At 46.8% G+C, this 115,343-nt stretch carries 98 protein-coding genes and 2 pseudogenes (2 of these 100 cut by a window edge); 43 read left to right on the plus strand and 57 right to left on the minus strand.

From position 1 onward, the window contains the following. Positions 1 to 1,822 carry the 5' portion of a glycogen/starch/alpha-glucan phosphorylase gene (locus H6F52_RS03900; RefSeq protein ID WP_242033094.1) on the minus strand. The gene continues 674 nt to the left of window position 1, outside the view, so only the first 1,822 of its 2,496 coding nucleotides appear in the window; the start codon lies at positions 1,820 to 1,822; its stop codon lies off the left edge, out of view. Positions 1,823 to 2,626: 804 nt separating this feature from the next. On the opposite strand from H6F52_RS03900, the gene H6F52_RS03905 reads away from it, so the two are divergent. The 4 genes from H6F52_RS03905 (at position 2,627) to H6F52_RS03920 (ending at position 7,999) form a co-directional block, all read left to right on the plus strand. Then, complete coding sequence (locus H6F52_RS03905; protein WP_190441366.1) at positions 2,627 to 3,166, plus strand: pentapeptide repeat-containing protein; 540 nt, start codon at positions 2,627 to 2,629, stop codon at positions 3,164 to 3,166. 384 nt (positions 3,167 to 3,550) lie between these two features. Continuing rightward, the gene (locus H6F52_RS03910; protein ID WP_190532044.1) at positions 3,551 to 5,146 is read left to right on the plus strand and encodes a DUF4419 domain-containing protein; all 1,596 of its coding nucleotides are present in this window, start codon (positions 3,551 to 3,553) and stop codon (positions 5,144 to 5,146) included. A 139-nt stretch (positions 5,147 to 5,285) separates the two neighbouring features. Further along, positions 5,286 to 5,906, plus strand: coding sequence for a Uma2 family endonuclease (locus H6F52_RS03915; protein ID WP_339380597.1), 621 nt, complete (start codon positions 5,286 to 5,288; stop codon positions 5,904 to 5,906). A gap of 758 nt (positions 5,907 to 6,664) precedes the next feature. Beyond that, complete coding sequence (locus H6F52_RS03920) at positions 6,665 to 7,999, plus strand: cytochrome P450 (RefSeq protein ID WP_190532046.1); 1,335 nt, start codon at positions 6,665 to 6,667, stop codon at positions 7,997 to 7,999. 218 nt (positions 8,000 to 8,217) lie between these two features. Here the strand turns inward: H6F52_RS03920 and H6F52_RS03925 are convergent, their stop codons facing one another. From H6F52_RS03925 to H6F52_RS03940, 4 genes and pseudogenes are all read right to left on the minus strand, one after another. Continuing rightward, complete coding sequence (locus H6F52_RS03925; protein WP_190532048.1) at positions 8,218 to 8,388, minus strand: hypothetical protein; 171 nt, start codon at positions 8,386 to 8,388, stop codon at positions 8,218 to 8,220. Positions 8,389 to 8,433: 45 nt separating this feature from the next. Further along, positions 8,434 to 8,631 (minus strand): chlorophyll a/b-binding protein, encoded by a 198-nt coding sequence (locus H6F52_RS03930; RefSeq protein ID WP_190532050.1) that lies wholly within the window; start codon positions 8,629 to 8,631, stop codon positions 8,434 to 8,436. Positions 8,632 to 8,722: 91 nt separating this feature from the next. After that, positions 8,723 to 8,905: pseudogene (locus H6F52_RS25145) on the minus strand (chlorophyll a/b-binding protein). Between the two features lie 656 nt (positions 8,906 to 9,561). Further along, the gene (locus H6F52_RS03940; RefSeq protein WP_190532052.1) at positions 9,562 to 10,245 is read right to left on the minus strand and encodes a Uma2 family endonuclease; all 684 of its coding nucleotides are present in this window, start codon (positions 10,243 to 10,245) and stop codon (positions 9,562 to 9,564) included. A 179-nt stretch (positions 10,246 to 10,424) separates the two neighbouring features. Between H6F52_RS03940 and H6F52_RS03945 the strand changes: the two genes are divergently transcribed. Beyond that, positions 10,425 to 10,811 carry a hypothetical protein gene (locus tag H6F52_RS03945; protein ID WP_190532054.1) on the plus strand — a complete coding sequence of 129 codons (387 nt, stop codon included), beginning with the start codon at positions 10,425 to 10,427 and terminating at the stop codon, positions 10,809 to 10,811. A gap of 111 nt (positions 10,812 to 10,922) precedes the next feature. Then, the gene (locus H6F52_RS03950; protein ID WP_190532056.1) at positions 10,923 to 13,109 is read left to right on the plus strand and encodes an NACHT domain-containing protein; all 2,187 of its coding nucleotides are present in this window, start codon (positions 10,923 to 10,925) and stop codon (positions 13,107 to 13,109) included. A 114-nt stretch (positions 13,110 to 13,223) separates the two neighbouring features. On the opposite strand, the pseudogene H6F52_RS25975 reads toward H6F52_RS03950, so the two are convergent. From H6F52_RS25975 to H6F52_RS03970, 5 genes and pseudogenes are all read right to left on the minus strand, one after another. Next, a pseudogene (locus tag H6F52_RS25975) lies at positions 13,224 to 13,325 on the minus strand (archease); the annotation flags it as partial. A 15-nt stretch (positions 13,326 to 13,340) separates the two neighbouring features. Then, on the minus strand, positions 13,341 to 13,565 hold the full coding sequence (locus tag H6F52_RS25150; RefSeq protein ID WP_199300367.1) for a hypothetical protein: 225 nt from the start codon (positions 13,563 to 13,565) through the stop codon (positions 13,341 to 13,343). A gap of 30 nt (positions 13,566 to 13,595) precedes the next feature. Further along, complete coding sequence (locus tag H6F52_RS03960; RefSeq protein WP_199300369.1) at positions 13,596 to 15,059, minus strand: ABC transporter permease; 1,464 nt, start codon at positions 15,057 to 15,059, stop codon at positions 13,596 to 13,598. A 389-nt stretch (positions 15,060 to 15,448) separates the two neighbouring features. Continuing rightward, on the minus strand, positions 15,449 to 15,880 hold the full coding sequence (locus tag H6F52_RS03965) for an archease (RefSeq protein WP_190532058.1): 432 nt from the start codon (positions 15,878 to 15,880) through the stop codon (positions 15,449 to 15,451). Between the two features lie 4 nt (positions 15,881 to 15,884). After that, on the minus strand, positions 15,885 to 16,769 hold the full coding sequence (locus H6F52_RS03970; RefSeq protein ID WP_190532059.1) for a GTP-binding protein: 885 nt from the start codon (positions 16,767 to 16,769) through the stop codon (positions 15,885 to 15,887). 30 nt (positions 16,770 to 16,799) lie between these two features. Between H6F52_RS03970 and H6F52_RS03975 the strand changes: the two genes are divergently transcribed. Then, a complete protein-coding gene (locus H6F52_RS03975) occupies positions 16,800 to 17,612 on the plus strand; it encodes a hypothetical protein (protein WP_190432582.1) in 813 nt (270 codons plus the stop codon). A gap of 35 nt (positions 17,613 to 17,647) precedes the next feature. Here the strand turns inward: H6F52_RS03975 and H6F52_RS03980 are convergent, their stop codons facing one another. From H6F52_RS03980 to H6F52_RS03990, 3 genes are read right to left on the minus strand one after another with little or no spacing between them, the layout of a single operon-like run. Further along, on the minus strand, positions 17,648 to 19,108 hold the full coding sequence (locus tag H6F52_RS03980) for an RtcB family protein (RefSeq protein WP_190532062.1): 1,461 nt from the start codon (positions 19,106 to 19,108) through the stop codon (positions 17,648 to 17,650). A gap of 47 nt (positions 19,109 to 19,155) precedes the next feature. Beyond that, entirely contained in the window at positions 19,156 to 19,968 is an 813-nt protein-coding gene (locus H6F52_RS03985; protein ID WP_190432578.1) for a lycopene cyclase domain-containing protein, read from the minus strand. A gap of 15 nt (positions 19,969 to 19,983) precedes the next feature. Then, on the minus strand, positions 19,984 to 20,178 hold the full coding sequence (locus tag H6F52_RS03990; protein WP_190532064.1) for a hypothetical protein: 195 nt from the start codon (positions 20,176 to 20,178) through the stop codon (positions 19,984 to 19,986). A gap of 391 nt (positions 20,179 to 20,569) precedes the next feature. On the opposite strand from H6F52_RS03990, the gene H6F52_RS03995 reads away from it, so the two are divergent. From H6F52_RS03995 to H6F52_RS26335, 3 genes are read left to right on the plus strand one after another with little or no spacing between them, the layout of a single operon-like run. Further along, positions 20,570 to 21,532, plus strand: a complete 963-nt coding sequence (locus tag H6F52_RS03995; RefSeq protein WP_190532067.1) for a trypsin-like peptidase domain-containing protein — start codon at positions 20,570 to 20,572, stop codon at positions 21,530 to 21,532. A 1-nt stretch (position 21,533) separates the two neighbouring features. Beyond that, on the plus strand, positions 21,534 to 22,463 hold the full coding sequence (locus H6F52_RS04000) for a trypsin-like peptidase domain-containing protein (protein ID WP_190532070.1): 930 nt from the start codon (positions 21,534 to 21,536) through the stop codon (positions 22,461 to 22,463). Beyond that, complete coding sequence (locus H6F52_RS26335) at positions 22,460 to 23,101, plus strand: response regulator transcription factor (protein WP_190411570.1); 642 nt, start codon at positions 22,460 to 22,462, stop codon at positions 23,099 to 23,101. Before H6F52_RS04000 ends, H6F52_RS26335 begins: the two co-directional genes overlap by 4 nt. A 785-nt stretch (positions 23,102 to 23,886) precedes the next feature. Here the strand turns inward: H6F52_RS26335 and H6F52_RS04010 are convergent. The 3 genes from H6F52_RS04010 to H6F52_RS04020 all read right to left on the minus strand — a co-directional run bounded on the left by H6F52_RS04010 (position 23,887) and on the right by H6F52_RS04020 (position 26,689). Next, the gene (locus tag H6F52_RS04010) at positions 23,887 to 24,282 is read right to left on the minus strand and encodes a VOC family protein (RefSeq protein WP_190532073.1); all 396 of its coding nucleotides are present in this window, start codon (positions 24,280 to 24,282) and stop codon (positions 23,887 to 23,889) included. Between the two features lie 217 nt (positions 24,283 to 24,499). Next, positions 24,500 to 25,564, minus strand: a complete 1,065-nt coding sequence (locus tag H6F52_RS04015; RefSeq protein WP_190532076.1) for an aldo/keto reductase — start codon at positions 25,562 to 25,564, stop codon at positions 24,500 to 24,502. A gap of 138 nt (positions 25,565 to 25,702) precedes the next feature. Then, positions 25,703 to 26,689, minus strand: a complete 987-nt coding sequence (locus tag H6F52_RS04020) for an aldo/keto reductase (protein ID WP_190532079.1) — start codon at positions 26,687 to 26,689, stop codon at positions 25,703 to 25,705. A 227-nt stretch (positions 26,690 to 26,916) separates the two neighbouring features. Here H6F52_RS04020 and H6F52_RS04025 point away from each other — a divergent pair, with 227 nt between their 5' ends. Further along, positions 26,917 to 27,390, plus strand: a complete 474-nt coding sequence (locus H6F52_RS04025) for a GNAT family N-acetyltransferase (protein WP_190532081.1) — start codon at positions 26,917 to 26,919, stop codon at positions 27,388 to 27,390. Between the two features lie 37 nt (positions 27,391 to 27,427). Here the strand turns inward: H6F52_RS04025 and H6F52_RS04030 are convergent, their stop codons facing one another. The 5 genes from H6F52_RS04030 to H6F52_RS04050 form a co-directional block, all read right to left on the minus strand. Beyond that, the gene (locus tag H6F52_RS04030; protein ID WP_190532085.1) at positions 27,428 to 28,057 is read right to left on the minus strand and encodes a nucleotidyltransferase family protein; all 630 of its coding nucleotides are present in this window, start codon (positions 28,055 to 28,057) and stop codon (positions 27,428 to 27,430) included. After that, the gene (locus tag H6F52_RS04035) at positions 28,054 to 29,187 is read right to left on the minus strand and encodes an XdhC/CoxI family protein (protein ID WP_190532088.1); all 1,134 of its coding nucleotides are present in this window, start codon (positions 29,185 to 29,187) and stop codon (positions 28,054 to 28,056) included. Before H6F52_RS04035 ends, H6F52_RS04030 begins: the two co-directional genes overlap by 4 nt. 131 nt (positions 29,188 to 29,318) lie before the next feature. Continuing rightward, entirely contained in the window at positions 29,319 to 31,544 is a 2,226-nt protein-coding gene (locus H6F52_RS04040) for a xanthine dehydrogenase family protein molybdopterin-binding subunit (RefSeq protein ID WP_190532091.1), read from the minus strand. After that, positions 31,541 to 32,527, minus strand: coding sequence for a xanthine dehydrogenase family protein subunit M (locus H6F52_RS04045; protein ID WP_190532093.1), 987 nt, complete (start codon positions 32,525 to 32,527; stop codon positions 31,541 to 31,543). Before H6F52_RS04045 ends, H6F52_RS04040 begins: the two co-directional genes overlap by 4 nt. Before the next feature lie 208 nt (positions 32,528 to 32,735). Next, on the minus strand, positions 32,736 to 33,263 hold the full coding sequence (locus H6F52_RS04050; RefSeq protein WP_199300371.1) for a 2Fe-2S iron-sulfur cluster-binding protein: 528 nt from the start codon (positions 33,261 to 33,263) through the stop codon (positions 32,736 to 32,738). Positions 33,264 to 33,676: 413 nt separating this feature from the next. On the opposite strand from H6F52_RS04050, the gene H6F52_RS04055 reads away from it, so the two are divergent. Further along, positions 33,677 to 34,186 carry a GNAT family N-acetyltransferase gene (locus H6F52_RS04055; protein WP_190532106.1) on the plus strand — a complete coding sequence of 170 codons (510 nt, stop codon included), beginning with the start codon at positions 33,677 to 33,679 and terminating at the stop codon, positions 34,184 to 34,186. A gap of 60 nt (positions 34,187 to 34,246) precedes the next feature. Beyond that, positions 34,247 to 34,693 (plus strand): low molecular weight protein arginine phosphatase, encoded by a 447-nt coding sequence (locus H6F52_RS04060; RefSeq protein ID WP_190532108.1) that lies wholly within the window; start codon positions 34,247 to 34,249, stop codon positions 34,691 to 34,693. 173 nt (positions 34,694 to 34,866) lie between these two features. Here the strand turns inward: H6F52_RS04060 and H6F52_RS04065 are convergent, their stop codons facing one another. From H6F52_RS04065 to murF, 9 genes are all read right to left on the minus strand, one after another. Next, entirely contained in the window at positions 34,867 to 36,078 is a 1,212-nt protein-coding gene (locus tag H6F52_RS04065) for a DUF3747 domain-containing protein (protein WP_190532110.1), read from the minus strand. A gap of 108 nt (positions 36,079 to 36,186) precedes the next feature. Next, on the minus strand, positions 36,187 to 37,785 hold the full coding sequence (locus H6F52_RS04070; RefSeq protein WP_190532112.1) for a mucoidy inhibitor MuiA family protein: 1,599 nt from the start codon (positions 37,783 to 37,785) through the stop codon (positions 36,187 to 36,189). A gap of 364 nt (positions 37,786 to 38,149) precedes the next feature. Further along, positions 38,150 to 38,719, minus strand: a complete 570-nt coding sequence (locus H6F52_RS25640; protein ID WP_190430044.1) for a DUF6193 family natural product biosynthesis protein — start codon at positions 38,717 to 38,719, stop codon at positions 38,150 to 38,152. 57 nt (positions 38,720 to 38,776) lie between these two features. Beyond that, on the minus strand, positions 38,777 to 40,996 hold the full coding sequence (locus tag H6F52_RS04080) for a DUF4139 domain-containing protein (protein WP_190532114.1): 2,220 nt from the start codon (positions 40,994 to 40,996) through the stop codon (positions 38,777 to 38,779). 122 nt (positions 40,997 to 41,118) lie between these two features. Beyond that, positions 41,119 to 43,377, minus strand: coding sequence for a PAS domain S-box protein (locus H6F52_RS04085; RefSeq protein WP_190532116.1), 2,259 nt, complete (start codon positions 43,375 to 43,377; stop codon positions 41,119 to 41,121). A gap of 237 nt (positions 43,378 to 43,614) precedes the next feature. Next, positions 43,615 to 47,202 carry a PAS domain S-box protein gene (locus tag H6F52_RS04090; RefSeq protein ID WP_190532119.1) on the minus strand — a complete coding sequence of 1,196 codons (3,588 nt, stop codon included), beginning with the start codon at positions 47,200 to 47,202 and terminating at the stop codon, positions 43,615 to 43,617. A gap of 78 nt (positions 47,203 to 47,280) precedes the next feature. Next, positions 47,281 to 48,285: a BMP family protein gene (locus H6F52_RS04095; protein WP_190532120.1), complete on the minus strand. Its 1,005-nt coding sequence runs from the start codon at positions 48,283 to 48,285 to the stop codon at positions 47,281 to 47,283. Positions 48,286 to 48,766: 481 nt separating this feature from the next. Continuing rightward, complete coding sequence (locus tag H6F52_RS04100) at positions 48,767 to 49,342, minus strand: 3'-5' exonuclease (RefSeq protein ID WP_190532122.1); 576 nt, start codon at positions 49,340 to 49,342, stop codon at positions 48,767 to 48,769. A gap of 73 nt (positions 49,343 to 49,415) precedes the next feature. Continuing rightward, complete coding sequence (gene murF, locus H6F52_RS04105; RefSeq protein ID WP_190532245.1) at positions 49,416 to 50,768, minus strand: UDP-N-acetylmuramoyl-tripeptide--D-alanyl-D-alanine ligase; 1,353 nt, start codon at positions 50,766 to 50,768, stop codon at positions 49,416 to 49,418. Between the two features lie 420 nt (positions 50,769 to 51,188). Between murF and H6F52_RS04110 the strand changes: the two genes are divergently transcribed. From H6F52_RS04110 to rpsU, 3 genes are all read left to right on the plus strand, one after another. Beyond that, complete coding sequence (locus H6F52_RS04110; protein WP_190524064.1) at positions 51,189 to 52,469, plus strand: hypothetical protein; 1,281 nt, start codon at positions 51,189 to 51,191, stop codon at positions 52,467 to 52,469. A 499-nt stretch (positions 52,470 to 52,968) separates the two neighbouring features. After that, positions 52,969 to 53,289, plus strand: coding sequence for an RNA-binding protein (locus H6F52_RS04115; protein WP_190411592.1), 321 nt, complete (start codon positions 52,969 to 52,971; stop codon positions 53,287 to 53,289). Between the two features lie 613 nt (positions 53,290 to 53,902). Then, the gene (rpsU, locus tag H6F52_RS04120; RefSeq protein ID WP_190411722.1) at positions 53,903 to 54,085 is read left to right on the plus strand and encodes a 30S ribosomal protein S21; all 183 of its coding nucleotides are present in this window, start codon (positions 53,903 to 53,905) and stop codon (positions 54,083 to 54,085) included. Between the two features lie 41 nt (positions 54,086 to 54,126). Here rpsU and pth read toward each other — a convergent pair whose 3' ends face one another. The 7 genes from pth to rsmA form a co-directional block, all read right to left on the minus strand. Further along, entirely contained in the window at positions 54,127 to 54,774 is a 648-nt protein-coding gene (pth, locus tag H6F52_RS04125) for an aminoacyl-tRNA hydrolase (RefSeq protein WP_190411593.1), read from the minus strand. Between the two features lie 83 nt (positions 54,775 to 54,857). Further along, complete coding sequence (hemJ, locus tag H6F52_RS04130) at positions 54,858 to 55,445, minus strand: protoporphyrinogen oxidase HemJ (RefSeq protein WP_190524058.1); 588 nt, start codon at positions 55,443 to 55,445, stop codon at positions 54,858 to 54,860. A 68-nt stretch (positions 55,446 to 55,513) separates the two neighbouring features. Next, positions 55,514 to 55,738 (minus strand): DUF2811 domain-containing protein, encoded by a 225-nt coding sequence (locus H6F52_RS04135; RefSeq protein WP_190411595.1) that lies wholly within the window; start codon positions 55,736 to 55,738, stop codon positions 55,514 to 55,516. Between the two features lie 529 nt (positions 55,739 to 56,267). Then, positions 56,268 to 57,935: an HD family phosphohydrolase gene (locus tag H6F52_RS04140; RefSeq protein WP_190411596.1), complete on the minus strand. Its 1,668-nt coding sequence runs from the start codon at positions 57,933 to 57,935 to the stop codon at positions 56,268 to 56,270. A gap of 903 nt (positions 57,936 to 58,838) precedes the next feature. Then, a complete protein-coding gene (locus H6F52_RS04145) occupies positions 58,839 to 59,174 on the minus strand; it encodes a DUF3082 domain-containing protein (protein ID WP_190411597.1) in 336 nt (111 codons plus the stop codon). A 52-nt stretch (positions 59,175 to 59,226) separates the two neighbouring features. Further along, positions 59,227 to 60,174 (minus strand): 4-(cytidine 5'-diphospho)-2-C-methyl-D-erythritol kinase, encoded by a 948-nt coding sequence (gene ispE / locus H6F52_RS04150; protein WP_190411598.1) that lies wholly within the window; start codon positions 60,172 to 60,174, stop codon positions 59,227 to 59,229. Between the two features lie 137 nt (positions 60,175 to 60,311). Continuing rightward, a complete protein-coding gene (gene rsmA / locus H6F52_RS04155; RefSeq protein WP_190532248.1) occupies positions 60,312 to 61,163 on the minus strand; it encodes a 16S rRNA (adenine(1518)-N(6)/adenine(1519)-N(6))-dimethyltransferase RsmA in 852 nt (283 codons plus the stop codon). Positions 61,164 to 61,375: 212 nt separating this feature from the next. On the opposite strand from rsmA, the gene H6F52_RS04160 reads away from it, so the two are divergent. From H6F52_RS04160 to H6F52_RS04175, 4 genes are all read left to right on the plus strand, one after another. Then, a complete protein-coding gene (locus tag H6F52_RS04160) occupies positions 61,376 to 62,041 on the plus strand; it encodes a TIGR00266 family protein (RefSeq protein WP_190429149.1) in 666 nt (221 codons plus the stop codon). A 67-nt stretch (positions 62,042 to 62,108) separates the two neighbouring features. Next, on the plus strand, positions 62,109 to 62,786 hold the full coding sequence (locus tag H6F52_RS04165) for a TIGR00266 family protein (protein ID WP_190532124.1): 678 nt from the start codon (positions 62,109 to 62,111) through the stop codon (positions 62,784 to 62,786). 74 nt (positions 62,787 to 62,860) lie between these two features. Next, the gene (locus H6F52_RS04170) at positions 62,861 to 63,559 is read left to right on the plus strand and encodes a TIGR00266 family protein (protein WP_347276185.1); all 699 of its coding nucleotides are present in this window, start codon (positions 62,861 to 62,863) and stop codon (positions 63,557 to 63,559) included. Between the two features lie 295 nt (positions 63,560 to 63,854). Further along, on the plus strand, positions 63,855 to 64,676 hold the full coding sequence (locus tag H6F52_RS04175) for a M48 family metalloprotease (RefSeq protein ID WP_190411602.1): 822 nt from the start codon (positions 63,855 to 63,857) through the stop codon (positions 64,674 to 64,676). Positions 64,677 to 64,788: 112 nt separating this feature from the next. On the opposite strand, the gene H6F52_RS04180 is transcribed toward H6F52_RS04175, so the two are convergent. Beyond that, positions 64,789 to 65,304, minus strand: coding sequence for a hypothetical protein (locus H6F52_RS04180; RefSeq protein ID WP_190429154.1), 516 nt, complete (start codon positions 65,302 to 65,304; stop codon positions 64,789 to 64,791). A gap of 112 nt (positions 65,305 to 65,416) precedes the next feature. Here H6F52_RS04180 and H6F52_RS04185 point away from each other — a divergent pair, with 112 nt between their 5' ends. After that, positions 65,417 to 65,842: a hypothetical protein gene (locus H6F52_RS04185; protein WP_190429155.1), complete on the plus strand. Its 426-nt coding sequence runs from the start codon at positions 65,417 to 65,419 to the stop codon at positions 65,840 to 65,842. Here the strand turns inward: H6F52_RS04185 and thrB are convergent. From thrB to H6F52_RS04200, 3 genes are read right to left on the minus strand one after another with little or no spacing between them, the layout of a single operon-like run. Then, positions 65,829 to 66,794, minus strand: a complete 966-nt coding sequence (gene thrB / locus H6F52_RS04190) for a homoserine kinase (protein ID WP_190524047.1) — start codon at positions 66,792 to 66,794, stop codon at positions 65,829 to 65,831. The genes H6F52_RS04185 and thrB overlap by 14 nt on opposite strands. A 55-nt stretch (positions 66,795 to 66,849) precedes the next feature. Then, a complete protein-coding gene (locus H6F52_RS04195) occupies positions 66,850 to 67,977 on the minus strand; it encodes an ATP-binding protein (protein WP_190411606.1) in 1,128 nt (375 codons plus the stop codon). A gap of 9 nt (positions 67,978 to 67,986) precedes the next feature. Beyond that, positions 67,987 to 70,296, minus strand: coding sequence for a CBS domain-containing protein (locus tag H6F52_RS04200; RefSeq protein WP_190532144.1), 2,310 nt, complete (start codon positions 70,294 to 70,296; stop codon positions 67,987 to 67,989). Positions 70,297 to 70,958: 662 nt separating this feature from the next. On the opposite strand from H6F52_RS04200, the gene H6F52_RS04205 reads away from it, so the two are divergent. After that, positions 70,959 to 71,546, plus strand: coding sequence for a Yip1 family protein (locus H6F52_RS04205; RefSeq protein WP_190411608.1), 588 nt, complete (start codon positions 70,959 to 70,961; stop codon positions 71,544 to 71,546). Positions 71,547 to 71,798: 252 nt separating this feature from the next. On the opposite strand, the gene thrS is transcribed toward H6F52_RS04205, so the two are convergent. After that, on the minus strand, positions 71,799 to 73,625 hold the full coding sequence (gene thrS, locus H6F52_RS04210; protein ID WP_190411609.1) for a threonine--tRNA ligase: 1,827 nt from the start codon (positions 73,623 to 73,625) through the stop codon (positions 71,799 to 71,801). Positions 73,626 to 73,798: 173 nt separating this feature from the next. Here thrS and H6F52_RS04215 point away from each other — a divergent pair, with 173 nt between their 5' ends. Further along, positions 73,799 to 74,128, plus strand: a complete 330-nt coding sequence (locus H6F52_RS04215) for a DUF2605 domain-containing protein (RefSeq protein WP_190411610.1) — start codon at positions 73,799 to 73,801, stop codon at positions 74,126 to 74,128. Between the two features lie 119 nt (positions 74,129 to 74,247). After that, positions 74,248 to 74,562: a DUF2973 domain-containing protein gene (locus H6F52_RS04220; protein WP_190411611.1), complete on the plus strand. Its 315-nt coding sequence runs from the start codon at positions 74,248 to 74,250 to the stop codon at positions 74,560 to 74,562. Positions 74,563 to 74,679: 117 nt separating this feature from the next. On the opposite strand, the gene H6F52_RS04225 is transcribed toward H6F52_RS04220, so the two are convergent. Then, positions 74,680 to 76,977, minus strand: a complete 2,298-nt coding sequence (locus H6F52_RS04225) for an amylo-alpha-1,6-glucosidase (RefSeq protein ID WP_190532147.1) — start codon at positions 76,975 to 76,977, stop codon at positions 74,680 to 74,682. Positions 76,978 to 77,405: 428 nt separating this feature from the next. On the opposite strand from H6F52_RS04225, the gene H6F52_RS04230 reads away from it, so the two are divergent. Continuing rightward, a complete protein-coding gene (locus H6F52_RS04230; RefSeq protein ID WP_190432495.1) occupies positions 77,406 to 78,905 on the plus strand; it encodes a glycoside hydrolase 100 family protein in 1,500 nt (499 codons plus the stop codon). A 7-nt stretch (positions 78,906 to 78,912) separates the two neighbouring features. Here the strand turns inward: H6F52_RS04230 and H6F52_RS04235 are convergent, their stop codons facing one another. The 4 genes from H6F52_RS04235 to H6F52_RS04250 all read right to left on the minus strand — a co-directional run bounded on the left by H6F52_RS04235 (position 78,913) and on the right by H6F52_RS04250 (position 82,325). Continuing rightward, entirely contained in the window at positions 78,913 to 79,962 is a 1,050-nt protein-coding gene (locus H6F52_RS04235) for a glycosyltransferase family 4 protein (RefSeq protein WP_190532150.1), read from the minus strand. A 75-nt stretch (positions 79,963 to 80,037) separates the two neighbouring features. Then, positions 80,038 to 80,400 carry a hypothetical protein gene (locus tag H6F52_RS04240; protein ID WP_190411615.1) on the minus strand — a complete coding sequence of 121 codons (363 nt, stop codon included), beginning with the start codon at positions 80,398 to 80,400 and terminating at the stop codon, positions 80,038 to 80,040. A 138-nt stretch (positions 80,401 to 80,538) separates the two neighbouring features. Then, a complete protein-coding gene (locus tag H6F52_RS04245; RefSeq protein WP_190532153.1) occupies positions 80,539 to 80,715 on the minus strand; it encodes a hypothetical protein in 177 nt (58 codons plus the stop codon). A gap of 227 nt (positions 80,716 to 80,942) precedes the next feature. Continuing rightward, entirely contained in the window at positions 80,943 to 82,325 is a 1,383-nt protein-coding gene (locus H6F52_RS04250) for a cytochrome P450 (RefSeq protein WP_190532156.1), read from the minus strand. Positions 82,326 to 82,615: 290 nt separating this feature from the next. Here H6F52_RS04250 and H6F52_RS04255 point away from each other — a divergent pair, with 290 nt between their 5' ends. Further along, positions 82,616 to 83,896: a sodium:proton antiporter gene (locus H6F52_RS04255; protein WP_190427775.1), complete on the plus strand. Its 1,281-nt coding sequence runs from the start codon at positions 82,616 to 82,618 to the stop codon at positions 83,894 to 83,896. A gap of 46 nt (positions 83,897 to 83,942) precedes the next feature. Here the strand turns inward: H6F52_RS04255 and mutL are convergent, their stop codons facing one another. Next, a complete protein-coding gene (mutL, locus tag H6F52_RS04260; RefSeq protein WP_190532159.1) occupies positions 83,943 to 85,682 on the minus strand; it encodes a DNA mismatch repair endonuclease MutL in 1,740 nt (579 codons plus the stop codon). Positions 85,683 to 85,883: 201 nt separating this feature from the next. On the opposite strand from mutL, the gene H6F52_RS04265 reads away from it, so the two are divergent. After that, on the plus strand, positions 85,884 to 86,417 hold the full coding sequence (locus tag H6F52_RS04265; RefSeq protein WP_190411620.1) for a rhodanese-like domain-containing protein: 534 nt from the start codon (positions 85,884 to 85,886) through the stop codon (positions 86,415 to 86,417). Between the two features lie 44 nt (positions 86,418 to 86,461). Here the strand turns inward: H6F52_RS04265 and H6F52_RS04270 are convergent, their stop codons facing one another. Beyond that, positions 86,462 to 87,895: a DNA cytosine methyltransferase gene (locus H6F52_RS04270; protein ID WP_199300381.1), complete on the minus strand. Its 1,434-nt coding sequence runs from the start codon at positions 87,893 to 87,895 to the stop codon at positions 86,462 to 86,464. Between the two features lie 484 nt (positions 87,896 to 88,379). On the opposite strand from H6F52_RS04270, the gene H6F52_RS04275 reads away from it, so the two are divergent. From H6F52_RS04275 to H6F52_RS04285, 3 genes are all read left to right on the plus strand, one after another. Continuing rightward, positions 88,380 to 89,813 carry a hypothetical protein gene (locus H6F52_RS04275; protein ID WP_190532165.1) on the plus strand — a complete coding sequence of 478 codons (1,434 nt, stop codon included), beginning with the start codon at positions 88,380 to 88,382 and terminating at the stop codon, positions 89,811 to 89,813. 86 nt (positions 89,814 to 89,899) lie between these two features. Next, positions 89,900 to 90,130 carry a hypothetical protein gene (locus tag H6F52_RS04280; protein ID WP_190429772.1) on the plus strand — a complete coding sequence of 77 codons (231 nt, stop codon included), beginning with the start codon at positions 89,900 to 89,902 and terminating at the stop codon, positions 90,128 to 90,130. A 10-nt stretch (positions 90,131 to 90,140) separates the two neighbouring features. Continuing rightward, on the plus strand, positions 90,141 to 90,410 hold the full coding sequence (locus H6F52_RS04285) for a hypothetical protein (RefSeq protein WP_199300373.1): 270 nt from the start codon (positions 90,141 to 90,143) through the stop codon (positions 90,408 to 90,410). Here H6F52_RS04285 and H6F52_RS04290 read toward each other — a convergent pair. Next, positions 90,402 to 91,043 (minus strand): DUF4262 domain-containing protein, encoded by a 642-nt coding sequence (locus H6F52_RS04290; protein WP_190532168.1) that lies wholly within the window; start codon positions 91,041 to 91,043, stop codon positions 90,402 to 90,404. The genes H6F52_RS04285 and H6F52_RS04290 overlap by 9 nt on opposite strands. 348 nt (positions 91,044 to 91,391) lie before the next feature. Here H6F52_RS04290 and H6F52_RS04295 point away from each other — a divergent pair, with 348 nt between their 5' ends. Then, the gene (locus H6F52_RS04295) at positions 91,392 to 91,586 is read left to right on the plus strand and encodes a hypothetical protein (protein ID WP_190429779.1); all 195 of its coding nucleotides are present in this window, start codon (positions 91,392 to 91,394) and stop codon (positions 91,584 to 91,586) included. A gap of 130 nt (positions 91,587 to 91,716) precedes the next feature. Here H6F52_RS04295 and H6F52_RS04300 read toward each other — a convergent pair whose 3' ends face one another. Beyond that, a complete protein-coding gene (locus tag H6F52_RS04300) occupies positions 91,717 to 92,142 on the minus strand; it encodes a late competence development ComFB family protein (protein ID WP_190532171.1) in 426 nt (141 codons plus the stop codon). Between the two features lie 732 nt (positions 92,143 to 92,874). Between H6F52_RS04300 and H6F52_RS04305 the strand changes: the two genes are divergently transcribed. The 5 genes from H6F52_RS04305 (at position 92,875) to H6F52_RS04325 (ending at position 97,212) form a co-directional block, all read left to right on the plus strand. Then, positions 92,875 to 93,426 carry a hypothetical protein gene (locus H6F52_RS04305; RefSeq protein ID WP_190411623.1) on the plus strand — a complete coding sequence of 184 codons (552 nt, stop codon included), beginning with the start codon at positions 92,875 to 92,877 and terminating at the stop codon, positions 93,424 to 93,426. Between the two features lie 18 nt (positions 93,427 to 93,444). After that, positions 93,445 to 93,990, plus strand: coding sequence for an RNA 2'-phosphotransferase (locus H6F52_RS04310; protein ID WP_190532174.1), 546 nt, complete (start codon positions 93,445 to 93,447; stop codon positions 93,988 to 93,990). Positions 93,991 to 94,061: 71 nt separating this feature from the next. Beyond that, positions 94,062 to 95,270 carry an AAA family ATPase gene (locus tag H6F52_RS04315; RefSeq protein ID WP_190532177.1) on the plus strand — a complete coding sequence of 403 codons (1,209 nt, stop codon included), beginning with the start codon at positions 94,062 to 94,064 and terminating at the stop codon, positions 95,268 to 95,270. A 307-nt stretch (positions 95,271 to 95,577) separates the two neighbouring features. Further along, positions 95,578 to 96,546, plus strand: coding sequence for a hypothetical protein (locus H6F52_RS04320; protein WP_190532181.1), 969 nt, complete (start codon positions 95,578 to 95,580; stop codon positions 96,544 to 96,546). Positions 96,547 to 96,570: 24 nt separating this feature from the next. After that, positions 96,571 to 97,212, plus strand: a complete 642-nt coding sequence (locus H6F52_RS04325; RefSeq protein WP_190532184.1) for a ThiF family adenylyltransferase — start codon at positions 96,571 to 96,573, stop codon at positions 97,210 to 97,212. Positions 97,213 to 97,614: 402 nt separating this feature from the next. On the opposite strand, the gene H6F52_RS04330 is transcribed toward H6F52_RS04325, so the two are convergent. Beyond that, complete coding sequence (locus H6F52_RS04330) at positions 97,615 to 98,445, minus strand: DUF1206 domain-containing protein (RefSeq protein WP_242033846.1); 831 nt, start codon at positions 98,443 to 98,445, stop codon at positions 97,615 to 97,617. 174 nt (positions 98,446 to 98,619) lie between these two features. Here H6F52_RS04330 and rppA point away from each other — a divergent pair, with 174 nt between their 5' ends. The 4 genes from rppA (at position 98,620) to H6F52_RS04350 (ending at position 103,829) form a co-directional block, all read left to right on the plus strand. Then, positions 98,620 to 99,312 (plus strand): two-component system response regulator RppA, encoded by a 693-nt coding sequence (gene rppA, locus H6F52_RS04335; RefSeq protein ID WP_190532187.1) that lies wholly within the window; start codon positions 98,620 to 98,622, stop codon positions 99,310 to 99,312. A gap of 128 nt (positions 99,313 to 99,440) precedes the next feature. After that, positions 99,441 to 100,796: a two-component system sensor histidine kinase RppB gene (rppB, locus tag H6F52_RS04340; protein WP_190532190.1), complete on the plus strand. Its 1,356-nt coding sequence runs from the start codon at positions 99,441 to 99,443 to the stop codon at positions 100,794 to 100,796. Positions 100,797 to 101,058: 262 nt separating this feature from the next. Next, positions 101,059 to 101,763, plus strand: coding sequence for a DUF305 domain-containing protein (locus tag H6F52_RS04345; RefSeq protein WP_190532193.1), 705 nt, complete (start codon positions 101,059 to 101,061; stop codon positions 101,761 to 101,763). 443 nt (positions 101,764 to 102,206) lie between these two features. Then, positions 102,207 to 103,829, plus strand: coding sequence for an efflux RND transporter periplasmic adaptor subunit (locus tag H6F52_RS04350; protein WP_190532196.1), 1,623 nt, complete (start codon positions 102,207 to 102,209; stop codon positions 103,827 to 103,829). A gap of 222 nt (positions 103,830 to 104,051) precedes the next feature. Here H6F52_RS04350 and H6F52_RS04355 read toward each other — a convergent pair whose 3' ends face one another. Both H6F52_RS04355 and H6F52_RS04360 read right to left on the minus strand, forming a co-directional pair. Then, positions 104,052 to 104,666 (minus strand): DUF4276 family protein, encoded by a 615-nt coding sequence (locus H6F52_RS04355; protein ID WP_190532199.1) that lies wholly within the window; start codon positions 104,664 to 104,666, stop codon positions 104,052 to 104,054. Further along, entirely contained in the window at positions 104,663 to 105,817 is a 1,155-nt protein-coding gene (locus tag H6F52_RS04360; protein WP_190532202.1) for an AAA family ATPase, read from the minus strand. The genes H6F52_RS04355 and H6F52_RS04360 overlap by 4 nt, the downstream gene beginning before the upstream one ends. Positions 105,818 to 106,006: 189 nt before the next feature. On the opposite strand from H6F52_RS04360, the gene H6F52_RS04365 reads away from it, so the two are divergent. Together H6F52_RS04365 and H6F52_RS04370 are read left to right on the plus strand one after the other, a co-directional pair. Continuing rightward, positions 106,007 to 109,132: an efflux RND transporter permease subunit gene (locus H6F52_RS04365; protein WP_190532205.1), complete on the plus strand. Its 3,126-nt coding sequence runs from the start codon at positions 106,007 to 106,009 to the stop codon at positions 109,130 to 109,132. A gap of 52 nt (positions 109,133 to 109,184) precedes the next feature. Beyond that, positions 109,185 to 109,673, plus strand: a complete 489-nt coding sequence (locus H6F52_RS04370) for a hypothetical protein (RefSeq protein WP_190532208.1) — start codon at positions 109,185 to 109,187, stop codon at positions 109,671 to 109,673. Positions 109,674 to 109,871: 198 nt separating this feature from the next. Here H6F52_RS04370 and H6F52_RS04375 read toward each other — a convergent pair whose 3' ends face one another. Continuing rightward, entirely contained in the window at positions 109,872 to 110,231 is a 360-nt protein-coding gene (locus tag H6F52_RS04375; RefSeq protein WP_190430095.1) for a hypothetical protein, read from the minus strand. Positions 110,232 to 110,368: 137 nt separating this feature from the next. Beyond that, positions 110,369 to 111,496, minus strand: a complete 1,128-nt coding sequence (locus tag H6F52_RS04380) for a saccharopine dehydrogenase NADP-binding domain-containing protein (protein ID WP_190532211.1) — start codon at positions 111,494 to 111,496, stop codon at positions 110,369 to 110,371. 441 nt (positions 111,497 to 111,937) lie between these two features. Here H6F52_RS04380 and H6F52_RS04385 point away from each other — a divergent pair, with 441 nt between their 5' ends. After that, the gene (locus tag H6F52_RS04385) at positions 111,938 to 114,457 is read left to right on the plus strand and encodes a GAF domain-containing protein (RefSeq protein ID WP_190532214.1); all 2,520 of its coding nucleotides are present in this window, start codon (positions 111,938 to 111,940) and stop codon (positions 114,455 to 114,457) included. 47 nt (positions 114,458 to 114,504) lie between these two features. Here H6F52_RS04385 and crtO read toward each other — a convergent pair whose 3' ends face one another. Further along, on the minus strand, positions 114,505 to 115,343 hold the end of the coding sequence (gene crtO / locus H6F52_RS04390) for a beta-carotene ketolase CrtO (protein ID WP_190430098.1). It continues 856 nt past the right edge of the window; 839 of the gene's 1,695 nt are visible here — the last part of the coding sequence; the start codon falls outside the window, past its right edge; its stop codon occupies positions 114,505 to 114,507.

A 115,343-nucleotide genomic window follows, 5' to 3' on the forward strand; every position in this document is an offset into this window, starting at 1 on the left:
TATTGACGACTTTCGCCACCGAATTAATCAACTGAATGACCAGTTTGGCAATGTAGTAGCCAGGAGCGGACTTGCCTGCAAAAATAAAAGTCCGGGGCAAGATATCAACATTGGGATCTTTTTTGATCCGGTTGTACAGCGTAATAATGTACAGCACATTCAACAGCTGACGCTTGTACTCGTGAATCCGCTTCACCTGAATATCAAACAGAGAATCTGGATTTACTTCAATGTCGTTGTAGAGCAGAATGTACTCTGCCAAGGATTGCTTATTTTTGCGCTTAATCGACGAGAAGCGAGAACAAAACTCAGCATCATCAACAAACGCTTCTAGCTGCTTGAATTGATCGAGTTGTGTTACCCAATCATTGCCAATTTTCTCGGTAATCAGCTCAGACAGATGGGGATTGCTCAGCAACAACCACCGGCGCGGTGTCACCCCGTTCGTTTTGTTATTAAACTTTTCGGGCCACAATTCGTAGAAATCTCGCAAGACATCCGCTTTGAGCAAATCTGTATGCAGTGCTGCTACCCCATTGATGGAATGGCTGCCCACGCAAGCTAAATGCGCCATGCGGACGTACTTCTGGGCACCTTCCTCAATAATTGACAATCTCCCCACCCGCGCCTCATCTCCCGGATACTTGGCACGTACCTCATCGAGAAAGTGACGGTTAATTTCATAGATAATCTCTAAGTGCCGAGGCAACAGATGCTCAAACAAGCTCACAGGCCAGCGTTCTAGAGCCTCAGAGAGCAGTGTATGGTTCGTGTAGGCGAAGACGCGCCGGGTGATGTACCAAGCTCGGTTCCAGCCTAATTCGTACTCATCCACCAGCAACCGCATCAGTTCGGCAACCCCAATCGATGGGTGCGTGTCGTTGAGCTGGATAGCGACCTTGTCGTAGAACCGATCGAAAGTCCGGTGAATGCGCTGATGCGAATTGATAATGTCTCGGAGAGAACAACTGACGAAGAAATACTGCTGTTCTAGGCGCAGTTGCCGACCCTGAGAGGTGTTGTCGTTGGGATAGAGAACTTTTGAGATATTTTCTGAAAATATCTTGTTGGTAACGGCACCGGCATAGTCACCGCTGTCGAAAACTTGGAAGTCGAACTCTTCAGAAGCCCCCGCCCGCCAAAGACGAAGCGTATTCACCGTATTGTTGTTGTACCCAGATACGGGTGTATCGTAGGGCGTCCCTAAGATTTTCCGATCGGGAATCCAACGCACTCGATAACGACCTTGTCCATCGCTGTAAGCTTCTGTATAGCCGCCGAACTTCACTTCAACGGTTAATTCTGAGCGGCGAACTTCCCAAGGGTTGCCAAACCGGAGCCATTTGTCGGGGTGTTCGACTTGAGCGCCATCCTGAATCCATTGATCAAAGATCCCGAATTCGTAGCGAATGCCGTAGCCAACTGCCGGAATTTCTAAGGTGGCGAGGGAGTCGAGAAAACAAGCCGCCAGACGTCCTAAACCCCCATTGCCGAGTCCGGGTTCTGATTCTAATACTTTGAGGTCGTTGATGTCGAGTCCGGACTCGTGGAGAGCTTGGCGTGCCCGTTCGTACAAACCTAAATTGAGTAGGTTATTGTCCAACTGACGACCCATCAAGAACTCTGCCGATAGGTAGTATACGGTTTTGACATCTTTGTCAATGTAGGTTCTGCTGGTGTTAATCCATCGGTGCAGCAAGCGATCGCGCACAGTATAAGCGAGAGCCATGTAGTAATCATGGGGCGTCGCCCAATACTCATCTTTTGCCAGCAGGTAATACAGGTTATCTGCAAACGCCCGTTTCAGGGTCACGACCGTCATCCCAGTGCGATCGTCTTCCACCTGAACTTCAACGGGTTCAATGGGTTCAATGGGTGTCTCCAAGTGGTCGGCGTGCCCGTCATACGGCGGCTCAAAACGCCCCCCCTGCGAGGGCTGATGACTACTTTCTGTCATGTATCAATCTCCGTTTAACAGCAGTCTGTTGCTAGTCCCAATCCTGTCATAACCGGCTTTAGGCTGGCACGGCGGGAAGTATTGGCGGGAAGTATTGGCGATATGCCTCCGGCACGCTGCACGAACGCATCTTCACAAAACCCGTGCCTAAGCGAATTGTGTAAATCTTTAATTTAAACCCAAAATTATTATATTTTGGCTAATGATTTTTATAGTTTTTTATTAAGCAAACTTAGAGAAATAAACATAACTCTTTATAGCGGCTAATGGTGAATTTTCTCAGGGTTCCAGCAGTACCGTGCCCTTAAAAAAAACAGATACAATAACTTTTGTTACAATTAATCTGTAAATAAATGCAGACTAAGCCGTTTTTTTATTAAAAAGTAACAACTTTTTAAGGTTTAATGTCCGATTTAAAAATTTTTGGTTCAGCATCAACACAGAATCTTCACGATTTATTCCCTAAATTAGATGTAAAAGTAAAATGAAAGATTTACTAAATACTACAGGGAGAGAAAATAGCATGAGCTTGCTGTCTTGCTTTGCGTGGTTGAAAAACGGCTTTCTGGGAGTCCCGCAAAAAACAACTAGGGAACTTATTGCACGACATTAACATTCGATAGGGAAAGAACAAGATTGTTAAGTGTTACCTAGGAAGAAGTAGTGAATATGAATGGTGAGACACTCAAAAGCAAGTATGCAGCAGGACAAAGAGACTTTCGGCAAGCGAATCTATACCGAGAAAAACTCACCTTTGCTTGTCTAGATGGAGCGAAGTTCAGTCAAGCTAATCTAGGCATGATCAACCTCAGGGGTGCAAATCTGCGTGGAGTAGACCTCCAACAAGCACACTTGATGAGGGCGAACTTGAAGGATGCAGATTTAACGGGAGCCAACCTGGAGGGAGCGAATTTAGCGGGAGCAAATCTCAGCGGAGCCAATCTTACGGGAGCCAATTTGAAAAAGGTAAATCTAAACCGAGCCGTATTAGGTGGAGCGAACCTGAGTCAAACTAATTTAAGGTACGCAAATCTCTGTGAAACCATTCTGTTTGGCGCAATTTTAACAGGAGCGATTCTGCTCAAAGCAAATGTAGCTGGGGCAGTTTTGCTGAAGACAAATTTGACCAATGCGGCTGTAATTGAAACCGATTTGAGCGAAGCACGCTTAGAAGAGGTCACGATGCCTGATGGTACAATCCATCAGTAATCGGTACGATACTGCTCAGTGCAAAACATTTTTTACATTCTGAAAAACCGTTTGTGAGCAGCCCTAATTAAATAACCGATATACTTTCACCTTGTCAGTTGGATTTAGCCAAAGCAAAATCTAACGCTAAATCCGGCAGTCTTGGTGGGTGCTGTGACCTCAAACGCCACTTGTTGGCATTACCGTTAGGGCATCAATCGGATTAGGCTGAGTTTCGTGCTTTCACCTAACCGATAGGCGATCGCATCTGACCTTGACACCATCTTGACACCATAGAGAAAGACACGATTAGTTCCTTGATTCGTAAGATATATTCTTGAAGGATGCCACTCCCTTGTAAGTAGGCTTAGCCTCCATCCTATTTACTCACCACCAGAAATTTTTATGGAAACCGTAGCGTCGATTTTGCATCAATCGGACGGAGAAATTAGTTTTCTTGTTGATGATGTCCAGGTATGTCGAGATATCATTCCTGTTAGCGAGGCTTGGAGTAAATTTGAGGAGCGATTAGGTTCTCCATTATTGGCATTCAGCCACAGTAACTCATTTGAAGTCATTCAGGAATCAGGGAATCATCCTCTAGTCACTGCTGTTCATATTGCCCACAGCGAACATCGACCGCTGTTGCTGACTCCAGATGTAATTTGGCTGACAATTGCCCAAGGGTTTGCACAACATATCAACAATCATGCCGAAGAGTTGCGATCGCGTTTTGTGGGTTATTCAGGCAAGCTGGAGTTAAAGGTTGAGACTCAAAAACTCGATCAACCGAATGACTGGGCTGAAGTGATTGAACAATGGTCAGAACGCATTCGTCACAATGTTAAGCCCGATATTCACTCACTCATGGTGTGCAACTTCAGCACCACTACATCCATCATCCAAACTGCAAGTCAGGTGGTGATGATGGATGCGTTGCAGCAGTATTTTGATTATATGCTCTATGCCATTTGCGGCATTCCTGGGATTACAGTGCGCGGAACAGAAGCCGACTGGCGCAGTATCCGACACCGGGTTGAAGCGATCGCTGCTTACGATCTGGATTGGTGGACAGAACGGCTGTTGCCAATTTGTGATGCGTTGATTGACACCGTTGCTGGTAGACCTCCACTGAAATTTTGGCAGCACATATACAAACCAAAGGAGATATACAGTGGAAAGGTGATTACAGGATGGTTAGCCGAGCTATTTCCTTACATTAATCACTCCGTCACCCACGCTCCTACATACAAGAATCCGATTCTAGATATCCCTCGTGCAGAACTCACGGTCGAGGACGGAATCTCACCAACAGTATTACCCACGGGACTCTCTAAAGCACCGATCGTACTCATTACCTCTCAAGGAGAAGGTTATTTAGAAGTGGTTGCAGGCTTTATTGGAGTTCGGCAACAAGATGGCTATCTCCAACCGGAAATCGGCTGGGCAGTACGGGAGCAAAATCGATTTCTCAGGTTCCTAAACACGCTAAAGCAAAAACCCGGTGTGCGATTGCCGATTGATTGGTCAGAGTGTCAACCCCCACTTGCAATGCCAAAGGAACTGACTCAACTCCACAGCCATTTCGACGGTGGCACAATTGTTGGTCAAAGCGAATATCCTTGGCACATTCGGGCATTACAGGACTATACTCATCACGAGTTGAAAGGTATTAACAAACCGTTCACTGGTTTCATCGATATTCAGGGCGATCGGTTCACTGGTTTCATGGATATTGAGGGCGATCGCTGCATTGCCTACGGTTATGTACGCCGCCTCAACAGTAGAAATCGCCTTTGGGAATGGTGGGTGATTGTAGGCAAACCCGTTTGGGAAGGAACCATTTTTGGGGAAGAAGTTTGGGCATTCACAACCGAAGACGTAAAGGTAATTGCCAAAGGAATTCCGCAACTGTTTGAACGTATCGCGAAAGCTAAGGGACAATACTACTTTGACGATCCTGACTTCCAACCAGATGATTCATTGTCGGCATCCAGATAGTTTTGGCATCCGATTCAATGGCATCACTTACTCTGATAGGTGCGATCGCGCATTCGCCTAAGCAGCCCCATTCTCCGCATACAAAGGCAATTTCACAAGTGCTACGATTGCCAGTAAATGCGCTCAACTCACATACCCAGTGTCCACATCCATACCATCTGATACACTAAATACCCAAACCATTGCGGCAGTACCAACAGAACCCGTGTGGCGTTTGAGTGTTGAGCAGTATCACCAGATGATTCGTCTTGGCATCCTGAGCGACGACGATCCGGTAGAGCTGCTGGATGGATGGTTGGTCTACAAAATGCCGAAAAATCCGCCCCATCGTGCGACCACAAAACTTACTCTAAATGCCTTAGAAGCGGTCATTCCAGAAGGCTGGTACGTCGATACTCAAGAACCTATCACCCTAGCCGATAGTGAGCCAGAACCGGATGTGGTGGTCGTTCGGGGAAGTACCCGCGATTATCTTGATCGTCATCCCGGTGCCTCTGACATCGCTCTGATTATTGAAGTTGCCGATTCTACCCTAGAGCGCGACCGTACCTCAAAACAGCGTCTCTACGCTCGTGCTGGGATTCCGATTTACTGGATTATCAACCTCCCAGAAAAGCAGATTGAGGTCTACACCGAGCCGGTTGTGGCTGAGGAATCCATCTATCAGCGTCGTCAAGATTATCAACTGTCTGATGAAGTACCTGTTGCGATCGCAGGGCAAATAGTCAGCCCTTTATCTGTGTTGGACTTGCTTCCTTAAGTGCTGATGGCTGATTGGGTTTAAGTAGAAAAATGGTAGCTGACAAAGGAAAATTCGTGAACCTAATCGATAGGCGATAGGCGATCGCGCCTAGTCTATTAACTCTCTCTTTTTATTGAAGCCTTTCTCTGTCCCTAGGTGGATTAGGCAATTCGTAACTCTTCACTACGATCCCAGTAAATTGAACCGTATAAAGCACTAGAAATTAAATCAAGGTAGGAAAATAGAATGAGAATTTTCTTTTGGGTAACTTTGTCTTTTGTCAGTGTTGGGGCGATCGCCCTTCTTCTCCAACCCATTATTGACGTTCATTAATTTATGTTTTTTTCTAACCAAAAGGCCAGTCGTTAGTTCAGTTTAGCCCTTTCAATGTAAGGGCTAATTTTTATCTATTATTCCGTCCCAAAGTCTTACCTTAACTAGCTTGCTTTTGTTAATTAGTATTGCTTACGCTTGTGCTGTCCTGCACTTTTGCAGACGAGGGATGGCAGAAACGATCGCAAAGCGCGTCCCCAGGATGTTCGCGTTCGATGCAAATGCCATTTGATTTTGAAAAAATTTGTTTTAGTTAAAATTTAGATAGGCGCTCTTTAAGAAAAAGTAGCGATCGCTGTAATCGTCGCTGTTCCGTCGGGTAAGGCTTGAAAGTGGTTTTTTACAGCTAGAACTCAACAAAACCGAGATAATAGCTACGTTTCGGCATGAGCAGCCATAAAACCATTTGATTATCCCTAAAAGCATTTTTAACCGATTTGTTTATGCCCGCAGTACATTTACCACCTGGCCCTAAAGGTCATTTTCTTGTAGGTCATCTTCCGGAAATAAACCGCGATCCACTTAAATTCTTGAGCAAATGTGCTAGGGAGTATGGCGATCTTGTTTGCTGGCAGTTTGGGCCATTTCCAGCTTTTTTAGCCAACCATCCCGACTTGATCGAGCAAGTATTGGTCACTCAATACCCCAACTTTGTTAAAAGTAGCGTGTACCGACGCGGACTGCGCGTTGTAGGGAACGGCTTACTGACCAGTGAAGGCGACTTTTGGCAGCGTCAACGCCGTTTGGTTCAACCAGCTTTTCATCAGGAACGAGTTGTCGCCTATGGGAAGGTAATGGTTGACTATACTGAGCAATTAATTGACCAATGGCGCGATGGCGAAATCCGCGATATTCATCAAGATATGATGTTGCTGACCGAAGAAATTGTGTCAAAAACACTGTTTGATGTTGATATTAAAGATGAAGCGGAAGGAGTGCAGGCGGCGCTAAATGCAGTGATGGATTTTAATTCCAATCTTGCTAATCAATATTTCCTTCCTGGTTGGGTGCCTACTCCTAGTAACTTACGCTACCAACAAGCAATTAAACAATTAGATGCGATTGTCTATCGCATTATTAACGAGCGCCGAGCTAGCGGTAAGGACACAGGCGATTTGCTTTCCCTATTGCTTCAAGTGCGGGATGAATCTGATGGAACTGGGATGAGCGATCGCCAAGTGCGAGATGAGGCAATGACTCTCTTTTTGGCGGGTCATGAAACGACTGCTAACGCCATGACATGGACATGGTTTCTACTTGCACAACACCCAGAAGTAGAAGCGAAATTGCAAGAAGAATTAAAGACAGTGTTGGGCGATCGCGCACCCACGGTTGCCGATTTACGTCAGTTGCGTTACACAGAGCGAGTGGTGTTGGAATCAATGCGACTGTATCCGCCGGTGTGGGGAATGAGCCGACGTGCCGTAAAAGACTGCGTTCTGGGCGGGTATGAGGTGAAGGGGGGAACCACTGTGTTTATCAATCAGTGGGCGATGCACCGAGATCCTCGCTTCTTTGAAAATCCAGAAGTTTTTAACCCGGATCGTTGGGCAGATAATTTCATCAAGAAGTTGCCTACCTTTGCCTATTTTCCCTTTGGTGGCGGGTCGCGAATCTGCATTGGCAAGGCATTTGCGATGATGGAGGCAAGTTTACTACTGGCAGCGATCGCGCAAAAGTTTCGCCTGACGCTACAACCAGAGTATCCGGTGGTGCTGCAACCCTCGTTAACACTCCGCCCAAAACATGGCATGAAGATGTTGGTGACTCAGCGATAAGCGATCGCCTATTTCGATTTCAAAAACCTCACCCAAGAGCAAAGTTCCTTTGCAAGGAAGATAAACGTTTTAGCCGCGATATATCGCGTCTCTACAGGGGAGGGGCAGGGGTAAGGTTAAACCGTACTGCATTCAAACGAGAATTGCAATAAATCAGCTCTAAACGCTGATAACTTCTTTAAGAAAATACCAGCGTTTAGAACTTCTATTGAGTAGAACTAGAAGCCAGCAACTCCGCGATAAACACTTATAACCACAGTGATAATGGTGATCAGTCCTATTGAAGTGCTGAGGATAAATAGAACAGAGGGTTTCTTAGCAAGAGGTGTTTCGCTATCGTGCTGCACAGCATCAGTCTGGTTGGGATTTTTTGGTTGTTCAGTTGTCATAATGCTCCGAATTTAGATTTCAATGATTTCAATTGATTAGAAAAATTACCAAAGATTGCTGAGGATATCACCCCGAAAATGAACGATACCTTGTCCACTTAATGCCTCTATAATCAGGATAGATACAAAACCTATCATGGCAAAGCGACCATTCCAAATTTCCGAATTTGGTGTGAAGCCTTGTTCTATGTTAATGGCAGCTTCAGTATATTGTTGTTCTGTTTTTTCTGGCAAAGTTTGCATTATTTAAATTCCAAACGCGACTTTGTAAAAAGAAGAAAGTCATATATAAAGGCGGGTAACGGTAAGAGAAATTAGCAAGAGATCGCCTTGCTTATAGGATTCCCCAAAATTGCAGAACTCCCTGACCGCTTACTAAATCAATGAGGACAGCAATCACAATGCCCACCATTGCCAAACGACCATTCCAAATTTCAGCGCTAGGGGTAAAACCCCATTTTCATTCGCTGCTGTAATGTTTGTAGCTCAAACTTTCTTCTCTATCTACAATCTGCATAAGCTCGCTCTAAACTGTTTTCTTTTAACTATATTATTTGAAACAAATCTTATAATGTTCTTTCCAAAGTAGTAAAACTTATCCCATTTCAGCAACTTATTCGTAATCACTAATCCCCCCCGATCCCAAACTTCTTTGTCTACCGCACATCATCCTATTCAGAGTAGAAGGGGGTAGGGGGGATAGAATATTTAGCCTGAAAATGTTGAATGAGTATTGACTAAATCTCTGAAGTATTTTTTTCACGAAGCGTCTGCAAAAAAAAGCAATCCCCCCAACTTTTAGTTTTTAAGACTACAGCACCTCAGGTTGTTAAAGGTAGAAGGGGGTAGGGGGGATAGAATATTTAGCCTAAAAATAGTGAATGAGTATTGTCTAAACATCAGAAAATTTTTTTGTGATGAATTTCTCCGTATAAAGAATGATGTATTTTGGGAAACTATCGATAAGGGTTCAGCAGATAGGTAATAGCGAGAGGGAGGAGGAATTTTGGAGCGATCGCTTCCAGCACCGAAGCTGAAATTGAGAAAAGCGGGTAAGCGTTGCGAAAGCTCTTCGCTTATCGCTCAACTTGAACTGGAATAGACCCAGATGCGATCGCACTGATGAATTACTACCGTGCGTTAGCAAAGCATACCGTAAGGCTTATCGCATTTCTACAGAGTATCGGGCTCAACTCCCATCTGCCGCAGTCGCTCTGCCAAACGCTCTGCCCGTTGACGCTCCTGCTGTGCGACTTCTGCGGGTGTAGAGAGTTGATTACCATTCTGGTCGTACCAGTACAGCCACTCCCGCGTCCAAGCCCGATAAGTACCCTGCGCCCTCCCAATTCCTAAGCCAATCTCAGGTATCCACACTGGCTCACCCGATTGCAGCACATACTGCCCATCCACCAAGCGATAAACCTCAAAGGGATTGTGCTTGTCACGCCTATGGTACTCCGGGTTGTAGATCGCATAGTACGACACGCCAATACTGGCATACTCATCTTTCTTGCTGTCGTACTCTTGACCGTAAGTTTTAGAGACATACTCAAGTGCCAGAAGGGGAACCTTGTCCTCTTGCCAGATAACATAACTCAACCGTCCCCCAGCACGAGTCAACCGTTCAACTCCCAAGCTTAAGAATCCATCAGGGACAATTGCAGATTTTTCAGGGTCATAGTAGACCCCCATGTTGATGCCCCAAAACCAGTCTGTGCGGTTCTGCCAAAGCCAAGCCAGGATTTCTTCCAATAAATTAGCAACCAGAATTTGTAGTTGACTTTCCACAGGCTTATGGTCAGTTTCAGGCAGTTCTTCAGCGGTGGGAAGATGCTGCAACGGGTTGTACTGTACCATGACGTTTCCCTCTGGTAACTTACTGCTTGTATCTTAACTAGGCAGGGCAGTCGAGTTGTAGTTGCAGGCAATGTCACCTTTTGTTGTTGTTGACTACTTAAACAGGTCTTTGCAAATCAGCAGAGACTAAGTTAAAACTAGGGCAACACATCTACCTATAACTGTGGTGCATGGAACCTATGTCGCTTACAGCTGGCGCGCTCGTCACTCTAGTTTTAACCAAAGCCTTTGAAAAGACAGGTGAAGTGCTGGGAGAAAAGGCACTAGAGCAAGGCGGTAAGTTAATGCAACTGCTCAGGCATAAATCTCCTGACACCGCAAGTGCGATGGAAATGGTTGCACAACGTCCAGAATTAGTTGAACAACAACCTGAGATTTATGGCGAAGCCGTCTTGGTGGAAAAAATAGAATCAGCCGCCAAGTCAGATCCTGAGATTGCTACTGCTGTTCAAGCTTTAGCGGATGCTGTCAAGGCTCAGCTGCCAATTACCACCATTGAGAATTGGCAAGGGATAAACATTAAGGGCGGAAATCCCATAATCAATAACCCTAGCTTCAATTTCTGACTACAGTCACCCGAAGGGGAACGGGTAAAGTTAAAGTCTCTTACTGAAAGGTTAAAAGAGCTGGCTGGGCTTTCTAGAGGACGGTGCATAGCTCTTTGGCGAGCGGTGGGAATGCCTCGCACTGAAGCGATTAAACTTACTGATTATTCATCTATTGGCACACCTTGGGCTGAATTACAGCCGTGTGATGATAAGCCACTAATTGTACTTATTGGAGAATTTGGGGCTGGCAAGTCACTGCTTGCGGAACGCCTCTTTCAAAGGTTGATTAAGCAAGCTGAAGAAAGTAGTAATGCTCCTGTGCCTGTATATCTGAAGGCGAAGAAGCTTACAAGTTCGCTACAAGAAGCTGTAGAAGCTGAAATCCGTAAATTACCAGGAGCATCAATCGCTCAAGGTGTTGCAGTAATCATCGATGGGGCTGATGAGTTGGGCAGTGACCTGGCTGTTCAGTTATGTGACGAAGCTTGCGTTCTCGTCAACGCCTGGTTAAAAACTACTGTGGTTATTACCAGTAGACCAATTCCTACCCTTGTTGAATCAGAGGAAGCTGTTCAAGTTCCTCTACTTTCCGATGAAGAGGCATATGCTCTGGTTGAAAGATTCTCAGGACAACAAATTACGGCATATGTGGCTTTGAGATGGTCTCAATCAGTCCATGATGCTATTCATCGACCTTTGTTTGCTGTCCTACTTGGTATCTACCTACGAGACCGAGACATGATAGCACCTAGTTCTGTAGGAGAACTGCTATCAAATCTTGTTGAGCGTTCCCTCCAACAGGCAAGAGCAAGTAACCCTAATGTTGAGCAACTGCTACAACACCTTGCAGCTCTTTCTACTGACCGCAGTAAAGGTCTAGTTACTAAAACTGAGGTGGCATCAAGATCAGAATTACAAATACTTTTAGACTCAGGATTAGTCGTTGAGGATGCTGGAACCATTAGTTTTTCACTACCAATCCTGACTCAGTGGTTTGCAGCACAAAGTTTAGCTGCTGGCATACCTGATCCAAATGACCTTACCAATGACTCTGAGCGACTTGAACGTTGGCGGTATCCAATAGCTATTTTTGTTGGTTCTTTCGACCATGACAGAGTATCAAAGCTACTGGTACCACTTGCTGAGAAGCACCCAGCTTTTGCCGCAGAAATTGTCAATGAGGAATTAGCCAGAAGGATTTGGAACGGTATACAGAATGTTTCCTTACCATCGTCATCTGAATGTGGACAACGAATACAGACAGCAATGCAGGCATGGGTAAGGGGTATTGACCCACTCTTTAAGCTTATTTCTCCTGTCCGAGATGATGGGACACTGCCACCAATAGGAATACACATAGACGAAGAACGGCTTACAACCTCTTGGTACTGTGGGAGTGATGACCTCGCTGATGTAGTCAAGTTGCAATTCTCCCAGTTCGGAGCCTCATCCGGTTGGCCCACAATTCGTGGTGGAAAGCCTAGCCCCAAGTCGGCTTGGGCTTGGGAGTGGACATTGAATGAGCTTGTTTATTCACTGTCTAAGTTATTACAAAATCGTGAACTGCCAATTAATGATGGTCTTCTTTTACGAGAAGCTGTTTGGCAGACAGCACTTACGGTCACTCGCCGTGGAAAGTTTAATTACACTCCTATCTCTCTAATCGAAATTGAGGAATGTCTCGCTAAATTACCACTGAATATTTTTCCTTCAGGGGTGACGAACAGAAGGCGTACACTATACCTCAATCAGCTTATGGCAGAAATCAACCATCTCCGTGAAGCAGGAAAAGTAGAGTTGCGCTCTCCTTTGCCTGAACCAGACCTTGGTCTTAGAGATGGATGGATCGGGAAAAGTTATACTCAACAGCAGCTGTTAGCTCGTGCCAAGGCTGTGTACTCAGGAGCGATTGAGGGATACAAGCAACTTGTTGATACATGGTTTCCAAAGTTGGCACCTCAGCTAAAAACAGCAGTGATGCTACCTGTCCGCTTTGTAGGTGTAATTGTTCAGCAGGGGGATTTCGGTATTCATTGGCATTTTGAGGTACTTCCTCACGGTAGTCAAAGTATTGTCGAACTCAGCGTTGGGGAGCGAGATATCTCCATAGACTATATCCATTTGCGCTCAGCATTGGATGAGCAACTACATTCTCTACGTCCTGAAGCAGCTACGTGGATTGGTTATACTATGTCTTGGTCAAATCTTGATGTGTTCAATCCCAACTCCGCGACAGAGCTGGCATACAGTTGGCTATGGCATGACCTTGAGAGGGTTTCTTGGGTAGATGGTCTTCTCGGTAGAATTCTTTGGTAAAGAGCCTGGTTCTTACGGAAACTTCTCAAGCAATTAGATTAAAAGTGGAACAGCACTGAGAGTAATTCCCAAAAAAATGAGATCGCTCTAAATTCTCAAATTCACAGACACGCGCTAAATATCAAGAATCACCATTGCTGTCCAACCGTCATCGGTTTTTTCTAATTGGAACTGGTGTAATGTAACAGCTTTGACATCTACTCGTTGTTGATGGCGATCGCGCGTTTCTCACTACGAGGTGACGTGGCTGGAGCCTTTGATTTGCTTGCCTGCTTGCCGCAACTGGCGTGTCAGTTGCAGGTTCAACAATACCAGTATTAGTCCCAGACCCGGAATTAGCAGAAAAATTTTCTCCGAGCCTAGTAAGAGAGCGAAAGGAGAGACAATAGACAGCGACAGCACCGCCAAGGGATCGAAATGGTGAATTCTCAGTACCGCAAAAATAGTTGGTGGCAATACAATTAGTGCCCCTAGCGTTCCCGCTGCTCAGAGCGTCCGTTGCTGAGTTCGCATGAATAATCGCAGTTGGGCTATGCTTGCGTAAATTAGGATTAAGCTAGCCACTAAAGTAAGACCAAACAACGCCCCAGTTCTGCTCTCATTTACTTTTGCAGCAGCATTTATACCAGTAGCTGATTGTGCAGGGGAGAGTAAAATAAATAAAGCCAAGGGGATGATCGCAATCACTACATTCAGCGCGATCGCTACTACCGCTGGACTTTTTTCACCCCAAATTAAATCCTTTACCAACGAGCTATCAGCGAATCTCTTGCTATTAGAACCCCTCTTGGGTCGAGCGCTTACCCAATCCTGTAGAGTTTGGCGATGAGGCGTCACAGCAGCAATTAAACAGAGGTATAGCAACAGATTCAACAACGATAGTGCCAAGAGGTTTTCTAACAGCGGCGCAGCGTAAACGCTACGATTTTCTATGGAGTTGTAATTGGCACATCCTAGAGTCAAAACTGTAAAGCAAGCAGTTAACAAATAACTCTGCTGCTTACTTAACATAGTGGCCTTGGGATTACGAAAACAACGTTGCCAAGCTTGCCAAATAAACCAAGTCAAAATGCTGTAGTTTAACAGCACAAAGCCTACGGCAGTTAAAACACTGTCACCCAATGGTAAGCTAAACCACTTAAACCCTTCTAACCCTGTGGCAAAAGATTCATTAAAAGAACTAGCAGACAAATGTGGGATGAGGCAAAAGGGGTTAAGCAGCTTCAGCCAAGTCGTTGAATTATAGTAACTGGTCGTACTTATTCCCTTAGTTAGCATTAGTAAAGCCAGAACCGTACCACTGCCTAACCAACCTTGAAAACCGCCCAGCCAAGAACTGGCAATGCCATATAACAACGCAGCACTATAAAAGAAAATACAGCTACCAACGAGAACCCCATAGAAACTCAATAGTTGTCCCAAAGAAATTTTGGCGGCGAGTCCAGCCCACAAATGGAAAGGAACTGCAACGACGGCTACCAGATAAATCAAAATCGGAACCCCTAGCAGTTTTCCCGTCAAAATACCAGCAGTAGAGTGAGGGGTGAGGCGAGTAAAATTCAGGGTGCCACGACGTTGTTCAGTAGCCAAATCACTAATTAGCAAATAAGTTCCTGCTAGTAACAGGATTAAGATGCCAATAATGCTCAGGGATATAAATCGGTCTAGTGACCATAATTGCGAGTTGATAACCAAATTGCCCAATCCATCCGACAGACATAGCGGTTCCTTACTATTAGGAAGGGGCTTGCCCGTGCAATATTTATGGTAGATATCCGCGATTCGGTTAATAGAATTCGGCATCTGGGTTTGAAAATACATGAATATTCCAAATTGACCCAGCACAGAGATAGCACTTGCCAACAGAATGTTGCGAGGTTTAAGACGTCCTTTGAGTTCCCGCAACAGTTGGGGATTCCAGTTACCCAGTGGTTCTATCAAATTGTGCATTATGGGAAAAATCTCCTCTTGAAAGGATGTTTATAAATACCCACTGCGATTGGAAGGATAAGGATATCCTGTAAGCTATGGATACAAGACGAAATCTGCCTTCGCAGGTTTCCAAACTTGGGCTTTTGGTGAGTCGGCGTTAGCGTAGCGTGCCGTAGGCTAGAGAGACTTCACTTGTGTAATATTTTCCCCTATCAGAGTATTTAAATCGAATGTCACTGGCTTAAGGGAAAATTAGCTATTCTTTGAGAAAGTAAACAGGAGGGGCAATTCATGAATTGCCCCTCCAAACACAACCTATGTTCCACTCAATTGAGAACCGCAATATTCGCTTCTTAAAATATCCGCATCGGCATTTACAATTTGCAAAGCCTTTTTGCAGATACGCACTAAATATCAAGAATCACCATTGCTGTCCAACCGTCATCGGTTTTTTCTAATTGGAACTGGTGTAAAGTAACAGCTTTGACATCTACCCGTTGTTGATGGCGATCGCTATCTAGCTTTTCTCCCTTCGTAACCGCATTTAGCTGATATAATCCATCTTTCTCGGATATCTCAACCTGTTGCGCCCTCAGCAGTAGTAACTCGCTGTCCTTGTAGTAGATGAATTCTTGCAGGAAATTAAACAGCAGCATATCCAATTCATCATTTTCTAAGCTGAAGGTGCGCGTCTCGGTTAGCGCGATCGCATCCAGATTATCAATCATTACGTTAAGGGTTGCATCACCCGCCGCGATGAAAAGCTCCTCTAAATCCTTTCCCCAAGCGTGAAAAGCAATATCCGCAGTGGCAACATCTTCAAGAAACTCATAAGGCATAGGACTATTGCTCACACGACTTTAACTGACTAATAATTTCTTCCTTGCGATCGCTTACCTGTTTACCGATAAAAACTAGCTCCGTCCCCTCTTGTTCAAATGGCTCTAGATCCCAACGTCCAGCCACGAAATTAAATAGATAGTTTCCTTCAGGAAATCGTACAAAACCTTTCGCCCGATAAACATCTGTCCCAAGTGAGTCGGCAAATTCTCCAAAACATTGGCGATCGAAAGTCGCAGGACTTGTCGTGCTAAAGGATTCAAATTCAAGTTGGTGAACGTGGTGAGGTTGCGGTTGAACTCGCTCTCGACCAATACCAAATAGTAAATCTGGGTCTACTTGGCATCGCTTAGTATGCAAAATTGAGGCGACTTCGTTGAAGGAGCGCAATTTATCTTCTATCGCCTTTAACTCGCTTTCAGAAACCAAATCAACTTTGTTCAAAAGGAGGGTGTCTGCTGCTTCAATTTGTATCCTAGTGGTATGTCCCACAGACGGATATTTCACCATTGCATCGGCATCGATAACCGTGACAACTCCATCCAGTCGCACTTTAGTTAAGCTTTCTTGAATGTCGAACACCAGCGCATCTGGTTCTGCAACCCCTGTTGTCTCCACCACAATATTATCCGGGTCAACGCTATCAATGATTTCATTGACAGCGGCTTCAAACTCGCCTAACAGCGAACAGCAGACGCAACCACCACCGAGATCCGCCATTTGGACATTTTTGCCTTGAATGATTTTAGTATCAATACCAATTTCGCCAAATTCATTCATCAAAATGGCAATCTTTTTAGGAAAAGAGTCGAGAATGTGACGAAGCAGAGTTGTTTTTCCGCTTCCGAGTGGCCCCGTAATCACTGTTAATGGCGTGCGTACCTGCATAAACTATCCCTTTGATGGAACTGCACTGCGATGATTGAAGAAATTCCAGCGAGAATACATTTACTTCCAGCGAAAGGCTCGCCCTACGTCGCTGTAATCAGACGAAAGCCGTCAAAAGTTTTCCACATCATTCGTTGGAATACAGAAGACGATTGCCTAGAATATGGGTCTTGGTTTAACGGTAAGTTATATCCAAAAAGATGCGATATATCTTTCGATGGAAAATGGATGGTTTATTTGGCGATGGGGGGGCGTAATGGCAACACCTGGAGCGGGGTTTGTCTGTTGCCTCGGTTAAAAACCCACTTGGAGGCAGACAATATGGGAACGTGGTTTGGAGGAGGCTATTGGAAAGATGAGAAAGAACTGTTATTGAATGGTTTGGGACAGCCAAAAGGCAGCATCCCTTTTAAATTAGGACAGTTGAATTCCCAGTTTGGAGGAGAAGATTTAGGCGTACTATATCCCCGGTTGGAGCGGGATGGATGGACTAGAGCTGGAGACAATTACGGCAATAATGTGAAAGTTGAGAATTCCAAAACGTATACGGTCAAGTGCGAAAATGACGACGGCTGGTATTGGCAGCCGAGTCGAGAGCATCCGACATTAAGAATGTATTACACAGGTTTTTTGCAACGTGGCTATACTTTCAAGTTTAGGTTAGATGAATATCCCGATCTTCTTGATTCTATTGACTGGGCTACTTGGGATTTTCTGGGTAATTTAGTGTTTGCCAAACAAGGAACCCTCTACAAATACAAGCTTAGTGACTTCAAAAAAGGTAAGCCTAGTTTCTGTAAAGATTTGGAATTTTTAGAGCAACCTAAAAAGCCAGAATTTTAGTAGGAGATGGCGATCGCGCAAATGTTAAATTTGCTTTATCCTTTGATATTTCCAATCGGTGTTAACCGCACCACCTTTTTACTAATCCCCGCTAACTCAGCCGCTTCAATCACATCATCAATGTCTTTGTAAGCTGCACCCGCTTCTTCTGCTAGTCCAGACATTGAGGTACTGCGGACATATATGCCCTTCTTCTGCATATCTTTCAGGAGTGTTTCTCCCTTCCAAGCTTTTCGAGCCTTGGTACGGCTCATTGTGCGTCCGCTTCCGTGTGCAGTGCTGAAGAAAGTTTGATCGCCAGTGGGTACGCCGACTAATAAATAAGATCCGGTTTCCATACTGCCGCCAATAATAACTGGCTGACCAATGTTCTTGTAGCGTTCCGGAATATCTGCCATTCCTGCTGCAAAAGCGCGAGTTGCACCTTTACGATGGACGAGGAGCGATCGCTTTTTCCCATCCACAATATGACTCTCTAGCTTGGCGGTATTGTGTGCCACATCATAAACCATGTGCATCCCCAAGTCTTCCGCCGAACGTTCAAAGATTTCCGAAAATACTTCGCGGATGCGATGCAGAATCACTTGACGATTGGCATAAGACATATTGATGCCGCATTTCATCGCAGCGAAATAAGCTTGTCCTTCTGGAGAATCAAAGGGCGCACAAGCTAATTCTCGATCAAGTATTTTAATTCCATACTTGCTATCCATTACCTTTAAAAATCTTTGCAGATAGTCAGTTGCCACCTGATGACCAAATCCGCGACTTCCACAGTGGAACATCACCACCACCTGATCTGGCATGGTAATTCCCATTGTCTTGGCTAACTCTGGATCGAAAATATCTTGCTTTCGAGCAACTTGAATTTCTAAATAATGATTGCCCGATCCTAGAGTTCCAATTTGATTAAAACCCCGGTCAATTGCCTTGTCACTAATCTTTGCAGAATCAGCACCTTTAATGCAGCCGTTCTCTTCAATGAGTTCTAAATCTTCTTCCCAACCATAGCCATTATTGACGCACCACTGAGCGCCTTGTTCGACCACTTTGCGAAAGTCATTCCGCGATAATTTCACAAAGCCACTGCTTCCCACTCCAGCCGGAACCCTTTCGTAGAGCTTATCTACCAGCTTTTTGATATAGGGTTTGACTTCATGGTAGGTGAGGTTTGTAACCATCAAGCGCATTCCGCAATTGATATCAAAACCGATACCGCCGGGGGAAATCACGCCCCCCTTTTCCACATCCATCGCCGCCACGCCACCTATGGGAAAACCATAGCCAAAGTGTCCGTCAGGCATACACATAGCATATTTGGTGATTCCTGGCAGCGTCGCTACATTCGTAACTTGGTCGTAAACCGCTTCATCTAATTCGGAAATTATCTTTTCTGTCCCATAAATCCGGGCGGGAACGCGCATCCCTTCCTTGTAGGAAACCGGAATTTCCCATACCGTGTCAGAAATTTGTTCTAAAAATTCCTTAATAGGCATCTCGGTTTTACTCCCAAAAGGTGATGTGGAAAATAGAGGCAACCATCTCAAACCGTATCGTTTCCAGACTCTACCTGAGCAAGAGCTTTTGGAAGTTCTGGTCGCCCATTATTGAGAATAGGGAAAGAGATGAGTGGTAGAAGCGATCGCATCTTCCCCACCAATAGAAACAGTAAAAGTCCTTGCACCACTAGCAGGTTCGTGATTAAAAAGAATGTCGCCTCTTCAATCGGCAACCCAAACGGCTTAAATCCAATGCTATAGGTCTCAGAAATGCTCCAAATGCCCTGTCCGATGGCAATGCGGTCGGCTATCCACAGGTAAACTGTGGGGATTAGAGTGCCAATCAGCCAAGCATCTTTTCTGGCCCAGAGTTGCTTTGCTCCAACTCCCCACTGTAGCGCCAGTATGGGGCATGCCCAAGCTAAAATTAGCCCCATGTACACAGTCTTCTCCGACTGCAACATAAAAGCTCCCGCAATGCTGAGAACGAGCCAGAAAACGATGCCAGATGCTCGCAGCCAAGGAGAATCCTCCTCCTGTGCTGGCTCAGTTGTGAGAGGAAACAACCAGTACAGCCACAGACCTGTTAGAAGTGGCTGAAGGATGAAGAATAAATATTCCTCAACGGGCACGTAGCCAATCGTACCCACCACCCGATCCGTGCCATAGTTCCATACGTCGTGCCAAACCAGGTAATTGTCCCACGGTGTCGTATAAATCAGGGCAATCAGCGCAATCAGGGGTAGCCCTAACCACGCTCTCAGTCCTCCAATACCAGCTAGAGGTTGGCGTTGAACCCATGCTAGAAAGAGGATTGGTGGCAGGATAAAGACAAGGTGAAATGCAAAGTAGCTCATCTTGCTAGCAATACTCTAAACATTAATGATGCCGAAGTAAAAGCCAAAAAACAGCAACACAATCGCCAGAGTTGGTATCGTCAGGCTGATGCGAAATGCCTTCGGAGGCAAGTCTTCAGAGGTAATTACACTATCTCGTTGTACCTGAGTAATTGGCTTGGAGTTCTTGTCTGCCGGTTTTTGGGATGGATTGGTTTCTGTTGGTTCCATAGACTTTTTTTGCGTTCTTCATGACTTGCCTGCTGTCTATGTTGGAGAAACCGCTCTCAGCTTACCTCGTTCTTAAGAACTACCTTCGTGCGGGGTAGCGTTCTGCCAGAGGAGTTAGCCCTCATAAAGTTGGCTTGTAATTAGGAATACACGCAACCCTAGCCATTTTTCTAGGGTGGGTTCTCCCCATTTCTCCGATGCCGCCCGTCTTTTGAAAACGGCACGATATCAGCAGGAAGTGGCAATTCGGTTTAAATCGGGCAGACCTCACCCCCGAACCCGCTTCTCTACCCCCGCGAGGAGGGTTAGGGAGAGATGGAGAGGGGTTGAGGGAGTTTACCGAACCGGATTGGCAGTTATCCCGTAAAAGCGATCGCATGGGAGAAATGGAATGTCTTTATCTTCATCGGAGATATCCAGCACCTTGCTGGCTCTGTCCAACAATTTAGCCGATACTGTTGAGCGAGTCGGTGCCTCAGTTGTTGCAGTCAATGGGCGAACCTCCCACGGGAGAAGAGGATGGCTAAGGCGGAATTCCTCCTCAAGCGGTATCCACTGGCGACCCGGTATCATCGTCACCTCTGACGAAACCATCAAGCGCGAAGAGGAAATCACCGTCACCTTACCCGATGGTCGGACAGTCCCCGTTACCATCCTGGGGCGTGACGCTAGCACCGATGTCGCTGTCCTGAAGCTAGAAAACATCGAATTCCCGGTGGCGGAAATTGGCGATGCGGCAACCCTAAAGGTCGGTCATCTAGCACTTGCACTCGGACGCGGGACTGAGAACGGCGTGAGTGCCTCTATGGGTGTGGTGAGCGCGATTGGGGATGCTTGGCGTAGTATGAGCGGTGGTTCGATCGATCGATTTGTGCGTCTTGATTTAACCCTCTACTCCGGATTCTCCGGCGGGCCGATGGTCGATGCAGCCGGTAAAGTTGCAGGCATGAACACCTCCGGGCCTCGCAATATGGCTTTAACCATTCCCGCGTCTACGGTGAACCGGGTGGTCAATCAGTTGCTTTCAAAAGGACGGATTGCACGAGGCTACCTGGGTTTGGGAATGCAGCCGGTTCGCTTGCCCGATACGCTGAAGAGGGCGCTTTCTCTGGCTTCTAATGGTGGGGTGATTGTTGTCAACGTTGAGCCGAATGGTCCTGCGGATAAAGCTGGGGTGCTGATTGGCGATGTGCTAGTCGCAATCGATGGCAATCCGGTCAGCGACACAGAGAACGTGCAGGCGATGTTGGGGACGGAAACCGTCGGAAAAAGCTTGAAAGTGCAGCTGATTCGAGGGGGTGCGCCCCTGGAAGTCACACTCATCGTTGGCGAACGACCGGCGAGGGAGGATTAAGATGGTGAACTTGACAAGTCAGCGCTTCGCGATCGCAACTCTAGAAAATACAGGTGCAAGTGCAGAGATTGCCCTGGAGTTGTCGCAAATCGCCGAACAACTACGCCGTTGTACCGTACAAGTCCGCAGCAGTCGCGGGGGTGGCGGATCGGGTGTAATCTGGAATTCTCAAGGTTTGATTATCACCAACGCTCATGTCGCCCCTTTCGACCGGGCGATTGTGGAACTTTGGGATGGACGAGTCATTGAGGCTATCCGCACTGATATCGACTCCAGACAGGATTTAGCAGCACTCCAGGTTGAGGCAACTGACCTTCCCGCCGTCACGGTAGGCGATTCGGAGAGCCTCAGAGTCGGCGAACTGGTGCTGGCAGTGGGAAATCCGCTAGGTTTAGTTGGCGCACTCACTACGGGAATTATCCACGCGACTAACGCCACCGATGACTTCAGCACTCAAAGATGGGTGAAGGCTGATATTCGGCTAGCACCCGGAAATTCTGGGGGTTTGCTTGCCGATGCACGGGGGCGAGCGATCGCAATTAACACGATGATTGCCAATGGGTTAGCGTTGGCAATCCCCAGTAAGAGAGTCGAACGGTTTCTCAAACGCGATCGCCCACTCTCTCTGGGCGTCACCCTCCGTCCCGTACTGCTTCGTTTAGAAAATCAGCGCGTTTTAGGCTTATTGGTGTTGGAAGTTGCTCCGGGGAGTTTAGCTGCCTCGGTGAGTCTTCAAATGGGCGACGTGCTAATAGCCGTGGGCGGTGAATCTTTTCATACTCCTGAGGATCTGCTCAGCATTCTCAAGTATGCCGAACCGGGGAAGCCCCTGATGTTGGAATTTCTGCGTTCTGGGAGACGCTGCTACGCGATCGCATCTGCTCCTCAAGACAGTGCCGAACCAACCTTTCCAGAGGTGAAGTCAGCGTGATTTCGGTCGTGGTGACAGCCGAAAATCCCATCGTGCGTGCGGGGTTGGAGAGCATCATCCGCACCTCTGAGTTGCTGGAAATCGTCGGTAGTTCCTCTAGCACAGACACTCTGGTGCAGCTGCTTGAGGAACGACAACCCGATGTGGTGTTGCTGGATTATTCCTTCTCAGATGACGATCCGGCTGAAGAGAAATTACTCGCGCTTGGTGCAGAATCTCCGGCACTTGTCATCTTAGCGAACAACCCCCACAGCACTTGGCTAGAGTCGGTTTTGCAAGTCGGCGTGCGGGCAATCTTACCGCGAACGGCAACGGCTGAGGAAATTGTCGCAACTGTGGTGACAGCAGCGCTGGGGCTGATGGTGCTACATCCAGACTTTATGGATTCTCTGCTGCCTCTCAGAGAGTCCTCCGCACGCCGACTCCCTGCTTCCCCGATTCAGGCGCTGACACCACGGGAGATTGAGGTTTTAGGGATGCTGGCGCTGGGAATGGGTAACAAGAATATCGCCAAGCAGTTGAGCATCTCGGAGCATACCGTCAAGTTCCACGTATCATCGATCTTTCAAAAGCTCAATGCTTCCAGCCGAACTGAGGCGGTGACTCTGGGTGCGAGGTTGGGTTTGATTATGTTGTAAGCAAATGAGGTCGTGGCTATCAACTTAAAACGCCATGCTTGGCAAATCGAATTTCCTAGCCCCTTCCCTAGCAGGGAAAGGGGCTAGGGAGAGGTTAGATCGGGATGCCAACCGTATCCTACAAGTGGGGCGGGTCATATGAAGACGGAACTCGTCTAGCTCGGTTTACTTCCCTCCTGGTGGTCCGTCATGTCTATTCGGATCTTTCTTCTGCTTCTTAGTGCCGTCAGATTCCTTTTTAGGCTTTTTGGCTTCTTTGCCACCCTTTTCCTTTTCCTTGCCCATAACAATTCCTTAATAGAGGTTCCCTTAATTGTGGAACAATTTACAGATTTCGGAACATGGAAAACTGTAATTTTATATTTCGATTTAGGGGAGCAATGGTGGTTTGGAGACCGATAGTTAGCGCTGGGACAACAAGGGCGGAAAAAGTCAGTTCGCCAGATTAAAGTTGCGATTTTCTCTCTTCAGCTACATTATTCGCTGGAAAGCCCTCTTCTCGGATCGGTAGCACGCCAGGATATTGGCTCATTTCACATGGGTTCGATTAAACCTGCACCGCCTTGTGTCAGGAGTTCTTTAAAGGTATCGAAGGCACTGTGTCCGTCAGCAAGCCGCACCTAAGAGGGATGCGGAATTTGGTTTGCCTTTGGTTTCCGAACGCTGAGATAAACTGCTATCCAGGGGCAGCGCTTTTTTTGTAATGCTGACGGCAGGCCCAAAATGCAAATAGCGATCGCACAATCATTAGCGTAGGAATCGCTAACCAGACTGGCTCTTTTATATCAGTCTAAAAATTGATATAAACCGATAAGATTTCCATCAGGATCTCGAAGATAGGCTGTCTTCATTCCATAGTATGGGTTGGTCATCGGATCTGTAGTAAATTCGATGTCTTTATGTCTTAATTCGTGATAGGCTTCGTCCAAGTTAGGGACTGAGAAAATTAATACAACTTTGTCTTGACATTCGGCACTGGAAGGCTTCTGATCGTTTCCGATCATCTCTGCCATTTCCTTGCGCCTGAATAAAGCCAGCTTCATATCTCCCGCTTCAAATTCAGCATATCCGCTCGTGAAATCTTCTACATTTACCTTGAATTGCATTACATCTCGGTAGAACAGAAAGCAAGCTTCAATATCAGTAACCAGAAGCCTTGTATATGCAGATTTAACTTTCATGGCAACTTCACCTTATTTAAGCGATACATTTTTGTGGGAGATTTAAAAATCGTTTCGTTCTGGATTTTGCAACCTTAACATTACAGATTCCCGCTCCAATTCCCCCAAGCATTCCTGATTCTCTGGCTTTAGCGTAAATTCTGCAAGGTGAATTAGATCGCCATTGGAAATTATCAGGAAATAGCATGGGTTTATTGATTTATTCCTTACCCTGGTTTCAGCTGCGATGATTGTCGATTAAGTTGAATGTGCCGCCATAAAGGCGATCGCGGATCGTGTCATTACTCAGGAAGTCATGGGGGAAGCCCAGATCGATCTGACTCACCTCATTGAGGCGTTGCAAATGCTCTGGCGTCAGATGGACATCTAGGCAAGCCAGATTATCTTCGATCTGGCTGACCTTCCGAGAACCGATAATCGGGATGATGACGCTGCTTTGAGCGCTTAGCCAAGCCAGCGCCACCTGTGAAGGCGTGTGCCCAATTTCTTCGGCAACTTGACACACAACGTCAGCGATCGCTAAATTCCGCTCGGAAATATTCCCCCCTATCGTTCCGATTCGCCCCTGTTCGCCCCCCTGTTCGCTATTGTTGCTCTGGGTGCGCTGATTGTACTTGCCCGTTAGCACACCGCCACCCAAGGGCGACCACGGCGTAATTGCCAAGTCGAAAGCCTTTGCCATCGGTAACAAGTCGCGTTCTGGCGTCCGCTGAATCAAACTGTACTCGACTTGCAACGCTACAAACGGCGTCCAGCCGTAACACTGCGCCAGCGTGTTTGCTTGGGAAATAATCCAGGCGGGTGCGTCAGAAATGCCAATGTAGAGAACCTTGCCAGAGCGTACCATGTCATCAAAGGCACGCATCACTTCCTCTACAGGTGTCGTGAAATCCCAAGCGTGCAGCCAGTATACGTCAATGTAGTCAGTTTTAAGGCGTTTCAGACTGCCTTCTAATGACTGCATCATGTTCTTGCGATGGTTGCCACTGCCATTAGGATTTCCCGCGCGAGCGCTCATGTGCAAGGGAAACGAGTATTTGGTAGCAACGACAAAGCGTTCCCGTTCTGAGGCAATGAACTCACCAACCATTTTCTCGCTGGTGCCCTCTGTGTAGCCGTTGGCAGTGTCAATAAAGTTACCGCCTGCTTCCACAAAGGCATCAAAGATTTGGCGGCTTTCATCTTTAGATGCGCCCCAACCCCAGTCTTCACCAAAAGTCATTGTGCCAAGGCAGAGTTCGGAAACTCTTAATCCACTCTTTCCGAATAGCTTGTATCTCATGGTTTTCCTCGTAGAACGAAGGGAGTTTTAGCGCGGACAAAAAATCTGATGGCTCGGAATTAACCGTTTTCAGGATTGCACGCAGTAACTTTGACCTGTCACAAGCATCTTTGTAGCAGAAACCGTCGCTCAAAAATGTCAGCGGTTTACCATGCTCATCATCGATTCCGGATAACGTCCGCCGCTAGCAACGCCCTTAGGTGCCACTTCGTTGATGCGCTGCAAATCTTCTGGCGTCAGATTCACTTCCAGCGCCGCGATATTTTCTTCCAAATATTGCCGCCGCTTAGTTCCGGGAATCGGAACGATGTCTTCACCCTGCGCCAGCACCCAAGCAAGAGCCAGCTGCGCTGGTCGGCAACCTTTTTCTTGGGCAAGTTCGTCAATCCGTTGCACCAGTTCCAGATTTTTCTGAAAGTTGTCGCCCTGAAAACGCGGTGAGTTGCGACGGTAATCATCAGCAGCCAAATCATCAAAGCTTTTGATTTGCCCGGTCAAAAACCCCCTTCCGAGCGGGCTATAGGCAACAAACCCTATGCCAAGCTCTCTACAGGTGGCGAGATTTTCGTCTTCTGGATCGCGGCTCCACAGGGAATATTCGCTCTGCAATGCGGTAATTTGATGTACGGAGCAAGCACGACGCAAGGTTTCCGCTCCGGCTTCCGAGAGTCCTAAATATCTGACTTTGCCTTCTTGAACCAGTTGCGCCATCGCACCGACGGTTTCCTCGATGGGAGTATTTGGGTCAACTCGGTGCTGGTAGTAGAGGTCAATCGTCTCTACACCCAGACGACGCAAACTCGCTTCGCACGCAGAACGAACATACTCCGGTTTGCCATTGATACTGCGAACCGTCGGGTCTTCGCTGCGAACGATGCCGAATTTAGTAGCGAGAACCACAGAGTCGCGGCGATCTCTTATCGCTTGTCCGACCAATTCTTCGTTCTTGAATGGCCCATACATATCAGCCGTGTCGAGAAAATTTAGCCCCAATTCTAGCGCCCGATGAATGGTGGCAATTGATTCAGTATCATCGCGGTTGCTGTAAAAATCTGACATTCCCATGCAACCCAAACCGATTGCCGAGACGGTGAGATCGCTTTGTCCTAACTGTCGTATCTTCATCGCTAATTTCTTTGTTAAAGTTTGCCTGATTGACTTGCGCTCAGTCTACGCAGGGAACGATGTTTTGTCACTTGCTTGGGGATACGTCTTAAGATAGACATTTTTCCTAACTGGCAATCGGTTTTCCGCCTTCACACTTGGTGGGGCTTTACTCAGCGGTTGCACATCGACTTTAAGGATCTCAAACTTATAATCTGTCCCGTTTATACTTAACGGCAGAAAAACAGATGATAGAAATCAAACCGATACAATCACACCAAGTTGAAGAAGTCAAGCGCGTAATCATCGCGGTTTGCAACGAAATATGGCAGCTTCCTGAAGAAGTGATTAGGCGTTATGATGCCATGTCTGATATAGATGGCTTGCAATCGCACTACTTCGACAATAAGGGCACATTCTTGGTGCTGATTGATGAGGAGCGGGTTGTTGGCAGCGGCGCAATTCGGCCTTTGAGCGACGACATCTGTGAACTAAAGAGAATGTGGTTTCTTAAAGCTTATCGAGGACGAGGGTTGGGGACGAAAATGGCTCAGATGCTCTTAGATTTTGCCAGAATTACAGGTTATAAGAAAGTCAGGCTGGATACGATTGATGAACAAAAACAAGCACAAGCTCTGAAGCTTTATCAGCGGCTCGGCTTCTATTTTATTGACCGATACAACGAGGGTCATTGTACTGTGTTCATGGAGAAAATGCTTTAAAAAGTAAAAATTGTATTATCTTTCATTTTGATATTTGCTAAATACCAGTCCTGCTTTGTATAGACTCATCAGCGATCGCTTGAAATTGCTGGTAATCTTTTGGGGTGTCAATGTCGATAGCACCTTCCGGAAAGGGGAAGGGAAAGACTTCGGGTGAGTATTTTTTAATGATTTGTTTTGCGCCTTCGGTCGTTTTTAGGCTCATGAGTTCTGGAAACAAGGCGCGACTGAACAAAGCGGGTACGCCCAAGCTTCCTGCATACTCTGAAGCAATAATCGGTCGGCGCGTGACCTGATAGGCTTCCACGATGTGATTGAGTAGTGGGGAAGAGATAAAAGGCTGATCGCAAAGTGCGATCGCAACTGCTTCTACGTTCTGATTTAAATTACTCAGCGCTTCAATACCCACCCGAATCGAAGAACTCATCCCCTCCGCCCATTGTGGGTTTTCGACAATTTGGATGGGTAACTCGCTGACTTCCGGCTTAATTTGTTCCGCATTCGCTCCCAGAACGACGACGATGGGTTGACAAAGGGAAGCGATCGCAATTTCTACGGTGTGACGGAGGAAGCTGCGCCCTTGATACAACAGCAGTTGTTTTGGCGTCCCCATGCGAGTGGATGCTCCTGCTGCCAGAATTATCAAACCGACGACAGGCGCATTCATCCGTTACTCCGGTTGTGGATTGGTTCCTGGCGGTTTCTTAATAACCCGCCCGAACGATTGGCGAGAAACGCTTGAATTTCCGCCACAATTGAGAGTGCGATCGCTTCCGGCGTGTCAGCGCCAATATCCAGTCCAACAGGACCATGCAAGCGGTGAAGTTGGGCTTCTGTAAGCTGAATTCCCTGTTCTTTTAGCTCAAGAAGTAACTGTTCGGTTCTTCTCTTGGGGCCAAGAATGCCTAAATATTGCACGGGAGAAGGTAAAAGAGTTTTCAGGATTTCTAGGTCGTGCAGATAGTTATGAGTCATCACGACAGCTACTGTGCGCTTATCGATTTCTAGGGTTTCATTGACGATTTCTGGGCGAGACAAAATGACTTCATCGGCGCGGGGAAATCGGTCCGATTTTGCATTGGCAGGTCGGCTATCAATGACTGTTACGTACCACCCCAATTCTTTCGCCAAGCGTACAACCGGGATAGCATCGTCACCTGCTCCAAAAATGACCAGCGAAACAGGTGGCTGAATCGCTTCGATAAAAACTTCGGCTTTCCCTCCCAGTAAGGGATACGCTTTAAAAAGCGAGCAATTTTTATCAAGCACTTCACGGGCATCTTCGAGGATGTCTGCACTCAAATCTGCATCTTCGAGGTTACTGAAAATTGTGCCATCTTGATGCAGCATTAAATGGGTTCCGACTTGTGCCTTGATTTGACCTTCAATGTGAAATATCGTTGCTAGAACTCCTACCTGCCGCCGATGCAGACACTCTGCCAGAAAGGTCATCGGACTTAACTCGTTCTCTGGAGTTAGGCGTTCAATCAACACCTGTACCATTCCCTTGCAACCGAGTCCTAACCCCCAGACGATGTCATTGTCGGAGGTCGTATCGTAGTTCACCAACATGGGTTGACCGGACACGATGACCTGTTGAGCGCGTTCAAAAACGTCATTCTCCAGACAGCCGCCGCTAATGGAGCCGATTCTCTGACCCTCTAGCGTTATCAGCATTCGAGCGCCCGGTCGCCGGTAGGTAGACCCGCTGACTTTAACAATGGTGGCGATCGCTACTGTCTTGCCGCAATTTTTGGCTTTTGCAAATGCGGCAATAATCTCCTGTAATTCTTTCATAGAGCGCTTTGCAGTTTGAGCCAATACGGACTGACCTCTCCCCAAACCCCTCTCCAACGCGGAGAGGGGCTTTGAATATGGCTCCCCTTCCCTATTAGGGAAGGGGATGGGGGGTTAGGTGCTAAGACAGATTACAGCAACTTATCCGGCGTAATCGGGAGGTCGCGGATGCGCTTCCCGGTGGCGTGATAGACAGCGTTTGCCACCGCCGCCGCCACGCCAGTGATGCCAATTTCGCCTGCGCCTTTGGCTCCAATCGGGTTAATGTACGGGTCGATTTCTTCGACGAAGTACGACTCAATTGCAGGGATGTCTGCGTTGACAGGTACGTGGTACTCGCCCAAATTGGCGTTGACGATGCGTCCGGTACGGGAGTCTGTCACCGTTTCCTCTAGTAGCGCCATACCTAACCCCATGACGATACCGCCGATCATTTGCGATCGCGCTGTTTTGAGGTTGATTACCTGTCCCACCCCAAAGGCTCCCACAAAGCGGGTTACGCGCACTTCGCCAAAGTCAGGATCGACGCGCACTTCGGCAAATTGAGCGCCGAAGGAGTGCATGGAATACTTCTTTTCAGCTTGGTTAAACTTGGCATCAAAGCTTTCTTCGACTTGCGGCAAATTTTGGCGCGTCAGCACCGCTTGGTAGGTTTCGCCTTGGTTGCGATCGCTCTTGCGAAACAGGCGTCCGCCCTCAATCGCTATGTCCGTTTCCGGGACGTTGTAAAGCGGCGAACTAGCATCCGTGCGTGCTAATTCCAGTACCTTCCTACGGGCTGCTTGCGCCGCTTCATGCACAGCAGTCCCCACGCTTCCCATCGTCGCCGATCCGCCCGATATCGGCGCACGGGGCAACTGGGTATCTCCCAGTTCAAATCGCACTCGCTCAACCGGCAACCCAAGGGCGTCAGCGGCGACTTGCGCCATCACCGTCGCCGTACCTGTCCCCATCTCTTGAGAACCACTCTGCACTAAGGCGGTGCCGTCTTGCAGGATGCGGACTCTCGCGCTAGCCGGGAAGTGATTCACGGGGTACGTGGCGCTTGCCATTCCCATGCCGATTAGGTAACGACCGTCCCGCATCGAACCCGGTTCGGGAGTGCGCCGCGACCAGCCAAATTTTTCTGCGCCGAGTTGGTAACATTCTTTGAGCGACTTGCTCGACCAAGGCAGGTTATTGCTGGGATCTGTGTCTGCATGATTGCGGAGGCGCAACTCAATCGGGTCAAGTTTCAAGGCATAAGCGAGTTCGTCCATCGCCGATTCGAGGGCGAACATTCCCGGACTTTCGCCGGGGGCACGCATAAAGGTCGGCGTTCCCTTGTTGAGACGGACGAGACTTTGCTTTGCTTGCAAGTTGGGAGTGGCGTACATCATGTGGGTTCCCACAGTGTACGGTTCGAGGAATTCCTCGAACGTTGAAGTATGGGAGATGCCCCGATGGGCGATCGCGGTGAGGCGACCGTCGCGGGTTGCGCCCAGTGCGACTTGTTGCTCGGTTTCCGCCCGGTGCCCGACCGTGGTGAACATCTGTTCGCGGGTTAAAACTAATTTCACGGGACGACGTACCTGACGGGCAGCAATCGCTGCCAGCGTTACGTGAGGCCAAACCAAACCTTTGCCGCCAAACGCGCCGCCGATGAATTGACACACGACGCGCACGTTCTCTTCGGGGATGCCAAACGTCGTCGCCATTGCCTGACGCACGCCGAAGTTATACTGCGTTGCGTCATAAATGGTGAGGCGATCGCCCTCCCACACGGCAGTTGTCGCGTGCGTCTCCATCGGGTTGTGGTGTTCGGTGGGCGTCCGGTAAGTTTCTTCAATCCGCACTTCAGCATCGGCTAAGGCTTGCGTCGGGTTGCCGCGTATCGTCTCTGGCGGTTTGCCAAACACGGACTTCGGCGCGTATGTCTGCGCCTTTTCCATCTCCACCACTGGCGTTTCGGCGTCGTAATCGACGCGGACCAGGGATGCGGCATGGGTGGCGTTTTCCAGGGTGTCGGCAATTACAACGCCGATGTGCTGACCGATGTGATGTACAACCGCTTCTTGCAGCACCAGGCGGTTTTCGGCAGCAGCCCCACCCCCGAACAAGGTGGGCACCGGGCGGAGTTTGGGCGGGTTGAGGTGCGTTAAGATGCCCAGGACACCAGGGGACTGTTCCGCCGCACGGGTGTCGATGCTCTTAATCCGTCCGCGGGCGATCGCGCTGCCGATAGTGACGGCATAGGCGAGATTTTCCAAGGGGATTTCCGCTGAGTAGCGGGCACCGCCGGTCACTTTCAGGCGTCCATCCACCCGATTTATCGGCTTGCCCACAGCTTGGTTGGTTGCATTCTCAGATTGACTCATACCGTGCCTCCTGCTGCTTTTGTGAGTGCCCGCGCGATCGCTCGTTTTGCCATTTCAACTTTGAATCGGTTGTATTTTTGGGGTTGGGCTTCCCGAACGGTTGCCTCTGCTGCTGCTGCAAAGGTTTGCTCGTTCGCTTTTGCGCCAACTAGAATTTTCTCCGCCTCAACCGCCCGCCACGGCTTATGTGCGACACCCCCCATTGCCACTCGCGCCGCTTTAATGGTGCCGTTGTCGATATCGAGGGCAGCGGCGACGGAAACCAGGGCAAAAGCATAACTGGCGCGATCGCGTACTTTTAAATAGTGCGATCGCGCGGCAAAGGGTGAATTTGGCAAATCAACCGCAACGATTAGTTCGTCATGTTGAAGCACCGTATCGATTTGGGGCGTATCTTCCGGTAAGCGGTGAAAGTCACTGATGGGGATTTGTCGCTCTCCGTTCGGCCCCTCAACACTCACCACGGCATCAAGGGCTGCCAGCGCCACGCACATATCCGAAGGATGCGTTGCAATGCACTGTTCGCTTGCACCAAAAATCGCGTGAATGCGGTTGTACCCTTCAATCGCCGAACAACCGGAACCGGGTTCGCGCTTGTTGCACGGCATCGTCGAATCGTTGAAGTAGTAGCAGCGGGTTCTTTGCATCAAGTTGCCGCCGATGGTTGCCATATTCCGCAGTTGCGGTGACGCGCCAGCGAGTAACGCTTGAGAAAGTAACGGATAGCGATCGCGCACCAACCGATTATTTGCCACGTCGCTGTTGCGTGCCATCGCCCCGATGCGTAAGCCATTCGAGATTGCCGTCATGTCTGCCAAGGGTAGCCGGGTGATGTCCACCAGTTGGTCAGGCTGCGCCACGCCTCCTTTCATCAAGTCGATTAAATTAGTGCCGCCTGCGATAAATTTTGCTGCCCGATCCCCCGCAACTGTCTGAATGGCTGCGCCTTTTTCAGTAGCACGCACATAACTAAAAGGTTTCATTAAAACTCCTGTGCATGGGTTTAAGTTGAATGGCACTGACTTAAGAGCCATGAAATAAATTTCCGGCTTCACCGCTCAAAACCATTTCAACCCGTTGAAATCCATATCCAGTTAGCTTTAGCTAACTTTAGCGATTAGCCCGATTATTTCAGGGCGGAGCGGGTATGCAATTGATTGGTGAAACGACGGAATTGCTCATGCGTCCCGACTACCCATTGCTAGTCTGCGTCTGATGAACTTCGCGCACAGCGGCAACAATGCCAGGATAGGCACCACAGCGACAGAGATTGCCGCTCATGCACTCCCGAATTCCCTCATCGGATGTCGGGCAACCTTCTGCCAATAGACCCACCGCAGACACGATCTGACCGGGCGTACAATATCCACACTGAAAGCCGTCATGCTTAATGAAAGCCGCCTGCATGGGATGCAGTTCATCGCCACGCGCTAAACCTTCAATCGTTGTAATTTCCGCGCCCTCCTGCATCACCGCCAAGGTCAGGCACGAGTTGATGCGCCGTCCATCAACCAACACAGTACACGCACCGCATTGTCCGCGATCGCAACCCTTCTTGGTGCCTGTCAGACCGATGCGTTCGCGCAGTGCGTCCAGTAGCGTCACGCGCGGTTCTATTTGCAAAGTGTGCGATTTACCATTGATCCGCAGCGTCACGTCAATACTACCAGGCTCCAGGGTTTTCGCGACTGCGGTGGAAGTCTTAGGGCTTGTTTGCATAAAAATATTTTTTGTAAGGTTTGCATTCGCGATGCGGGATGCAATCGCGTCCTTAGCAACGACCAAGGTACTTGCGATCGTTAGCATACCGAACCGTCGCCGTGTTATCCTCAGCCTCATTTTGCGGTGTCAAAATAGGTCTAATAACAAAGATAGTGCGTTTTACATTTCTCGGCATGAGAACTGAAGTTTAATGAGGCGCAAGGAAAGCAATTTTTTTGCTGATAGCTTTAATTTCGTTAAAACAGGCTAAAAATCAGAAATATTAAGGTTTTTAGTCTATTTCAATAGACCTGATTTATTCACCCAGAATTTGAATTCTGGGCAGGTTATCGCGTTGGTGCAAGATTGCAAGATATTGGTGCAAGATATCAGTTGAACTCAACTTTGTGAAACAGGCACCCAAAAATCAGATGATTGTAACTGAAACACCGCGCTTAATTCTCCGACATCTCACATGGGATGATGTAGACGACTTGGCAGCCATTTTTGCCGATCCAGTCGTGATGAAGTTCTTCCCCAACACGCGAACATCTGAAGAAACTAAGCTCAACATCGAGTGGATATTTAGCTGCTACGAGAAATACGGCTTCGGTTTGTGGGCGACCATTCACAAGGCTGAAAACCAGTTTATTGGTCGGTGTGGATTAATACCGCAGCGAGTGGATGGGCAAGAAGAAGTCGAAATTGCTTATATGCTGGCTAAGGAATACTGGGGAAAGGGTTTGGCAACCGAAGCGGCTAGTGCAATTCGGGATTATGGTTTTGAGCTGGGTTATAACCGCCTCATTTCCTTAATCGCTCCGGGAAACATCGCATCGCAGAAGGTCGCAATGAAAGTCGGCTTAACTTACGAAAAAGACACAATTATTCAGGAAAAGACTGTTCGCGTTTATGCAATCAATAGACCCACTTTTCCGTAGAATTAACTACAGCAGTTTTATTGGCTGAGCAACAGCGAGATAGAAAAGGGAGGCTCACAAATGCGGATTTTATTTGTGTGTACGGGCAATACCTGTCGTAGCCCGATGGCAGAAGCGCTATTCCGCCAAAAAGCGAAAGGAATGGAAGTGGAGGTGCGCTCGGCGGGCGTCGTGGCGTTTGAGGGAGATTCTGCATCCCCACAAACCCAGCGCGTCCTAAAAGAGTATGGTATCCATCATTACCATGAAGCGAAGCGACTGGATCGCCATCTGATCGATTGGGCGGATTTGGTGCTGACTATGACGGGCGGACAAAAGAAAGCGATCGCTGATGCATTCTCTGCTGCTGCCGACAAAGTATATACCTTGAAAAAATACGTTGGCTATCACGATCGAGCTGAAATCGCCGATCCCTATGGTGGCGACTTGGCAACTTATCGACAGTGTGCCGGAGAAATTGAGAAAAAGTTGGATCTGTTGTTAGAGAAGCTAGCGGCTACGCGCTAACCAAAATCATCTGATTTTTAATCGCAACGAAGGCTTTTCTCACCGGATGTCTAGTAATCGGTCAGGGTTAAGCGGAAGGATTCATTAATCGTAGAAACAAGGGTTTATCGCGTCTAGAACAAACCATCAAAATTGTCTTGAGAGTCTATTTAGACGCGAAAGAACGATGAGGATTACTCAGTTTTGACGCAGTTGAGCATCCGCAGAGTGGCGGCGGCAGCATAGTTGCGGCGAGTCGGAGAGTTTGGCTCAAACTTGCTGCCGACTTCATTGACTGGGGAGGCGACATTGCAATAAGAAGACATTTGACTAATCAGCGGGGCAGCCCAGTGTTTCTCGGTGTCTGAGAAGGTTTTCGCTAAGTTTTTGGTCGCTAATTCTGGGGCAAGTCCACGCATATTTTTGCCAAATTCCGCAGCACGTCGCAGCACTGCCATCAATTCAGCTCTGGTGACGGGTTGAGTGGGTTTGAAGGTGCCGTCTTGGTAGCCACTGACAATATTGTTATCCCGCGCCCATTTAATTTTAGCGGCACTCCAGCGCGAAGCATCGACATCAGGATAGGGTCGGGATGCCGCTTGAGTCGGGATCGTGACATTGGCTCCGGGTAGCTTGGTTAAAGATTCCAACACCATAGACACGAGCTGCTCTCTGGTTAAGGCGACTTGAGGGCGGAAGGTGTTGTCTTCTTTAAAGCCTGCGACGAACCCCAGCGCAACGGCTTGTTCAATTTCTTTCGCGTAGACATCTGAGGCGATATCTCCGAAGGTGGAACTTCCGGGAGGCGTTGCGATATCGCCAGGGTCGATTCCCGGCGCGGCTTGGTCGCTGGCAAGATAGACGTGACCGAGGGTTTTACCGTTGTAGGTTCTTTTGGCGAACCGCCACGCCGGATCGAGATTGATTTTCATAAAACCATCGCTGAGTCCGTTGGTTCTGCCAATTTCAATGGTTGGGACAGTGCGATCGCTAAAGTTGGTGCCGACAAGGACGAGTTCGCCGTCGCGCTTTACTAAGTTGAAGCTGTACTTCAGCCCCAAATCCGTCCCCGCCATACGCATAGAATAGCCGTTGCTATCGGTACTGCGTCCGCAAATGCCGGTGAAGTCAAAGTTGAGTAGCAGCGGATCGACTGCTGTTGGGCGATCGCCACTTTCACTCCAACACGCCCGTTTATCTGATACCTGTTCCAGAATCAGCAGTTGATGACTATTCGTGCCGTAAGGAGCAGCTACGGCGATAAATTTACCTTGTTCAACTTCTTTTTGAGTAAAAACGGCGGCTGGGCTGGGGTTGACGGCACTGAGGGTGGAGAGGACGACGGTGGCTAGGGCGGCAATTGACCGTCCAAATAGACGCTTGGAGGAGCTTGAAGGCAAAGACATGGTGAGGAGGTTATGGAGCTGGGTAGATTTCTTTTCTTTAATTATGTGATATTATTCTTTACCCAAAAGTTCCCCTCTCCTGTCGCTCCAATCAATGGAATCTTGGCGCTAGATGCCTTGTACTTCCGGTGCGGCTGAAACTTGGTAGACCAAGGATGCCTGGAGTTGAGAGTAAGGTTCTAAGATGAAATTCCAGGTGCAAAAGCCATTTTCATCTGCCTGGATGCCGTCGGTAGTTTTATCGGAGATTACCTCAACTTTCACTTGCTCTAGCTCAGAAACCGGCACCCGCTCAGTGGTTGCGATCGCTCTTTGTTCTTCGCCAATATTGGAAAGGAACAATGTTGTTGTAGTTGTGACACTGTTCCATTTAGTCAAGTGATCCTGTTTTCTTTTTTGGGTTTGGGTGCGCTGCACGCGCATTGCATTATCCGCTCCCCATCCCAAAGCAAATTTCTCTCCAGGCGCGATAAATAGAACTGAGGTACGACCGACAAAGCCAGAAGTCCGCACTAAATCCACTGGCCCAGCTAGAATCGGGAATTTAGAAGTGTTTGTCTGTTCGCTCTTGAGGATGACTTGACAGGATAATTCTGGCATCAAGACATACTCTACAGAGGCGGGAGAGTCGAAGGAGTAGATGGAAACGCGGTAAGGGCGACCATCTGAGGGAATCGTTGCTTTTGTCTGGCTGCGTAGGTTTCGGACTTCGCCGCCGTCATCAACACCGGGTAAATCAACTGTGGCGGGGGTGGTGTCGGTTCCAAGTCCGGTTGTCTGAACTTGTTGATCTCTCGCTTGAATGATTATCTGCTGAGATTTTTCTTGAACATTTAAAGGGTCATCTGTCAGCAGGGGTGGTTCAGTTCCCAAGGATGCGCGGGCGGTAGAAAAGACTAAATCTACGTCTTTCCAATCTTCTCCCGTGCGTTGCCAGACACAGCCATCGAAGCGGAAAGAGAGCGTCGGTTTTTCGTCGAGGAGAAGGCGTGCTTGGTGCCAAGGTCGCCACATGGCACCGGGAACCACATAGTCGAAAGCGATCGCATACTCTCCCGCTTGGGGAATCATTAAGTCGGCTTCGATGTTGGCAACATAGACCCTATCGGGACGAGATAAGGCTGCTGCTTTGGCAATTAAGTCGTGAATTTGCTGGTGTAGTTGTTCTTGAGTGTGATAGCTGCTTAAGATTTCCGATCGGAAATCTCGCAATTGTTTAAATAAAGTAGAAATTTGCTCTCGCCAGGATTTAGGGTCAATTTGTCCCCAAATCGCATCCACGGGGAGTTCCTGCAAACCTTTAGCAAGGATGGTGTTTACTCGCTCGAAGCACGATTCGAGGTGCTGGCGGTCTTCGCCGATATTGTTGAAGGAGTTAAGTAGCGATCGCAGTTCTGCTTGTAGAGACGCGAAATTTTGCATCTCTACATTGGCTAGTCGATCTGTTTCCTTAACCAACATCTGGCGGCGAACGCGAACATCGTCAATCCGTGCCTCTGGATATTCCTCACAAAACTCTGCCCGAAGAGATTTATCTGAAAGAACTGGGGCAACTTTCTGGACTTGAATTCTCCACAGTCCTTGGGTTAAATTAATTTTGCCAATTCGTCGCACCTGTGCCCTATCTTCTAAGAGTGTTACTACACAAACAGGTGCATCGAGCGTTAATTCTTGAATGACTTCTGGCGACTTTTGAATTGCTTGCATAATTTATCACTTCCTCATATCAAATTTATTTAAATCGTCATTGTTTGGAACCTCACCCCTATCCCCTCTCCGTTAACGGAGAGGGAAGAGCCGCAGGCGATCGCGGGAAGAGTTTCTTGGAGAAGGCTGGGTAATCAACCGATTTGATATCATTTACCCTTGAATCATCATGATGTTTCTTGGAGAAGGCTGGGTAATCAACCGATTTGATATCATTTACCCTTGAATCATCATGATTTGGAACCTCACCCCTAACCCCTCTCCGTTAACGGAGAGGGGAACCAGAGCCATCGGCGATGGTGGGGAGAGGTTCTTCGCAAATGCTGAATAATCAACCGGATTTAATATCATTTAGCTTTTGCATTTAAGTAGAAAGATTAGAATATTTACGCGGCAAATTTTCAACTATCAAGCTAATTGCTGTAGGTGCATCATTAACAATTGCAATAATCTGTTGATAATTACTAGGAGCCAATACTTCATACTGCCCCTTTCCTGTGGGTACAGCAGCAGGGCAATCGTACCAAAAAGGAGGTTCCGTATATCTGCTGAAACCTAAACAATAATGACTGGTATACGGATAAAGTTGACCCAGCACTGAGTGTTTTCTAGCAGTTTGAATAAGATGAACTAAATCGTACACAGAACGGTGAGACTCAACCATGCGGATTCGGATGATAGGGGGCATTTGATTGTTTTCCCAAGTTTGCTCTGTGTATTGCCACCGCTGCTCGTGTTTTTGCAAAATTTCTTGCCACCGCTGTTCGAGTTCTTGCCATTTATTTTCAACATACTCATTCGTTGATATTTTTGTGGAAATAGGATTGGTTGATGCTTGAGAAGGCTTGCTGCTAGCACTAACGCTCAGTAGCAAGAGGCTGCAAACGGTGGCTGAGCCATACACAATAAACTCCCGCCGATTGTATTTTTCCACGGTACAACTTACTCTCTTTAGGCTATATATTTAGTAAGCCCAAATCTTCAATTAAAATTACGACTCCCGCCGATTTCCCCCAATCAATTCGCTGGCCACAAAAGTTTTAATGATGTAATCAACTGATAGGGTAGTTTTCTCTTTTGCGGGGACTTCGACTTGCCAGCGATAGCCGCCTTTGATGGGTGAGTTACGTTCTTGTTGTTCGTATTTTTCCCAAGGTGGCGAGACGCGATCGCAATGGATATCTACTTTTGCTCCTTCTTGGGGAATGGGGAGTCTTTCTCGTACTTCAATCTTGGCAATTCTTGGTAGATAGTTGTTAATATCGATTTTAATTTTGTGGCGCAGTTCGTTGAAAGAGACGATGGTTTCGCCAGAACGAACTTCTTCATAAACGGTGTTTCGAGCAACTTTGATGGCTTGTTCCACTCCTAGCCCTAATTCCATCTGTGCTTTTGGTGGAACTGTGGCAATATTTGTAGATAAGATGTACTCGCCATCGACGTAGACATCCGCAGGGCCAGCGAGTAGCGGTGCTTGTAGGGGGTTGCGGAGTTGGGCAATTCTGAAGACGTTAGTATCTTCGCGGGGAACGACGATGTAGCGCAAATCTACGTCTGTACTGTTGCTAGTTAGGGCGACAGAGTGAAATTGCCCGTCTGAGGGGACATCAATTCGTCCATCAGCGCTATAGGCATAGTCGAAGGAACCTGCAACGTCTCGCACATGGATACCACCGGGAGGAAGCATCATCCAGAGGCATTTTTGGGCGTTATCAAAAGCCTGTTGCACTACCTGCATGACATTAAACGTAACCGTAACTTTCTGACGTTGAAGGATTTCTAAATATATTTCCTGCTGTTGTTCTATCGACAATTTACCCCGCTTTGCTCGGTCATCTGCTGCGCCCATTCGCATGAGACCGTATGCAAGTAAATCGGTTACAGAATTCTCATCTGTAGTATCCTCCAGGTTCTGCCTCCTTCGACGCTGGAGAAATTCTGGTGCTGCTGGTGGGGCAGCTGCCGCCCGTTTCAGTGCTTTGTGAGCCGCTAGTCGGTCTCCTAGGGAAGGGGATTCTACTTGCGGTGCCAGTGATTCCTCTATATAGTCTGCACAAGGCGCTGCTGCTGGCATAGCCATCCCATAACTAGCGTACATTTCAGAGCGATCCTGCGCCGTCAGATCGGGTAAGGGTGGAACTGAAGGAGCGTTGTCTAAGAAATTCGCGATCGCGCTTGGTGACGACACAGCGGCTAAAGCTGTCGGTCTCTGGCTATCGTAGTCCTCAAAAAGAATCTCTGCACCGATTGGGGGACGACGCCAGCCTGATTTTCTCATCGCTGGTTGCACTCGTCCTAGCCGCAGCGAGGGCAATTCCGGTAGCGCACACCAACCCATCGGTTCGGCTGTAGAAAGTTCCAATCTTACCCCTGACCAATCTTCACCTGTGCGCTGACAAATCAACGCCCTGACGGCAATGCTGGCACTAGATTCCGCACTATTTAGACGACAAACATAGGTGGGTGTCCAACGCGCACCGGGGACGAAATATTCGATAACTAAGCGTGAAAAACCTAATTCCCCCTTTTCTACAAGGGAAGGAGGGGAATTTTGCCCTTCTCCTGGTAGAAGAGAGGTAGGGGGAGTAAACTCTTCGTAACTCAAACGGACAATTACCGTCTTGCGAAGCTCATTAGGTCTAGCATTTCTGGCGGTGGAAGCGATCGCCTGCTTTTGTTGCAAATCGGCAAGATATTCCTGAGCTAGACGCAATTTTTCCAAATTTTCCCGCTTTTCCTGGATTCGGGCGCGGATTTGTTCGTCGCTGAAGTTTGCCAAGGCAAGTCTAGCGTTCATTGGCGAAGGCGGCGGTGCTGTCCCAGGTTGAGCGTTGGGGCGATCGGGTACTTTTAGATTACTGAGGACGCCAATTTCTTTTTCGATGAGGGCGATCGCGTCCTCAATGCGTTGTACCTCAGCCGTCGCTGCACGCAGTTCCTCCTCCGGGGGTGGGTTCTGTGTCTCTTGCGGCGGGGGAACGGCTAAACCAATGCGAACATCTGAGGCAATCGGGGACGGGTTTTGCGTCTCTACAGATTCAACCCTCACTCGGACACTGCTATCATCTAGCGCCAGAGGCAATTCCGGTATCTCAACGTGTTCGGGCAGTTCCCCAACGTTCAGATGTAACTCAGCAATCCGAGTCACGGTGGCACCGGCAGCGTAGACTTTAACTGTGTCAATCCGAGAAGCCAGTTCTTGCATTGCCATGATGTTTGCGCTGAGTTACTGCCTATAGATCCAGTAAGGCACAGGGGAAGAAGCGATCGCAAGTAACTCTATGAAAAATTTAAAAATAAAAGATAGACTTTAAACTTTTTAATTTTGCAGTTTTAACTTTCCGCTGTTGCCAAAGGGAAGGTAAACCAGAAAGTAGAGCCGCGATTCGGGCGACTTGTCACTCCAATTTCTCCGCCGTGAGCGGTAATAATTTGCCGACAGAGATACAATTTTAACCCGATGTTAGTCGAGCAGCGAGCTTGAGGATCGCGGACGAAGAGATTGAATAAGCGATCGCACTCAAGCTGACTCATTCCTCTACCATTATCCTCTATGGTAAAGCGAATCATCTGCTTATCAACTTTAGCTTTTAGGGTCAATTTCAATCCAGGCGGATTTTGTTTTAAAGCATAGGTGAATAGGTTTTCAAAAACCCGCTGACTCTGATACGGATCGACCATGACTAACGGTAAATTTGCCGCCATCATATTTTTGATAGTTGCTTGATTTTCCGCCAGCATGGGTTGCAAGTCTCGGAGAATCGCCGGAACCAATGTATTTAATTGAACTAACTCTCGCTGAAGAACAACCCCTCTATTTTCGTTAGTATTGGTTTCGATTAATGACTTAATCATGCTCAGTTGGCGTTCGTTGCCTTGGATCATTCGCTCTACAAGAGAGCGAGGAATGGTCACTTTTTCTTCTGGCGAGCCGAGCAAATTATTTAACACCATGATAGTGCCCTGAACCGAGGTGCGAAGATCGTGAGAAACTGTATGTAAAACAACGTCTTTAATCCGGTTCAGCTCTTGCAGTTCCTGCATTTTCTGCTGTAGCTGAGCGGTACGTTCTTCTACTTGGCGTTCTAGATTAGCATTTAGCGTTTGTACTTGTTGGAAGAGAGAAGATTGCTGAATTGCGATCGCTACCTGTACTCCCAGTTGATCGAGCAAGTCAATTTCATACTGCTGCCACTCCCGTGGTGCAGAGCATTGATTGGCAATTAAGATGCCATAAAGTTTGTCTCCTAGCATAATTGGAACACCAATGCCAGCTTTGACTTGATATCGATTGTGGTATTCAGCGATAAATGCAGATTTTTCTACTTTTGTTGTATCGTTGACAACTCGGATGCGATCGAGTTCAAATATTTGTTGAACTTCTTTGTAAGCAACGTTCTCCGTAACCCAACCTAAAATTGACGGAAAATTAGGATCTACTGACTCTGCAACGGTTGTACCTTGCCCCTTTTCATCAAAGTAACTAATAAACACGCGATCCGCGTGCAAAAACTGCCTAACTTCTTCAACTGTGGTGTTGAGAATTTCATTCAAATCGAGCGATCGCCTAATCCGCAAGGCAATCTCGTAGAGCAAGCGATCGCGTTCTGCGGTGGCGCGAGCCAAAGCTTCAGCAGCTTTGCTCTCAGTAATATCGCTCCTTACAGAAACTAAGCATGATTCGCCATTAATGTTGACAATTTCTGCTGAAAATAAATAGATTCCTACCTCGCCAGACTTCTTGCGAAACTCAAATTCCTGGTTGTGAATCGCTCCCTGTTCCCGCAACATCTGTTGCATCCTAATGCGATCTTCTGGATTCACCCAGGCATTGATTTCAAGTGAGGTACAACCAATAACTTCTTCTTTTTTATAATTACTAAGGCGGAGATAGCTATCATTGACATCAATATAACGCCCCTCATTGAAGGTTGTAATACTCATAGCATCAGGGCTATAACGAAACGCTATAGAAAACTTTTCTTCCGAAAGCAAGAGTGCCTCTTCGCGAGTCTTGCGCTCGGTAATATCTATCAGTAAACCATTCCAATAAATGTCATTATTTCCTTGCAAAATAGGTCGAGCCGCAGTTTGCATCCACTTGAGGTTGCCCGATTTGGTAATCACACGACCTTCCCATATCCAAGGTTGAAGATTCGCTGCCGAAATAACTAATGATTGTTCATAAGCTTCCCGATCGTCTGGATGGATCAGGTTCCATAGCAGAGGTGGGTCTGTATAAGCTGAATAAGATGCTAATTCTAAGAATTCTTGGCAACCGGAATGGGCAAATAGTAACCAGCGAGAATCATCACAATTGAGAAGCTGAAAAATAATTCCCAGCTTATTTGCTGCCACTTTTTCAAGTGTTGAGTCACTTTGTGCCAGGGAAATTTCTGCGGGTAAAAGATTTTCCCAGGAATGGGTGACAGTTGGGAACTGAAAATCTGAATCGACTTGGGTTTGAGTTTGGCTGACTATTTCTTCAACACTTTCTTCCTCCAAATTCAGGAGCAGCTTTAACTGTTCAAAAGCTGCTTCATCTCGACAGCAAGCCCGTAAAGCTTGTAAATAATTTAAATCAGAAACCATGTCCTTCCTAGATATGGGATGACACTGAAAAACTGATTGATGAGCAGCACGTGATTGAGTTCTCTGAGCCAAGAATTTCTTTTTCAACATTGCACTCACCCTTCATTTTCAGTATTATTCAGTCTTATTCCAAGTTACAATAAGCACTGGCGATCGCCTTCGTGCAGGTGACTCACCCGATTGGGTGATTTTTAGCGATCGGTCATTAGTCAGTGGTAACGCAATAATGACGATGAACTAACCAGCTTTTTCTGCCTCTGGTGAGGTTGCTAAAGGTAATGTGAACCAGAAAGTTGCTCCCGTTCCGGGGGCGCTAATGGCACCAATTTGTCCCCCATGAGCGGTGATGATTTGCCGACAAAGATATAACCCTAGACCGATGCCAGCAGAACGGGCGCGATTTCCTCGAACATAACGATCGAAAAGGCGATCGCACGCTTCTGGAGTCATCCCGATGCCGTTATCAGCAACGGTGCAATGGATCATCTCTTCTTCTATGGTGGCTTCCAAGGTGATGCGAAGTCCGGGTGGGTTATGGTTCAGGGCATTGGTGAGCAAATTTTCAAAAACTCGCCTCAGCTGCAATGGATCGGCTGTCACGCCCGGTAAATCGTCGGGAACTCGATTGATCAGCGACGCTTGATGTTTTGATAGCAGCGGTTCTAAGTCTTCTGCGATCGCTTGAATCAACGTACTCAATTCTACAAACTCATATTGGAGGACAACGCCGCGAACTTCGCTGGAATGCGCTTCGAGGAGAGAGTTGATTAAACCCAGTTGGCGATCGCTACTCTGGATCATCCGCTCTAAAATTGAGCGAGGAATGGGAATCGTGTCTCCTGGCTTATTCAACAAGTTATTCACTACCAAGGACATTCCCATAATCGGCGTGCGAAGATCGTGAGAAACTGCATGAAGAAACTCATCTTTGAGTTCGTTCAGCTCTTTGAGTTCCTCCATTTTTTGAATAAGTTGGGCAGTGCGCGTCTCAACTTGACGTTCCAAACTAGCATTGAGATCCTGTACTTGTTGATAGAGTTTTGCTTGCTGAATGGCGATCGTCACTTGAGTTGACAGCGATGAAAGCAAATCAATTTCCAATTGTTTCCAGTCACGCGGGGTTGTACATTGATCGACCATCAGGATTCCCCACGGCTCGTCGTTCAGAAGAATCGGTACAGCCAGATAAGCTTTGATGTGATAATTGGAAAAATCTTGAGAAATGGCTGAAGAAAGCTCTATTTGAGAAGTATCTTTGACAACGTGGATAGTTTTATTCTCAAACATCGCTCTGATTTGTTGCATATGTTCTTCATCTGTGGGACTCCATCCCAAAACAGGTCGCCAAGGGGGAGCGACCGATTCCGCAACCACCTCAAAATTGCTATAAATACGACTGATAAAAACCCGATCTGCTAACAGAAAATTTCGGACTTCTATCACAGTAGTATCTAGAATTTGCTGAATATCGAGTGATTGTCGAATCCGGAGTGCCATCGCGCCCGACAAGCGATCGCGCTCCGCCGAGAGTAACAGCGCCTCTTCTGCACGCTGGCGCTCGGTAATATCAATTCCTAACCCAAAGAAAAAGTCAAGTTCCCCATTTTCTTTCGCAACCGACTTTCCGTGCCATTCTACTAGCAGTTTTTCGCCTTGTTTGGTAAGCACGTAGTTGTGCCTTTGAGGCAGTTGCTGTAGTTGGATGACATGCTCAAAGACTTCAGAAACGATTGCGCGATCGCTTTGGGGAATAAAAGTTGAAAGATAATCAGTTCCTAAAACCTCCTCAAAGGTATAACCAAGAGCGTGAAGCATTGCGTCATTCATCATCCTGACGGTGCCATCCGGATTGATAGCCACAAAAAAAGCTGGAGAAGTTTGGACAATCGTGGTGTTAAAGTCTCTTTCTTGGCGTAGTTTCTCCTCTGCTTGCTTCCAATCGGTAATGTCTTGCGTCATCACCATTGCCGCAAAAATTTCTCCGCCCTCATTTTTGACGGGAAGTGCGTGCAAAAGATAGATCCTGGAAGCAGCGCGATCGCTATCAGACGAATTATTGTAAGGAACTTCAATAACAGTGCCTTTTCCTGCCAGCGCCGCCCGATAAGTCGGCTCTAACAATTCACAAGTTTCACGAGGTAATGTCTCCCAAAGCATCTTTCCTTCTAACAACTCTTTAGAAAGACCAATCGCAGCTAATCCTGCACCTTCAGCAATCGTGTAACGGAGGTCTTGATCGAATAAGAAAACTGCGCCGTTCGGAAAGTTTCTTGCAAGCGTGCGGTATAGTTCCTCACTTCGCGTCAGAGCCTCTTCCGCTCGTTTTCGTTCGGTGATATCTATCCCAATACTGATAATGTAATTAACTGAGCTATCCGCATCGACGAGAACCGTATTCGACCAAGCAATCGGTCTTCGGCTTCCATCTTTCGTTACCCAGTAGTTTTCATTAGTCTTAGGAAATTCCCCTGATTGAAGAGCTTTAAAGATAGTTTTGACGGGTTCCAATTCCTCCGGAATTATAAATAAATCCCAGAAATATTTGTTCTTGACTTCTTCAAATGAATATTGAGTTGTTTTCTCGCAAGCTCGATTAAAACGGATGATTCGTCCTTGGCAATCGAGAACTACCACTAAAGCACCAGCCGTATCAAGGATTGCAGAAACAAAATTTCGCTCCTTCCTCAAATCTTTAATGAGTCCCCGCAATTGAGACGTCATTTCATTAAAAGTGGTCGCTAATACCCCCAATTCATTGCCTTGTCTAACTGTGACTTCCGTATCTAGATTTCCCCCACTAATTTGGGCTGCTGCTTTTGTTAAACGCTGCAAAGGTAATACAATTTGCCGGGAGAAGAACCAACCCAGCTCAATTGCCACTAGCATCGCCACGCTCAATGCTATCCCCATCACCAAAAGCATTTTTCGCACCGGAGCGTAGGCTTCAACGGTGGGTAGTTCTACCACCACCTTCCAGCGCCCAGTACGGATGGTAGAAATGGCTCCCACTACCTCAACACCTCGCAAACCTTGATAAGTAGTCAGCCGTTTTGCACCATTTAATTTAGTTAATTTTTGGATGAATGGGTAGTCTGAGAGGTCTTTCAGATTAAAATTTTCAGGAGATTTTCCTTTCTCAGCAATTAAATAATTGCGATTATCGATCGCATAAGCATAACCCGTCTTCCCTACTTTGGTGTGAGAGAGAACATTCCAGAGAAACTTTAAATTGATCCAAGCCATTAAAACGCCATTAATTTCATCCTGTTGATTGCGAATGGGCACAGCTAAGATGACCGTCTGCAAGTGAGTCTTAGGGTCAATTCTAACGGGGCTGACAAAATCTTCCTGTTGTCTAAAAGCTTGTAAAAATGATGTAGAAGCTTCTTCTTGATAGAAAATTGCTTTACCATAAGGCGAAGAGGAAGAAACAATGTTACCCTTATCATTAAAAATTGCCACTGTTTCATAAGCACTATTGTGGCGGGTTAACGCTTCCAGAAATCTATCTTGAATCTCAGGCGAAAGATCGGTCAATCCTTGCACTCTCGCTAAATAGCTTAGTTTCCGCTGCAAGTCATCCAAGTAAGCATTGATTTCCCCAGCAGCCGCATGACTACGCTCTTGTTGGACAATTTCTACTTGTTGCAATTGAGCTTGAAAGCTTAGATAGATTAAAATTCCAGAAGTGAGCAATAGTGTTGAAACGACTAGCAAGACCAGGCCGTATCTCAGCTGATTTGCAATTGAAGAAAGCCAAGATAAAGGTAAATTTATACCTGTATTAGCTTGATGCGAAGCACTGTTGCGATTTCTTTTGTTCATCGTGCCTCCTAGCTCAGAAAGTTGCACCCGCTGATTCGCAATTGTTTAAAGCCCCTACAGAAGCGATGTAAATTGCCTCTAGGGTGAAACATCTATTTTGCCAGTGACGATCTCTTGCTTAACAGAAGCGACGAAAGCTTCTTGCTCTGGAGTTAACGAGCCGTAAAAAGGAGCTAAATCTTGGACTTCCTCTAGCAGCCCAAACTTGTATTGCTTGCCTTCCCATCGCCCCTGTTGTACCAAAGTTGCTCCCTCCAGCATTAACATAGGCACCTGCTGGATAACGCTGGTAACAATCGTCTTTGGAGCCAGTTTGTGCTGATTTTCAATCTCATTGGTGGCATGTCTCCAGCTGATAACGTAAACGCCCTTACTTTGGGCAGCTACTTTAATAACACCTATATTGGCTCTATCGGCATCAACGACTAAAACGTCAGTTCCCGCTGCTACTTGCTCTTGGGCAATTTTTCTAGCTTTGTCTGCATCTGACCAACTGTTAAGCCACTTGATAGAAACTGTACTGTCCAGTTTCGTTGCCCGGACACCCCGTTTAAATAAGATAGCCTCTTCTTCCATCACTGGATATGCTTGACCGCCAATAAAGGCAACTTTTTTAGTTTTGGTTTTGAGTCCGGCAACGACCCCAGTTAGATAACCCACTTCCCCACTCCGAAATGCCAAAGCACCCACGTTTTTATTGTTACCGGCATAACTGCTCATGAGGGCAAATTTAGTGCGGGGAAAATCTTTGGCAACTGTTTCGGCGGCGTCGCGATATTCATCACCATGACTGATGAGGAAATCAAAACTTTTTTGGGCATATTGACGAAAAAGTTTCTCACCATCAGCTTCAGGAACGCTAGCACTATAAGCCACCTCAGCCCCAAGTTCTTTTTCAATTAATTTCAGCCCTTCGTAACCTGATTGATTCCAACCTTTGTCATTTATAGGGCCAGGAAAAAGCATCGCTACTTTAAAAGTCCCGGCTTTTCCAGCCTCAGGTGTAGGTGTAATCTTGCTTCCGGTTGCACCGCAGGCCACCAAAAACAAAGTTAAAACTAGGCAAATAGTTTTCTTGCTCATGGATAGTGGGTAGTGGATCGTGGGTGGTGGGTAGTTGGTAAGAACGATCGCTGATTACCTACTACCTCTTGACTAAGGACTCAGGACTACTAAGACACTAAAATAATTTTGCTTCTAGATTCTATCTACTTTCACTTAATTGGTCTACCTGGGGACAGCAGGCAATATCCTCTCTAAAAAGCGTTCATTATATTTGCGTTTTTTTTTATTGATAAATATAAAAAAAATATTTTATGGGGAACAAGATGAGTATTATTGCAGCTATTGATAATATTTCCCCACAGGTTGTTGCCCCAATTTTATTTTCAGCTAACTTATACTAATACTATTTAACTTTTGTGATGCTAAACTTCAGATACTTCCAAGCTAAGCTCAAAGAAGTGCAACTCGCTATCAGCCTCTGCTGAACCTAAGAGAATCGATGGAAGTAATGTGGGTGTTGGTGTTTCCGCGGGCATAACGAATGGGTGAGTTTAAGTTTTCAACTTGCACCTAGTGTTAAATTTATTCTTTTTTGTAATATTAATATCGATAAAATACCGGCTATATTCCAAGCATCATCTCCTCCTCTATGGTGAGTTCCTTCAAGGGGAAGATTCAGTAATTCTAATGCCATATCCATGCCAATTTCATTTGGCATGGCATGAATAATCCCAAAAAGAGTTTTGATATTTATATGTCGGTTTCCGAAAGGATAACTGATATGGCGAGATTGGCATTGTTTTTCAAATTGTTTTCGGTCGTAGTCGCCGTAGCTTGCCCAAACTCTATCTTTTGATAAATATTTTTTCTTTAAAATTGAACAGGCTGATTCAAAAGAAATTCCTAGATTAACTTGTGCTTGAGTTAATGTGGTTAGATTGGTGCAAAATTGACTAACTTGGGAACGTTCGGGTTTCACGAGGATACTTTCTTTTTCCAAGCGATCTCCCGTAGCGATATCAATTGGACAAATCCCAATTTCGATGATTTCGTTTTCTTGCCCAGCGGGTGGATTTCCTTGCCAGCAAGTTGATTCAATATCAACCACAAGGATTTGGTCTAATTTCTTAGCCATTTTGGGGTGACTTCTTGTTTGGTGTGGACACCCCGTAGAGGTGCCTCTACGGGGTATTGGGAATTTGAAATAATTAGTCAGTTAATTCGGTGCGAAGTTGATTGACAACTCGGCTTAAGGCTACTGAATGGGAGGCTTTGAAAAGGATGCGATCGCCTTCTTGCACCATTTCTTTCAAACGCTCTACCACAGCCTGATGCGTCGAAAAGCACTCAGCAGGTAAAGGGGCAGCACCCAGAGCGATCGCTTCGGCTTCTTTGTCATCTACCAACACCAGCAAAGCGTCTAGATTCAACCGCCGCGCCGCTTCTCCAACTGCAAAGTGGAATTGGGGCGATCGCTCTCCCAATTCCTTCATCGTCCCCAGAACCGCAATATGCCTTTTTCCTGGCGTTTGTGCCAACAATTGCAGTGCCGCCAGCATTGACTCTAGCCCAGCATTGTAGGTTTCATCCAAAATGGCAACATCGTTGGGCAAATCGTAGCGCTGCGCCCTCCCAGATGGGAGATTTACCGACAAACCGGCGGTTAACGATTTCCAGTCAACCTGGAGAACTTTAGCTACTGCCAAGGCTGCCAGAAAATTAGATGCATTATGACGCCCCGGTAGCGGTAACGGCAGATGCACCCCTTCGACGCACAATGTCTCGTTATCAATCAATTCCCCGCGTAAATCTCCCCCTTCCAAGCCGTAGGTAATGGTTTGCCCTTGCCAAACTGTTGCCGCAGTTTCCATTAACAAGCGGTTGTCGTGATTCAGAACAGCGATGCTATTGGAAGGCATTTCCGCGAGTAATTCGCATTTCGCTTGGGCGATCGCTTCCTCCGAACCCAACCGCCCGATATGCGCGGTTCCCACATTCGTAATTACCGCTACAGAAGGTTGTGCAATTTGTGTTAATAGGGCAATTTCACCCCTAGCACGCATTGCCATTTCAATAACAGCATAGTTATGCATTGGTGAAAGTTCTAATAGTGTTTTGGGAACACCAATTTCGTTGTTGTAGTTAGCCTGAGTTTTAAGAATGTCGCCCTTTGTTGACAAAACTGCTGCAATTAATTCTTTGGTAGTGGTTTTACCTACCGAGCCAGTTATACCGATTACAGGGATATCGAACTGCAAGCGCCACCAATGAGCGATCATCTGATATGCTTTCAAGGTGTCTTCTAGGCACAAATGTGGAAGAGATCCCGACAATGGGTGGTCAGTAATGGCTGCGATCGCTCCTTTTTCTAGAGCCGTTTCCACAAACTCATGCCCGTCAAACTTGTCTCCCCGTAGTGCCACAAAAATTTCCCCCGGCTTCAGACTACGGGTGTCAGTTGTAATTCCTGCAACATATCTTGCTAATTCGGCGTCAGATAGATTGATTGGTTTCGCCCCTATGATTTGGGCTATTTGAGAGAGGAGGACGTGACAAGGCATGAGGCTTATGTTCATTCAAGAAGATTCATCCTTATCATGCACTACGCAAAGCGTTAGAACAAAAGATGCATTTTGAGCAGTGATTTCCATCACATAATCCGCTATCTTGTCCCACTACTTTAGAGGTAGATGCGCGAAGTGAATAATTGATGCTCTGCGGCATCCGTATTTCTACTTCATCGAAACTTCACAATTTTGCCGCATATTTGCGGAACCATTTGAAGAATCAACCAAGATATGCTCTATTTGGGGTAATCTTTCTCCGATTATAGGAGTATAGAAAATAGCCCCCTTATCAGGGTGATATTTAGGGTGCATCGATTCAAGCGTCTACTACACGACAGTTGCAATAGAAATAAACCGAATCAACCGAACTGATATAAACTCAGCCCTAGCGTGCGTACGTAGGGGGGCATTGAAGTGACAACCTGGACAGACTGTTATCACCGACACACTAGCACTGAAGAGCAGCAGCTTTACGATCATTTGCTTTACTGGGTTCAACATGAATCACCCAGTCGGATGATCGAGCGATTTCGCCAGCTGTTCATGGATGGCGTGGGGTATTCAGAGCCAAAAATCTGGATGGCGCTGGAGAGAATTACGACTTCCAAGCAGGCTGAGCAGGAATTCCGGTTTATTCTTAATCGGTGCTGCCATATTCTGATCAATCGCTGGCAGATGCACCCCAATCTCCAAGCGTCCATCCCGGATTTGGTAGAAATATTCCAGACGCCTCCGGTCATGGGAACGGTTCGCTCTCGCGGAGCCAGACGTTTGCGGGAACTGGTAAGGATTTTCAACCAGACGGAGCAATATCTGACCCTGCGACGGCTAGCCCAGGTGATGAGTCAAGCCGCAGAGGCAGCTGGCAATGACTCTAAGCCTTTAGGAAGCTTAATTCGCCGGTATCCCTACCTATATGAACATTGCCTGTTGAGTGAAGACAGCTCTTACGAGCATCAGCAAACAGTTCGGCAAATTCAATCCCGAATTCAGCGGGGATTTGAAGTCGATTTGTCTCAGTACGTGACTTACCAAGTACGGCGTGCCCAAGTGTCGCGTCAGACTTGCCCCAGTCAACGCGAACGAATTATCCAGCCGGTGACGAATCCAACGTTATTGAGCGATCGCGAACTGGGTGTTGCTCTCAAACAATTTTACGGCAAAGTAGAAGGCTCCCACACCTACCGGGATTTATCACAGCGCTTCCTCACCCACACTAGCCAAACACCTTCCTACAGAGCTTTTAAATGGGATTTATACGAATATCTGACCGCTTCCATTGACCCAGAATTTGGTAAACGTCAGTTTAACGAGCGCTTGTATGCCCAGCTAAAAAACACTCTCCCGAATAGCGATTCCCAAAGACCTAGCGAATTCTTGATTGTCCGAACTTGTAGTCAATTGTTGAACTTTTTAGTGGTAGAAAGTCCGCAGCGACCGAATCACTATGTCTTCGTCGATCTGATTACGAATTTGGGGGCGACATTCACAACCGGCTTGCTTTTGAAAATAGTGCTGCTGTGCCGCAAGGTCAAGCCCTACTTGGAAAAGCGATTTTCAATTCTTTTTAACCACTACGAGTCTTATGCCAGAGATGGTGTGCCGTGGTTAATCAAATCTCTGGAAAATCTGAATGTAGCTTTAAGCCTACACTTTGGGGATGCTGATGTTTCCTGCTTGAGCCAAATATTATGAGCTAAATATTATCAGGAATTGCCGCTGATTGCCCCAACGAAGGCAAGAGGCATTATTTTTTACTTTTCTAGTTTTTCCAATTACCACTACATTTCATCTGTCTATTGCCCCGAATTCAGCAGGGGTTCAGGAAAGCTGATGTGTAGCCTCACAAAAGTGAAATGGTAACAGTTAGCTCAAATACAATCCCTAACCCCCTAAGCCTCCTTCCCTTAGTGGAGGAATTGAGGGGGTTCGCGGGGGCGCAAGGAGGGTACACAGACGAAGAAATCCGACTTCTGCTGCTGGTGAAAAACAGTTTTCCCCTGATTTTGTACGCCTGCTTAATGAAAAGTTAGGAACGGTTCGATGCAGAAAATAAATTTTATGCTAGAATCTTGCTCGTGAATCAGAATCGGATGTAAGCTTTGTTACTCGCGCAGCAAGTTTATCTCTACTGTGTGGGCAAATAGCTCTCCGAAACTGGAGCTTGAAAATATTGAATGGTGGAGATATTTCCGTGTCGATATATGTAGGAAACCTATCCTACGAAGTTACGCAAGACGATCTCACATCTGTCTTTACAGAGTACGGAACCGTTAAACGAGTTCAGCTGCCTACAGATCGAGAAACGGGGCGGATGCGTGGCTTTGGATTTGTGGAAATGGGAACGGATGCTGAAGAGGAAGCTGCAATTGAAGCCCTCGATGGAGCAGAGTGGATGGGTCGCACCCTGAAAGTAAATAAAGCCAAACCCCGTGAAGATAGGGGTGGGAGTCGCAGTCCAGGAAGCAGGAGCGGTCAAGGAGGAGGAGGAAATTTCTCTTCCCGGCGCTATTGAGCTAGTGGCTTAATCATGTCAACTTGAGATTGGAATAACAGCAAAGATCGATTGCCTGTAATTCTCTGCTTGATTTCGGTTAGGGACTAGCAGTGTTAGTTGGTCAAAATTGAGTAAAAATGCGCCCAGCATCTTACGACTACACCAGACCAGGTTAGTCGTAAGATGCTGGGTGGCGCATGGTACAATCAATGCTTAGGGTAGCTTAAGTGTGCTGCTCGCCCGTCGTTTGGCTGGAGTCATCTCAGGTACTCAGAGCGACTGAATAAGGTAGGGCTGCTCCTGGAAGTTCGAGACTGAGTACGTTGGTAGGCTAATCGCACTCGTCGGGAAAAACAATAAGCAAAAAGCTTTGTACAGAAGCGATATTGGGTCTGTACAACTCCAGTACGCAAAGGGTCTGGAGGTGAGTAGGGCACTAGAGACTCGGCAGCCAAGTCTTTACCCGAAACACACCGAAAACGGCAGTAGGGACATGGTCATAACCCTTGCCCCTGCTCCAATCGCAGGAGGAATGAACGAAAGCTGCGATCGCTCAAGCGAAGCCATCGATCGTGGATTAAGTTCACACCCGAAAAGCAACTTAATCACCTATACAGAGGAATCATCAAGAATGACCCAAGTGGTTTTAGGCGAAAATGAGGGAATAGAATCAGCTTTGCGCCGCTTCAAACGGCAAGTATCCAAGGCTGGAATCTTAGCAGATTTTAGATATCGGCGGCATTTTGAAACTCCCATAGAAAAGCGCAAGCGCAAGGCAACTGCTGCCCGCCGCAAAAAAAGACGTTTTGGGTAACAAAAGTGAGTTGCCCTGGCGTGCTACCACTACAGCATCAGCTAGGGCGCTTCTTTAGATTCTTTATTTGCCATAACACTACGGCTATTGTAAAGACTCATAGATTTCTCAACTCCTTGTTTGAGGCTCAACTCCACCGCCTCAACCACGAGTTGCATGACATCAGACAAAGCTTTACTTTCATCAGGGGAAAACCGACCCAAGACGTGGGAAACCGTGTCCTGTTCTACTTTGGTTTTACCGATGCCAATCCGCAATCGAGGGAAATTTTGAGTACCGAGATGAGCGATCGCAGACTTCATCCCATTATGTCCCCCAGCCGAACCAGAAAGACGCAAGCGAATCTTTCCCAGCGGCAAATCCATATCGTCATAAATTACTAGGACAGACTCTGGCGGCAATTTATACCAATCCGTCACCGCGCGAATTGCCTGTCCGGAGAGATTCATATAGGTAAGGGGTTTGAGTAACCGCACCTTGTCTCCGTGTAATCCGCGTCCCTCCCCAAACTCCCCCTGGAACTTGCGATTTTCACTCTTGGAAATTTGCCAGGAACGCGCTAAGGCATCAATCACTTCAAACCCGATATTGTGTCGCGTCTTCTCGTACTTGGGTTCTGGATTCCCCAGACCAACGATTAGCTGGGGAATCACTAGAGTAGAGGTTGCCTTTCCATTGTCAGTGGTCATTTTTTGATTGTCCATTATCAATTGTCGATGATTAGTAACCACTAACCTGGGTCAAGCGAATTAAGAAGCGATCGCTAACTTCGTCAGATTACTTGTTGAGCCTCTTCTTGGGGAACAGAAGCCATGAGTTTTTCTTGGTCTCGCTTGCGCTTTTTCGCATAAAGCTGAATGGTCGCTGCCATCGTCACAATCAGCCCAACAACGAGCCAAGTGGTAATGTCTGTAGGCAGGCTATTCTTAAACACAGCCAGCAAAACAATCACCACTAAAAGTAACGTCGGCGCTTCATTCAAAGCGCGTAACTGCTGACTATTCCAGGTGCATCGGTCTTCGGCTAACTGTTTGATGAGACGACCACAGTAATGATGGTAGCCAATCAAAGCAGTCACCAGACCGAGTTTGATATGCAACCAACTCTCTCGTAGCACTTCAGTCTCAGTACTTACCAGACCAATTGCCATCGCTACCGTGACAATCATGCCCGGTGTAGTGATGATGTTGTAAAGGCGTTTTTCCATAATCTGATACTGATTCTTCAGAATCGTTTGGGCAGGTTCTGGCTGTTCCGACGCCTCTACGTGATAAATAAATAAACGTACTAGGTAGAACAAGCCTGCAAACCAAACCACAAAGCCGACAATGTGAAAAGCCTTAAACCAGAAATAAGCCATCAATCGTGTCCTCTACAGTCAAACTCTGTAAAATCAACAAGTTTTTGCAAGGGTAGCAGAGCAATTTTTCAAACTGAGTGCTGGAAGAGAGTTTCCAGATAGACCCGTGCTGCTTTGCGATAACTGTGCGAAGCTTCTGGGGTGCTGCCATTACCATTTTGCAGCAAGAACAGCGACAGCGCTGCGGCAAATACCCGGTCTTGATCCCAATCGGGATGAGTTTCCAGGTAATCTTTGAGAGATTCGTGTAGGTCTTCGGGAATTTCTGCCAAGATACTGATATTTGTGTTCATAGAATTCCTTTGCGTTGTCTATGGGTAAGGGCGCAACAGGCCCATGCCCTTACAAGGGTCAGTCTTGCAGTTGCCAATCACACTGACCGTCGCATCATTGTCTGCTGAGAGGGGGTAGGGTTGTCAATGCTGCGAAATATTACAGGCCGGGGTATGTCTAAAAAATATTCACGAGTTAATCAGCTTTGTAGGCGGATTTTTGTTACTTATCTTTACAAAAACTCGGTTGCTCTCGGCTGAGTTACTGTCTTTTAGAAAAATCCCCAATAGAACAGCAAAACCCGATCCGAGTGTTCAACCCTGTGGAAAAGGTCAGAGAACCTGTGGAAAAAGTTGAACGCCTTTGTGGAAAGGCTGGGGAATGGGTGGGGAAAAGTTGGGTGAAAGATAAGAATTGCAAAGTGCTAATCGAAGGACGGCTGATACTCAGTCGAGGGTTGAAATGTTGATACTTTAAAACGTTGGTCGGTTAAAATTTAACGTTTTAATCCGATCCAACATTTCAACCTTAAATGGCTATCCTACGGAATCAGGCGGCTGAAGGAGCTGGAACTGAGAGGGAATGTCCCAAAGCAGCGAAAACTTGGCGTTGCTCAAACAGGGTAACGAGGTCGCTGTTGATTTTGTTTTGGGCGGCTTCTGCTTTGAGGATTTTCAGGGCAGTTTCTACGGGCAAGCGGCGCTTATAGGGGCGATCGCTTGCTGTAAGAGCATCATAAATATCCGCAATTGTCAATATCTGAGACTGAATTGGAATCGCTTCCTGTTTCAAGCCTTGAGGGTAGCCACTCCCGTCGAGTTTTTCGTGATGCCCTGCGGCGATCGCGGGAACATCTTTGAGGTGTTTCGTCCAGGGTATCCGGTTGAGAAACTCAAAAGTGTGCGTGACGTGCGCTTGGATGATTAAACGCTCTTCGGTTGTCAGGTTGCCTTGTGGCACCATTAGCTGAGCAATCTCTGTCGGTGAGAGGAGAGGCTTGATCTGTCCATCCACATCTTGATAAGTGTAACCAGACAGCTCTTGGAGCCGTTCTGGAAGCTCTTGGGCGAGAATGTGGGGTTCGTTCGCCTCTAGTAGGAGATGCCAATATTCATTGAGTTGCGCGATCGCATCCTCTAACTGACTATCTAATTGTTGTAGCTGTTGGCAGTGGGAACAGACAATTTCCGAATCTTTATGTTGATGGCTGGGATGCTCCAGTAAATACTTAAATTTAGTCTGGGCGCATTCCATTTCCAGCGTTCGCTGCGCCACAGCAAAGCGGTTACGAATCACCTCTATCTGGGATGGGTAGAGTTTTTTCTGCTTCCCCAGAATGGCTTCGGGTGTACTGACTTTGCCAAAGTCATGTAACAGTGCGGCGTAGCGAATTTCTTGGATTTGGCGTTCGTTAAAATAAATTGACCGCAGCGATCCCGTGGTAATTGTACTGGCTTCTTGCGAGAGACGCACCACTAAGTCGGCAACTCGTTCGGAATGCCCGGATGTTGTGGGATCTCGTGTTTCAATAATTTGGACAGAAGCTCTAACAAAGCCTTCAAATAGATTTTCAATACTTTCTTGCAGCTGATTGCGTTCGATCGAGATCGCCGCCTGAGAAGCAAGCGATCGCACAACGCGCTCTTCCCAAGCAGAATAAGGTTGGGTAACATTCAGCACATTTTCAGGCGTGACAATCGCATCACGATTAACCTTGCGATTAATTAGCTGAAGCACCCCAATAATTTCCCCTTCACCGTCTTGCATGGGTAGCACTAAGACGGAGCGAGTATGGTAAGGAATCGAGCTGTCAAAACTGCGATCCAACTGATAGGGAACTTCCAGGGGTAAATTATAAGCATCCGGCAAATTTAAGCTTTCACCTGTCAGCGCCACATACCCTGCCAGACTTTTCGGAGTCAATGGCATCAAAAACTCTTGAAAGGAATCGCTGCATTGAGAATCATTTTGCGCGACCTTAAACACTAACTTGGGAGTGTCACTACTTCGCTCTACTAAATAAACACTCCCCGCATCACTACAAGTAATTTCCCGACTCTTCGATAAAATCAGATTCAGTAATTCTTTTAAATTATGACTGCTCGAAAGCGCTGTCCCGATTGCCAAAAGTTGCTCAATGAGTTCTGCTGGCTCTTTGATTTCCGGAAGCCACACTTGGTTCTTCGCTGTGATTATCTGGCAAGGGGAGACAGTCATAAGTATGCACCGTTTGATTACACGTAAGCTTGATGGTAGCTGCTTGAATATAGGTTTCTAAAAAAGCAACTCAGGCACCGCAGAGCAGGAATACCGGGTTTATCTTTGCAGCCGGTAATGCTCCTCGCTCAACCAGGAGTATTTTAATCCTAGTTTTTGGAGCGAACCTCTCTATGACTATCATCTGCTATTTCTACGCACCTCTAAACAGAGATTTTAAAGAAAAGATAAAGTTAGCAAGATTTGCGACGAAATCAGAAGCATAGTTTGTCTTGAAAGTTACTGTCGAGTCTGTTGAAAAGGCTAAAAACCGTCTTTTTAGAGTGATTACTTATTTGCATACTTCATCTATTCTTCATAATTCTTCTTGAAAAATTTACACTGGTTGCTGAGTCCTAAATTCTAATTTCCAGGTAATTTGGCGTACCAGTCATCGGCATTTTTACTGATTCTTTTTAATGACTTTCGGGAGATGCGAGCTAAGTTAGCTAGAATCAAGCTCATCTTGCCTTAAAATAGGAGTTTGTGGCGGTGATGGGCAAGAAAGCCGCATCAGAAAAAATTGCCAAGACAAGTCTTTTTGACAGTGCGAAATTGTAATAATCATTACAATTTCCCTAGTAGTTGCTCATTTGATTAGGCATAGCAATTCTAAATAACTCGGAAAGGTGAGATCCCAGACTTCGGGAGAGAAGTCTGGGATCTGATGGGCTGGCTCACCGGTCAAAGCGGATTGCTCTAGTTCGCTAACGGCGCAGAAAATTGGGAAGCTAGCACCTACCATCGGCAAGCTTCCCCGATTCATTCCATTTGTCTCAAGATAAAAATGCCCACCCGACTTTTGGGATGCTAAAGCTCTCGACGGGTATCTCGCTTTGCCCTGAAAGTAATTAGATAAGAATTCTAATTTTGACTGGGTGGAGGCGTCCGATTCGTCAAGCGTTGAAAGGCGATTTGGATCGCTAAGGCAACTAGACCAACAGCCACTAAGGCAAAGATAGAGGTTGCCAGCGTGCTGACGCCCACAACGAGGGTGCGAACAGCGATCGCAATATTGATGGTCGTTACATTATCCGAGTGGATGGGCTTGGCAGCAAAGCTTTGAGCAATTGAATTGGTGAGGAAATAACAACCTGTTGCCATTGCTCCTGCGATCGACGCACCACTCAAACAGCGTAGAGGACTCGTGGGCGTTTGGACTGGGGCTGGTGGGTTATCTGTAGTGTTTGGATTATTCATAGGTTCATTGAGCGATTCGCAATTAGGGATCGGTGATGAATATTTAGCGCAATCAATGGGCAACAACCCGAATCCCAGCGGTGGTAAACGGTGCTACCCACAAATCTAAATTGGGTTCGGGGATTGACTTTCTTACGTGCTGCTGTACTTGTTGTGCTTTGGCTTCTGATTCCGAGAGAGCAAACACAGTTGGCCCCGATCCCGACATCATTGCCCCCAAGACCCCCGCTTCATAGAACGCTTCCCGCAGTCGCAGCACTTGGGGATACTCCGGCAATACGACTTTTTCTAAGTCATTGTGCAGTAATTGACCGATTTTCACCTGATCTTTCTTGAAGATGGCGTTAACCATCGCTCCAGAATGTACCCGTTGTCTGCGAACCTCTAAACTATCAGCGTCAGAAACGTAGGTACTGATATACTTCTGCCGGTAAGTTTGATAAGCCCAGGGTGTAGATACCGCAAGGTTGCGGTATTTGCCCAATACCACCCAGGGATGCTCCAAATTAGGGAGGGGAGAGAGTTGTTCGCCTCGCCCAGTTGCCAGCGCTGTCCCCCCCGCGATGCAAAAGGGGACATCTGAGCCAATTTTTGCTGCCAGTTCTTGCAATTCCGACTGAGTGAGTCCTAGATGCCACAGCAAATCGATTCCCATTAAAACAGCAGCAGCATTGCTAGATCCCCCTGCTAACCCTGCCCCCACGGGGATTCGTTTGTTGATGTTAATCTCGACACCGCCGTACTGGGCAAAAGCTTGGGGAAATTCTGCCGCCATCAATTCTGCTGCGCGGTAGGCAAGGTTGGTTTTGTCTGACGGTACTAGGGGATGATCGCAGTGAACTTGGATGGATTCAGTGCTAAGCGATCGCAAATCAATTTGGTCGGTCAGACCAACACTTTGCAGCACCATCGCCAGTTCGTGATAACCATCCGGGCGATCGCTGATAATTTCCAGATACAGATTAATTTTGGCTGGGGAAATCAGGGTATAGGAACGCATTAGGGTTTTGTAGATATATGCCCACAGGCTCTCATACTGGGGCTACATAAACCAAGTTTGACGAGAGCAGGCTTAGTCAAACAAGCGATCTTTTCAGTCCGCGCACCATCCTGACAAGAGTTTGTGTAGCCGCAACTTTAGTCGTTAGGCTTGAGCAAATTACTCAAAGCAACCCACTGGGTAAGGCCCAAGTCTTCGGCGCGGGCTTGAGGGTTTACTTCTAATTGTTCCAGTATTTGGGTGAGGCGATCGCGCTCAACCACACTTTTCAGATTATTTCGCAACATTTTGCGCTTTTCGGCAAAGCCGAGTTTGACTAAATTCTCTAGGTGCTTGGGGTTATCGGCGGGCGGTTCTATCAATCGCGGACGCAGCCGCACTACCGCTGAATCTACTTTGGGCGGCGGATAAAATGCTCCGGCTGGCACAATACAGATTAACTCGCACTCTGCCAAATACTGCACCCGCACGGTTAATGCCCCAAAATGTTTCGTGCCTGGTTTGGCATAAAGCCTTTGTGCGACTTCTTTTTGTACCAGCAGCACGATGGAATCAAACGGCTTAGCGGCTGGCTGGGCAATGGTACCTAACAACTTTTCCAGAATTGGGCCGGTAATGTTGTAAGGAATATTGGCAACAACTTTATTGGGATGTTGGAAGGCTGGAAAAGGAGCAAGTTGAGCGTCTAAGTCGAATGAAAGGAAATCGCCTTGCAAAAGTAAAAAATGATCGACTTTACCTAATTGTTTAGCCAGCAGTTGACATAAATCGCGGTCAATTTCAACCGCAACAACAGATTGAGCTAAAGGTAATAAGCGACGAGTCAGGATGCCGGTGCCGGGGCCAATTTCTAAGACCCGTGAAGCGGAGCGATCGCCCTCAGGCGACTCGCTGCTGGATAACTCCGCTGCGGCGACAATTTGATTGAGCGCCTTGTCACTCCGCAGCCAGTGTTGAGCAAATTGTTTTCGAGGTTGAGGCGATCGCATGGAGGAAAGGATGCTGTTACAGTCTTCCTTCCAACCTACCACGCGGTCAAGTTGCTGCTTCCCCAAAGCTAAATAATGCCCTAAATCCAGAGCCAAGCCGCCTCAGTCGCCCCGGATCGACTTATTGCTTTTTCTTAAAAAAATCTGGATACCGGAAAAACTTCTGCCAGACTTGTATAGGTTTGCATCCTCCACAAGCAGGAGATTTGTCGGTGAAGTACGAAATTCGCTATAAACCAGCCTTTGCCTCTATTTTTGTCATCCTGAATCCAGGTGATAGCCTCACTGCTGAGGCGGGAGCTATGACCAGTATGGATGCCAAATTGTCGATAAAGACGGAATTTTCAGGGGGTTTAATCTCTGGATTGCTAAAGAAATTCTTTGGTGGGGAATCCCTTTTTGTGAATGTTTTTACCAACAATACACAGCAACCTCTGAATTTAATCTTGACTCAATCCACCATTGGCGATATAGCTTGTATTGACTTGCGGGGCGGACGAGAAATTTGCTTTCAACCAGGTGCTTATATTGCCCATAGTCCAGGCGTGAAAATGGGAGTTCAGTGGGCAGGTTTTAAGAGCTGGATCTCAGGAGAAGGGCTGTTTAAGCTGAAGTTAAGCGGTCAAGGTCAGGTATTTTTTGGTGCTTATGGCGGCATCATTCAAAAACGGATAACCGGGGAATTTGTGGTTGATAGCGGTCACTTAGTTGCCTACGAACCTGGCATCAAAATGAATGTTGGACTCGCAGGTGGCTTGCTTGGTTCTGTCACGTCGGGGGAAGGGTTAGTCAACCGGCTGACGGGGCAAGGAGAAATTTATTTACAATCTCGCAGTATTGGGGGTTTGGTCGGATATTTACGTCCTAAATTTCGTTAAGAAAAAGCCGATCGTAATAGCTTTTTCGCTTAATTGCTGAGTGCATAAATCAAGAGGATTTGAAGCGATGGATGTGGAAGTTTTACATCAACCGGATAGCGCGATCGCTCGCGTTACTCTCGGTGCCGGTGAAGAATTAGTCGCAGAAGCTGGCAGGATGATTGCCATGAGCGGTTATATCAATGCCAGTACGACTTTAAGGCAAGGAAAAGGCGGCGGAATTTTGGGCGGGCTGAAACGCATGGTTGCCGGTGAGTCGCTGTTTTTGAGCGTTTTTCGCTCTCCCACGGCTGGCGGTGAAGTATTTTTAGCTCCCAAATTGATGGGCGATATTTTACTTTATCAAATGACTGGATGTGGGCTGGTCGTCCAATCTGCTTCTTACCTTGCTAGCGAGTCAGATGTTGATCTTGAATTAGGATTTCAAGGCTTGAAATCTTTGTTTTCTGGGGAATCAATTTTTTGGTTAAATGTTAGCGGTCATGGCTCTGTTCTGCTTTCTTCCTTTGGGGCGATTTATGAAATTCCTGTGAATGGCGAATATATCGTTGACACGGGACATATTGTGGCGTTTGAGAAAAGCCTGAAGTTTGAAATTAAAAAAGCAACTTCCAGTTTAATTGGTTCGTTTTTGGGCGGAGAAGGATTCGTTTGTCGGTTTCAAGGGCAAGGTCGAGTGTTTTGCCAAACTCACAATCCAGGTGCCTTCGGGGTGCTAGTGGGTTCTCAGCTTCCGCCGCGATAAAGAGTGGGAATTTGTCATTGATAAATAGATTTTGAACGATTACCCATCCTTCAATTAGGAATTAGCAAAGGATAATTATGAATGAGATTGCCTACGAAATCGAGCATTCCCCAGCCTATGCTTCCCTACGCCTCGACTTACAAGCAAATCAAACTGTCTTGGTAGAATCGGGCGCAATGGCAGCAATGGATACTTGCATTAAAATGAAGTCCAAAGTCAAAGGTGGCTTAATGCAAGGTATCGGTCGGATGCTGGGCGGTGAATCTTTATTTTTGAGTGAATTTACCGCTGAAGGAAGGGCAGGACAACTCTATGTTTCGCCTGGAGTCCCTGGAGATATTCAACATTACTACTTGAGTGGCAATGGATTGATGGTGCAATCTTCGGGTTTTGTTGCAGCAAACCCTAGTGTCGAAATTGATACTAAATTTCAAGGTTTTAAAGGCTTCTTTAGTGGGGAGTCGTTGTTTTTGCTGAGAGCAACAGGTCAAGGAGATATCTGGTTTAGTTCTTATGGGGCAATTGTAGAAATTCCAGTTGCCGGTGATTATGTAGTAGATACGGGCTATATTGTGGCGTTTGAAGACTCGTTACAATACAATGTCGAAATGTTGGGAGGTTTGTCATTTAAAGGGCTGAGAACTGGAATTTTGGGCGGGGAAGGATTAGTTTGCCGCTTCCGGGGTAAGGGGCGTTTATGGATTCAGTCGCGTGAGCTTTATGCACTGGTAAATTTCTTGAATCCGTTCCGTCCAGTTAAGAGTAGTAACTAAGCTGAATCTTGCTGTAACTGCACGAAATAGAACTTTTAGACGGTCGCGTTATGTCGGTTCTTACTTAAGGGAAATAGAGAGGAACCTCACCCCCAATCCCTCTCCGTTCGCGGAGAGGGGAGAATATTGAACCCCTGTGGGTAAATGGGGTGGGGGTGAACTGTAGGGCATCTAAATAGAGAATTGCGATCGCGTGCAGGTAACTCACGATGCAATAGAAAGAAGGTCAATGCATTGCTATATCGGATGCAACTAGGCAATGCAGTAACAATAGCGTTTTTGGAGCAAGCCTAAAGTGTCTGGAACTGCAACATCGAGCGATCGCAACCCACCTCCCAATAACCGCCAGTTACTGATTGTCTTAGGGCTATTTATTGGATTTATCGTCGGCGTTATTTGGCTGCTGGGGTTGTTTATTAATAGCTTGGTGTGGGTAATTCCTCCCAGCGTGGAGCGACAGTTGGGTGCCGTCATTGTCCCGGCTTATGAGCGCTTGGCGAAGCCCTCACCGGCTCAAGATACGCTAAATCAGCTGCTAGATAGGCTGGAGACAAAGTTGCCTTCCGAGCAACGCCAAGAGCGAGATTATCGGGTGCTATATGTTCCCGATAATACGGTGAATGCGCTGGCGCTACCGGGCGATCGCATTATCATCTACGCCGGTTTGCTGAAACAGACGGAATCGGAAAATGAGCTGATGATGGTGTTGGGGCATGAATTGGGGCATTTCGCCCACCGCGATCATTTACGGGCATTGGTGCGACAACTACTGTTACCCATTGCGATCGCTACTGTCTTTGGGGATGCTGCTGGGTTATCATCGGCAGCGGCGACGGGTGTTCAAGCTGTTAGCAGTTCCCGATTCTCTCAATCTCAGGAATCTGAGGCGGATGAGTTTGGCTTAACATTGTTGCAACAAACTTACGGTCATGTTGCGGGTGCAACCGACTTTTTTGCTCGAATGAGTCGCAAAAGTGGTGCAGGCTTTGATTTTTTGACCTCCCATCCTGCCCCTGGTAGGCGCGTTAAAGAATTGCAGCGCTTAATTGAGCAGCGGAATTATCCGGTAAAAGAGCGATCGCCTTTACCGGAAACACTGGCGAACCTGGAAAAATAGCCAGCGCTCCCAGACCTAACCGTCCACCCCTTCCTACCTTTCTAAGGGGCGCAAGCTATCTTCAAAGCCCCTCTCCGAATCGGAGAGGGGTTAAGAGAGAGGTTTTTCCCGTTCACACGACTTGATTCGTAATCATCCACACAGTGCTATCCGAACGGACGTAGGGAACCGAAATTTTGCTAAATCCAGTAATGAAAGGTCTGTTGTATAACTGCCAATAACTGGGACTAATCTCATCAGCGATCGCCTTGAGCGCTTGCACTTCCTGCTTCAGTTCCTCCGCCAGTTCGTTAATTCGTTCAGCGCGATCCTGAGCGCGTTGTTTTCCTTCCTCTACCTGCTCTGCGAGAGGATGTTGTGTCCGCTCATGCAATAACTGTTGCGCCAATCCTTGCGATCGCCCGATCTCCTTCAATTTAGCTTCCAAGGCAGCGATCGCATCATCGATTCCCTTGACTTCAGCAGAGATTTGTGCTGTTTCTCTAGCATGACGACGATAAGCCTCAACGATTGCTTCTGGCGTGTTATAGCTTGGCAATACTGGATCTACTTTCAGGATGGCGCGTTCTTCTTTGAGCGCCTCAATCTGAGTGCGAATCGCTTCAATTTCTACTTGAATTGGCTCCATAATTACTTTCCTAACTTAGGTGAATAGTTCCGTAAAACTTCTGGCATTTTGTGAATCAATTTACAGGGTTACGATTACTCGACATTAATTCACCCGTTTGTTGACCTAACTTATGTTGAACCGAATTAGTCTTAAAAAGACAGCAAATTCGTTTTTAGTCATTGCCACAATTTTAAGTATGGAAACGGGATTGCTAAATGAGTCAATGCCTGCTTTAGCGGATATGACTACAAGTAACTGGAGCGAATGGATTGAAATCAATGAAACCAACAGTGTCAGCCGAGTGACGAATCGGAGAGACGATACCAGCCAGAACAACTGTCTGGATAATGCGCTTGAATTCCTGAAAAGTAGTAATGCCCAAGAGACAGGAGTTATCACAGAAGCAGCTTACGGACGATTTGGGAATCTGTCAGCTTATTTAATTTGTGCGCCTGAAGGGGATAAAGTTCTCGTTTTTGTTTCAGGACCTAGAAATCAATCTCGACAAATTCAGCAGTTACGCAAAAATCTGAGTGACCAATTTAGGAAATATTAGAGGTTTTCGCCCCGTGGGTGTCAATCGAGAGCGATCGCACTTGTGCCATAATTCCCTCATCCTTCCAAGCCGCCGCCATTGCCTCCACAACTGTCGGTGCCAACGCCGCCTCTGCTAAAGCTAATAAAGTTGGTCCCGCACCACTAATTACCATCCCAAAAGCACCAGAAGCCATTGCTGCCGAGCGTACAGCATCATATCCTCGAATCAACGCTGTCCGATAAGGCTGATGGATTCGGTCTTGCATCGCAACTCGCAACCAATCACCCCTGCCGGTTTCCAACCCTCGCAACAATAAACCCAGATGAGCTGTATTAAAAATTGCATCAGCACGACTGTACTGAGTTGGTAAAACTCGCCGCGCTTCTTCAGTTGAAAGTTCAAAATCCGGAATCGCGACTACTGGCACAATCTCAGAATGCCAAGGAATCTCACAAATTGCCCATTCTTCTTTGCTTTCTCCGTGTCTGTGCGGTTCGTCACTCAAACCCGTCGCTGCTAGACGACACCCCCCCAACAGTGCTGGAACCACATTATCAGGATGTCCTTCCAGAGCGATCGCAATTCTTCTCACCTCATTTTCATCTAGAGGTGCCCCAGCCAGACAGTTCGCACCCACCAAACCTCCCACAATTGCCGTCGCCGAACTCCCCAGTCCTCTTGCCAGGGGCACACCCAGCTCGATCTCAATCTGCACAGCCGGTGGCGTTTTCCCGATATGCTCGTACAATTTCACAAATGACTGATAAACCAGATTATCAGCACCCGTGTTGACTCGTGCGGCTTCTGTTCCCTCGACCGTAATGCTGAGTCGTGTTACAGCATCCGCTTCCAGGCGGGTGAACTTGAACTGGTTGTACAGCGTTAAAGCTGCGCCTATGCAATCAAAACCCGGCCCCAAGTTAGCAGTTGTGGCTGGAACGCTGACGGTAACGGTAGAAACAGGATGCATCTCAACGAATTGCGAAATAGACTATTATAGACTCTACCGTTTAACAGCCTGCTATCTATGAAGGAACGTTTTTTTCCGGCATTACGCAGATGTTCAATGGCAGCATGACTGTAAAAGTAGTCCCCACTCCAACTTCACTATTTACAGCAATCTCTCCACTCTGTAAGTCTAAACATTTTTTGACAATCGTTAGTCCTAGTCCATGACCGGGAATACTACTCACATTTGTCGCTCGATGAAATGAGTCAAACAATAGTTCTCGGTCGCCTGGAGGAATGCCAATTCCGTTGTCTTTTACCTGAAAAACTGCCTCTCCATTCTCACACAAAAGTTCAAAGTAGATATTGCTGCCTTCGGGTGAATATTTGATAGCATTCCCTAACAAATTACTAAATATATGCCGCAGCAGTTTTTCATCCAAACAAGCATCAGTACACTCACCTTGATTTGTGAAAATAATTCTATGTTTTGAACCAGAGCTGAATTGCATATGGTCTACCAAATCCCGGCAAAAGCATACTAAATCCAGGGGTTTTGGCTTGCATTCTAGTTTTCCTTCGTCTGCTTTTCCAAACTCTAAAACTTCGTTTAATAAATTGTTCAGCGAATGAACCGAGGTTTGAATAAGATAGAAATACTCACGTCTTCTAAGTTCTGTTAATTCGTGGCTATAAGATTCCAGTAGTTCAGCAGAAGATAAAATTGCGGTCAGCGGGTTACGGAATTCGTGGGCAACCATGAACCAAAAGCGAGATTTAAGTTCGCTTAATTGTTTTTCTTTTTCAAGAGCTACGCGAGTTGCTGCTTCGGCTAAATGTCTGCGAAGTGCGATTTCAATCGTAGTATGTAAATCTCTTTCATCAAACGGTTTAATTATATAGCCAAATGGATCTGTGATTTTGGCTCTTTCCAGGGTTTTTTTATCGGCATAAGCAGTTAAATAAATTACTGGAATATCGAAGTTTTTATGAATTTTTTCAGTGGTTTCTATTCCATCCAATTGTCCTTTCAACATAATATCCATTAACACTAAATCGGGCTGAATTTCCAATACTTTTTGAATCGCTTCCTCTCCCGAAGCAACAGAAGCGACAACGTTATATCCTAAGCGTTGCAAGCTCTTTACGATATCCTTGGCAACAATTCTTTCATCTTCAACTACTAAAATTTTTTCCTTTGCCATTTTTTTTATTTATGTCTTCCTAATGTTGCCGATTTCTGAAAATGTGATAAAAAAGCTTGTCCCTCTACGACTATCAAGTTCGATAGTCCCGTCTAATTGTTCAGTGAGGGTGCAGACTAACTCCAACCCCAAGGATTCAGTATTCCGGAAGTCCAAGTCTTTCGGGAAACCGATTCCGTTGTCACTGACGTTCAAAATAAATTGATAATTGCCGTTTGAGTAAATATTAATACAAATTTCCTTATCGATACTGGGCGTTGGAAAAGCGTGTTTTAAGGAATTGGACATTAATTCATTGATAATTAGACCACAAGGAATCGCTGTATCAATGTTTAGGTTAATGTCATTAACGTTTGTTTTCAGCGTAATTGCCTGAGAGCTTGCTTTGTAGGAACGAAGTAAATTTCCTGCCAGGTCGCGAATATACTCAGCAAAGTCTATCCTAGATAGGTCTTTGGACTGATACAATTTTTCGTGAATCAGAGCCATCGAGCGAATGCGATTCTGACTGTCCTTGAACATTCCCAGAACCTGTTCCTCTTTGGTATAGGCAGATTGCAGCTTTAACAGACTAGAAATAATCTGTAAATTGTTTTTGACGCGGTGGTGAATTTCCTTCAGTAGCACCTCTTTTTCTTTAAGCGAAGCCTTGAGTTGCTCTTCTGCTCGTTTGCGTTCGGCGAGTTCAGCTTGTACTTGCTGATAAAGTTCAGACTGCTGAATTGCGATCGCTACTTGCGTTGACAATTGTTTGAGCAAATCAATCTCAAACTCCCGCCACCGCCTGGGTCCCGAACAGTGATAGGCGCACAGCAGACCCCACAAATGTTCTCCTTGCAGAATCGGAACCACGAGACTCGCTCGGATATCATACAAAGCCAGGATATCGATGTGACATTGGGTTAACCCGGTGGTATAAATATCTGCTGTGACTTGAATACGCCCTTTTTTGTAGGCTTGGGCATAATTCTTCCCAAAGCAATTGTCGTGAATTGTGCTACTTAGAGCAGGTTGCCAGCCCTCAGCAACCGATTCGACAACGACAGTGCCACTCATATCTGGATTAAAACGGTAGATAATCACGCGGTCAGTTTGGAGAAATTGCCGCACTTCAGCGACGGCGGTGTTCAGAATTTCGTCCAAATTGAGTGATTGATGAATGCGAAGGGCAATTGTGGTTAACAGGCGATTGCGCTCAAGCTGTTCCAAGAGTTCCGCTGGGCTTTCCTGTCCTTGAGGTTCTAGGGTTTCATTGGGCGGGGGGAGAGAGGATTCGGCTTCAAACTGCTCGATCGATTGCTGCAATTGCTCTACTGCTGTAGATATTTGTGTGAGATCGAGCGTTTGCAAAAAACTGGTTTGGGTAACAATACCTAACAGCTCCCTGGGATTCTCCGACACCACAACTCGCTGCACCTGGTGCTGCTGCATTTCCCAAAGGGCAACTAACACTGAATCTGAGGGGCTTAAAGACAACACGGATGCCCTCATTACCCTAAACGCCTGTATCTGCGATAAATCCAGGCTGAGAGCCTGAAGATCGATGATGTCCCGTTCGGTGACAATCCCTACTGGCTTCAGGAGGGTTGTTAGCGTAGCGGTAGGTCGCACGTTTTGAGTTTTGTTAGTGTAGCGATGCGTAGGAAGTTTTGAGTGTTGAACCTTTGCTTCGCTCAAGGGATCGGGTTGAAGTTTTGAGTTTTCAATAGAACTCGACTCGGAACTTTCTTCTGTAAGCACAACACAATTGACCTGGTGTTCTGCCATTAATTGAGCTAAGCTCAGCGCCGAAGCCGTCGCCGGTGCTTGAATAACTGGGGCAGTCATCACTTCTGTCAAAGGCTGCGATTTGATTAGCTCATCGAGGGGCAGTGCTTGGCGAATACTTTCTAGGGTGATGACGCCTACCACTTGCCCTTGCGCGTCTATAACAGGTAGGTGGCGAATTTGATGCTGGCGCAGGATTGACAATGCTGTGAAAATATTCTCTGTGTCAGATTCAGTCAGAGCGATGCTCGGCTGCGTCATCACCGAGGCAATCTTGACTTCTGCTAAATTGATTCCTGAGGCAATTACCTGGATAGCATCTGTGTGGGTAAACACTCCGATTAACTGCAACCCTTCTACTACAAAGACAGCGCTAGCTCGTGCCTCGCTCATTAGCACTGCTTCTGGGGGTATCTTCAAGCTAGGAAGTACGCAACTGCTTTTCGCTTTGCCCATCATGGCGATCGCGTCCATCAGTGGGGTGTCAGCCGATACAGTCAGAGGACGACGATCGATGACAGATTCTAAGCTAAGCAATCCCTTTGTTGGCATGGGTCAACCTGTGTATTATTGCGGTGTATTGCAGTGGGCGATCGCATACTTGCATTTGCAATTCCTCTATTACCAAATAGATTTTGCGAAAAGCAGTTGCTCCTTCACTTAGGATTCCCGCCAGAACTGTATTCGGTATCACATCGCCGCCTCGCAACGGGATTTATTTGACACAAATTGCCTTCACACAAGTTGCCGCGCCTTTTGCGGTACAGTCAAAATTCACCAATCGCTACTACCGGCACCCTATTTGCGTGCCCTATTTGCGTGCAGGAAGGTAAATCTTTGATTCGTCTCTAGGCTTCGCGTGCTTTTACCCTCATTCATCAAATTCATGACAGCAAGAAAACATCCCCGCAACCGTGAAATCCCATATGATTCGGATGTTTTACCAGGGCGATCGCTTTTTTACCACCTCCACCTTAGCTAGATCCTACCTAGCCAGAGAGTTAAGACAAAACCCTTTTTAGCATACCTTTTGTCAACCTCTTAAATCCTCTTACTAAAGGAATATTTAAATGGATATTGATTTGACTAATATCTGTGCTGGCAGCATCTGACAAAAGGGTGAAATCCTAATAATTGGGAAGATATATAGTGTTTAGCTGGATTGGGGCTTAAAATCAGTTCTGCTACATCAAATCAATAAAACAAAGTGAAAAATGAACTTAATTAAGCGCATTCCAAATATCCTGTTGCACCCCAAAAGTGAGTGGCGAGCGATCGCAAAAGAAACAACCTCTAGCGCTAGATTGTATAACACCTATATTGCTCCTCTGGCAGCGATCGCTCCAATCGCCGCAGCGGTTGGTTGGGCAGTTATCGGCATCAATACCTCTAGTATCGTTACGTCTCGGTTGCCCTTAGTGCCAGCTATTTTATATGCAGGTGTTAGCTTTTTACTAACACTATTAAGCGTATTTTTCTTGTCGTTGATTATTAATGCTTTCGCTCCTCAATTTTCAGCCGAGAAAAATCAGCTACAAGCTCTTAAAGTTGCTGCTTATGCCAACACACCTGCCTGGTTAGCCGGTATCCTCCGTATCATCCCAAGTTTCACGATTTTCGCATTTCTTGCTGGGTTGTATAGCGTATATCTGCTATATCTGGGATTGCCGATTGTGATGAAATGCCCGAAAAATAAAGCAACTGCCTACACTGCGGTAACGCTTGCGGGTGCGGTTGTACTGTATGTATTTGTTATCGGGATTAGCAATCTATTTGTTAGATTTCCCAAACCAGCACTCTAAAAAATGTTGGAATCGGCAGGCACTGGGAAGCTGAAAAATATCAATATTAAACGGATTTATAGCGTGCAATATAAAGGCGGAACCTCACCCCCAGCCCCTCTCCGTCAACGGAGAGGGGGAAAGATTTAACCCCTCTTTGCAAGCGGAGAGAGGCTGAGCTGGGGTGGCATTTTTGCTGTTATTGAGATGCACCCAATTGAAAAAGGGCACTCTTTTGGAGTGCCCCTATATGAACTATGAACTGGCAACTTCTTAAAAATTGTCGAAGTTAGCGATCGCGTTTTTCATCTTCTCCAACACTTCTTCTACAGGAATGACCCCCACATCGCCAGCCGCGCGGGTGCGAATACTCAGGCTATTTGATTCCAGCTCTTTCGCCCCTACCACCGCCATGACAGGGATCTTGTCCTTTTCGGCATTGCGAATCATTTTGCCCATGCGATCGCCGCTGGTATCGACTTCCACGCGAATACCGAGCGATCGCATCTTCTGTGCCACTTCCTGAGCAAAAGGCAACTGGGCATCGCTCACCGTCAGCAATCGCGCTTGGACTGGCGCTAACCACAGCGGGAAATCCCCCGCATACTCTTCAATCAAGATCCCGATGAGCCGTTCCAAGGAGCCAAAGGGAGCGCGGTGAATCATCACCGGACGCTTCCGGGAACCATCCTCCGCCACATATTCCAAATCAAACCGTTCTGGCAGGTTGTAATCCACTTGGACAGTCCCCAACTGCCACTCGCGGTCTAAGGCATCGCTGAAGATAAAATCCAGTTTCGGGCCATAAAATGCGGCTTCGCCAATGCCTTCAAAGTAGTTCATGCCCAAGGTTTCCACGGCGCGGCGAATCGCTCCTTGAGACTTCTCCCAAGCTTCATCGGAACCGATGTACTTATCTGAAGCCGGATCGCGAAAACTGAGTCGCGCTTTGAAGTTTTTCAGTTGCAGACTCTTGAACACCGACAGAATCAAATCCACCACTTTCAGGAATTCGCTGTCTAGCTGTTCTGGCGTCACAAATAAGTGAGAATCATCCACCGTGAAACCGCGCACCCGCGTTAAGCCGCCCAGTTCCCCAGATTGCTCGTAACGGTAGACGGTGCCAAATTCCGCCAGACGCATCGGCAGTTCCCGATAGGAACGCAACTCGCTCTTATAGATTTGGATGTGGAAGGGGCAATTCATCGGCTTCAGGACGAATCCCTGTTCTATCGCCGCCGCCTGCTCATCTTCCGCCATCAGCGGGAACATATCCTCTTTGTATTTCTGCCAATGTCCGGAAGTTTTGAATAAATCGACTCTGGCAATGTGAGGCGTCACCACCTGCTGGTATCCGCGTTTCAGCTGTTCCTGCTTCAGGAAGTCTTCTAAAACACTTCGCAACACCGTTCCTTTCGGCGTCCACAGAGGTAATCCCGGCCCCACCGGATCTGAGAAAATAAAGAGTCCCAGTTCTTTGCCGAGTTTGCGGTGATCTCGGCGTAGCGCTTCTTCCTTGCGGCGCTTATATTCAGCCAGCTGTTCTGGCGTTTCCCAAGCGGTGGCATAAATGCGCTGGAGTTGAGCTTTCGTTTCATCCCCCCGCCAATAAGCACCGGCAACACTTTCGAGTTCGATTGCCTTCGGATTTAACTCACTGGTATTTTCCAAATGAGGGCCAGCACACAAATCCCACCATTGATCCCCCAAGTGGTAGATGGTAATTGGTTCCTCAATGTCTTCTAATATTTCTAGCTTGTAAGGCTCATTAATTGTCTTGATCCGACCTTCAGCTTCCTCGCGACTGACTTCTTCCCGAATCACCGGCAATTTCCGATTGATGATTTTGACCATCTCTTTCTGGATGGACTTCAAATCTTTTTCGGTAAATGGCTCTGGATTATCAAAGTCATAGTAAAAGCCGTTCTCAATCCAAGGGCCGATAGTCACCTGCGCTTTGGGAAACAGCTTTTGCACCGCCATTGCCATAACGTGGGAAGCGGTGTGACGGATTTTCTTCAACGATTCAGATTCGCTGGTACGGGGCAAATACATTTTTTCTGGCTGTTCTTGAGACGCTGGAGATTCTGAGACGCTCATCGGCGGTTCCATAAGGACGAAGAAACGGGCAATTAATCGGGTGTTACTGCCTCTATCATACCGAGGTTGTTTTTCCCTGGCGATGTGGTTGTTGTTTAAGAGAATCTAAAAATATTATTACGAATTGTAAACTACGTTAAGATTAAATTTAGATAGTATTCGGTTTTTGATTCATGGCTGCTTCCAACTTGCCTGAAAATGAATTGCTGAAAACGGTATTACAACCGCTCTTAGAAGATTTTCAGTATTGGTTTGCGCGATCGCGCGCTCTCTTAGAAACTGAAGAAATTACTTTTTTAAGTGCCCAACAGCAATCCGACTTACTGGATCGAGTCAAGCTTGCTCACGCGGAAGTCAGCACCGCTCAGATGCTCTTTCAAGCGACTGATGCTCAAGTTGGCATTGAAACGTCAGTTCTGATGCCGTGGCACCAGTTGGTTACTGAGTGTTGGCAGGTGTCGATGCGCTTCCACGCTGAGCAATCCACTTCCACGAACAAGTAAATCTAAGGGCGAAACATTTTTACGGAAAATCCGGGGGCAAGCATTACCGTTTCGCCACGAATGCGAAAGCCCCTATTGACGAACATCCCATTAGACTGTGCGGCTTGGAGGAAAATCGTATGTTACACCTGCTTTATTTAATTGCCTTTACTGTTCTGGCGTTTCTTGCTATAGGGAATATGCTCCGCAACTTGTTAACCATCAGTAGTATGGATTCTCAACGGCGCTACCCACCAGGGATGCAGTCCCAATTTAGAGATTCTCGCTCTCCTTATGGGTCAATCCCACACCCGGAACTATTAGATGATGCCGGGAACCCGATTAATGAACCGCTTCTCGTGATGCGTTCCATGACCGTAGAAGACGCCCGCGAACAATTGGACGCCCTCTATAAATCTTCTCCCGGTATCAATGGGGACACCGAGGAAGCATGAATCAGAGCTATTTCAAAAGTAAAATTGGATAATTTAGCCGAAAAATTAGCAAGGTTTTTTAGAGACTGGCAATCAGCTTGATAGAGCTAGGTGGGCATTCCCCACCCAGCTTCTAAATCAAGCTTCAATCACAACCCGCAAATTACCGCGTTTTTTGGCAACCCGACAGGCAGTGGTATTGCCGGAACGCTCAAATTCCAAATCCAGCAAAGTCTGCCCCACTCTCAAGTTCTGTAGCGCTAGACGATTAATCGACTCCGGCAAAGCAGGATCGATAATCCGCAAGCAGTTATTGGGAGCATCGGGGACTAAATTTACCATCATTTGCAGCAACTGGAAGATACTGCCGGTTGCCCAAGCTTGAGGAGAACAAGCGACGGGATATTTGACCGTAGTGTTATCTTCTGTGCGTTCGTAACCGCAGAAAAGTTCTGGCGGTCGTTGATAAGGTTGCTGTAAAGTCATATCAATTAAAGCTTTGGCAAGTTCCAGCGCTTGATCGATTAGACCGAGCGATCGCACCCCCATCGCAATCATTGCATTGTCGTGAGGCCACACAGAACCGACATGATAGCCCATCGGATTATAAGCCGGTGACAAACTACTGAGGGTGCGAATTCCCCAGCCGTTGAACATATCCGGTGCCCGTAGCCGTTCCGCCACGCTATAAGCTTTTTCTGGTGTCAAGATGCCCAAATACAGACAGTGACCGGGGTTAGAAGTAATACTATCAACCTGATTGCCGTCGCCATCCAAAGCCAAGGCGCAGAAATCTTCCTCTGGCATCCAAAAATCCCGATTGAAGCGATTCTTCAAATCTCTCGCCTCATCTTGCCACCTGTCGGCTAAATCAAGGCGCTTCTTCATGCGGGCAATTTCTGCCAGACGGATTTTGGCAGCATAGACATAAGCTTGCACTTCACAAAGAGCGATCGCGCCCATCGCCATCTGCCCCTTGCGATTCACAATACAGTCGCCAGAGTCTTTCCACCCCTGATTCGCCAGACCCCGCTTCGATTGGCGTTGGTAGATGAGATAACCCGTTTCCTTGCTGTTGCGGTCAATCCAATCCATTGCCGCCAAGGCATTAGGCCACAGTAGCTCTAGGGTTTCCCGATCGGCTGTCCAGGCAAAGTGTTCCGCATACAGCATTAACCATAGCGGGGTCGCATCTACGGTGCCGTAATAAGGTGTATGGGGAATTTCTTCACAACGCGCCATTTCACCCAACCGCAGCTCGTGCAAAATCTTCCCTGGCTGCTCATCGCGCCACTCATTATCCGTCTTCCCTTGGTATTCAGCCAAGATCGTTAGGGTTTCGCGGGCAATTGTCGGATCGAGCATCAGCGTTTGCGACGCTGCAATAATCGAGTCGCGCCCAAACAACGTCGAAAACCAAGGCACCCCAGCCGAGAGTACCTTCCCTTTGCCGAAAGACTGGCGCAGTAAATAAGTATCCTGCTCGGCTCGCTCGATCGCTCGATTAAACGTGTTTTTGTCTGAGCGAATCCCGGTTACGTGTTGACGCCACTCTTGCTGCTCCGATAACTCTGCGGCTCTAGCCTGTACCAGTGTGACTGGGGCAGATACCCTAGAAGTGGGACGGTTATTGGTACGCATTTGCAGCCGATAGCCCAGTTTTTGAGTTTCGTGAGGCTCCATCTCCAGCTGCCAAACTGCCGTATAACCACTGAGAGTGTCTGGCTGGCGATGAACAAACTCGATGTGCGATTCCATTACAGAGCCATCCAACCCTTGATAAGCGAGCGTCATTTCTTGCTTTTCGGGTTCTGCGGCTTGACTTTTAGGCACGGCTCGTAACAGCTGCCCCTTGTTTTTTCGACCGTACCCCCGGACTACAAATAAGTCCACAAAATCCGCATCAAAGCTGAGGCTAAGTTGAAAGCGAATGGAACTGGTGCTGTAGTTGGAAACAGTTAATTCTTCAAACAGCGCTCCATTTAGGACAATTTCTCGGTTAATTCCGATGGTGTCGGCTCGAAGAGGTGCAAAGTCAAAAATTGCCCCGCCGTCAATTTGCTCATTTGGCTCTAATTTATCCCCTCCCTCTAATCGCTCTCCTCCGTCCATGCTGGGATTGGTACACAGAACTGAAAGGGCAAATCCTTTGTCAGCTGTGCTACTGAGCAAGACGGGGGAGCGTCCGTTAATTTGCAGTTCCAGGCGACTAAGGAACCGCGTATCGGCGCAGAAAAGCCCCATGCTGGCATTCATGTCATCGCCTAAACACCCGGCAATGTTGCCCAGGGTATCGGTGACTAAAAACAGGTCATTGTCTTTAATAGTAAGAGTCGGTTGGGGGCGATCGCCAAGAACGCAAGGCCACTCTGGAATGGGCAGCTCTTGTGCGGGAACAAAGGTTTTTCCGTCCAGTTCAAGAATATCCGGTGCCATGAATCAGGTTTCTGCTCAAGAATACAGGGTCTTTGTGAGGCTTTAATCAGGGTCACACGATCTAATTTAAAACCTTACCCATCGCTACTGATATTCAGTAGAGGATCGAGGTTTCGACAAATGTGCCCTTTTTATACTTCTACAAATCTAATCAACGATCCGCTCTATCGTTCGGAGAGAACAAAATTTCCAATTTTTTTCCAACTCTCTTACTGCGGACGGATTTTTTCTTCGCTCAACCTGGTCAATCATGCCCTTTGCGGGGATGACGGCGTTAAATGGAAATTCAACAATACACCACACCCTGCATTCTATAGTACGCTCTATTTAAGGGATTATGTTGCACAATTCTCTGGCTTAAAAGTGTCTGTGATGAAGCAGCATCTCGTATAATAGATTGCTCTAGAAATTAAGGAGGTTCGCATCTGATGGGAGTAGAGGCACTGGAAATAGAAGCATTACAAATACTGGTGGATTCGCTTATCTCTTATAAAGGACGGCTGGTTGGAACTCCAGCCGCTCATACTTATAAAAAAGATAAAAATGAAATAAATATCCCCAAAAAAGTTAGTAGAGATACGCTGAATTATGACCAAGTTTTTATTCGTGATTTTGTTCCAGTAGCACTTTTATTTTTAGTTAAAGGTGAATTTTCCGTTCAACTTGATAACAAAAAAGAGGTGACAGTCAACGGCAAGGAAATTGTCAAAAATTTTCTAGAAGTAACGTTAGAACTACACCAGCAAGAAAGATCCGAAACTTTTTTGAATACGGGTCGAGTTTTAATGCCAGCTAGCTTCAAAATTATTAAGAATAAGAAGGGCAAAGAACACTTAGACCCCGATTTTGGTCAGCACGCGATCGCTAGAGTCACGCCAGTTGATTCTAGCCTCTGGTGGATTATCCTGTTGCGGGCTTATTGGAAAGCGACGGGCGACACCTCTTTAGTCCATCAAGCCGACTTCCAAGAAGGAATCAGATTAATTCTGGAACTTTGTTTTAGCGATCGCTTCGATCGAGAACCTACTCTCTTAGTTCCCGATGGAGCTTTTATGATTGACCGTCGAATGGGCATCTATGGATACCCACTAGAAATCCAAGTCCTATTCTACGCTGCCTTGCGTGCTGCTGATGAGCTACTCGACCGCAAAAATCACAACAATAAAGATATTCTCTCAGCGATAGAGAAACGATTGGGTTCTCTGGCTAACCATATTCGGACTGAGTATTGGATGGATATGGATCGTTTAAATCAAACCTATCAGTACAATGTTGAGGAATATGGGGCAACCGCTATCAACAAATACAATATCTATGCCGCATCTATTCCTTATGCTAATTTAGACGAATGGCTGCCAGAAGACGGGGGTTATTTAGTTGGAAATATTGGCCCATCGCAGATGGATTTTCGATTCTTTTCGGTTGGTAACTTGATGGCAATCGTTTGTTCCTTAGTTACCAACGATCAGTCCGAAAAAATCATGAATCTCATCGAAAAACGAGATAAAGAGCTAATTGGACAAATGCCTTTCAAAATCTGTTATCCAGCCATAGAAGACGAAGATTGGAGAATTTTGACGGGTTGCGATCCTAAAAATAGCCCTTGGTCGTATCACAATGGGGGAAGTTGGCCTGTTTTGATGTGGATGTGGGCAGCCGCCGCTCGAAAATTGGGTCAAGATTCAAAAGAAGAAGAATATATGCAGTTTGCAAAAGCAGCAATTGAAAAAGCTGGAAAACGTTTGCAAAAAGAAGATTGGCCTGAATATTATGACGGGAAAAGCGGTCACTTAATTGGTCGAGAAGCCAGAAGGCATCAAACCTGGACTTGTGCCGGGTATTTATTAGCAAAAGAATTGATGACGCCCTCTGGTTTAGATCCCTTAGAATTAATCAAATTCAAGGAAAAAACTTATGCCAAAAATTAGTAATTTGCTAGTGTTTTACTCGTTCCGGATTCCCCATTAGCGTCATTTGATAAGCTCGTTCATACTCATCCACCATCGTCTTGACGCTAAAGCGATTCAAAACGTAGTCTCGGCACGTCTGGCGGTTTAAGGTTATCGCTTGTGGAATTGCGTCAATCATTTCTTGCAGAGAGTGACAAACAAATCCACTCTTGCCATGCGCGATGACTTCTGGCACCGAACCCATCGCCATTCCAATCACCGGCGTCCCCGTTGCCATCGATTCAATCATTACCAAGCCAAATGGTTCCCGCCAGGTAATCGGGAATAGCGTCACGGTGGCACCTCCTAGTAACTGCGCCTTTTCTTCGTGAGAAACTTCACCGAGATATTGGATTTGTTCGCCATCAATCAGCGGTTTTATCTGTTCATGAAAATAAACTTTGTCTACCGGGTCAACCTTACCTGCCATTTTTAAAGGATAGCCGCTGGCACGAGCAATTTTTATTGCTCCTTCCGGACCTTTTTCTGGGGAAATACGCCCCACAAAGGCTAGATAGGGCGGTTCAATTGGTTTTTCCTGAAAGGGATATACTGCTGGGTCGATGCCGTTGTAGACCGTATGGATGTAATTTAAACCGAGTCGGGGTTCTCTCTGAGCTTCACTGATACTGATATAAGGCTCCCATGCAAATTGCCGGAATATTTTCTCATTATCTGGCGTGAAAATGCCGTGTGTGGTGTGTACGGTCGGCGTCTTCACAAAAGGCGTATAGGGCAGAGCTGCATAGCCGACATGGGAGTGAATAATATCAAAGTGATGCGCCTGTTGATAGACCTGAGAGAGCATCATTAGCTCATAAACTCCAGGCTCTTTAATCTTTGAATCTAAGCGCAGCGCCTGGTTATGCACTGACTTCATCTGAGCTTTTGTAATCGAGTCTCCAGAGGCGAATAATGTTACCTGATGACCGCGCCGAACTAATTCATCAGTTAGTAAACTGACAATGAGTTCAATCCCGCCGTAGCGAAAAGGTGGCACTCGTTCCCACAGCGGTGCAATTTGGGCAATTCTCATAAGAAAAACTGGAAGATGACAATCTTCAAAATCTTAGCTTAGTTTGCTCTGTTTAGAAACTAGATGTTTTCACCGTTAGCGATATTTGTTGCGAATCACATTGCGGATACTCCAGTAAAAGTTACTCCACTCTTCTACGAAGGTTTTAAGCATGAGAAAAGCGAAACATATAATTCCTACTGTAATCGCAGCGGCTTTTAAAAGGCTTATCTGGGCACCCGCTATTTTAAATATTCCAGCACAGACTAGAGCAATGATTCCTCCAATTATTATGGATTTTACAGTTTTAAAAACAATAACGATAATCACCATAAATATAGATTCTAATCCTGAAAACAAGACATTTATCGCTTTAACTAACTCATTTCCATAACTTAAAAGTAACCAACTACTAATCCCTAAACCTGCACAAATTAGAATAATGTTAAGTATTATCATTATTTTGCCCTGATTAGTTCTTACCTAAAGATACTATGCTTCAAAAAATCTGAGAATGAAGAAAACACTTAAAAGTTCCAGATTTTAACCAGCCTTTAGCTAAAAATACATAGAAATTGAGCATTTACTTCACCATATTTACAAAATCGTTGTTTTTCTCAATCTTAAACCAGAGGCGATCGCTACCAAGATAGCGATCGCCTCTGGATGTCCTGACTTTAAAAATTGCTGAATCCTGTAGAGGCGGTGTTTTCCCGCCGCTGCTGTGAATTGCAAGAGGACATGGGAAAGAAGATTTGGTACCAAGACTTGCATATTTTAAGCCCATGACCTTTTCATTAGAAGAGAGGACTGAAGGCAGAAGGAATCAATAAAAGTCAGAAGTGTGCAAATTTACTAGAGATTCTCACAAGCCATTTTTGCAGTGTATAGAGTCTTTTGAGATATCTTCAGTCGTACCTGTTAGTTTTCCAAGCGTTTCTTGTAAATTCTGATTGGACTGGCTAAAGCTCAAACTCAATGACAATTGAGCGAGCAGTCATTTATGCAGAAGTAGAAAGGGGCTGATGTGTTGGAGTATTCTGGGGACGCTGACTGGTGACAAGCATCTGCATCGTTGACGGGGGTGCTAAGGTAACGCCACGACGGACAGGTTTAACCGGACGTTTATCGGTGAGAGCCAGTTGATAACGAGAAAGCATCTTCGCCAGTACCAGCTTCATTTCAAACAAGGCAAATGCCATCCCGATACAACGACGATTGCTGCCACCAAAGGGCAAATATTCATAAGGAGAAAATTGCCGTTCCAAAAAGCGTTCAGGCTTGAAAGAATTTGCTTGGGGGTAGATATCCTCACGGTGATGAACCAGATAAATACAGGCAGCAAGCGGTGTACCGGCATCAAATTGATAGCCCATCAGTTGCACTGGCGATCGCGTAATTCGACCAAAAGTAAATATCGCCACTGGATAAATTCGCAACGTTTCCGAGCAAACAGCGTTGAGGTAGGGAAGTTTAGAAATGGCGCTGACATCTGAAACATCCCCAACACTATTGAGTTCCTGGAGAAGCTTGTCATGTACCTCTGGTTGACGGTGTATCCAATACAATGCCCAAGCGATCGCTGAAGCCGTGGTTTCGTGACCCGCCAACAGGAGGGTCATTAACTCATCGCGCAATTCTTCATCCGTCATTGGTTGCCCATCAGTATCCCGCGCAGACATCAGCAGCGTGAGAATATCTGTGCGATCTGGATCGAATTGCTCCCGGCGTTGCTGAATCTCATCGTAAATGAGTCGGTCAACTTGCTGCCGTTGGCGAAGAAATTTTCCCCAAGGACTCCAAGAACCCAAATCTCGTTGGAGTGATGGAAAAAAGAGGACGGCGGATGAGAGGGGAGAACTCACAGCATCCAGCATCGAAGTAAGGAGTCCCTTGAGTTCCTGGAAACGCTGACCCTCATTGATGCCAAAGACAGCGCCTAAGATGGTTTCCAGAGAAATCTCTTGCGCGGTGGCACGAATTAGGAAGGGTTTGCCAATCGTTAGCCGATTCATGACTTCCTCGGTAATGTCACAAATCAACTTGCCGTAAGCTCGCATTCGTTCCCCGTGAAAGGGGGGAGTCAATAGCTGTCGCTGGCGCTGGTGGCGATCGCCATCTAGTAATATCAGAGATTGGTCGCCCAGCAAAGGTTGTAAAATCTTATTCCCACTACCGCTGTTAAATTGTCTGGGATCTGCCGTTAACAGCTCCTGAATTCCTTGCGGATTGCTAATGAGTACATACGGGGGAAAGCCACCCCAGCGGGCTGTGAAGCAGTCACCATAAGCTTTAACAGACGTTTCTAGGTACTGCACGGGCTGGGAAATCCATTGGAGTAGTTGCAGGAATTGCGGCGTCTGCGGCCCATCAGGCAGTGTCATAGCGTTTTTCCTTTTATTTTTTCCTTTTATCGATCGCAAAACTAAGCTAGCAGAGGCAGCGATGCGATCGCTGTAATCTGGAGCGAAAACCTTCCACTAGAAAACCTTCCACTACAGGATAATTTGGCGTCAGGGTTTAGAGGCTTTTCAGGAGTGCGATCCTCAGCCTTCAGTCGTAAAAGTGGATCGATCGCATTTTGTCTAAAATCTAGCCCGGTGATGATTTGGGGTCTTCGGCAACTCAGTAGAGTTCAGAGGGTACTGTTTTCAACTATGCGATCGCTAAATGTATGCTCCAAGTCCTATTCCCTCCTGTATCTATCTATATTCTTGACCTGTTGGTGATTGGTCTACTCCTGCTGATGGTTACTTTGGGATCGGGCTGGATTAAACGATTACCCCTCTCCTATGCCATCATTTACCTGCTCGTGGGTATCGGATTAGGGCAATACGGGCTTAAGTTAATTCAGATACGACCAGACGCCGAATTTCTGGAACGACTAACGGAATTTGTGGTGATTGTCTCCGTCTTTAACTGCGGTCTAAAGATGAATCGCCCACTCAGATTAAGGTCGTGGAACACAACAGTGCGGTTGATTGGATTTCTGATGCCGATTTCAATTTTTGCGATCGCTGCGGTTGGTCACTGGTTTTTAAAAATGGATTGGGGACCAGCGATTTTACTCGGTGCAATTCTCGCGCCAACCGATCCAGTCTTGGCTTCAGAAGTTCAGATGGGAGATCTAAAAGATAAAGATGAGCTGCGCTTTGGTTTAACTTCGGAAGGGGGTTTAAACGATGCGCTCGCTTTTCCGTTTGTTTATTTCGGGATTCACTCCTTAAAAGATAGCAACTGGGACAACTGGTTTAAACAATGGGTAGCGGTTGATTTACTTTGGGCGATCGCAGCTGGCATTGTCATGGGAATTATCGCGGCAAAAATGGTTGTTTTGGTTGACCAGCAACTGCAACGTTTCCGCCAGGTCGATGAGTTGATGGAGGATTTTGTTGCTCTCAGTACGATTTTAATTACCTATGCTTTGACAGAAATTGTTAACGGCTACGGCTTTTTGGCAGTTTTTGTGGCTGGAGTCGTCGTTCAGCGGAGTTACCACGATCCCGAAAAGAAAATTTCGCAATTTGAATTCACCGAACAAGTTGAGAAATTACTGGAAGTTGCAACAATTTTGATCTTAGGAACGCTATTGCGGTATGAGCCGATTCGCCAGTTTGGTGGTCAGGGTCTCTTGGTAGCAGTCTTGTTGATTTTTTTGATTCGACCTCTGGGAGTTTGGATTAGTTTTCTCGGTCGTCGCTACCCCTCTGAAACCCGCTTTTTGTTTGGCTGGTTTGGCATTCGTGGCGTTGGTTCTTTATATTATCTTTCCTATGCTTTTGGCGAAGGTTTAAAAGATACTTTGGGCGAACAAATTGCCTGGATTACTTACATCGTCATCGTGATTTCTGTATTTTTGCATGGGATTAGTGCTACTCCTTTGATGAATTGGTACGAACACAATATCAAGAGAGAAGGGAGGAAAAAGAAACAAAAGGTTACTGCTGATTCTTGATAATTGAGTAAGGACACGGCATTGCCGTGTCCTTACTCAATTATTTCTAAATCCCATGACTTTTGCCAATTACCCAATGACGGCGGAAGAAACGCGAAAGTGATGATTCTTCCAGGGACAAATAAATTGGACGACCGTGGGGACAAGTGCGAGGATGACGAGTTCGCTGCCATTGCTCTAAGAGAGTTTGCATCTGGAGCAAGCCGAGAGGAGTCCCGTTGCGGATGGCGGTGCGGCAGGCGATCGCTACTTGAGCGGTTTGCAAATCTCCACCTAAACTGAGTTCCACTAGGGCGTCGGCACGATCTTCTCGCTCTCGTAAGGGTGCGGGTGCCGTGCGAATCGCCCACAGTTGCTCGCCAAAAGGTTCAATCTCTAAGTTGATCTGTTCGAGTTGCTGGATCTGGGCGGGAGAGAGATGATTCAAGATGACGGGGGGTTCTAGGGGGACGAGTTGCCAAGCTTGGCACAACTGCTCGTATAAAACCCGTTCGTGGGCTATGTGCTGCTCCACCAACCACACCCCAGCCGGATGCTCTGCCACAATGTAGGTGTTGTGAACCTGGGCAACGGCTCGGAGTTCCATCAATCCGATCTCATCCGTTTTCTTTGCCTGAGTATCCGTTGGCTGCGATTGAAGGGAACGATTGACGCTGTAGGCACTTTTCGCTTCCGCTGCTTTGATCAGGCGGCTGACTCGCTCTGGGGTTTTTTCCAAAATCGTCCCCACATTCAGACGCAAGGCTTGCTCAATCGCTGATGTCACCTGTTCTTGCCAGTAATTGAGCTGGTTCAAGTAAATTTCTGCTTTGGCAGGATGGCGGTTCCAGTCTATTTGACTGGCACAAATGAAAAGATGGAGAAAACAAATCGGGTAGCGATCGCGCGGTAGCGTTCGCATTAAAGCCCCCAGGATCGTTTGCTCCAGTTCCGGCGACTTTACGTGCCTTCCATTCATCGCCACCCGTACCCAATCGGGACGGCGGCGATGGCATCTATCTGGCAAGCCGAGTACCACTGTCAGGGTTGAGTTTTGACGGGAATTGGATTCTCCCCGACTCCCCGGCGCGTCGGTTCCTGCTTTTTCTGGAACGGTTGGCACTTCCACCGTCAGATGCTGCAAATCACTCGGTCGGATTTCCCGGAGAATTTGAGGCAAAATCTGTTGTGCGGTTTTCCCAGGACTAATGGTGAACCATTGGCGGTCATTTTGCTGAACCTGCCAGGTGACATGAGGATGACAAAGGGCGATTTGCTGAATCGTGGCTTGCACTGATCTGAGTTGTTGGGCGACGGAAGGCATTCCCTGACGCCGCGCCAACCAATTGCCAAACAGATTAGAGACGGTGACAACAGTACCGGGCGCGATCGCTACAGTTTCCACCTGCACGAATTCCCCGACTGAGTTATAAACCACTCTCCAACCTTCACAACTTCCCGCAGAACGACTAAAAATCTCCAACTCTGCTAACGCTGCCAAACTGTGCAACGCCTCTCCCCGAAATCCCAGACTGCTAATTTTCCACAAGTCTTCTAAGTCGCGGATTTTGCTAGTGCTGTGGGCAGTTGCAGCTTCTTTCAGGTCTACCAAGTCCATTCCGCAGCCATTATCTGCGACTCGCACCCGCCACTGTTCCGGCGATAGGGAGATGCTGATGCGGGTTGCACCGGCGTCAAGGGCGTTTTCCGCTAATTCCCGCACTACAGCAGCCAAAGAGTCAATGACTTCTCCAGCGGCGATTAAATTTACTACCTCTGCCGGTAGAGTTTGAATACTAGACACCATGAGATCCAGTTTAGTTTAGGCGAGAGTTGCTGTTTATTTGCCGCAATTTTGCCGAAAATATTTGTCAATTGGGATAGGAATTCTAACACTTTACTCTGCCTAAAGAAGGATTATTTAAATGTTCTTTCTCCAGAAAGAGAAGTTAAATATCAAATTTTGATTAAATTTCCATTGAAGAGATCAATTACTTAGAGTTTTTTTATGAGTGACATTCAAAACAACATTGAAGGCGCTAAAGACAAAGCCGTAAGTGGCGTTGAAAGCGCTAGTGCCAAGGTTCAAGACACCATTTCTAAGGCAAAAGAAGCCCTTCCAGATATTACTCCCACCCCACCGGGAATGAAAACGCAGTCCAGCGTGAATGACCTGAAATCCCGTCTGGAATGGGGCGAGCCAGCTTTAACAATTCTCGATGTGCGCGAGCGCGGTGCCTTCAACGAAGGCCACATCATGGGAGCCATGTCCATGCCGATGGATGAATTAGTAGAGCGTGCGAAAACTAGCCTTCGTCCCGCCCGCGATATCTACGTCTATGGCGACAGCGACACCGAAACCTCTCGCGCAGCTTCCGAACTTCGCTCGGCTGGATTCCAGTCCGTGGCTGAACTCAAAGGCGGTTTTCCTGCATGGAAAGCGATCGCAGGTCCTACAGAAGGGGCTGCTGAATCCCAAAATCCTCCAGGAGCACCGGGATACAATCCTGTCTCTGCAACCAAGAGTCAGGTACAAAAGTAGATTTAGCGATTTGTCAGTCGTCAGTTCTCAGTAGTGGGTTGCAATCAACCATGACGATTGACGCTTATCCAATAGTGAGCCGCGTCCCACGGGTTAAACCTCACTAGCTCGATATCACCCAAATTTATCGGCTGTTGTGGCATGGGTGGTCTGATCCCTAAGGCAGCAATAACTTGATACCCGACGGCTCTTGCCAGTTTTGGCGGCACGGCGTTTCCAATTTGTCGAAACCCGTGCCATTTTGTTGTGTGGAAGCGGAACCAGTCCGGAAAAGAGTGCAGTCGTGCCGCCTCGCGGACTGAAATCACTCTGGGATAAGTTGGATGAATCGGACGGGGAGAGGTGTAGCGACCGCCTCCAGAACCCGTACCGGCTCTTAAGGTATGAGACAGCGTATCCCAATTCAACCGTCGAAAGCGACTTACCGATTCTAGTTGTCCGGGCACTGTTTTCTCGAACCGTTCAATCGAAGCTGCCGTGTGTTGGGTTCGCAGAGAGCTAGTCAACAGATGAGGATTGACTAGCCGGGGATAGGCGAAATTATTCGGTTCGGGTGCAATCCCCATTAAGTGCTGTGCATAGATGCTGGCTAATGTCTCCATCTGCTCTAGTTGTCGCTGCTGTAGCAAGACTTCATCGGTTGTCAGGAGTTCGGGAAAATCATCTAGGTTGGGGAGATCGGCGATCGCATCCTTCACGGTCACTCGAAAGGATAAAGAGTGCAGGCTCAAAGGATTCTTCTTTTTGCCTCTTTTCTTTGGCAAGGAAGTCTTTGGCAAGGAAATATCGGGGAATAAAGTATCGGGGAATGAAGTATCGGGGAAGGTTGCCTTAACGCCTTTACCTGCGACAAAACCTGCGACAACAGGATAAGACAAAGGCACCTCCCCGGCACGAGTTCCTAATAAAAATAGCCTTTTCCGATTCTGCGGCACCCCAAAATCCGCCGCATTTAATACCTGCACGGGTTCGGTGATGTGGTACTCAACGGATTTAAACGCACTCTTGAGCTGTTCCAGATAAATCGCGTGTTCTTTCTGAGCAATGCCGGGTACGTTCTCCATGAGAAAGTAACGGGGTTGCAGTTCAATGACTAATCGACAGAAATGCAATACCAAATCGTTGCGCTCATCGTCGAGACGCCGCTTGCCCATTAAAGAGAACCCTTGGCAAGGGGGTCCCCCAATTGCTAAATCGATTTCACCATTCCAAGCGGGTGCGGGTGGGGAAACCCCGCTGCTACCCTTGCGCAATGCCCATCTCTGTAATGCTTTTCTAATCGCTTCAGCGGATAGCGTCCTGGCATCGGCACACAAAACCTGGGTATGGGGAAAGTTAAAGGCGTGAACGGCTGCGTGAACGGGGTCAACTTCAACTGCCACCGCTACATCAAACCCAGCCTGCTCAATCCCTAAAGAAAATCCACCCGCACCCGCAAATAAATCGACCGCAACCGGACGGCGATAGAAATGAACCATCCCCATACAGGTGTTCTGACTTGGTAGAGAATTTGTATTCTATCGTCAGTCTCTAAAGCGCAAAAAATTTTTTCCAGTCTCTTGACGGTATTGTATTACTTTTGTAGTATATAGAAGTATCTGATTTTGAAGCCATCTGCCAGTAGCCGTGGAAGCGAAACCGACGCTTTTAGGCGACGTGACTTTATCTCCAAGAGCAGACGGCACTTATATTTTTCTGCTCCGCGCCCAGATGAGTGAAGCATACACACCTAGGGTTCTGGTTGTCATGGGTTCAAATCCCATTCTCTCCAATTGGAGATGTAGCTCAGTGGTAGAGCACCAGAAAAAGTGAAACGGCTTTGCCGACTTGCGCGGAGCTTATAATTTCCAATTCTTCAAGCGTTCGCCCCGTATCCAAACCGAGAAAGCTTACATACTTATTTCCAAAGTAACCAAGAGCTTTCTCAACTTGTACGGGGTGACTTATATCGAGGTGATTCCTGTGCAAACAGCCGAGCGCGACTTGCGTTTAGATATGTTAAATAGTCTGCTAACCACGCCTCACCGGGAGCTAGAGAAGGTGAGTGAAGTTCACAGGACGATGGTGGAAAGCGACCCCATCTTCTACGGACATTTAGCAGTCTGGTATCAGCGCAACGGGGATGTCCGCGACCACAAAGAGGTATTTGTGGGGAGTTTGCTGAGCAGTAGCTTAGGGGAACACCGCGACGCTGGTTATATGCTTTTGCAAGAGTTTCCGCCATATCAAGTTGCGCGGATTGTAGACTTCTTGAAGCAGCACCGGGGTAAGTTGCCGCGTTCTACCCGAACTGCGGTGCGGCGCTATCTGAAAGAACGGGAGAAAAATCCTGTATTCTTCGATCGAGCAGCGCTCCGGGCACGCAGTGCGATGAAGCACCTGTATGCTAGCTTGCATATCAAACCGAGCGATCGCGCGGATGCAGTGTTATTTAAGGACAACCCGCCAGAAGATAGCCTCGCGTTTGCGCTGAAGCTGATGGCGATCGCATCCTCACCCTTAGAGCAAGCGCAACTGATTGTAGAATACAAAATCCCCTACACCGTGGCAGTGGGAGCCATCAAACAGATGACCCCTACCGTGCTAGTCGCGCTAATTAACTCCATGACACCCCAAGAGGTGATTAATAACCTCAAGTCACTCCAAACTCGCGGTGCGATGGAAAACCCCCAGGTAAAAGCACTCATCGACGAGAAATTGGAGAAAGCGCAAGGAGATGTCCGAGTAGCGGCTCTCAAGGCGCGTGTGGCAGCAGATGCGGCAGAATTAGACGCCGATACCGCTGCACGGTTAGAGCGCGTCATGGACGAACAGGTGAAAAAGCGTGGCAAAATTGCCAAACCGACTGCCTTATTAGTCGATAAATCTAGCTCGATGGAGAGTGCCATCGAAGTCGGAAAGCGCATTGCCGCTTTAATTTCCGGTATGGCGGCGGCAGATTTATTCGTCTACGCTTTCGACACCATGCCTTACCCCGTCAAAGCGACTGGGAACCAGTTGAGTGACTGGGAACGGGCATTCCAGCACATCAAGGCAAACGGTGCCACCAGCATCGGTTGCGGGTTGGAAGCGATGCGCCTAAGAAAGCAGCTGGTTGAGCAAATCATCCTGGTGACGGACGGAGGAGAAAATAAAGCTCCCTACTTTGTGGAAACTTTCGACGCCTACAAGCGCGATCTCAAAGTAGAGCCAAGCGTCCTCATCGTCAAAGTAGGTTATTCCTACGATTGGTTAGAGCGCAAGTTACAGGAAAAACAGGTGCAGATAGATACTTTCACCTTTGCGGGTGATTACTACTCGTTGCCGAACTTGATGCCACTTTTATCTCGTCCTTCGCGTCTAGAGTTGCTGATGGAAATTCTGGAGACACCTTTGCCAGTCCGGGATGACAAGTAGGGGTAGGTTTTAAAAAACTTACTCTGACAAAAAAAGTAGGGTGGGCAGTGCCCACCCTACGCTGGACTGCATAGGTTTCGCTATCGGTGAAATATATCAACGATAAATGTAGATTTGCCGCTAGTGGCAAATCCTTGCCAAAAATATATTCATCCCAAAAAGATGCCATGAGCGAAATACAGACAGCGTACAAAGTGGTAGCCCTTGCCGTATGGCAAATTGCTGGCGAAGAGCATCCCGATGATTTAGCAATATTAAAACGAATTTTTCGCGTTAAAGCAAAGGGAAAAAGAATTCAGACTTATTTCAAATTTTAATAAATTTGTCATGAGCATTTTTAAAGTAGAAATAGTCAAAATTAATAGCGCCAATCCTCACCCAAATGCAGACAGATTAGACATTTGCACGTTTGAAGGGATGGCGTATCAGGTTATTACCGCCAAGGGTAATTTCAAATCTGGGGATTTGGCGTTCTACTTTCCGATTGATAGTATTATTTCCGAAAAGTTTTTAGATGAATTGAGGATTCGTCCTTATTACTCTAAAAAACTACGGGCAGTTACGGCTATACCAAGCAAACCCTACAACTCAGGTTAGCAAGGGTTGAGCTTGAATTGGGCGGAACCCTTCTTCCCAAGGCCAGCGGTATTCTTTGTCTTGCCAAATCATCTGGATAACAGGATAGTGGAGACCTCCGTTAAACCAAGAAGCCCAGCAGGTGTATTCTGTTTTTGCCTTGTTACTACAAAGTTTAAATTGGAGCTGATAACCGTCGGCAAGTACGCCATCCAAAGGAGTATCCAGAGGTGGGGCATTCCCCTCGGCAATTTCCTGAGCGTATTCGTTAATCAGTCCCCCTGAAACGCGATTAGGAAGCCCCAGACATAAGATTTCTGGGTGTTGAAAGTTATACCAAAGTCCAATTGAGTATGTGAACTCTGGTTCGTCATCTTCTTCATTTGGATAAACGCCCATCAAGTGGCAATTATGTGGACTGTACAAAACATTATCGATTACAGATCCTTCGGGGGTATTTTCAATTGTTGTTATTGCTGACATCCAAACATCAGGGGCAATTTCTTTCCCTTGAGCATCGTTAAACAAGGCAGCAGCTTGAACAAATCCGTTATTAATCAAGGCATCCGCCAGGAATGATGTGGCTTTGAGCCGTTCTCCAGCGACCAGATATGTTTGTACGGTTTCTAGCGCTTGCTCTCTACTGAGTGTCATAGTGTCTATTTTTGAAATGGAGTCACGCTGACTTGGGATGGAGGATTGCAGATTGCAGAAGTCTCAGCTCAAGTATAAGTTTAGCTGACTTGTTTTTAGCTATTTCATCGCGTATGACACAATCTAACTTCTACGAGCAGATGCAGCTATCTTACAGAGAAATTGCTTGGTGGATACGCCTTTGCGCGATCGCTAGAGCCAAAATTGGTACAGAAGAGCGATCGCTGTTTTGAAGACAGATAAGACGCGATCGCTACCTCCTCCGCAAGGACGGTACTGAGTTGCATTAGTCAGTATCAAATTTATGGCACGGTATATAGGTGTAGGGGCACACGAGTGTGCGCTCTTATGATTAGAAAAATAGAAACCTACGATTGGCTGGAGCGTCGGTTACAGGAAAAACAGGTGCAAGTAGATACTTTCAGCTTTGCGGGTGACTACTACTCGCTGCCGAATCTTATCCTGCTTTTGTCTCGTCCTTCGCGTCTAGAGTTGCTAATGGAAATTCTGGAGACACCGCTACCAGTACGGGATGATAAGTAACTGCTCAAAGAATGTAGTTGGGTTGAGCTTATGCTCAACCCAACTATAGAAGGGGTATTAGATTTCGTTACCTTAATCCAACCTACTAATTAAATTTAAAGTGGGACTTGGCTTGTCGTTATGGTAAAAATCATGGTCTATTGATGTAGGCGATCGCTTCTGTAACTTGCTGGGAAATCAGTTGTTGGAGTTCGTCTCTGGCACGTTGTTGCTGATACTCGGCACCTTCTTTTGTGGTGGCATAGAGAGGGGGCACTCTATTCAAGACATAGGCAACAATATCTCTCAGCTTCTGGATGCAATCGCTTGTGGCTTCAATTTCCGCCAACTGTGCGAGCGCCTCTTTTTGCACCAACTCTTCCATCACGTTGACGATCCTTTTACCCAGATAGGTTGGCTCAAACTCTTCTCCAGTAGGAGGTCTGCGTCGCGGAGGTTTTGGAGGCTCGCCTGAATCAAATTCAGTCAAGGGTGTTGCATCATCAACAAATGATTCAGACAGATAATTTAGCGTAGCTAAAGGATGATTTGATGGTCGGGAATTTGGATTTGTCATATAGCTCATCAGTACCAATGCTTCATTTTTAGCGCGATCTCTTGTAGGGTGGGCATTGCCCGCGAAAATCCCGACATCCCTACACAGAGTAGAATGGCATTGCCCACCAACCCAAGCTTTTATATTAACTTCACTTGACTTAGATCGATGCTTCCAGTTTGAGCCAAAAATTACCTGGCAAGCAATGCCCGCCATTCAGTTCAATCAAAGGTAAATTTATTTTTTACTCAAGATTTTCCAGATGAGATTTAGAAAATCTAATTAAAAGTCATAGTGCCTTATTCACTGCTTCATCACTTGGAAAAGCCTTAGCAACATTGGGTGCTAGCAATACTAAGTTAGTGCTTTGTTTGTAACCTTCAACATACTTCCCCTTGACATACCCATCCATTTGAGCACTGTCGTATTCAGCACAAAGTTCATCATCAAACTCGGTGTTAATTTCCTTCTTTATTAAACCTTTGTTCTCTGCGCGTTGCTTCTTTTGCAGCGATCGCTACCTCCTCCACAAAGACGGTACTGAGTTGTATTAGCCAAATATCAAACTCATTGCACGGTAATACAGTAGGGGCACACGCCTGTGCGCCCCTATGATTGGGAAAATAGAAACGATCGGGAATCTGCCACAACCATCCTGTAGTACCTTATAATACAAATATTCAATTTCCCTTTCTTCTTTCCCACTCAGGACTCAAGAGGCGATTCATCGCGTCTCTACACATTTAGCCCTCAATGCCGCTTTTTGTAAAAAGTCGCCGCACATCCCTAGATACTTTGCGTAAACGCTATGATGCAGCAACGATTCTCGACGTAACTTCTCGCAGTACCGAACCTTGGGTTCGCTTTAGCCCTTTTTATCCTCATGGTGGAATTCCCGTTCCTTTTTCCCCAGGACACTTCAGCTATACCGTTGAAGGAATTTGGCAAGGATTAAAAGTTTTTGAGTCTGCGGATGTAGATCCGGGCAAACTAGCGATCGCTAATATGAAAGGGATCAAGCGCACGACACAAACTTTCGGCAAGGTTCTAGGGCATCGTGCAGGCTTAACCGGAGACAAATTATTGTCCTATGTAGAAGCGCGTCGTGCCATCTACCTACCATCGTATAAATGGGTACTAGAGAACCGCCTTCAGAACCTACTTGCGGAACTCAAACAGCTAAGTGCAGACCAAACAGTATTGTTATTAGATTATGAAACAAACTGCGATTTAGACGATTTATCGAGTCCTTTATCCCACGCAGGATTGGTCAAGCGATATTTAGAAGATGACTGGTATTGTTAAGCTAAAAAGAGCGACTTAATGAATAATTCTCGCTTAGTTAAAATTAGCAAATATCTCAGCAAGCATCTTCGGCATACTCCTGAAGCCATTGGTCTTGAACTTGCACCTGGTGGCTGGGTTGCTGTCGATGAACTTCTAAAAGCGTGTGCAGATCGTTCTTTTATGCTTACTCGTGCTGAACTTGATGAAGTTGTTGCTAAAAATGACAAAAAACGCTTTTCTTTTGACTCAACAGGTACCTTAATTCGGGCGAATCAAGGACATAGTACAGAAGTTGATTTGCAGCTAGAAGCCGTTGTTCCTCCAGATGTGTTATACCACGGTACAGGACACGGTACCGTCGAATCAATTTTGAGTACAGGACTGTGTAAAATGTCGCGGCACCACGTCCATCTATCGAAGGATATTTCCACTGCAAAAACTGTCGGCGCACGACATGGTCGTCCAATAGTTTTTGCTGTAGATGCGGCGGCGATGCACAAAGTAGGATATGAATTTTACTGTTCTGAAAATGGGGTTTGGTTGGTGGATTGCGTTCCAGCCGAATACTTGCAACAAATTTAATGGCAGCTTGGAAAAAAATTAAGCGCATTACTTTCTCATCATTCCATCACAAAGCAAGAAGAACTGAAACTATGGGATCGGGATATTTCGGAAACGACGAAAGCAATCCAGGCAACAAAAACCCGCAAGCTAAAGGCTTATTAGGTGCAGGTTGGCGACCCTTAACTCGGCAGATAGACTGGGGATTTCTTTGGCATTTAGTGTTTAACGATTCCAAAGAGCTAAGCCAGAAAACTTTGGGTTTAGCAAGCGACATTGCTGATGCAATGGGTCGCAACGAATATACTTGGTGGGCAAATATTTTAAATGTATTTTCTGAAAGTACGCGATATGAAGTTGATGAATTCTGGAATTATATTACCCCAGATCCTCCAACTCCAGATTATCGCTTCCAAGACGTTTTAAGTGTTGATTCGCCGGTGATTCAATTTGTCAGTCGTAACAGCATTCCCATTGAACACGTCCTCAACCGGCTACAGGAAATAACGATTTTCAAAATTCTGGAATTATTGGGTCGTCCAGATATGATTACCCAGTATTATCTAGATCGATATTTTTATTTTCCGGTAGATCGATTTGTTAACTGGGAACGTCTCGATATTATTAACACGGTTTATGCCTATTGGCCTCAACAGCAAGCTTGGCTAGAAATTGAAAATTTAGATCGGGGACGACGACGCTATACCCTAATGGCGAAGGAACTAGCGCCACTGATCAATAAAGCAACTTTCAATCTTGCAGTGATGCTGAGTGGCTACCAAAGTCGTGTAGGAAAAATTCACGGCGAATTTCCAATTCGGTCGTTTCCCGCTGACATTCAAAGTTTTACTGATACGGTACAGCAGGCAATTCTCGACCAAAGTCAGTTGGCGGTTCTCGTCCACGGAGATCCGGGTACGGGGAAAACTGCTTGGACGCAAGCTGTAGCACAAGAAATTCTCGCGCCTCTCGGATATGTGATTTTTATTCTGGATCACGATGCGGTTGAGAATTTTGTGCCGCCAAGTTACTTAGAACGAATTTGTCTAATTATCAACGAAGCGGATAATTTAGCCAAAAATCGCGCTTCTGAAGCTGCTCAAAATAATAATAAGACGGAGCATATTTTGAGCTTACTGGATGGAACATTGTATCAAAGCGTAATTGATGATTCGGGAATTCATACGAAGCAAAAGTTAGTGGTTATGATGACTTGCAATACAACTGAAAGATTAGATCCAGCCGTTTTACGCAAAGGAAGAGTTGATTTCACTTATGAATTTGCTCACCGATTTGTGTAAGGTTAGATAAATGAAGATACAAGGTTGTTATTTAACCACAAATAAATAAAGAAAGAAGAAGAGACATATATGTATTCTATTTAACTGGCGACATAAGCTTTGCTGAACAACGGCAGACGGAAAAGGCAATAGTGTTATGTTAATTTAAACACCCATTTTGTAGGCTGGATTGAGGTAACGAAACTCAGCATCATCCTGGGAATATCGGTTTTTGCCGCTCAATCAAACCTACAGTTGCCCGCAGTCAGCCTTATCACTATTTACAAAAAAAATTAACTAAGCCAAACATCTTAATCAAGGCAATATCATGACAGATATTCGCAACCTCCTTAACCAAATTGCTGCACAGGAAGTGCAATTGCGCGATACTCAGTTTCTCGCACCATGCGTAGGTGGGGGGAAAGTACGCGCTTCTGTAGCGGGGATGGTTTATACCTTTAAACCGCAGCCACAAGACTTTGAAGGATGGGGCATTTTTCAGCCAATGAACGAAAAAAAGGCTGAAATGGTGGAGGAAGCAAACTTGCCGCAGGTGGCGGAATATCTGCGACTGTTGAAGCCGTTGCGCCTGCGTTTGGCTTATGTGTTGCAAGGACAAACTTGGCTTGCGTACCCTGTTAACGAATCTGATATGCAGCAGCGCTTGGGTGCCGCTAAGCCAGTGCCGGTATATTTAGTTACTGAGGGTGCAGCATTTGAGCCAATAATTGCGCGTTGGGATGGCGGTGCTTGGTGGTTTGATGAACTCGATCGACGAGCAGATCCCCTGGTGGCGGAACAACTCAAAGAACAATTGAGGAATGTGACGGAAACGGAAAATCTTCGCTTTGCGGGGATGACGCCAGAGATGCGTACCGTCTATGACTTGGCGTTGCAGCAGACGGAAGAATATCAACGTAGAAGACAGCAACAACTTGAGGAAGAACGCTTGCGCCAGATGCGGCGGGATACAAGACGCCAGCAACAGGCACAACGCCAATACAGGCACCACCAAGAGGCACGGCAAGATTCGTATCGGCAGGCGATGTCAGGCGATGAAAGGCGCGTGCGCGATGCGTTACGGATGGGTGGTGGCGAACTCGAAGATGTGCGCGATCGCGGTGACTTTTGGCAAGTCGAGTGGACGACTCGCAGGGGTGAACGTCACATTTCTGCGATTGACAAGCGCGATTTGACAGTTATCAGTTCTGGCATTTGCCTAAGCGGACGCGATCGCGATTTTGACTTGCAATCCCTCGTTGGCGTTATCGAAGCGCGAGATAACTGGGACTTTTGAATTAGTCATTAGCCATTAGCAAAAATGTCTATCTTTTTTCACGAACAACTCCACAGAACATCTGCACTGATGGCGAAGCTAAAAGACTTCCCGGTGACGGTGTGCGGTGCGGGGGCGCTGGGGGCGAATATTACTGAAAATCTTGCACGTTCTGGCTTTGGGAAGCTGGTGGTTATCGATCGCGATCGCATTGAGGAACGCAACCTTTCTACTCAGCCTTACTACCGCTCAGATGTTGGCGCTTACAAAGCTAAAATTCTCACCAATACCCTCTACCGTGCTTTGGGTGTTGCTGTTGATGGGCGTCCGAAAGAATTAACATCAGCAAACGCCGCCCAATTGCTCAACGGGAGTGCAGTTGTTATTGATACTTTTGATAACAGCATCAGCCGCCAAATTGTCAAAGATTATTCCACAGCGGCAAATATTCCTTGTCTGCACGTTGGCTTAGCTTCCGATTATGCTGAAATTATCTGGAACGAAATTTACCGCGTTCCTTCACCAGTAAACGATGACGTTTGCGACTACCCGTTAGCGCGAAATTTAGTAATGTTGGCTGTTGCCGTAGCGAGTGAAGTAATTATTAATTTTGTCGCCACTGGTAATCGGGAAAGTTTCACGGTGACACTGGGAGATTTTGCCGTCAAACCATTTGATAAGTTTTGAATTTTGAATTTTACAGTGCAGATATTTTACCGATGGTTGAGAAGTGAGAGGATAAGCTTGAAAAATAGCGTTAGTTTCTATTAATCAAAGAAAGTGCAGCCTTTCTGATTCGGTGCGTTACTAATTTTTCAGCTCCCAGAGCAATCAGGAAACCCCCTCCAAGACAAGCAGCTTTTGAGAGATTTCCGCTCTCAAGAACGAATCCAGAAATTGCTGCCGCTACTCCTAGAACTACATATAACTGGAGCAGCCAAAGTGGTTGAAGCTTAAGATCCTTCAGTAACAACTCATCATGCTTGTTGAGCATAGGACTTAGAAATATCTGAAGTTAGGAACATACCTAACTATCTATTCAACCACCGTAAAGCCTATCTTTGCTATTACCTCTGCATTAAAAATTGACTACCTGGTAGCAAAATGGCGGTATCGAGCTTCTACGAAATTATAAATACCGTAAGCGATTAAACCAAGCGCCACAGTTCCTAACAACCAAGGGCCAAAAGGTTGTTGTGCCAGTGTTGCTAGCGCCCCACCTAGTCCCTGAACTTGGTTAGCGTCAGACAGACGCCCCGCTTGAAGCAGAAATAAGCCAGTAATGGAAAAGACAACACCACGGGCAGCAATCCCAAATCTGCCAGCAAAAGTTGCCCATTTCTGCTCTTTTTCGCTCATCTGGTTGACTTTCCACTTTTTGCGGAATTTCGCTTTATAGGCTCTGTAAAATTGATAGAAGCCCATGCCGATGACAGCGGCTCCCACAATTCCAACTAGAAATTGACCGAAGGGCTGCGCTAACAAGCGTGCTGTCCAGTCTTGGGAGGAATTACTATTACCGCCGCCTCCCGAACCCATGATCAGCTTAATCGCACTCCAGGCTAAACCAGCATAGATTAAGCCGCTGCCAACCGCTCCCAGGCGCGATGCAAGACCTTTGGCATCGGTGCCTTTGTTTTCCGGATCGGCGATCGCTTCCACGAAACGCCACAACACGTAACCAAGCAAACCCAAAGCAACGATTGCCAGCAAGAATTTCCCAAAAGGCTGTGTCACAATCGTCACCAGCGCACCCTCTGTATCGGTGGTTCTGCCGCCTGCACCAAAGGCTGCCTGCGCTGCCAGCACTCCCACCGTAGCGTAAACGACCCCTCGCGCCCCAAAGCCCAAACGTGCCAGTCTTTCCACCCATGTAGATGCATTATCTGGTGTCATCGGTTGGTTTGGTCTAGTCTGCATTTTTTTTTCTGCGTGGGAGCAGGGAAATTGTGGTTTGCTACCAATTTTGTAGCAATATTTACTCTTATCTACATCTACCAAAGTGCTTAAAATACTGCTGTAGAGGCGCAATTTCTTTGCCCCTACAGAGTGCTACCTTGCTGATATGTAGCAAATCGAAGAAAAAAGGGGATTATGCGGGTTCTCCTAGTTGAAGATGAGCCAGATTTAGGGGCGGCAATTAAGCGAACTCTCAGTCAAGAAGCGTATGTGGTTGACTGGGTTCTGGATGGCACGCAGGCATGGGAGTTTTTAGAAACCCAGTGGACGCAATATACGCTGGCTATTTTTGACTGGTTACTGCCAGGATTATCAGGAATTGAGTTATGTCAGCGACTACGGGGAAAAAATAATCCTCTGCCAGTATTGATGTTAACTGCTAAAGATCGGATGGAAGATAAGGTGGCTGGATTGGATGCTGGTGCAGATGACTATTTGGTGAAACCGTTTGGGATGGCGGAACTATTGGCACGATTACGCGCATTACAAAGGCGATCGCCTCAGCTTCATCCCCAACACCTACAAGTAGGAAACCTGACTTTAGATTATGGCACTCATACGGTTTGGTATCAGAATACTTTGGATGATAAACAAATCATTCCTCTGACTAGCAAGGAATTTCAATTGCTGGAATATTTGATGAAGCATCCCAATCAAATTATTACCCGCGATCAGTTATTAACTCAGCTTTGGGAATTTAGTGCAGAACCGATGAGTAATGTAGTAGCCGCGCAGATGCGATTGTTGCGGCGTAAATTAGCGGTTTTTGGATGCGATCGCTTTATCGAAACTGTTTACGGGATCGGCTATCGTTTGAATAGTTATTAGTCATTGGTCATTGGTTTTTGACAAATGACCATCAGCTATCGTTTGAATAGTTATTAGTCATTGGTCATTGGTTTTTGACAAATGACCAATGACTAATAAGATTCCCCAATTACCAATTACCAATTAACGTGAATGAAAACAAACTTTTTCAACTAACTCGTTGGCGACTGGCAGGTTGGTATGCAGGCGTCATGGGAGTGATTTTAAGCTTGTGTGGAGTTGCAGTTTATGAAGCGATCGCGCGTGCGAATTGGGTTGCCCTCGACCGAGAATTAGAATCTGTTGCCGGTACGCTTCACGACAGTATTGAGCCGATTTTGCAGCAACCGGGACGCCTGGAACCTGCTATCCAACAACTGTTGCCGGATATTTGTTTGCTTGGGGAAAAATGCGTTAGTCAGATAGAAAATCCGACTCGGCACACTTTGGGGGCAATTCACCAAGGCGACTACTACGTGCGGCTGCTAGAGAATTCGGGACGCCCAGTTGCCTTGGCAGGACTTCAGCCAGTGGGATTGCTAGCGGCAGATAAAGGCGATCGCGTTTCTACACCCCAATTGTGGCAAATCCTCCAGAATCGCCAGGGCACCCGTTTTCATCAAATTTCTCTATCGCTGCATACCAAAGACAATCGCCCTTGGGGATATCTTCAGGTGGGGCGAAGTCTCAAAGAATTGGACGATCATCTGACTGCCCTGAAATTTATTCTCTTACTGGGGTTGCCCGTGGCAATGATTGTCGTTGCTGGTTCCAGTTGGTGGTTGGCAGGGCTAGCAATGCAACCAATTTACCAATCCTATGGGCAAATCCAACAATTCACAGCCGATGCCGCCCATGAGTTGCGGACGCCCTTAGCGGCAATCCAAGCAACCGTTGAATCGACGTTGAGAATGAATCAACTCAGCGAACTAGAGGCGCGGGATACTCTAAAAACCATTGAACGGCAAAATTACCGCCTATCTGAATTGGTTCGGGATTTATTGCTACTCTCCCGTATGGATCGGCAGGCTTTGTCAATTAAATATCGTCCCGCCTGTCTCAACGATCTTGTCAGCGACGTTGCAGAAGAATTGTCAGCACTAGCGATCGCTGCCGATTTGACGCTTTCTATAGATATTCGCACGCCAGAACCTTTGCACGTCAACGGCGACGAAGAACAGCTGTATCGCCTGATTTTTAACTTAGTGGTGAATGCTATCCAATACACGCCCGCTGGGGGTCAGGTGGCGGTGATTTTAGAGAGCAGCACCCAAGCACTAATTTTTATAAAAGATACTGGCGTTGGCATTGCACTCCCAGAGCAGACGCGGATTTTTGACCGATTTTATCGGATAAATAGCGATCGCGCTCGACACACTGGCGGTTCTGGATTGGGGTTATCAATCGCCAAAGCGATCGCTACTGCCCACAACGGCAGCATCGACGTTCATAGCGAACTGGGCAAAGGCAGCACGTTTACAATCAGACTGCCCTTGCATCATTAAATACACTGCTGCATTTTTTGGCTAATTCGATTTTGGTTTAAGTTAACCGTCATTAAAGGTACTTTTGTTGGCGTTAACCTTAAGAATGAGGAAGGTGCGATCGCGTCTATCTAATTAAATGCTTTAAATTTCTTCCGAATGACCTATCAGGATTTCATCCTAATTTCATTTTTTTGTAAAACACTGAGAAATACCTACTGCTTTCTTGAACTAACTTACAGATCAGGAGCGAGGATAGTTAAATAAATTGATGCCCCTATCTATGCAAATTAATTCTTTTAAAAATGGTTTTTTGGCTGTCACCCTGGTAGCGATCGCCTCCATGACTGGCGGATTTCTGACAGCTTGTTCTAGTGGCTCTCAAAACCAAGCCCAAGCCCCAACCGCCTCCCCATCAGATGCTGGCGGCATGGAACACATGGAACACAGGGGACACGGAAGCGGCATGAATCATAGCATGGCAATGGATTTAGGGCCAGCCGATGCTAATTACGAGCTGCGGTTTATTGACGCGATGAGTGTGCATCATCAAGGTGCGGTGATGATGGCAAAAGAAGCCCAACAAAAATCTAAACGCCCTGAAATCAAGCAGTTGGCTGACAATATTATCCAAGATCAAAACAAAGAAATTAATCAGATGACACAGTGGCGACAGGCATGGTATCCCCAAGCCAGCAATCAGCCGGTTGCTTACGGAGGTGCAGACAAATCCGTCGTCCCCATGTCAGAACAACAACGCCAAAGCATGATGATGTCTGGAGATATGGGCGCTGCTGATGCTGAGTTCGATCTGCGCTTTATTAATGGGATGATTGCTCACCATGAAGGCGCTTTAACAATGGCTGAAGATGCACTGAATAAGTCGAAGCGACCCGAAATTAAACAATTGTCCCAACAAATTATCACTTCACAAAAAGCAGAAATTGAGAAAATGCAGCAGTGGCGACAAGCTTGGTACAAAAAGTAATTGAGATTAATTGAAAGTAGGAACCGCCTACAAAATAGTACCGATAGACAGGACAGGGAAAACTAAAAACTCATATTGGGCAGGATTTTATTGGGCAGAATTTTACCCTTCCTGCGAACGGGGCTACCGCGATCGCGCAAGTCGGCAGATCTCCCCTCCCCAAACCCTTCTCCGATGCGGAGACGGGCTTTTTCCCTGACAGGGGAGGGGTTGGGGAGAAGTTAACAATCATAAGTATTGCGCGGTAAGTGAACGGGGAGGGTTGGGGAGAGGTTCCTGATTTCATCCTAATTTCATTCTTTTGTGCAAACTTAATATCTAGATGGTGGTTTAACGCTGTTGCGGTCAGTATTGCTGGCTATTTCGGCAGTAGGTAAGTGCCCTTGCTAGAGGGCTGGAATAAAACCTCGCTATCCCATCCAAACGCAAGGAACCCCTTAGTTATGCTTTTTTTTGCTTCCAAGCCATCTAAGGCACGCGATCGCTTATTTGGGACACTCCTGAGCCTACTCCTACTGGCTGCACCAACCTCGGTTCTCGCCCATGCTGGACATGGGGATGAGTTTCATGGAGAAACCGAAGCTAGCCAGGGAACTCCCCAAGGGATTCAAGTAGATGCCCAAACAGCAAAACGGATGGGAATCGAGGTAAAACCAGTCTCTCAACAACGGCTGGGTTTTGGCATTAAAACCACGGGTCAAATTGAAACGTTGCCCAGCCAAAAAGCGGAAGTGACAGCACCTACTCCGGGAAAAATCGTTGAGCTTCTCGTGGAACCCGGTGCAGTGGTGCAAGCAGGCAAAGTCGTCGCCGTTATCGCCGCACCCGACTTAGTAGAACTGCGCGTAGGTTCCCAGGAAAAACGAGGCGAAGCCGAAGCGGATCTGCAACAGGCGCAAGCAGATTTAAAGCTAGCTCAAGAAAATTATCAGCAATACTCGCAGATAGCCGCCTCAGACATTCAGCAAGCTCGCACTGAACTAGCAGTCGCTCAAGAACAGTATGAACGCGATCGCGAGTTGGAGCGTGCAGGAGCGTTGCCACGTCGCCAAATGCTGGAGTCTCTTGCTCACCTGGCAGAAGCCAAAACGCAATTGACCAAAGCAACCAGCCGTCGGGAAGTGCTGGAAGCCGAAGCGCAACTCAAACGCGCCAAATCGGCTGTAAAAGTCGCAAATTCCCGGATTCGCCTGAGTAATACCGCTTATCAGACGCGGCTGCAACAACTGGGAACCCGCGCCAATGACAAAGGGTTGGTGACGGTAACAGCTCCCATTTCTGGCACCGTTGCCGACCGGGAAATTACCCTCGGTCAATCGGTGGAGGAGGCGGGGGCAAAGCTGATGACCATCCTGAATAATAATCGGGTGTGGGCTACGGCGAGTATCTACGAAAAAGATTTAAATAAGGTAAAAATTGGGCAACGAGTTAGGGTGAAGGTTGCCAGCTTGCCGAATCGCACCTTCACAGGCAAGATTGCGGTGATTGGCTCGGTTGTAGAAGGGGAAACGCGAGTCGTGCCAGTCAAAGCCGAACTGGATAACCCTGGCGGACAGTTGAAGCCGGGGATGTTTGCAGAATTGGAAGTGTTAACTGACCAAACTCCCGCGCCTATCTTAGTCATTCCGACTTCAGCCGTGGTGGAAACCAATGGCAGGCAGCGAGTTTACGTGCAAAATGGTACCGCCTTTGAGCCAGTTGAAGTCACCTTGGGGCGAACGATGGGAGATGTCGTTGAAGTCAAGGGAAGTTTGTTTGAGGGCGATCGCATTGTCACCCAAGGCGCAATTCAACTGTATGCCCAATCCTTACGCGGCGGCAGCTCAGAAGGCAAAAGCGAAGAGAAACAGCCTTTAATTCCAAACTCAGACGCGATTCATCGGGTTTCTGCCATTCACAACTCACTTCCTTGGTTGTGGGTTTTGCCATCTGGGGGAGCGATCGCATTCGTTGCCTTTTGGTTAGGACGCCGCACCAAAAAAGCCGTCAGTTTGGTAAATTTCTCAGTTCCCGAAATGCCGAAAACTCAGGATTCCGATCCTCAGCAACTAACACCAAAACGGTAGATTATGCCTACCTCTAGCCTGAACGCCTGAGCGAGCTAAGATCCAGAAACGAAGCTGCTGGAGAGCGAGCGTGGTATACAACCCACTGCAAATACCATCTGGGGACTAACTGGCTGATTCTGACGATACCCCAGTGGATATGCAAAATCTAATCCCCACCTTGCTGAGCGCAATTTTAAGTTGGTTGTGGAGCTAAAAGAATCGGAAAGAGCGATCGCACAGTTAGGGAATCTGATCCGCCTCACAAAGAGACAAAATTGTATTCAAAAATGCCTTTAATTCAGGACATACGTTGACAGCATTCATCAGATCGTTTCTCCTCAAAATACTAACAGCATCGCGTGTTTTGCTATAACTGCGGCATTTGCCCTGTTTTTGACCCTGTTCAAAGATTTCTTTAATCCGATAGGACGGTGGATTATCATGATTAACCCGCTCAGGGGAACCACTGGGTGCTGACTTATTACCTCCAGATATTTGCTGAATTGTTGACCAAAACGGTAAAAGCCAAGCCTCAAAATCATACTGCGCTGCATGGGGATAAAATCTGGGGTTATTTCCTACCCAGGATCTCATTTTTTCTTTTGCATCTTGTGCATCTACGAAATCATTAGTACCTGTGTAAACATCTGTTAGTGCAATTACTGCATCATAACCATCTTTCTCCAGCAAATTCTCAACAACACGTCTAAGTTTATCCTCTTTAGGAATACGACCTTCCTGTGGGATAAACTTGAGTTTTGGCATCGGTGGCTCTAGGCGTGACTTTAGAAAATCGTGCAGCTTAGTCTTAAAGGCCATTTCAGTTGCTCCCTCAACCAAAATAGCGATTTTCATGGTCGCCCTCCGATTATATTCATTGCCCAAATCTGATCTAGGCTATAGTCTTTTAGCCAGTGGTCTAAGTCCATTGAATCAGCCCAAGTCATGGTTGTCAGACCATCTTCAGAATCGCACACTAGCACCTCTTTAGGCTCTAGAAATCGAATTAGCCTATCTGAGTGAGTTGCCACAATCAGTTGAGTACGCTCGGCAGCTTCTCTCATCACATGAGCTAATAATCGCAATAACTCTGGATGCAAACTAACTTCTGGCTCGTCAATTAGGGTGACAGCAGATAGATCGCGACTTTGCAGGAGGGTAACTAACCAGAGAAATCGCAATGTGCCCTCAGACAGCTGATCCATATAAAGGGGCTGAGAGAAATTTTTGTCCTTCCAAGTCATTGCCAAAGTTCCTGCTGCTACGGGTGGAAACCCCAATCGTTGAAAATCTGGAAAGGCAGCAGCTAGCGTATCTTCAACTAAAGCAAATCGATCCGAATCTGTTTCCCGCAGATAATAAAGACAGGAAACCAAATCCTCTCCATTGGCTCCTGGCAATGTTGCAGGGCGCATTCGTTGAGGGAGACGTATAGTGCTTTTGGGGGCAACATTCAATTCCCATGACCTGTAAAAAGTACACGAAGCTAATCTCTTTCGTAGATTCTCCGGCTGCTCATACATCTTGGGAACCTGAGAAAGGGAGGTTTCTAAAGGATTATGTTCCCAGCTAGGGCGCAATAGCTTTTCATCAACAGTATTGTAATACTTGATATCCGAGCCACGAGACTCTATGTACTTGAAAGGGTTAGGAGCAAAGGGATATCGCTGTTGGGTCAGAGTTTCTAGACCAATTTCCTCAAATTGACCCTTGAGAATAAGTCTGAGGTAATATTTCAGCGGTTCTTCATTCGGTACAGGCATTGACAAGGAGATTGCCACACTATCTGCCTTATCCCGCGTCACCATTTGACTCAGACCACTCAACTCTGAAATCTTGGACTGTAACTGACCCTTTGCGGACGCTGCCAGGAGTGAGAATATCTCCAAAAAAGAAGTTTTGCCTACACCGTTAGCACCAATCATTACGGTTAGGGGTCGCATATCCACTTGAACTTCAAACAAGCGTCGGAAGCCATCAATCCTGATGTTGTCAAATGTGTTCATACTCAATCTATCTGTAGTCGATTAATACCCTGCTGCCTAGTGTAGTGCTTCAAGCCAAGCTAAACCGACCTCCCCAGCACTACTCTTGCCGTGTCATTACTAAATATCTGGTGCCATCTAATTTCACCCTGATTTCATTTTGCTGTGTCAATTATTTAAAAAGGAGTTCTCTAAACTGACACCTGACAAATGCTCAGTGCGCTCATCAAGTGGTCTATCAAACAACGCTGGCTAGTTGTCCTCGCCGCTATGCTGGTGACAGTTTGGATATTTCGCGTGGCGTCGCAAATGCCAGTGGATGTATTTCCCAGCTTTGCTCCGCCCCAAGTCGAAATTCAAACAGAAGCCCCCGGATTAGCACCAGAAGAAGTAGAATCTCTGGTTACTTTACCGATTGAAAGTGCTATTAATGGGACTCCCGGAGTCACAACAGTACGGTCTGCTTCAGCGGTGGGGCTTTCAGTTGTGAAAGTTATCTTCAATTGGGAAACTGATATTTATCAAGCCCGACAATTGGTGACAGAGCGATTGCAGCAAGCGCAAGAAAAGCTGCCAGAAAGTGTTGATTCGCCACAAATTTCTCCAATTAGTTCTCCAATCGGCACTGTATTGCAATATGCTTTCACTGTTGAAGAAGGCAATAGGCAACAAGCATCTTCACCTAGCACTGACTTGATGGAGGTCAGGCGTATCGTAGATTGGCAGGTTACGAACCGCCTTTTAGCGGTTCCTGGCGTCTCGCAGGTAATCGCTTATGGGGGTGATATTCGTCAGTATCAAATATTAGTCGATCCAGCGAAACTAAAAGCGTTTGATGTGTCTTTACAGGACGTGACTAAAGCCGCAGAAAAGGCTAATGTTAACGCTCCGGGTGGATTTTTGATCGACCCCGACCAAGAGTTATTAATTCGAGGTGTTGGACGGATTGAGTCGATAGAAGACTTGCGACAATCAGCGATTACCGCTCGGAATGGAACACCGATTCGATTAGGCGAGGTCGCTGATGTCAAAATTGGTGCCGCACTCAAGCGGGGTGATGGCAGTTTGAATGGCAAAAAGGCAATTGTGGTCATGATTAATAAGCAGCCACAAGCCGATACTCCCACAGTCACTCGTGCCATTGAGTCGGCAATGAAAGAGGTGAAATCGAGTTTGCCTCCGGATGTAAAAATGACGGTTACTTTCCGTCAAGAAGACTTTATCGACGCCTCGATTGAAAATGTTCGGGAAGCACTCGTTGAAGGCAGTATTATTGTTGCTTTTATTCTTATCCCATTTTTGATGAATTGGCGCACTCTGGTCGTAAGTCTGACCGCACTTCCTTTATCTTTACTGTTAGGATTGCTGGCGTTAAATTGGCTGGAATACGGTCTGAATACGATGACTCTGGGAGGCTTGGCAGTTGCGATTGGTTCAGCCGTTGATGATGCTATTGTGGATGCCGAAAATGTCTATCGTAGCTTACGAGAAAATAAGCTAGCAGGGAAACCAAAGCCACCATTAGAAGTTGTCTTTGAAGGTTGTCAGGAAGTACGTGATTCTCTATTTGGTGCCACTTTAATTACTGTAGTGGTTTTCTCGCCAATTTTTGCTCTTGCAGGTGTGGAAGGTCGCATTTTTACACCGATGGGAGTGGCTTATTTAGTGGCAGTTCTGGCTTCTAGCGTGACTGCACTCACCATCACTCCAGCTTTATGTGCCATCTTATTGCCTCACGGTCATTTGCCAGAAAAAGAACCGTGGGTGGCGAGATTTTTTAAAGGGCTTTATCGTCCGTTTTTAATGTTTTCTTTGCGTAATTCTCAGCTTATTTTGGGAGTTGCGACTGCTAGTTTAGTAGCTGCAATTTTAATTGTCCCCTCCTTAGGACGAGTATTTTTGCCGGAGTTCCAAGAGCGATCGCTCGTCAACACCCTGACTCTCTATCCCGGTGTCTCCCTAGAAGCGACTAATCGCGCCGGTTTTGCCCTTCAGGATGCGCTTAAGGATGACCCGCGCTTTGATTTTATCCAGTTGCGATCGGGGCGTGCGCCGGGAGATGCGGATGCGGCGGGTGTCAACTTGGCGCACTTAGATGTAGAACTGAGTGAAAAGGGGATAAAAGACCGGAAAGGAAGTATTGAAAAGTTGCGAGCGGAATTTGCCAGATTACCAGGAGTTGCGCCGAATATTGGCGGATTTATCTCTCACCGGATGGATGAAGTGCTGTCTGGGGTGAGGAGCGCGATCGCTGTCAAAATTTTTGGCCCGGATTTAGAACAACTCCGCACGCTTGGTAAACAAGTCGAAGAGATTATGAAAACTGTTGAGGGTGTCGTAGACTTGCAACTCGAACCCCAGCTGCCAATTAGACAGGTACAAATCCAGTTCGATCGGCAACAAGCGGCTCGTTATGGATTAACGGTCGGAGAACTTTCCGAAACGATTGAAACTGCACTCAATGGACGTGTCGTTTCTCAAGTTTTGGAGGAACAACAAACTTTTGACCTGGTTGTATGGTTAAAAGAAGATGCTCGGAGCAATCTAGAAACCATCCGCAATTTATTAGTGAGTACACCAACAAATCAAAAGATTCCCTTAGCTCAGTTAGCACAAATTGGCTACGGCACTGGCCCGAATACCATCAACCGCGAGAATGTTTCCCGCTTAATTGTCGTCTCGTCTAATGCTAGCGGTCGAGATTTGCGCTCTGTCGTTGATGAAATCAGAGGCAAAGTTAAACAACAAGTACAATTACCAGCTGGTTACTTTATCGAATACGGCGGTCAATTTGAGTCGGAACAACGCGCTACTCAAAACATCTTGATATTCAGTGCGATCGCATTTGTGGTGATTACGGTCTTAATCTACTTGTCTGTTAAGTCCATCCCCTCAACTGCGATGATTATGATTAATTTACCCTTGGCATTGGTGGGAGGTGTCATTTCAGTGGCATTAACGGGTGGGATTATTTCCGTCGCCTCTCTGGTTGGCTTTATTACTCTATTTGGAGTTGCCACTCGCAACGGATTGTTATTAGTTGATAATTACAACGCTAAATTTGCCACGGGAATGCCTTTTTGGGAAGTAATCATTCAAGGTTCGATGGAAAGGCTCAATGCCATTCTAATGACGGCTTTTACCTCCGCTTTGGGGTTAGCACCTCTGGTCGTGGGAGGTGGCGCAGGAAAGGAAATCCTGCAACCGTTGGCGGTGGTTGTGTTAGGAGGGTTGTTTACTTCTACAGCGTTAACGCTGTTAGTTTTACCCGCTTTGTATGCCAAGTTTGGCAAAGTTTTGCTGCCGAAACAGGTAAATCCGGTGTCCGATCTATAAGTTGCGAAAAGAAGAATTTAAACCACAAAGACGTAAAGGACATGAAAAGAAAATGAAATTATTGAAGGCAAATTTAATTATTTTGGGAAGTGTCGGAGTGCTTTTTTTAGGAGCTTGCACTGGGGAACAGCAGACAGCACAACCTGATAATACTCCCACAGAAGCGAAAACTAATCTTCCTGCTGTTTCTCCTTCAAAAACAGCAGCCAAACCCGATCACTCACAACCCTCCAAAGGCGGTAAAGTCGTCGAGACAGGAAAATATCATTTAGAGTTTGTGCCTGAAAAAGAAGCGAACGGCACTCACTTAGATTTATATCTACAGAAAGGGGACACCCACGAAGCAGTTTCTAATGCCAACGTGACGGCTCAAGTTCAGTTACCCAATGGGAGCCAAAAAACCTTAGACATGAAATACGATGTTCAGGGTAAGCACTACGCTGTTTTGCTACCCGAACAAGCATCAGGAGAGTATAAAGTGGTTATCCTCTCTGAAATTAATGGCGAAAAAGTGAACGGTCGCTTTACCTTTAATCGCTAGCAATGCTAGGGGTGATATCCAGTGGTTTAGTTCCCCGACTTCTTAGAGAAGTCGGGGATCTCGCTTTAACGAATCATTTGGGACTGCTGTTGTAGGTTAGGTTTAGGAATGAAACCCAACCTAATACTAAAAAATGACATCGTTTCATTCAGCTCTTTTACTGAAAATCCCGTACTCTTAGAATGCTAAAGATTGGATTTAGTCGTTGCCTGTGACCTTTTGAATCAAGTCTTGTGCTTTTTCGATTAAATTAGAGTCGTTATTGTTTTCTGTGGAATTGAGTACAGTCTTTTCGTTTGCCTTTTCGCTATAGTCAAAGGGTTCATTGGGGTTTGCTGATTTTTGCTGCTTATCCTCTTCAAGAAAACCTGTTGCTTCGCTATATTGATAGGCGCGGTCAACTCGGTCGTCTGATGTCAGCTTATCTCTTGAATGTAATACTGCATAACTAGGCTGTGCGGCGATGAATAAACTTGCCACACTGATTAAAGTCATTAAACTTAAAACAAAAATATTTTTATGGAGTTTTTGTTTTAAAGTTACTAAAATTCGTTGCATGGAAATTTCCTCCCAATTGCTTTTTGTGAGAATTGATGATGCGCGAGTAGATAGGACTACTAACACAATTTATTAAGTACGAAATGAATCGTACTTATCTAGTTACATCTATGCCGTCTGCCGCAGGATACATTCGTTTATTTTTTTAACCATTCATGATGAATTTTTATTCCTCGGCTCTGCATAGTTTGTTCAAATAAATCGGTGGAAAGTGCTTGTTCTACAGGCCAGACGCCTGGTTTTTTGAGTTTGCCTGCTAGCAATAATTCGGCAAGGGTGCCGGTGCCATAACCGGCTGCCACGGCTGTATTTTCATGCACTAAAGTTGAGCAATAACTTGCTGGCTGATCATCTTTATAACCGTTGACTTCAGAGCGAATTGCTACACCGATGCCAGTGAAGCGATCGCTAACATCTGTCATTCGGTGGCTGACGCGAGCTAAAAATTCGATGACTTTTGGATTGTTGAGCCAGCTAGAGGGCCACCAGTGGGCAACGCTCCAAGTTAGATAATTGTAAAAATCGGGAACTGTACCAAATTTGGTAATGACGGTTTTAACAGGAAAAGTGTCGGGTAGCGTGAAGGCTTCTGGCATATCAAACCAGTAAACGCCGATGCGACCATAGGGAGCAGGAAATTCAATGGTTTCGCGAGCGCTATACGGCTTGATTATCTGCCACTGACCATTTATCCAAGCTTTAAAAGGGCTTTGTAGCCCTAAAAATGTTGTTCGCATCACCGTAATGCCAGCGCCCCCCGACCCCGATACTAGATAGCTCAGATGAATGCGTTCTGTCTCATCTAGTTGCTCGACGCCCTGGCGTACCATGCTATTAGAAATACCGGGGAAAATACCCGTATTAATAATTGCTGTAACTCCAGCAGCAGCAGCTTCGTCTCGGAAATCCAATGCTTTGCGAGTAAAAGATGGGTGATCGCTGACATCCAGATAGTTGACACCCACTTCTATACAAGTTTTTAGGACTTGGGCATCTCGGTAGTGAAATGGTCCCGCACAGTGGATTACAAGATCGCAAGCAGCGATCGCATCCCTCAACACTTCTCGATCCGCTAAATCTAAAACCTGGAATTGCACTTGCGATCCCAGCTTTTCGCTGACCAACGTTGGCAAGCTTGCAACACCGTGCGCCCCGATTGGGTTTCTGCCAGTAACGGTAATTTGCGCCTGTGTGTGAGCGACGATATCCGCCGCCACATTGCTACCAATCCGTCCGCTTCCTCCCAGAATTAAAACCCGTGTCATTAATCAAGTTGTTAACGCTATCTTCAGTTCATCAGGTTTGCCTGCTTCTCTCCATCGGTACCAAGGCAGACTTTTTTTCAGTAGAACAGACAAATTTTATCGAAATCCGGAAGATCAATTTGTCGATCGGCTGACCTACATGAGATATTAGATGACTTTCACACCCAGCTTTGGGAAGTAGTATCTACCCGAAAACTTCACTTTGTTACATTATACTTAAGAAAGATGTATAAAAAAATCTTCTATGATAACAAACAAATACCCATGAAGTACCCATAAAGCGGGCATCAATCGTTCGTGAATCAAGGAAAATAAAATCTTTTTTTTAATTGCTAAGAACTCCTAAATTCTAAAGATAACTTTAGGTTGGCATCATTGAGTTGCGAATGAAGGGAGTAATTAGCTGGATTTGGTATAACTTCTCAATGGAAGTGTCCAGCGGTGAAAAAGGAAATTTTCGAGCAGCAGATTGAGGCGACCTCACAACGCCGGAAAGAGCTTTGGCAACGAACTGAGGAATTTCCCACCCAGGACAAGCAACTACTGGTGGAAAGTTTGCAAGAACACGACCAAACTCTAGAAGAATTGCAAGTAACTTTAGAGGAACTGCGATCGCAGAATGAAGAGCTAATCGCCAGCCGTCAGACTGTGGAAATCCAGCGACAGCGCTACCAAGATTTATTCGAGCTGGCTCCAGACGCTTACTTGGCGACGAATCTTGATGCCGTGATTCTAGAAGCCAACCAAGCGGTAGCGCACTTGCTGAATATTTCTCAGGAACACTTGCTCGGCAAACCGTTAGTTATTTTTGTAACGGGTAAGGCTTTGCAAAACTTTTATACAAACTTAAGCCAATTCCTCGCAACTGACCAAGTAAGCAAATGGGAGGTTGAGATTCAAACCCGGCAGGGTACGCGCTTTCCCGCCACCTTCAAAGTTAAGGCAGTGCGCGACTCAAGCGGGCGGGTGGTAGAACTGCTCTGGCTGTTACAAGACATTACCGAGCGCAAGCGGCACGAAGCGGCTTTTCAGAGCGATCGCCATCTTCTTGAAACCCAAGTCGAACAACGAACCGCTGAGCTTCTGGAAACCAACGAGCGGCTCAAACAGGAGATCGCTAAACGTCAGCGGGCTGAAAAAGCGCTGTGGCAGCGGGCGGAAGGGGAATGGGCGATCCGGGTGATTACCGAACGCATCCGCCAGTCGCTCAACCTAGAGGAAATTCTCAACACGACGGTAGCAGAAATTCGACAAGTTCTAGGGAGCGATCGCGTACTGATTTTCCGCACAGAGCCGAATGGGGATGGCGTCGTGGTGGCTGAATCAGTAGATGCAGATTGGCTCTCATTCTTAGGCAATACCGCACCCGCAGCCATGTTTAGAGAATGTATGCCCCTCTATCGGCAGGGGAACGCTAGAGTAATTGATGACATTCAACAAGTAGGGTTTCCAGCAGATATCACTGAGTTTTTCCACTCGTCGCAAGTCAACGCCGCCTTAGGCGTTCCCATCATGCATGGCGGTCGGTTTTGGGGGTTACTTGCAGCTCATCAATGTTCGGCACCGCGTCACTGGGAACCGCTAGAGATCGATCTGCTCAAGCAATTGGCAATCCAAGTATCTATTGGCATTCAGCAATCAGAACTGTATCGGCAAGTCCAGCAACTGAATACGAACCTGGAACGCCAGGTACGCGATCGCACTGCCCAATTGCAACAAGCGCTCGACTTTGAAGCACTGCTCAAACGCATCACCGACGATGTCCGCGATCGCCTTGATGAAAACCAAATTTTACAAGTTGTCGTCTGGGAATTAGGCGTCGGGCTGAATATTGATGGCTGCGATACAGGTTTATACGATGCCGACCAGACCACGTCTACCATCAGCTACGAATACACCCTGGGAATCCCTTCTGCTCAGGGACAGGTAGTGCAGATGGCAGACTTCTGGGAGGGTTATTCTCAGCTGCTGCAAGGCAAATATTTCCAATTTTGTCAGATGGTGCCCGATAGTCGAGGTGCGCTGACCAGACTCGCTTGCCCCATTGTTGATGACCAAGGGGTACTGGGGGATTTATGGTTATTTAAGCCCCAGCAAGACGTCTTCAGCGAGCTAGAAATTCGACTGGTGCAACAGGTCGCGAATCAGTGCGCGATCGCCCTTCGGCAAGCCCGGCTGCATCAAGCAGCGCGATCGCAAGTCGAGGAACTGGAAAAACTCAATCGCCTCAAAGATGACTTTCTCAATACCGTTCCCCACGAGTTACGCACACCAGTCTCTAACATGAAAATGGCGATTCAGATGTTGTCCATTGCTTTGAATCGTGACTATGCCTTATTTGCCGAAATGGGCAAGCCGAGGGAACAACAAAGCAAAGTCGCTCGCTACTTTCAGATTTTACAGAACGAGTGCGAACGAGAAATTCGCCTGATTGATGACCTGCTGGATTTACAAAAACTCTATGCAGGCGCTCACCCTTTATTACTGAGTGCGATTCAGCTCCAGGAATGGCTGCCGCCCATTGTAGAACCTTTTCAAGAGCGAGCCAGAAACCACCAGCAAACCTTGCTCCTTGACCTCCCTCGCGACCTCCCTCGCTTCATCTGCGACCCCACGACGCTAGGCAGGATTTTGAGCGAGTTACTAGAAAACGCCTGCAAGTACACCCCCGCATCAGAAACGATCGCATTCAAAGTCCAGAGTCAGCCAGGGAGCGTTCAGTTTAGCGTCAGCAATTCCGGCGTGGAGATTCCGGAACGCGAACTTCCGCATATCTTTGACAAGTTTTACCGCATTCCCAGTAATGACCCGTGGAAGCAAGGGGGAACGGGATTAGGGTTGACGATCGTGAAAAGATTAATCGCCCATTTGAAAGGGACTCTGCGAGTGGAAAGTAAGGATCGTCAGACCTGCTTTATCCTCGAGTTACCGAGCGATCGCTCAGCTCAAATTATCTCCTAATCCTTTCATTCGTAGGGGCACGGGCAATGCCGTGCCCCGATTTATCGCTACGAAATTTTAAACACAGACTCAACCGTAGATTTGAGAGAATTTCCCGCATCCTTCAGCTTTTGGGCAATTGGCTGCTGAGTATGCAGGAACACACGAGCGCAGTTGCGTCCCGGCATCCCGGAAATAGAACCGCCTGGATGAGTACCCGCACCGCTGAGAAATAACCCTTCAATCGGAGTTTTGTAGTTCGCCAATTCCGGCAACGGACGGAAAAAGACCATTTGGTCGAGGGTCATATCAACGTGGTAGTAGTTCCCCTTATAAGCGCCCAAGCGATCGCCGAGTTCCGCTGGACTTTCAACAGCACGAGCGATAATCGAGTGCTTGAGATTCGGTGAATAATCGGCTAGCTTATCTAACACGCGGTCTGCGACTTTGTTTTTCAGTTCATCTGTCCAGCCAGTACCATGCAAACCCGTACCTTCTGCACCGGCAATCTGATAAGGTGCGAAAAACTCAATCCACAGCGTATGCTTGCCTTCCGGAGCCATTGACGGATCGAGTACCGTGGGTACGACCACATACATTGAGGGATCGGCATCGGGAATATTGCCGATAGAAGCCTCGCTGTGAGCGATTTCCACATGGCGCACCGAGTCAGCAATTAGAACTGAGCCAATCAGGTACTCATCCTGGTGGTTGTGGTGTTCAAAACGCAAAGGCTCGGATAGGGCGCAATCGATCTTGAGAATCGTTTCGTTGTTGTTGACAATTCTGCGCTCTAAGCGTTCCCTTAAATTCGGGTCGGCTGAATCAACATCGCTCTCATCCATGTGGCGTAGGAACAAGCGCTTGGCATCAATGTTGGAGATCACCCCAGTTTTAGCGCGGTATT

Origin of the sequence: Coleofasciculus sp. FACHB-542 (assembly GCF_014695825.1) — a bacterium.
Lineage (GTDB): Bacteria > Cyanobacteriota > Cyanobacteriia > Cyanobacteriales > FACHB-T130 > FACHB-T130.

Coding starts and splice junctions, on each gene's coding strand:
- H6F52_RS03905 (WP_190441366.1), top strand. CDS start 2,627: ATGAATGGTGAGACACTCAAAAGCAAGTATGCAGCAGGACAAAGAGAC.
- H6F52_RS03910 (WP_190532044.1), top strand. CDS start 3,551: ATGGAAACCGTAGCGTCGATTTTGCATCAATCGGACGGAGAAATTAGT.
- H6F52_RS03920 (WP_190532046.1), top strand. CDS start 6,665: ATGCCCGCAGTACATTTACCACCTGGCCCTAAAGGTCATTTTCTTGTA.
- H6F52_RS03925 (WP_190532048.1), bottom strand. CDS start 8,388: ATGACAACTGAACAACCAAAAAATCCCAACCAGACTGATGCTGTGCAG.
- H6F52_RS03930 (WP_190532050.1), bottom strand. CDS start 8,631: ATGCAAACTTTGCCAGAAAAAACAGAACAACAATATACTGAAGCTGCC.
- H6F52_RS03940 (WP_190532052.1), bottom strand. CDS start 10,245: ATGGTACAGTACAACCCGTTGCAGCATCTTCCCACCGCTGAAGAACTG.
- H6F52_RS03945 (WP_190532054.1), top strand. CDS start 10,425: ATGTCGCTTACAGCTGGCGCGCTCGTCACTCTAGTTTTAACCAAAGCC.
- H6F52_RS03950 (WP_190532056.1), top strand. CDS start 10,923: ATGCCTCGCACTGAAGCGATTAAACTTACTGATTATTCATCTATTGGC.
- H6F52_RS03960 (WP_199300369.1), bottom strand. CDS start 15,059: ATGCACAATTTGATAGAACCACTGGGTAACTGGAATCCCCAACTGTTG.
- H6F52_RS03965 (WP_190532058.1), bottom strand. CDS start 15,880: ATGCCTTATGAGTTTCTTGAAGATGTTGCCACTGCGGATATTGCTTTT.
- H6F52_RS03970 (WP_190532059.1), bottom strand. CDS start 16,769: ATGCAGGTACGCACGCCATTAACAGTGATTACGGGGCCACTCGGAAGC.
- H6F52_RS03975 (WP_190432582.1), top strand. CDS start 16,800: ATGATTGAAGAAATTCCAGCGAGAATACATTTACTTCCAGCGAAAGGC.
- H6F52_RS03980 (WP_190532062.1), bottom strand. CDS start 19,108: ATGCCTATTAAGGAATTTTTAGAACAAATTTCTGACACGGTATGGGAA.
- H6F52_RS03985 (WP_190432578.1), bottom strand. CDS start 19,968: ATGAGCTACTTTGCATTTCACCTTGTCTTTATCCTGCCACCAATCCTC.
- H6F52_RS03990 (WP_190532064.1), bottom strand. CDS start 20,178: ATGGAACCAACAGAAACCAATCCATCCCAAAAACCGGCAGACAAGAAC.
- H6F52_RS03995 (WP_190532067.1), top strand. CDS start 20,570: ATGTCTTTATCTTCATCGGAGATATCCAGCACCTTGCTGGCTCTGTCC.
- H6F52_RS04000 (WP_190532070.1), top strand. CDS start 21,534: ATGGTGAACTTGACAAGTCAGCGCTTCGCGATCGCAACTCTAGAAAAT.
- H6F52_RS04010 (WP_190532073.1), bottom strand. CDS start 24,282: ATGAAAGTTAAATCTGCATATACAAGGCTTCTGGTTACTGATATTGAA.
- H6F52_RS04015 (WP_190532076.1), bottom strand. CDS start 25,564: ATGAGATACAAGCTATTCGGAAAGAGTGGATTAAGAGTTTCCGAACTC.
- H6F52_RS04020 (WP_190532079.1), bottom strand. CDS start 26,689: ATGAAGATACGACAGTTAGGACAAAGCGATCTCACCGTCTCGGCAATC.
- H6F52_RS04025 (WP_190532081.1), top strand. CDS start 26,917: ATGATAGAAATCAAACCGATACAATCACACCAAGTTGAAGAAGTCAAG.
- H6F52_RS04030 (WP_190532085.1), bottom strand. CDS start 28,057: ATGAATGCGCCTGTCGTCGGTTTGATAATTCTGGCAGCAGGAGCATCC.
- H6F52_RS04035 (WP_190532088.1), bottom strand. CDS start 29,187: ATGAAAGAATTACAGGAGATTATTGCCGCATTTGCAAAAGCCAAAAAT.
- H6F52_RS04040 (WP_190532091.1), bottom strand. CDS start 31,544: ATGAGTCAATCTGAGAATGCAACCAACCAAGCTGTGGGCAAGCCGATA.
- H6F52_RS04045 (WP_190532093.1), bottom strand. CDS start 32,527: ATGAAACCTTTTAGTTATGTGCGTGCTACTGAAAAAGGCGCAGCCATT.
- H6F52_RS04050 (WP_199300371.1), bottom strand. CDS start 33,263: ATGCAAACAAGCCCTAAGACTTCCACCGCAGTCGCGAAAACCCTGGAG.
- H6F52_RS04055 (WP_190532106.1), top strand. CDS start 33,677: ATGATTGTAACTGAAACACCGCGCTTAATTCTCCGACATCTCACATGG.
- H6F52_RS04060 (WP_190532108.1), top strand. CDS start 34,247: ATGCGGATTTTATTTGTGTGTACGGGCAATACCTGTCGTAGCCCGATG.
- H6F52_RS04065 (WP_190532110.1), bottom strand. CDS start 36,078: ATGTCTTTGCCTTCAAGCTCCTCCAAGCGTCTATTTGGACGGTCAATT.
- H6F52_RS04070 (WP_190532112.1), bottom strand. CDS start 37,785: ATGCAAGCAATTCAAAAGTCGCCAGAAGTCATTCAAGAATTAACGCTC.
- H6F52_RS04080 (WP_190532114.1), bottom strand. CDS start 40,996: ATGGCAATGCAAGAACTGGCTTCTCGGATTGACACAGTTAAAGTCTAC.
- H6F52_RS04085 (WP_190532116.1), bottom strand. CDS start 43,377: ATGGTTTCTGATTTAAATTATTTACAAGCTTTACGGGCTTGCTGTCGA.
- H6F52_RS04090 (WP_190532119.1), bottom strand. CDS start 47,202: ATGAACAAAAGAAATCGCAACAGTGCTTCGCATCAAGCTAATACAGGT.
- H6F52_RS04095 (WP_190532120.1), bottom strand. CDS start 48,285: ATGAGCAAGAAAACTATTTGCCTAGTTTTAACTTTGTTTTTGGTGGCC.
- H6F52_RS04100 (WP_190532122.1), bottom strand. CDS start 49,342: ATGGCTAAGAAATTAGACCAAATCCTTGTGGTTGATATTGAATCAACT.
- murF (WP_190532245.1), bottom strand. CDS start 50,768: ATGCCTTGTCACGTCCTCCTCTCTCAAATAGCCCAAATCATAGGGGCG.
- rpsU (WP_190411722.1), top strand. CDS start 53,903: ATGACCCAAGTGGTTTTAGGCGAAAATGAGGGAATAGAATCAGCTTTG.
- pth (WP_190411593.1), bottom strand. CDS start 54,774: ATGACCACTGACAATGGAAAGGCAACCTCTACTCTAGTGATTCCCCAG.
- hemJ (WP_190524058.1), bottom strand. CDS start 55,445: ATGGCTTATTTCTGGTTTAAGGCTTTTCACATTGTCGGCTTTGTGGTT.
- H6F52_RS04135 (WP_190411595.1), bottom strand. CDS start 55,738: ATGAACACAAATATCAGTATCTTGGCAGAAATTCCCGAAGACCTACAC.
- H6F52_RS04140 (WP_190411596.1), bottom strand. CDS start 57,935: ATGACTGTCTCCCCTTGCCAGATAATCACAGCGAAGAACCAAGTGTGG.
- H6F52_RS04145 (WP_190411597.1), bottom strand. CDS start 59,174: ATGAATAATCCAAACACTACAGATAACCCACCAGCCCCAGTCCAAACG.
- ispE (WP_190411598.1), bottom strand. CDS start 60,174: ATGCGTTCCTATACCCTGATTTCCCCAGCCAAAATTAATCTGTATCTG.
- rsmA (WP_190532248.1), bottom strand. CDS start 61,163: ATGCGATCGCCTCAACCTCGAAAACAATTTGCTCAACACTGGCTGCGG.
- H6F52_RS04165 (WP_190532124.1), top strand. CDS start 62,109: ATGGATGTGGAAGTTTTACATCAACCGGATAGCGCGATCGCTCGCGTT.
- H6F52_RS04180 (WP_190429154.1), bottom strand. CDS start 65,304: ATGGAGCCAATTCAAGTAGAAATTGAAGCGATTCGCACTCAGATTGAG.
- H6F52_RS04185 (WP_190429155.1), top strand. CDS start 65,417: ATGTTGAACCGAATTAGTCTTAAAAAGACAGCAAATTCGTTTTTAGTC.
- thrB (WP_190524047.1), bottom strand. CDS start 66,794: ATGCATCCTGTTTCTACCGTTACCGTCAGCGTTCCAGCCACAACTGCT.
- H6F52_RS04195 (WP_190411606.1), bottom strand. CDS start 67,977: ATGGCAAAGGAAAAAATTTTAGTAGTTGAAGATGAAAGAATTGTTGCC.
- H6F52_RS04200 (WP_190532144.1), bottom strand. CDS start 70,296: ATGCCAACAAAGGGATTGCTTAGCTTAGAATCTGTCATCGATCGTCGT.
- H6F52_RS04205 (WP_190411608.1), top strand. CDS start 70,959: ATGAACTTAATTAAGCGCATTCCAAATATCCTGTTGCACCCCAAAAGT.
- thrS (WP_190411609.1), bottom strand. CDS start 73,625: ATGAGCGTCTCAGAATCTCCAGCGTCTCAAGAACAGCCAGAAAAAATG.
- H6F52_RS04215 (WP_190411610.1), top strand. CDS start 73,799: ATGGCTGCTTCCAACTTGCCTGAAAATGAATTGCTGAAAACGGTATTA.
- H6F52_RS04220 (WP_190411611.1), top strand. CDS start 74,248: ATGTTACACCTGCTTTATTTAATTGCCTTTACTGTTCTGGCGTTTCTT.
- H6F52_RS04225 (WP_190532147.1), bottom strand. CDS start 76,977: ATGGCACCGGATATTCTTGAACTGGACGGAAAAACCTTTGTTCCCGCA.
- H6F52_RS04230 (WP_190432495.1), top strand. CDS start 77,406: ATGGGAGTAGAGGCACTGGAAATAGAAGCATTACAAATACTGGTGGAT.
- H6F52_RS04235 (WP_190532150.1), bottom strand. CDS start 79,962: ATGAGAATTGCCCAAATTGCACCGCTGTGGGAACGAGTGCCACCTTTT.
- H6F52_RS04240 (WP_190411615.1), bottom strand. CDS start 80,400: ATGATAATACTTAACATTATTCTAATTTGTGCAGGTTTAGGGATTAGT.
- H6F52_RS04245 (WP_190532153.1), bottom strand. CDS start 80,715: ATGCAAGTCTTGGTACCAAATCTTCTTTCCCATGTCCTCTTGCAATTC.
- H6F52_RS04250 (WP_190532156.1), bottom strand. CDS start 82,325: ATGACACTGCCTGATGGGCCGCAGACGCCGCAATTCCTGCAACTACTC.
- H6F52_RS04255 (WP_190427775.1), top strand. CDS start 82,616: ATGCTCCAAGTCCTATTCCCTCCTGTATCTATCTATATTCTTGACCTG.
- mutL (WP_190532159.1), bottom strand. CDS start 85,682: ATGGTGTCTAGTATTCAAACTCTACCGGCAGAGGTAGTAAATTTAATC.
- H6F52_RS04265 (WP_190411620.1), top strand. CDS start 85,884: ATGAGTGACATTCAAAACAACATTGAAGGCGCTAAAGACAAAGCCGTA.
- H6F52_RS04270 (WP_199300381.1), bottom strand. CDS start 87,895: ATGGTTCATTTCTATCGCCGTCCGGTTGCGGTCGATTTATTTGCGGGT.
- H6F52_RS04285 (WP_199300373.1), top strand. CDS start 90,141: ATGAGCATTTTTAAAGTAGAAATAGTCAAAATTAATAGCGCCAATCCT.
- H6F52_RS04290 (WP_190532168.1), bottom strand. CDS start 91,043: ATGACACTCAGTAGAGAGCAAGCGCTAGAAACCGTACAAACATATCTG.
- H6F52_RS04295 (WP_190429779.1), top strand. CDS start 91,392: ATGATTAGAAAAATAGAAACCTACGATTGGCTGGAGCGTCGGTTACAG.
- H6F52_RS04300 (WP_190532171.1), bottom strand. CDS start 92,142: ATGACAAATCCAAATTCCCGACCATCAAATCATCCTTTAGCTACGCTA.
- H6F52_RS04305 (WP_190411623.1), top strand. CDS start 92,875: ATGCCGCTTTTTGTAAAAAGTCGCCGCACATCCCTAGATACTTTGCGT.
- H6F52_RS04310 (WP_190532174.1), top strand. CDS start 93,445: ATGAATAATTCTCGCTTAGTTAAAATTAGCAAATATCTCAGCAAGCAT.
- H6F52_RS04315 (WP_190532177.1), top strand. CDS start 94,062: ATGGGATCGGGATATTTCGGAAACGACGAAAGCAATCCAGGCAACAAA.
- H6F52_RS04320 (WP_190532181.1), top strand. CDS start 95,578: ATGACAGATATTCGCAACCTCCTTAACCAAATTGCTGCACAGGAAGTG.
- H6F52_RS04325 (WP_190532184.1), top strand. CDS start 96,571: ATGTCTATCTTTTTTCACGAACAACTCCACAGAACATCTGCACTGATG.
- H6F52_RS04330 (WP_242033846.1), bottom strand. CDS start 98,445: ATGCAGACTAGACCAAACCAACCGATGACACCAGATAATGCATCTACA.
- rppA (WP_190532187.1), top strand. CDS start 98,620: ATGCGGGTTCTCCTAGTTGAAGATGAGCCAGATTTAGGGGCGGCAATT.
- H6F52_RS04345 (WP_190532193.1), top strand. CDS start 101,059: ATGCAAATTAATTCTTTTAAAAATGGTTTTTTGGCTGTCACCCTGGTA.
- H6F52_RS04350 (WP_190532196.1), top strand. CDS start 102,207: ATGCTTTTTTTTGCTTCCAAGCCATCTAAGGCACGCGATCGCTTATTT.
- H6F52_RS04355 (WP_190532199.1), bottom strand. CDS start 104,666: ATGAAAATCGCTATTTTGGTTGAGGGAGCAACTGAAATGGCCTTTAAG.
- H6F52_RS04360 (WP_190532202.1), bottom strand. CDS start 105,817: ATGAACACATTTGACAACATCAGGATTGATGGCTTCCGACGCTTGTTT.
- H6F52_RS04365 (WP_190532205.1), top strand. CDS start 106,007: ATGCTCAGTGCGCTCATCAAGTGGTCTATCAAACAACGCTGGCTAGTT.
- H6F52_RS04370 (WP_190532208.1), top strand. CDS start 109,185: ATGAAATTATTGAAGGCAAATTTAATTATTTTGGGAAGTGTCGGAGTG.
- H6F52_RS04375 (WP_190430095.1), bottom strand. CDS start 110,231: ATGCAACGAATTTTAGTAACTTTAAAACAAAAACTCCATAAAAATATT.
- H6F52_RS04380 (WP_190532211.1), bottom strand. CDS start 111,496: ATGACACGGGTTTTAATTCTGGGAGGAAGCGGACGGATTGGTAGCAAT.